Genomic DNA, 115,343 nt, shown 5'->3' on the forward strand with positions numbered 1-115,343 from the left:
AGAAACCTGACCGGACGCAACACTCTCAAACATACCAGTCCTGTTGATAATTTATATTATGTCAAACAACAAGCCCTCGACGACACCATCACGCCAAACATCTGGCATGGAGGTGTGTTCACGCTTAGAGGGACACAGCGGTAAAGCGCAGACAATCGGCGTTTTTATGCGGCGATTCGGCCATCGAGCGACCGGTTCAAACCCTCAAATCAGCCAGAATCTGTTCAGCAAGAAAATCGCAGGGCGGTCGCCCAGACCGCGCACTGCGGGCCAAAACGACTTCGAGGTCATTCAATGCCGGCAACCCTTCGTTCTGCGATAGCTGAACGAGGTGCGCCGGTACGCTGCATCTTGCAAGAGGTGCGATCGCGAGCCCTGCTTCGACCATGCTGATAAGGCCCAACAAACTCGGGCTTTCGTAGGACATCCGGTATTTGATATTTTCGCGCTGGAGCGCGCTGATGGCGTGGGCACGCGCAGTACTGCCATGTGCGAAAACGGCAATCGAAAGCGGGCGCTCTTTCCACACTTTTCTTGCTGGCGACCCGACCCACACCATTGGCTCGAATCGGATGAATTCGCCCGCGACGCCCCTTGTTTTTGTGAAGCAAGCCAGGTCGAGCGTGTTGTCTTTGAGCAATGGAACAAGCTCACTGCTTGGCAAACCGATCACCCGAATTTCCACACGCGGATGAGCAACCGCGAACTTTGCCAGAACCTGCGGCAGCAACGATGAAGCGTAGTCGTCAGGAACACCGATGGTTACGCGGCCCTTCATCTCCGGGCGAACTACCGACGCCCATGCTTCCTCGCGCATCGCGAGCATTCGACGGCCATAGTCCAGGAGCGTCTTGCCCTCTGCGGTAATCGCTACGTTGCGGGTGCTTCGCACGAAGAGCGGTTTTCCCAGCGCTTTTTCAAGCGCCTTTATCTGCATGCTCACCGCCGACGGCGACCGACGCACGGACTCCGCACCTCGAACAAACGATCCTGTATCGGCGACCGCCACCAACATTTCAAGCACGTCCAGATCGAGTTTTTTCACTTTAGTCAGAAAATCTGAGTAATAGATTCAATTTAATGCGTTTTACTGGAGTATGCATCAAAGCGATACTACGACCGATGACCACTTGGGGGAGCCCGGGAAAATGCACGGTACGGTTTCGATTTACGGATTTCTGGCGGTCGGCGGAATGCTTGCTGTGACACCGGGGCCGAACATGATCTACGTGATGTCGCGCTCGATTGCGCAAGGACGCACGGCCGGGCTTATTTCGCTTGCGGGCGTCATGCTCGGATACCTCTTCTATATGTTTGGGGCAGCGTTCGGCATCACCGCCTTTTTCCTGAGCGTGCCTTATGCAGGCAGCGTTCTGGGCGCAGGGGGCGCTGCGTATCTGTTCTATCTGGCATGGCAGGCTGTGAAGCCTGGTGGCCGCTCTCCCCTGGAGGTTCGTGAGTTGCCTCGCGAACAACCTCGCCGGCTCTTCGCGATGGGCGCAACGACTAGTCTGCTGAATCCCAAGCTCGCGATGATCTTTCTGTCCCTGCTGCCGCAATTCATCAACTACCAGGACGGCAGCGTTCTCAGGCAATCGCTCGTGCTCGGTTCGTCGTTGATTGTCGCGTTCGCATCCGTCAATGGTTTCGTGGCGGTCTGCTCTGGGAGCATGGCGACGTTCCTCTCCAGTCGCCCGGGACTCCTGCAGGCTCAACGCTGGACTATGGGCGTTGTTCTGGTTGCCCTCGGCGCACATATGACCATCGATGCATTGAAGCTGGGCGGCATCATCTGATTGCTGCTCTCTGAATAGATTTGCCGCGAGCACGCGAGGTGGGGCATCTTCGATATAGAGCTACGCCTCGCGCCAGGTCGAGAGCGACCGCTACGCCCGGCTCTGTCACCGCCCTTCCCCGGCGACATATTGAACGCTGCGTCTGTATTGGCTGGGTGTCACGCCTTGCTGACGAACAAAGAAACGCGTGAAATTTCCCGGCGAGTCAAAGCCCAGATCGAGCGCGATATCCCGAAGTGCCATTTCCTGCTGCGAAACACTTTCGATCGACAGGTCCATCCTCAGCATGCTGCTGAAAGTCGCGGGCGTCATGCCTGTCTGCTTGTGGAATAGATGGAAGAAATGCGGACGCGATAGCCCAACCCGTTGTGCAAGATCGTCGAAGTCGGGTGTAAGGCCCATCGCCTGTTTCATTGCTTCGATCGCACGACGAATCCTGATGTCGTACGCGATACCGCCAACGAGTCCGGCTGCTGAAAGTACGTTCCCGTGGGGCGATTTGCCGACCAGTTCGCCTGTCATCTCGGCGATCAGCCCTTGGACCGCTTCAAGCGACCGGCCCTCACGGTCGGTCAGAATATCGAGCAGGTCAGAATGAAGGCGGCTGAGCTTCCCCTGCAACAGCACGGAAGAACTCGGAAAGAACCGGGGATGAATACTGTACGCGAAACGCCGGTCGACATCCCTCAACCAATCCGGCTCGAGATAAAGTGCGAGCAGCACCGTCGACTGCGATTGTGGGCGATGCTCATAGAAATGCGGCTCCCACGCATTCACGAGTAGCACGTTCTTGTCTGACAAAACATACTCACGATTGCGGACCCCGAACTGGATGTCAGGACCGCCTTCCTTGAAGATGACGTGGGAAACCCGATGTGCATGGAGGACCATGCTCTTGTCCAGCAGCAGCAACGCCACCCTTCCGAACGGCCCGTGAATGATTCGTAAAGGTTCCGACATGTAATGCCTCCTGCCGTCCTGATGAATTCAAAGCGTTCGCAGTGTCTCGGCCGCATCGCGCAAAAAAGTCACCATACGGAATGATAAATCGGCCTCGTCTGTGACAAGTCTGCATACGGCCGGAGCCACTGCAAGTGGGACATTCGCCTACTCTGCGTACAGGCCTTCCTGCACCGCAGCTATCGAAGTACGGCCTGACGGCCGACCAACACGTTTTGAAGTCCGAACGTGAATGGCGTTTGCTGCAATGCAGGATGCCTCTCGCTACATTCGCACACTCAAGGAGACGATCATGGCTGGTGTCGGCAGTGAAAAGGTATTTGAGAATGACAAAGTCATTGTATGGAACTTCGTTCTCGCTCCAGGCAAGGAAACGCCGGTACATACCCACACGCTTTCATACATGTGGTACGCGATCGAAGGTGCGCCCTTGCATATCTTTGACGAAAACGGCGGGGACCTCGGCATCTTCGAAGTGCCGACGGGCGCGATTTACTCACTCAAATGCGAGAACGGGTATCTGGAAGTGCTGTCCGAAATCGGCAAGGGCGCCAAGGTCCCCGCGACGCACAAGGCACGCAACGAGGGTAGCAACCCATACCGCGAAGTGCTGGTCGAGTATAAATAGCAGTACACCTGACTGAGTCTGTCTTGGCAGTATTCCCGAACGCCCCTTGATGCGAGGCGGCGTTCGGGCGATGCTGCAACTCCGCAGAAAACGCCATGCAAGCTTCACGCGCCGCTCGATGACGCGATATGGAAAACCGGTGGCTCCAGATCGGACAATGACTTAAGCGCGATGCTGCAGCAATGCGGTTATGTTGCGAGTCTCGAGTTCCGTGAACTGCTCCACGGCCTCGGCACCCGCCAGCGACAGATCCGGGTCGAGCCCGTCTGCCAGACGCTCAAGCTGCATGTTATTCCATGGCAGAAGATGAAACGGATGGAGCGCAGCCTCGGGACTAAGCGCACGATCAACTTCACCAGCGAGAATGCGTTTCGGAATCTCAGGATCGGCAATGATCGGACGGCCGAGCCCGATGACATCCAGTTCACCACGCTCCAGCGATTCGATCATGGCTGCCGTCGTGCGAAATCCGCCGACCACCATCACGGGCATCTTCGCTGCGGCACGAACGGAGGCGGCAAAATCCACGAAAAAGGCTTCACGCTTGACGGTGCTTTCGCGCGGTGCGTCTTCCCCCTCGTCCATTAGCGTAAGGCCCGCGATCTTCGGCTGCTCAAGCGAACCGCCCGATAGCTCGAGCAGATCGAGCGAAGAATCGTTGAGCTTCTTCACGAGTTCGATGCACTCGGCGTTGGTGAACCCGCCCTTCTGAAAATCAGATGAATTGAGCTTCAGCGCAACCGGAAAGTCCGGACCAACGGCGGAGCGAACCGCAGCCAGCACCTCGAGCACGAAACGGGAGCGGTTTTCAAGCGAACCTCCCCAGCGGTCCGTGCGCTTGTTGGCGAGCGGGCTAAGGAACTGCGAAATCAGGTAGCCGTGCGCCCCATGCAACGAGACACCGGTGAAACCCGCCTCGCGCACTTTCCTGGCTGCGAAGGCGAATTGCCCGATGGCCTGCTGAATCTGCTCTTCCGTCATTTCGCGCGGCGTGGCGAACGAAAAGCCGGCGCCCCGCATCACGTCGATATCCACTGAAGAAGGCGCAAGGGGTGACGTGTTGATCGCGTCTTGCACCTGCCGTCCGGTATGACTGAGTTGAGCCCAGAAATGCGCGCCTTCCGACGTCCCCGCAGCGGCGAGCCGTGCGAGTTGTTCCTGTCCACTGTCATCGTCGATCACGATATTGCCCGGGCGCTCGAGATGCCACCGGTCCACCTGAATATTGCCGGACAGAAGCAGCCCGGCGCCAGAACGCGCCCAGCGCCTATACAACGCTTCAAGGCGCGGCGTGGAATGATTGTTAGCGTCGGCCATGCCTTCGCTCATGGCCGCCTTGACGAGGCGGTTTGCGAGAATCGCGCCGCTGGGCAGCCGCAACGATTGTGAAAGAGGATTACTCATCTGAATGTCCATCGGGAAACGGTCACATGTAAGCCGAGCCCTTGCCCAGAAAGGCAAAGTTGACCCGGCACAGTAACGACAGCGATCGCTGTCGTTTGTTGTATAGTGATCGCTGTCGTATCATTCGTCAAGCAGATAAAAGAGGGACACTTATGGTCAAGACCTGGTCGGACGACAATCCGAAAGCCGCGTTGATGTCGCGCAAGCGAACGATGATCGTCGACGCTGCGCTGCGGGCCTTCCTTGAAAGCGGCTATGCCGAAAGCTCGGTCAACCGCATTGCCGCGGACGCCGGTGTGTCCATCAAGACGCTATATCGTCACTTCGAGAGCAAGGACGATCTGTTCAGTGCAGTGATGCAGGCGGCCTGCTCGCCTTCCGGCGCTCAATCGGCTGACGCGTCGGAACCCGCAGAACCGGGCGAACCAACCTGGTTTAGCGAACCTCCGGCCGTCGCATTGCCAATTGCGGGCAGCGATTATTTACGACACGCTCTTTCGAAAGAGCAGTTGGACCTTTATCGCGTCGTCACGCGGGACGCACCTCGCTTCCCCGAACTGGCGCGCCGCTATCGCGAGGAGGTGACGGGCACGCGCGACGCATTGTTCACGAGCTATCTTGATCGATGGCTGCCTGTCACGGGCTGGGAAGTAAGAGATAAGTACGGCGCCGGCGCAACCTTCGCGGCACTCCTGAAAGCCACGCTTTTCGACGATGCATTGCTTGGTTTAAAAAGCCCCAGCGAAGAAGATATCGCCGAATGTGCGGGTGATGCGGCCGTCCAGATGCTCGCGCTCATGGAAGCCGGTCGGCTCTAGCCTAGTAATCCGCCCAACCGTCCTCACCAATTAGCGGCACGAAGCTCACTTCGCCCAACCAGCACTCGTGATAATCCTGTTCGCCGTGACGCACCAGTTTGATCAATCGTTGATGATGACGCTCGCGCCCTACCGGCATCACGATCCGGCCACCAATCGACAGTTGCAAACACCACGTCCGCGGGATACGCGGGCCGCCAGCCCCGGCAATAATCGCGTCATACGGCGCATAGTCACTCAAACCGACCGTGCCGTCGCCAAGATGAACGGTCACGTTAGAAATGCCCAACCGCGCGAGCGTCTCGCGAGCGGAGTCGGCGAGCACCGGATCGCGTTCAACGGAATGGACGTGCTCCACGATTGCCGCCGCAATTGCGGCGGCATACCCCGACCCCGTGCCGACGTCGAGAACCCGGTCGCGCGGACCCAGTTCGGCCGCCTCCATCATCTGCGCGACGATTGCGGGCTGCGAAATCGCTTGCTGGCTCGCGATAGGCAACGCGCTATCGTCGTACGCGAATTCACGGAGTTGCGCAGGTACGAACTCCTCGCGCGGCACACTGCGCATCGCGGATAGCACGTTGGAATCGCGGATGCCCCGCCCTGCGATTTGCCGTACAACCATCCGCTCCCGGGCTTCCCTGAAATCGATCATTGTGGCCTCCGTCTGAGGGTCGACGCAGACTTTGCAGCAGGCTGCGCATAGCTTCCACCGGACGATTCAATTTTGCGCCTCGTTCGACGTTGGCGAACGCGCATCGGCCTTGCGTTCAACGCGGCCAGACGAATCACGTATTCGATGGCCACGCGCCTAAGGGTCCGCACTGATGGCGTCGTATGGCACACCGGTCCGTTTTCGCCAATAATGGCCCCACATCCACTACTGGACGAGGGCGGCCATGCATTACAGCCCCGACGCCATCCGCACCATCGCTCTGGTCGGCCATGCCGGATGTGGCAAGACATCGCTTGTCGAAGCCCTGCTCCACCAGGGTGGTGAGTTACGCGCCCCCGGCAGCGTGGAACGCGGCAACACGGTCTGCGATTTCGACCCGCTCGAACGCAAATATCACCACTCCCTTAACTCCGCCGTCGCCCATCTGCACTACCGGGATACCCGCATCTATCTGCTGGATACGCCCGGCTATCCGGACTTTTCCGGGCTGTCGATCAGCGCCCTGCCCGCTGTAGAAACCGTCGCCATTGTCATCAACGCGCAGACCGGCATCGAAATGACCACCCGGCGCATGATGGCGTGGGCGGAAAAACGCAAGCTCTGCAGAATGATCATTGTGAATGGTATCGATCGCGAAAAGGTCGATCTTCCGGGGCTTCTGACGCATATCCAGGAGGCCTTCGGCAAGGAATGCCTGCCGATCAACCTGCCGGCGCAAAGCGGCGGCCAAGTGGTGGATTGCTTTTTCAACCCCGCCGGCGAGGCCGACTTCCTGTCTGTTGCGGCGGCGCACAATGCGCTGGTCGATCAAGTGGTCGAGATCGATCCTGCTTTGATGGAGCTTTACCTGGAACAAGGCGAAGCCATCAGCCCGGAGCAGTTGCATGAGCCCTTCGAGCGGGCGCTGCGCGAAGCTCATCTGGTGCCGATCTGCTTCACGTCAGCGGCCAACGGTGCCGGCATCGCGGAATTGCTCGACGTGTTCGTCCGGCTTCTGCCCAATCCCATGGAAGGCAACCCGCCCCTCTTCTACCGCGATGCCCGCGGCCGCCAGGAAGTCGTGCGTGCCGAACCGGTCGCCGACAAGCATGTATTGGCCCACGCCTTCAAGATCGTCATGGACCCTTACATCGGCAAGATGGCCGTGTTTCGCGTCCATCAGGGCACGATCAGGCGGGATAGCCAGCTCTATATCGGTGACGCGCGGCAATCGTTCAAAGTCGCCCATCTGATGATGCTGCAGGGCAAGGAACACGTGGATGTTCCACAAGCCGGCCCAGGCGATATCTGCGCCACGGCCAAGATCGACGAGATCGGCTTCGATGCCGTCCTGCACGACGCCCCTGAGGACGGCAACATCCACCTGACCCCGCTCGACTTCCCCACGCCGATCTATGGACTGGCGATCGAGCCTGCGCGCCGAGGCAACGAGCAGCGCCTCTGGGAGATTCTGCAAAAGCTGAGTGCGGAGGACCCATGTCTGCGCATCGACCACCCGGTCGGCACCAACGAGACGGTGGTGCGCGGTCTGGGCGAGTTGCACCTGCGCCTCATGCTGGAGCGACTATCCGAGCAGTACAAGCTCGAGGTCGTGACGCGGCCACCTAAGATCGCCTATCGGGAAACCATCGGCGCCAAAGCCGAGGGACACCATCGCCACAAGAAGCAAACCGGCGGTGCCGGTCAATTCGGCGAAGTGATGCTGCGCGTGGAGCCACTGCCGCGCGGTACGGGTTTCGAGTTCGTCGACGCCGTCAAGGGTGGCGCCATCCCCGGCCAGTTCATGCCCGCCGTGGAAAAAGGCATCCTTCAGGTTATCGACAGTGGGCCGCTGGCCGGCTTTCCGATGCAGGATGTGCGCGTCACTGTCTTCGACGGCAAGAGCCATTCAGTCGACTCCAAGGAAGTGGCATTCATTTCCGCCGGCCGCAAGGCCTTCATCGACGCGGTGCTGAAAGCTCAGCCCGTCCTGCTCGAACCTATCGTGGACATCGAGGTGATGACGCCGGAAGCCGCGATGGGTGACATTATCGGCGACCTGTCCGCGAAGCGCGGGCAAGTCCATGGCACACGCTCGGCCGCGGGCAACACCGTAGTCGTCGCAGGCCAGGTGCCGTTGTCCGAACTCAACGACTATCAGTCGCGGCTGAACGCCATCGCGGGCGGGCACGGTAACTACAGCATCCAGCTCAGCCACTACGATCCGGTACCTCCCGCCCAGCAGGAGCGGATGGCGTCGCAACACAAGAAACAGGGTGACGGCGCGGCGCAGTGACCGGGCGCGCGTGCCCTTCCCCATGCTTCTGCACGACAACAGAAGGTCCGCAGGTGGCCGACCTGAACATGTGGAATCTGCACAACCCGCGCGAGCGCATGTGGGCCTCGCGCACGCGTCAGTTGCAGCAAGCGCACGCGCCAGTCACAGCGCAAACAACCTCCCGCGCTGAGGTTCGCGGTCTTCCACGCCCGCGAGTCGCAACGCGTGCCAGGCCATCGCGAAGTTGCTCGATATCACCGGCTTGCCGATCCTCGTTTCAAGTTCTGGAACGAGTTCGGCGATCCGCAAGCTCGTGCACGACACGAAAACGGCGTCCACGTCCGCGTGCCGTGCAAGGCGCTCGACAGCAGATTGCAGAGACGCAGTGTCGATCCGTGCCACTTCGTTATCGTTTGCATGCTCGAACGACGCCATGCGCGTAATGCCGACGCCGCGCGCCTCGATGTAGTCGCGCATATAGTCGTTGATCGAACGCACATAGGGCGTCAACAGTGCCGCGCGCTGGGCACCCAGCGCGCGTAGCGCAGCAAGCGCAGCGGTAATCGGCGTGGTGCACGCCACGCCCGGGCGCGCTTCGCGGATGCGCGCGAACACGTTTTCCTCGCCGATCACCATCGAGGCCGACGTGCAGCCAAACGCCACGACATCGATCCGCTCCGCCGGACGAATCAGCGCGACCGCCGAAGCGATGCGCGCATCCATTTCCGCAAGGCGTTCGGGCGTGATGTCCGGCGAGTTGAGCACGCGGCTCTCATAGAAAGCCACCCCATCCTGAGTCAGCAGCTTGCGCCACTCGTGTTCGATCGTATGATCGGTGGCGAGCACCACCAGTCCAATCGCGGCGCGCCGGCAGATGCCGTCGTCCAGCGCGAATTCGAGCCTGACGTAGGCATCGTCCTGCAGTGGATTCGTGCTCATTTCAGTGTCATCCCTGTCATGTCGAGTTCGGGCTGGCGACCGGCCATGATGTCGGCCAGCAGTTTTGCAGTGCCGCACGACATCGTCCATCCCATGTGCCCGTGGCCGGTGTTCAGGTACAGGTTCCGGTGACGCGTGCGGCCGATCAGCGGTGTCCCTTCGGGGGTCATCGGGCGCAGACCGGCCCAGTAGGACGCGCGGCTGTAGTCGGCGCCGTCGGGGAACAACTCGCGGGCCGCCTGCAGCATCTGCGTGAAATCAGCGGGCGTGTGGCGAGTGTCGTAGCCGGCGAACTCGGCGGTCGCGGTAAAGCGCAGCCGTTGGCCAAAACGCGCCCACGCCACGAGATTGTTTTCGTCGACGCCTCCCAGATCCGGCGGACGATGCTCGGGTCCGACAGGAAACGTGGCGGAATAGCCCTTTACCGGGTACACCGGCAACCGGTAGCCCAGGCGGCGCGCCAGGAAGGGCGACCAGGAACCGAGTGCGAGGACGAACTCGTCGCCCTGGATGAGGCCCGTCGGCGTGTGCACGCCAACGACCCGATCGCCGGACGCTTCGATCGCGCTAATGGGTGTATCGAATTCGAAACGCACGCCGACACGCTCACACGCCGCCTTCAGCTCGCGGGTGAACAAATGCGCATCGCCGCTTTCATCGGTTGGACAATAAATCGCGCCCGCGATCCTGTCACGGGCATGCGCGAGCGCCGGCTCGCGCGCGGCCACCTGCGCCGCATCGAGCGTTTTGAGCGGCAGCCCGTTGTCCGCCAGGATCGACATGTTCTGCGTGCCTCGCGCGAAAGAAGCTTCGTCGCGATACAGGTACAACAGGCCGCGACTGATGCGATCGTATTGCAGGTGTTCGGCCGCAGTCAGTTGCTGCAGTTGACTCTGTGCGTAGCGGCACAGCTGCACCTTACGCGTGGTGTTCTGACGTGAACGCTCCGCCGTGCAATTGCGCAGGAACTGAAAGCACCAGGCCCACATGTGAGGGTCCGCGTTCAGCTTCAGGCGCAGCGCCTGCCCGTCGACGAAGAGCGATTTCAGCAGAATTTTCGGCGCCCGCGGAGAAGCCCACGTGTACGAATGTCCGGGCGCGACCAGCCCGGCGTTGGCAAAGCTGGTTTCGAGCGCGACGCCCGGCTGGCGGTCGATCACCGTCACCTCGCGGCCCTCCCTGGCGAGGTACCAGGCGGCCGTGACGCCCGCAATTCCGCCCCCCAGCACAACGGTTTTCATGGCTGACTCAAGCCCCATGCAGAGCACTTACTCAATATAACGTGGTCGCTACGTTTTTGTACGGTGTCCTATACGCGGATACCCTATACCAGCGAAAGGTGCGGCGAGTTCTATCATGAAAAAACACGCTTTCATGGTAGCGCTGCGATGAGACCGCGAGTCGGGCCGTTGAACTGGCAGATTACAACTTGCATGCGACGTACGTTTCCATCCGTTTTCTGATGCCACCGGGATAGCCGTGTGGTGGATCGCTCCGATCCCTTTCACAATAAGGAGTTTCCAACATGATTGCTCAGAAGAATGGCAGGCCGGCCGCAAGTCGCGTCCTGCGCCAAACGACAATCGCGGCATCGGTGGCTCTGGCCGCGCTCGCCGGCATGGCCCCCAGTCCGGCACAAAGCCAGACCATCAAGATCGGCGTGCCCGTGCCGCTATCGGGCAGTTCCGCCAATGCCGGCACGGACATTCTCAACGGCGCCAAGCTTGCCGCCGCCAAGGTCAATGCCGCGGGTGGCGTGCTCGGCAAGCAGATCGAACTGGTGCCCGAGGACGACGCCTGCGACGCGCAGACTGCCGTGCAGGCGGCACAGAAGCTCGTGGACGCGGGCGTCGTTGCAGTGGCTGGCGGGTACTGCTCCAGTGCGGCGCTGCCGGAACTGACGACCTTTCATCGCGCCGGAATTCCCTATGTGCTGGACGCGTCGACCAATCCCAAGCTGACCGAGATGGGCTACGACAACGTGTTCCGCACGATTGGCCGAGACGACGAACAGGGGCCGTTTGCAGCCAGTTTCATGAAAAACTCGCTACACGCGAAACGCGCGGCCGTGATCAACGACAACACGACCTATGCCAAGGGCCTCGCCGACAACACCGTGGCCGCCCTGAAAAAGGACGGTGTCGAGGTCGTCTACGACGACGCCATCACGCCCGGTCAGATGGACTACTCGCCAACGCTGACCCATGTCGCCTCACTGAAGCCGGACGTGATCTACTACACCGGCTATTTCTCCGAAGCTGGCCTGCTCGTGAAAGAGGCTCGGCAACTCGGCCTGAAGATGACCTTGATGGGCGGCGACGGCACCAACGACCCAACGCTGATGAAGACAGCCGGCCCCGCGGCCAATGACATGATCATCACCACGGCGCCGCTGGCGCAGTTCCTGAGCGGCGCGCACAGCTTCGTCGACGACTATACAAAGGCCTACGGGCAAGGGCCTGGACCGTATTCGGTCTACGAATACGATGCCGTCGGCGTCACGGCGAAGGCGATCGCAGACGCAAAGTCGGCGACGCCCGCCGCGATCACGGCCGCCCTGCACAAGATCTCGAACTACCAGGGCGCAACTGGGACGATCGGCTTTAATCCGAAGGGCGACCGCAGCGTGGCGGTGTACATCACCATCATCGTTCGCGGCGACAATTTCGCCCCCTACCAGAAGCAGGATGCCGCGGGGCACTGGATGGCGATGAAATAGGCCCCGTCGCGCCGCGCGCCTCGCCATGAGCAACTTCTTCCAGTTCGTCATCGAAGGGCTGACGATCGGCTCGTTCTATGCGCTCGTCGCCCTCGGCTACACGATGGTCTACGGGATTATCCGGCTGATCAACTTCGCTCACGGCGACTTGTTCATGGTGGGTGCGTTCATCGGTTGGACCGGTCTGACGGTGCTTGCCGCAGCACACCTGCCGCTCGCGCTGGCGCTGCTGATCGCCCTTGTGGCCGCGATGACGGTCACGGGCGCACTCGGCCTCGCCATCGAACGCGTGGCCTACCAGCCGCTGTTGCGCGCGCCGCGGCTATCCATTCTGATCACCGCACTCGGCGTCTCGCTGGCACTGGAAAACGGCGTGCTGCTGCTTTACGGCGCCGGTTTCAACACCTATCCCCATGTGCTCAGCCAGGCAGGACTCGAATTCCAGGGCGTACAGATCACGTTCGCCCAGGTCAGCATCATCGTCGCCAGCTTTGCGTTGATGCTCGCGTTGTATTTCTTCGTTCACCGCACCTTCGTCGGCACCGCGATGCGCGCGCTGGCGATCGATCAGGACGCGGCGCGTCTGATGGGTATCAATGTCGAGCGACTGATCCAGTTGACCTTCTTCCTGGGCTCGGCGCTGGCCGCCGTGGCCGGCGTCATGGAAGGGCTCTACTACACGCAGATCAATTTCTTCATGGGCTTCGTGCTGGGCCTGCGCGCCTTCACCGCTGCCGTGCTTGGCGGCATCGGCAATATCCCGGGCGCAATGGCGGGCGGCATCCTGATTGGCCTGCTGGAGTCCTTTAGCGCGGGCTATGTCTCATCGCGGTGGACCGATGTGCTCGTGTTCGGCGTCCTGATCGCCGTGCTCGTGATCAAACCGACGGGTTTGTTCGGCGAGCGCGTCGTCGAGAGAATGTAGCGCTATGAGCGCCATGCAGGGGTTATCGCATCGAGCTCGTCCTGCCGGCGTCGCGCTGCTTATCGCCGCGATGGCGCTACCCGCTGTCGCCAGCAACTATATCGTCGATGTCGGCCTAACCATCGCCACCTATTCGATCCTGGGCCTCGGGCTGAACATCGTGGTGGGGTATGCCGGCTTGCTGGATCTGGGCTATGCCGCCTTCTTCGCCATCGGCGCCTACACGACGGCGCTGCTGGAAACGCTGTTGCACTTCTCGTTCTGGGAAACGCTGCCGTTCAGCCTCATATTTGCCGGTGCTTCCGGCATCGTCATCGGCTACCCTACCCTGCGCCTGCGCAGCGACTATCTGGCCATCGTCACGCTCGGGTTCGGCGAGATCACGCGCATCGTTGCCACCAATCTCAACATCACGGGCGGCCCAAACGGGATCTACGGCATCGCCAGCCCCAGCCTGTTCGGTTATGAAATCAGCTCGCCGGCTGCGGTCTACGAACTGGGCATCGCGTTCCTCGTGTTGGTGCTCGTGTTTGCGATCCGGCTTGGCCAGTCGCGGCTCGGGCGCGCCTGGACGAGTATCCGCGAGGATGAGGCGGCTGCCGAGGCCGTCGGCGTGCCGACACTGCGCGTCAAAATGCTGGCGTACATCCTCGGCGCGTTGATCGGCGGCCTCGCCGGAAGCCTGTTCTCCGCACGCTTCGGGACCATCGACCCGACCGGCTTCACTTATCTGCAGTCCGTGACGATCCTGATCGTCGTCGTGCTGGGCGGCCGGGGAAGCATTCCGGGCGTGATACTCGGTGCAGTCATCGTCGCCGGCCTACCCGAGGTGCTGCGTTTCCTCAACCTCTGGCGCATCTTCGGTTTTGCGATCGGGCTCGTGATCCTGATGCTGCTCAGGCCGCAAGGGCTATGGCCGGCACCGCTGCGCCGGGTGGCGGCACCGCGCGCGAGTACGGGCGATCCCGAAGCCCTGCCGCCCCGGGAAAAGGTCACCGATGAAATCCTGCTCGAGGTGCGCAACATGCAGCGCCGCTTCGGCGGCGTGCAGGCGGTCGGCGGTATCAGCTTCACCGTGCGCAACGGGGAAATTCTTAGCCTTATCGGCCCTAACGGTGCGGGCAAGACGACGGTGTTCAACTGCCTGACCGGTGTGATCCGCCCGACCGGCGGCCAGGTGCTTTGGCGCGGGGCCTCGCTGGCAGGCGGCGCGCCGCATCGCATCGTCCACGCCGGGATGGCGCGCACCTTCCAGGGCATCCGTCTGTTTGCCAACATGACGGCCTTCGAGAACGTGCTGATCGGCATGGATCATCGCCTTCATACGCCGCTCGTCGCCGAATTGCTGGCGTTGCCCTCCGCTCGCGCCGAAGAAGCGGATCATGCGGCAGAAGGCCTGCGCTGGCTCACGTTTGTCGGGCTCGAGGCGCGCGCGGGCGAACGCGCGGCCGACCTGCCCTATGGCGATCAACGCCGGCTGGAGATCGCCCGCGCCCTTGCCAGCAACCCGCACCTGCTGCTACTGGACGAGCCGGCAGCGGGGATGAACCCGACCGAGAAGCACGCGCTGATGGAATTGATCCGGCGGATCCGGGATTTCGGCGTGACTGTGCTACTGATCGAACACGACATGATGCTGGTGATGAGCGTGTCAGACCGGATCATCGTCATGGACCACGGCGTCATCATCGCCGAGGGGACGCCATCCGAGATCCAGGCCGACCCGCGCGTGATCGACGCCTATCTCGGCACGGCCGAAGCCGACGAAGCAGCCGACGATGCCGCCGGGGAGAAATCGCTGTGGGACTCCTAGAAATACGCGATCTGCACGTGGGCTATGGGAACGTGGAGGTTCTCCATGGCATCTCGCTGGACGTCGGAGAAGGCGAGATCGTGGCATTGCTCGGCAGCAACGGGGCGGGAAAGACCACGACACTGCGCGCCATTTCCGGCCTGATTCGCCCCCGTGCGGGACAGATTGTGATGGCCGGGCACGCTCTTGCCGGACTGCGCGCACACCAGATCGTGGCGCTCGGTCTTGGTCATGTGCCGGAAGGCCGCCGCATGTTCGGGGCACTGACGGTGGAGGAAAATCTGCGGCTCGGAGGCTATCTGATCCGGCGCGACAGCGCGGTACTCGAGCAGCGAATAATGGACGTGTATCAGACGTTCCCGCGGCTTGGCGAGCGGCGCAGCCAGCTTGCGGGGACGCTGAGCGGCGGCGAGCAACAGATGCTGGCGATCGCCCGTGCACTGATGCTGCGGCCACGCATCATCGTGCTCGACGAACCGTCCATGGGGCTGGCGCCGAAGCTGGTTCGAGCGATTTTCGGCATGATCGCCGACATCTGCAAGGAAGGCACGTCGATCCTTCTTGTCGAACAGAACGCGCGCCAGGCGCTGCGCATCGCGCAGCGGGCCTACGTGCTGGAAAGCGGCCGCATCGCCCTCGCCGGCCCGGCCCACGAATTGGCACAGGACAACCGGGTTCGCGCAGCCTATCTGGGCGGCAGCGCTGTCGCCACGGAGTGACGCCGGCGCTGATGGGGTGTTGCTCCGAGATCCACAGCGCCTGGCTGGCACTTGAGTGCCAGCCCCACCGCAGATGCGTCAGAACGAATGCCGCATCCCGATCCGCACATCGGACTGCGTATTCGACGACGACGGCGCGAAGCTATAGCCGATCACCGCGTTCACGCCATTCGACGCACGCAGATAGTCGCCGGAAATATACACATCGGTCCGTTTGGACAACAGGTAGTGCAGTCCGAGCGAGCCCTGGTTCCAGTGATTGCCTTCGAAGCTCGTGTGCTGATAGCCGCCATACAGCGAAAGCGCAGGCGTGAAGTTATACGACGCGCCCCCTTCATAAACCTGCATGTGCGAAGTCTGTCCGAAGCCCTTGATCGTCGTGTAGGTGAAATCGCCGGTGAGCATCAGGTCGCCGATCGTGTAGGCGGCGCCGACCGCAAACGCGCCTTGCTTGTCCACCGGGAATGCCGACGAGCTAAACAGATCCGTCACCGCGCCAGTGGCCGGATCGACGGAAACGGTCGGCTGGCCGAGGAAGGTGCGCGTGCCGATCATCGCGTACGGGTCGAACGCATAGATGCCGAACGGATTGTTCAACTGGGTATACGCCAAGCCCATGTTGAACGGACCGTGGTCATAATGCGCGCCCACGCTCCATGCGCTCTTCTGATGGAAGTTGCCGGCGGTGTTGCCGAACGAGTACATGCCGCCGAAGGTGAAGCCGGCGAAATCATTGGACAGGAACTTCACCGAGTTCGGCAGACGGTCGCCGTTCATCCGGTCGAAGTCGCCCTGGTGAATCGCGTAGCCGCTCGCCCATGCGGAGATGTTGTACAGATAGACGAACTCTTCGGTCATATCGAGCTGGTTACCGAACGAGAATGTCCCCCACGAGTTCTTGATGCCGACATAGGCCTGACGTCCGAATTCAGCACCGCCGAATCCCAATTGCCCATTGCCCAGGTGGAAACCCGATTCGAGTACGAAAACCGCTTGCAGGCCGCCGCCGAGATCTTCCACGCCTTTGAAGCCGATCCGGTTGCCGTACGAAATGCCGTCGTCGAATTTGAACTGGTGTGCGCCACCGGCATTGTTCACGTAGGTGATACCGGCGTCCAGAATCCCGTACAGGGTGACGCTGCTTTGCGCATGGACCGCCGTCGGTGCGCATACCGCGCTTGCCGCGAGGGCGAGTCCCGAAAGACTAACGGCATTTCTCTTCTTCATCTAATTCTCCCCTGCTCTTTGCCTGCGTATTTCGTTAGATAAAGCGATCCCTGCTGCGTGCTGTCTTCCAACGCGCGGCGCTTCTCGCATGACGGGCAGTTCGAAATCGGCTGAGACTGATTGAAACGATTGAAGCTCACTAACGCTGACCAGGCCGGCCGAAACTGACTCAGCCGGCCAGGCTGATTGAAGCTATCGGCACTGCATACGATCATCTGCATGCCTGCATCGACGGGTCAAGAATAAGTGTCCAGATTTAAGAGGATTCGACCGGATGCGACATGAATCTGTCGAGTAGCGACCTCGTAGTCGGGAATGCCGGGGTTATTTCACACCGAGTGCGGTTTGCACCGCTTGCAAGCCATTGGCGCCGCTGGCGGTGTTCACGCCGTCGAGCCATGACTTCAGCAATTCGGGGTGGCGCTTGAGCGCTTCGGTGGCGGCCGTGTCGACACCGGTCTTCTTCTCGAGCACCTCGGTGATCACGCCGTTTTCCAGATCGACATTGAATGTGAGTTGCCTGAACAGGCGGCCGACATTCGGACACTGCTCGGCGTACCCGCTACGCGCAACGGTATTGACCGTGGCGCCGCCGTAGTTCGGCCCGAAGTACCTGTCACCGCCGTCGAGGTAAGTCAGCTTGAACTTCGTGTTCATCAGATGCGGCTCCCATGCAAGGAACACGATCCATTTCTTCTCACGCACCGCGCGGTCGACCTGCGTGAGCATGCCGGTCTCGCTCGATTCGACGAGCTTCCAGCTACCGAGCCCGTATGCCTTGTCGTCGACCATCTTCTTGATGTTCTGATTGGCCGGCGCCCCCGGTTCGATGCCATAGATCTTGCTGTCGAACTTGTCGGCGTTCTTCGCAAGGTCCGCGAAGGAATGCACGCCCGCGGCCGCCACGTAGTCCGGCACCGCGAGCGTGAACTTCGCGTTGCTCAGATTCGGATGCACGACCTCGATCGATTTTTCATCCTCGAACGGCTTCACGACCGGTGCTTGCGCCGGCATCCAGTTGCCGAGAAACACGTCGATCTGCCCTTTCTTCAGGCCTTGATAGGTGATCGGCACCGACAGGTTCGACACGTTCTGATGGTAGCCGAGCGCCTTCAACAGCACACCGGTCATCGCATTGGTCGCGTCGATGTCGGTCCAGCCGGGCCCCGCCATGTTGACCTGCGTACAGGACTGCGGTTCGGCGGCCGCGGCAAAGGTGGCTGCCGCGCACAGCAGCGCAACGCCGGATACAGCCTGTTTGAAGAGCTTTTTCATCGTGTCGGCTTCCTGTAGATGGGTTGAATCGTGAGCGGAGACATCAGCGCGTTACAGCGGGAAAACGCGCCATCGCTTCGAGCGTGTCGAGGTCGATGTGATTGCGCATGTAGCGCTGGCTCGCATCGACATGCGGCTGCCAGTCCCATGACGCGACCGTGCCCTGCGTCGTGGCCTCGAAATGGAAGCGGCGGCGGTGCTGGCTTTTCAGTACGTCGTTGTGCAGCGCGGCGAGGTTCCAGCGTTGTGCGATCTCCTCACGAAATGCTGAGACCTGTGATGCATATTCGGCGCGCGCGGCGAGGTTCTCGCGTTCGAGCGGGTCCGTTGCCACGTCGTACAGTTGGTCAGGATCGGCAGGTGTGTGAATGAATTTGAAGCGCCCGCGTCGCAGCATCACGATCGGCGCTATAGCGCCTTCCGCCAGGTATTCACCGATCGCTTCGTCGTGGCCGCCGTGGGTGCCTTGTGTGCCACGCAGATGCGGTACGAGACTTTGACCATCGAGCGAATCCGGCCAGACTTTTGGCTGTTCGCCGCGCGCCAATTCCACTAACGTGGGCAGCAGATCGAGATGCGAGACCGACTCGTGCACACGATGCGCGTCGAAACGCTGCGGCGCATGAACGATCAAGGGTACGCGGCAGCCGCCTTCGAAGAACGTCATCTTGTACCAGAGCCCGCGCTCGCCGAGCATCTCACCGTGGTCGGACGTCACCACGATAACGGTGTCTTTCGCGAGCCCTGACTGTTCGAGCGCCTCGAGGATCGCACCGAACTGGTCATCGACGTAAGAGATCGCACCGTAGTAAGCGCGTCTTGCATTGCGGATCTGCTGGTCGGTCGGGGGCGTGCGGTCGGTTTCGCACACGTGGCGCAGGCGCTTCGAATGCGGATCGACTTCATCGAGCGAGTCGCGATGCGCGGGCAGATCGATGTCTTCATCCGCATACATGTCCCAGTACTTCCGCGGAATCGCGTATGGGTCATGCGGATGCGTCAGCGAGGCGACCATGCAGAACGGCCGTGCATCTTTGCCGGCATGCCGCTCACGTGCGATATCGAAGAGCTTCTGCCGCGTGGTGAAAGTGACTTCATCGTCGAAGTCGAGTTGATTCGTGCGCACGCATGGGCCCGCGTCGATCACCGAACTCATGTTGTGGTACCACGTGGGGCGCGTTTCGAAATCGTCCCAGTTCGGCGTCCAGCCGAAATCTGCTGGATAAATGTCTGTGGTGAGCCGCTCTTCAAATCCGTGCAATTGATCGGCGCCGCAGAAATGCATTTTGCCGGACAGGATCGTGCGATACCCGTCGGCGCGAAGATAATGCGCGAACGTCAGCGTTTGCGACGGAAATTCTGCTGCATTGTCATAGGCGCCGATCGCGGACGGCAGCTTGCCCGATAGAAAAGAAAAGCGCGACGGCGCACACAGCGGACTGGCGCAGTACGCCGAGTCGAATACCACGCCCTGCTTCGCGAGGCGATCGAGATTGGGAGTCTTCGTTAGACGATGTCCGTATGCGGCAAGCGCAAACGGCGTCATCTGGTCGGCCATCAGAATAAGGATATTCTGTTTCGTGTCATGCATTGGAGCGTGCCTCGAATAGAATCGCAAATAGAGGTGCGGGTGTCGCCGCAAGCGGGAAACCGGTGTGCCGGTCCCCGCGTGAACACCACTATTGCCGTCCAATTCGCCGCTGTGAAGACGGCAAATCGTTATGTGCCTATAAGGGGGCCTTATGTCGAGGCAGGATCGCTTGCCGCCGATGCAGGCGTTGACGATGTTCGAATCCGCAGCGCGTCTCGCGAGCTTCACAGCGGCTGCACGCGAGCTGGGCTCGACGCAGCCAGCGGTTAGTCAGCGTGTGGTGCAACTCGAAGAAGCACTCGGTGTACCGCTGTTCGAACGCGGCCATCGCGGCGTCACGCTGACGGAAGACGGTGTGCGCCTCTTCGAAGCGGTGCGCAATGCCCTCGACACCATCCGCGTCGCCACCGCCGAGATTCGCGCTCGGCGCACGCCGCAAACTCTCACGCTCTCCACCGACTTCGGTTTCGCGACCTACTGGCTGATGCCGCGCCTGTCTCAGTTCAAGGCGCTGATGCCGGACGTCGACGTCAAGATCATCACATCGCAGAGCGTATTCGATCCATCGCACGATCAGGCGGACATTGCGATTGCGTTCGGCGATGAAGATGCGGACCTGAGCGCGCGAGGCGCGCTCAAACTATTTCCTGAGCGTGTCACGCCGGTGTGCAGTCCGGTTTTTCTCGCGGCGCATCCGCAATTGCGCACGCCGTCGGACCTGTTGAGCTTGCCGCTGCTGCATCTCGAACCTACCCAGCCGGCGCGCTGGCTGTCGTGGGCCGACTGGTTCGCCGCGCAGGGTCTCGATGCGCCGGCCGCACATCGCGGCATCACGTTCAACAGCTTTACGCTCGTGGCCCACGCGGCGATCATGGGCCAAGGCGTCGCGCTTGGTTGGGCGCCACTGGTCGACGAGCTTCTTGCCACGGGGCAACTCGTAGAACTATTCGACACGCCGGTGGTGACTGAGCGGGGTTATCTGCTCGTCACCCAGCGCGCGGCGACACTCGCCGTCAGCGCATTTCGTCAATGGTTGCTCTGCGAATGTGGGCGCGATGCCGAATGAGCACGGCAAGCCGTCAATGCCGCCCGCCGTGCGCCATCGCCCCGCACCAACCGCCCCTGACGCTCCCATTCCAGCGCGACGGCGGTTAGCTTCTATCCCCCTGTACCGCTGATTTGCTCTACTGCGATGATGCATGCCGCGTCCCGCGGCGTTGCCCTATTGCCTAAGTGGAGAGCGCATGTCCGCCGATTCCCGTCCCGATCAACTGGTTCTCACGGTCGCCTGTCCGAGCGCGGCGGGCCAGGTTGCCGCCGTCGTCGGCTTTCTCGACCGGCATCATTGCTATATCGACGAACTGACCGTTTTCGACGACGACCTCAGCGAGCACTTTTTCGTACGCTGCGTGTTTCATGGCGTCGACACCAATGAGACCCTGCACATCGCTGCACTCAGGCGCGAATTCAAATCGATCGCCGAGCGCTTTCGGATGACATGGGCGATGCATGACGTCGGCACGCGGCCGAAAGTGCTGATCATGGTGTCGAAACTCGAACACTGTCTTGCCGATCTGCTGTTCCGCTGGCGCATGGGTGAGTTGAAGATGGATATTGTCGGCATCGGCTCGAATCATCGCGATCTCGAACCGCTCGCGCAGCAGCACGGCTTGCCGTTCCATCATCTGCCGATCAGTGCCGATACGAAGCCGCAACAGGAAGCGCGCTTGCTCGAGCTGTTCGAAACGTCAGGCGCTGAATTGATGATCCTTGCGCGCTACATGCAGATTCTTTCCGGCGAAACGAGCCGTGCACTCGCGGCACGTGCGATCAACATCCACCATTCGTTTCTGCCCGGCTTCAAAGGGGCGAAGCCTTATCACCAGGCGCATACGCGCGGCGTGAAACTGATCGGCGCAACGGCGCACTTCGTCACCGACGATCTCGACGAAGGTCCCATCATCGAGCAGGTTGTGGAGCGCGTCGATCATTCATACAGCCCGGAGCGACTGCTGGCGACGGGACGCGACGTCGAATGCATCACGCTTGCGCGGGCCGTGAAGGCGTTTATCGAGCGACGGGTATTCATCAACGGTGATCGGACTGTCGTGCTGCAATAAACAGAAACGCCGCTCGAGAGCGGCGTTTTTTTGCAGGGGTTGCCGCTCAAAACAAGCGGCAATTCACTCACCTGAAATACGAAATCACTTCACCCAGCTATCCACACGATCTCCGTGCGCACTAATCCACGCATCGGCAGCAGCCGTCGGCTTCTCGCCGTTTTGCGTCGCCAGCATCACGCTGTCGATCTCGCCCGGTTTCCATTGGAACTTCTTGAGGAACGCGACGACCGTCGGCGCCTTCGTCTCTAGTCCAGGATTGACGACGCTATCCACGTGCTCCGCTTCGCCGAACACCTTCTTCGGATCGTCGAGGAATTTGAGCTTGTACTTCGCGAACATCCAGTGCGGCTTCCAGCCGGTGACGATGATCGGCTTGCTTGCCGCTTCCGAACGCGCCAGTTCCGCAGTCATCGCGCTGCCCGAGCTCGGCATCAGTTGATAGTCGAGCCCGTATGCCTTGATCGCTTCGCTGGTTTTCTGCATCACACCCGCGCCGGCATCGATACCGACAATGCGTGAGCCGAATTCCGTCTTCTTCGCCTCCAGATCGCCAACGCTCTTCACGTCAACGTTATCCGGCACGATCAGACCGATCTTTGCATCGTTGAAATTGGCACCCAGGTCGACGACTTTATCCTTGAAGTTGTTCCAGTACGCGCCATGCGTGACCGGCAGCCATGCGGACAGCGTCGCGTCGAGGTCGCCGCGCGCCACGCCTTGCCACATCACACCGGCCGCGACCGGCACGAGCTGCACCTGATAGCCGAGGCGCTTTTCGATCACGCGCGCGGCGACATTTGTGGTTGCAACGCTGTCGTCCCAACCCTCCACATAGCCGATCTTGATGGTCGGCTTGGAATCGGCCGACACACTCACGCTGCTTGCCGCCAGCGCAGCACTCAACGCGCTCAACACGAATATCTTTCTGATCAGTCTCATCACCGTTCTCCCGTTCGCCATCCAAACTACCCATTGAGCATTTAGAATCGCCAACCAGAATTGCCGGGTAGCGTTGTTTTCCGACATCCAGTTGTCCGCAGGCGACTTCGACCGCGACCGCGAGTCCGGGTCCCGCTCTTGTCTTACTTATCGACGACGAGATCGCTCAACGGCTTGCTGCAGCACAGCAGCACCATGCCCTGATCGACTTCGCGCTGACGAATCCCGCCGGCGTGTTTCATTGCGACTTCGCCGGACACCAGCTTCACCTTGCAGGTACCGCACATACCCTGCGTGCACGAGGACGGAAGCCGTATGCCGGCCTTCTTCGCCGCGTCGAGTACATGCTGGCCGCTGCCGCATTCGATCTCGCGGTTGCTTTTGGCGAAACTCACCTTGAACGTCGTTTCTATTTCCACCGGCGTGACCGGCACCTGCGCGGGTGCAAATCCAGCCGCGTGTTCACGCGCTTCGACAAAGCTCTCCGCGCTAGCTGTGGGTGCCTGCAATACATCGCCGACATGCGCAGTCGTCAATTGCGCGGCCACTTCGCTGATCGTCTCGAACGAGAAGCTTTCCTCGTGGTAATGGCTGCGATCGAAGCCGCCTTCGTCCAGGAGATGACGGACTGCCTGCATGTACGGCGCCGGACCGCAGGTGAAAATCTCGCGTTCAAGAAAATCCGGCGCGATGAGTTTAAGCAGCGGCAAGGTCAGAAAACCGGTGACGCCTGGCCAATTCGTGCGCGCACCAAGCCGCTCACAGACAAACGCCGTGCGAAAATTGGCCTGATTCGATGCAATCAGATCGAGTTCACGCGCGAAGATGATGTCGTCCGGCGTGCGGGCGCTGTGCACGAACACGATGTCGCTATCTTCGCCGAGTTCGTGATGTGCGCGACTCATCGACATCAGCGGCGTAACGCCGGAACCCGCCGACAAGAATAGAAACTTACGCGCCGGATGCCGCGCACAGGTGAACTCGCCGGACGGCCCCAGCACACGAACCTCCATACCCGCGTGCAGATTGTCGTGCAGCCAGTTCGACACCTTTCCGCCCGGCACGCGCTTCACGGTGATGGAGATGGTGTGCGGACGCGTGGGCGGCGAGGAGATCGTATAGCAGCGATTCACCGCCTCGCCGTCTATCTCCAACTCCAGCGTGATGAACTGCCCCGGCTCGAACACGAACGCCCGCTCGGACGGTGCGCGAAAGAACAAGCTCTTGACGTCGTGCGTTTCCTGACGGACCTGGCAGCACACCAGCGTCTCGTCGGTATCGCTGTTCCAACGTGCCGGCAACGTCTCCCAGAACCGCGGCCGCGTGACCCGGCTTGAAGTTCCGCGGCTTGAAGCCTCATGGTTCGGAGCCGGCTCGGGGCTGAGCTGAAGCGTCGCCTGATCGCGCATCATTATTTTCTCCCGCTCCTGGTTGCGGTATCGCGCTCAGCGCATGAAAGACACGACTTTTTCGCCGTGCGACACCGGCGTATCGCCGGCATCATGGGTTTGGGGCGCATTGCTGTACTCCGCAATACGGCCGATGTACCACTCGCAGAACTTCTCGACGAGGCCTTCGGTGAACGGCGAGTACGGACCCGGTTCGTAGGCGCTGCTGGTTGCGCCGCGTTGCGAGTACTCCACAAGCGCGCGGTCCTGGTCATTGGTGGCGCGCCACACGGCCGTGAGATTGTTCACGTCGTAATCGATGCCTTCGCGTGCATCCTTGTGGACAAGCCACTTGGTGCGCACCAGCGTTTTTCCTGCCGACAGCGGAATCACCGAAAAGCTGACGATATGGTCGCTCATGAAGTGATGCCACGAATTCGGTTGCGTCCAGAACGAGAGGCCACCGAGGTCGGCCTGCTCGAAACCGCCGAGCAACTTCTTCGAGGCCACCTTCGCGTCCATGGTCTGCGATTCGCCGTCGCGATCGAGCGGCAGGCGTTGCGTGCGGAAACCCGTCACCAGATCCGCCAGACGGTCGATTTCCGCCGACGGCAGTTTCATCGCCTCCCATTGCGCGGTACGGCGCGCCACGGTCTCTTCGAACGCGGCCATGCCTTCTTCGTTGGCGGGCGTGCGCTGATACCCAAAACCGTATTCGTAAAGCGAAATCGTCAGCTCGGGATGATTCGCGACGCAGTGGTAGCACTCGCGATTGTTCTCCATCGTGAGCTTCCAGTTGCCCTCTTCGATGATATCGATCGTCGCTGCGACCTTGCAGCCGGCGAGATCGTGCGGCAGCAGGTACGGTTCCATCGCGGCGCGCATCACGGCGAAGTCGGCGGGTGGCTCATCCGCGAGACAGATGAAGATCAGACCGGCGAGATTCTGGAGGTGCACCGCTTTCAGGCTGTGCTTGCAGCGGTCGAACTGATCGCCCATATGCTCGGCGAACATCAGATCGCCGTTCAGGTTGTAGGTCCAACTGTGATACGGGCAAACGATATTGCCGAGCGAACCCTTGTCCGTATTGCACAAACGCGCGCCACGATGGCGGCAAACGTTGTGGAACGCCCGCACCTCCATGTCGTCGTCGCGTACGATCAGAATCGAATCGTTACCGATTTCCACCGTGATGTAGTCGCCCGGTTCCGGGACATCCGGTTCCACCGCGACCTGAATCCAGTGCTTGCGGAAGATCGCCTCCATGTCGAGCGCGAAAATCTCGTCGCCCGTATAGAACGGCGCTTCCAGCGTGTGATTCTTTTTGCGGCGTTCGATCATTGCGCGAACGTCTGCCGAAACTTTCATTGTGTGCTCCGTTGCATGTCACGTCTGGCGCTGCGCCAGGCCCTCCTGGTCGCATGCTGGCCCGAACCGGAAATCAGTAATCCACAAGTTGATGCTCGCGCAAATACGCGAGGATCACTTGTGCTTTTTCGACGGAACTCCCTTCAATTACGACGCTGCCACCGCGGCTTTCGGTCGTCGTCGCCGAGAGCATGCGGGCATGACCCGAGCGCTTCTCGGCGGCGGCGAGACGCACCGGTTTGGCGGTCGCGGGACGGATTGTCCAGGCGGGTTCGTCGGGGTTGGCTGAGGCCGCGCGTCCGGACGCATCTGTCGCGACTGGACGGATCGTGCCTTCGCGCAACCTTGCATAGGCGTAGCTCGGCGCCGTGTTGGCCATCGGATGCACGGCGATCAAGGCCGGCAGCCGCACTTCGACGCGGCGGCGCAAGCCTTTCGGCATGAATTGCCGGACTTCGGCGCAGCCGTCGCGAATCGTCAGATCAACCGCTGCGCCGACCAACGGCAACTCAAGCGCACTGGCGACGCGATACGGCAGCATGCCGCTATCGAAGGCGCCTTCGGCACGGGTGCCGGTCAATACGAGGTCGTAGCCGCGTAGACGTGCGGCGAGCGGTGCTAGCGCATCGCCTCGCCATTCAGGCGTTGCCGGCACTTCCAGCACCTCGACAGTGCGCGCGCCGAGTGCCAGATATTCCTTGAGCGCCGGATTCGACGGATCGCCCGCGTGCAATACGTCGAGCGTCGCGCCGTGCGTTTTGGCGAGCGAGAGCGCTATCGTCAGCGCGGCGGCGTCGTTGCGGCTGTAGCGCGCGGTGCCGCTGACCGGGTGCCGCCCCACAGAAACCAGTACGGCGATTTTCATGCAAGCGCTCCTTCCGCAACAGCCGTTGAATTCAATAGCGCAGCCCCCGTGCCGCGTGCCGTGCGTGCAGCCGCCGCGGCTTCATTCAGCGCCGCGATGGTTTCTTGCGCGTCGGCGATGACGGTCAGATTGGCGCGTTTGGCGATTGGCGCGCTGGCGTCAAGATTCACCGCGATCACGTGCCGGCAATCCTTGATGCCCTGCAGGTGCTGAACCGCGCCGGAAATGCCGAACGCGATATAGACGCTCGCTTCGACGGTCTTGCCGGTGGCGCCAATCTGCTTGTCGCGGGTGAACTTGCCGTCGTCCACGGCGACGCGGCTTGCGCCGATCGCAGCGCCTAATGTGGCCGCGAGGCTCTCGAACGCGTGCACATCGCTGACGCCGTTGCCTGCCGAGACGATGAAATCCGCCTCTTCGAGCGCGAGCTGGGCGGCGTCGATCTCCTCGATGCCAAGATCGCGCACGATGCCTTTGGACGACGCCGGCTCGCCATCGAAACGCCACACCACTCGCTCACCCGCACCGACAAATGGCAACTTCGGATCGACCGCGTTCGGTGCGAGCAAAACGACCTCAGGAAGCGCGCGTGAGGCGAACGTCGTATTCGTCTGAATATAAGCCGCGACATGTGCTGCATCGATTTCGACGACATGTGTCGCGACGCTTGCGTTCGCGGCGGCCGCATAACGGCGGCCGAGATCGCCATCGCCAGTGGCGTTGTCGGGCAGAAAAATGTGCGCCGGCGCATAGGCCGCGACGCACGCGGCCAGTGCGTTCAGCTCGTCGAGCGGCGCGAAAACGCGGCGGTCGAACATCGGCAACTCGATCAGCTTGTCGGCACCGAGCGCGGCGGCGTCGCCGCTGAACTCACCGAATACGAGCAGTACGACTTCGGTTGTCGCGTCCGCGATCAGCGCAGCGGCGGCCAGGGTCTGGCGCGCGTGATCGTCCAGCGCGCCGCGGTCCGCGTGGGCAGCCACCAGCAGCACACGCTGCGCTGCAGCCGTCGTGCGGCGCGGTTTTGCGTGCTCGCGATGCGCCGACCCCGTCGAGCCATGCGCCACGAGTTCCGTCGAGCCGGCAACAGCCGTCATGCCAAGCGTAATGCGCCTGAGCCCATCGGCCGTAATCGTGAACGGCCGGCGCGGATCGATTCGTTTGAGATTGTTCATGGCGTTACTCCAGCGCCGCTGCAACCAGTTCGGCGACGTCCAGCACTTCCGGACGCGGGCCGACCACGCCTTCGAGCATCGCCGTGCAATTCGGGCAACCCACCGCGACGATCTCCGCGTTTATCGCGCGGGCGTCGTCGATACGGATGTCCGGAATGCGTTTTTTCCCGGGGATGTCAGTCAACGGTGCACCACCGCCGCCTCCGCAGCAACGTCCGCGCATACCATTGCGTTCCATCTCGACCACCTTGATGCCGATGGATTTCAGCAAACGGCGCGGCGCTTCCGTCTCACCGTTATAGCGGCCCAGATAGCACGGATCGTGATACGTGATCTTGCGGTCCGCGAACGCAGCGACCGCCTTCGGCGACAGCTTGCCGCTCGATACCAGTTCTTCGATCAGTGCCGTGTGATGCTGGACCTCGTAGAAACCGCCGAGTGCGCGATATTCGTTGCGCAGGCTGTGCAGTACGTGGGGATCGGCGGTAACGATCTTGCGGAACGAGTACTGCGAGAGCGTGCCGATCAGCCGTTGAGCGAGTTGCTGGAAGGTCGCTTCGTCGCCGAGACGCCGTGCCGTGTCGCCAGTATCGGTTTCGACGCCGCCGAGCACCGCGTAGTCGACCCCCGCCCGGTTCAGCACTTTGATCAGCGCCCGCAGCGTGCGCTGATAGCGCATATCGAACGCGCCTTCGCCGGCGATCAACAGCACGTCCACCTGCCGTCCCGGTTGCGCGACCTGTACTTGCAGATCGACAGCCCAGTCGTAACGCGCTCCGATGTCATAACCGTTCGAACTGCCGGTCTCGCGCAGATTGGCGAGCGTAATCGGACCTTTGCCAGGTACGCTGCCTTCAACCAACGTCTGGTTGCGGCGCATATCCACGATCGCGTCGACGTGCTCGATCAGCATCGGGCACTCCTGCACACAGGCACGGCAAGTGGTGCACGACCACAGCGTGTCCGCTTCGATCAGGCTCGATACGAGCGGCTTGCCCGGCGCGCCGCCGTGTTTGCCGATCGGAATGCCGGGCGTCGGGCTGCCGGCATAAGCTTCGTCCGTGCCACCGACCATGCCCGTGACGAGATCCTGAATCAGCTTCTTCGGATTAAGCGGCTGCCCGGCGGCAAACGCGGGGCACGCCGCTTCGCACTTGCCGCATTGCACGCAGGCGTCGAAGCTCAGCAACTGGTTCCAGCGGAACTCGACCGGCTTGCCGACGCCGTATTCCTTCGTGTCGAGCAGCGGCGCCTTCAATGCGGTCGGCGGCACGACATCGTTATCGTTGCGCTCGGCAAAACGCTCCTGACGCGGGTGAAAGGCAAGATGCAGCAGCCCGGCGAGCGCATGTTTCATCGGACCACCGCGAGCCGCTCCGAAGGTCATCGTGAACGCGCCGACTGCGATCAGCAACGCGACGATAATCGCGAAAGCACCCGACATCGCCGCAGCCGGCAACGCGATGAACAGCGCCAAACCGAGTGCGAATGATCCAAGCAGCAGCGGCAGATGATCCCAAGGCCCACGCGAGAGCCGTGCCGGAACCGCCTTCGCGCCATGCCGCCGGCGCCAGACGAACACCGCGCCGACCAGCATCACCAGCGCGGCCAGAAAGATCAGCTTGTCGAGCCACGGCGAGTAGATCGCGAGACCGTAGTTGACGAACACCAGCGCCATCGCGAGGATCGCCCCGCCCGCCGTCGCGACGTGCGTCTTCGCGATATACGGGTCTCGCGCGACCACATGGTGGAGGTCGACGAAATAGCGCTTCGGGATCGCCAGCAGATTGGTCCAGCCGTACGCGCCCGCTGGCGTGGCGCGGCCTTCGCGCCAGTAGGCAGCGCGTTTGGCGAGCGCGAACGCGAGACCCGCTACCGACAACCACAGCAGGACGGTGATGACAAACACGGGGCTCATCGTCAGAAATCCTTGCAAAGGCGCAGCGCGTCGTAGATAGCGCCGTGAATGTTATGCATGGAAATGCAGTCGCCGACGCGGAACAGCAGGAAGCGGCCGTTGCCGATTTCTTCGCTGAGCGACGGTTGCGGCTCCGACGCGAAGAGCTTGTGCACGTCCACCTGGCCGCGATTCACCGACTCGGGCTTGAGCGTCCAGTAGAGCTGGTCGTTCGGCGTGCTGCCGTTCTCGATCACCACCTGATCGACCGCGCGCTCTTCCTGCTCTTCCGTGTACTCGTTGCGGATCACGGCGATCTTCTTGCCGTCTTCCTCGTACACCTTGTCGAGCCAGTAGTTCGGCGTATGAATCACACCTTGCGCATAGAGACGCCGATAGAAAATCGGGAACGTGGTGCCGCCGACATCGTCGGCCACCTTCACGTCAGGCGTCACGATCTCGACATTCGAGCCGCGGCTCGACATGAAATCCGCTACGCCCGCGCCGGCGTGCGTGCTGACGCCGTCATAAACCAGCGCGTTCTTGCCTGGCTCAACCTTGCCCGACAGCACATCCCAAGAACTGACCGCAAGCCCTTCTTCGACGCCCCACGCCGCCACTTGCGACGTGAACGACGAACCGCCCGTGGCCAGCACGACGATGTCCGGCTTCTCCGCCATGATGGTTTTTTCGTCGGCGGCGACGCCGAGACGTCGATCGACACCGAGGCGTTTCGTTTCCATATCGAACCAGCGCACGATGCCCGCCATCTGCTCGCGCTGCGGCGCTTTCGCGGCCAGCATGATCTGACCGCCGACGTAGTCGTTCTTCTCGAACAGCACCACGTCATGACCGCGCGACTTCGCCACGCGCGCCGCTTCCAGTCCAGCCGGACCCGCACCGACCACGACCACCTTGCGCTTCGGCCCACTTGTCTTCGCGATCACGTGCGGCATGGTTTCTTCACGCGACGTCGCGGCGTTCTGCACGCACAGTACATCCAGCCCGTTGTACTGGCGGTCGATGCAATAGTTTGCGCCGACGCATTGTTTGATCTCGTCCTCGCGGCCGTCGCGGATCTTGATGACCATATGCGGATCGGCGATCTGCGCGCGCGTCATGCCGACCAGATCGACCATGCCGCTTGCGAGCAGACGTTCCGCCTGGCCCGCGTCGCGGATGCTTTGCGCATGCATCACAGGCAGCTTCACCACCGACTTGATCCCGGCCGCGAGATGCACGAACGGCTCGGGCGGCAGCGCCATCGGCGGCATGCAGTTCGCCAGCGTGTTGTGCGTATCCGCGCCGGAACCGATCACGCCGAGGTAGTCGATCAGACCGCTTTCGCTCATCGCCTGGGCGATCTCTTTCAGTTGTTCGTGATCGAGACCGTCTTCATGGAATTCATCGCCACACATGCGCAAACCGACGCAGAAATCCGCGCCTACCGCTTCGCGCACCGCCTTCAACACTTCCGTGCCAAAGCGCAGGCGGTTTTCGAGCGAGCCGCCCCATTCGTCGGTACGGAAATTCGTGCGCGGGCTCCAGAACTGATCGATCAGGTGCTGGTGGGCCGCAGAAATCTCGATGCCGTCCATGCCGGCATCTTTCACACGCTTGGCAGCCGCGGCAAAGTCCGTGATGATGCGGCGAATCTCTTCCACTTCGATGATCTTCGCATTGCCGCGGTGTACCGGCTCACGCACGCCGGATGGCGACATCAAATGCGGCCAATGCTCGCCATGAAACGCCGAGCGGCGGCCCATATGCGTGGCCTGAATCATGATCTTTGCGCCGTGCTGATGCATGGCTTCGGCGAGCCGGGCGAGCGGATCGATGATCTTGTCGGTCGAGAGATTCACCGACTTCCACCAGCCTTGCGGACTGTCGATCGACACCGGGCTCGAGCCGCCGCACACGGCGAGGCCGACGCCGCCCTTGGCCTTCTCTTCGTAGTAACGGATATAACGATCGCCGGGCAGACCGCCCGGCTCCGCATACACCTCGGCGTGCGCGGTGCTGACGATGCGGTTGCGCAAAGTCAGTTTGTTCAGCGTGAGAGGCTTGAAAAGGTTCGGGTAACGCATCGCGATCGACCTCGGAATGAATAGGCTGTGTGCGTTGTTGTTACGACGCGAGCGGCGACACTTCGAACACGCAGTGATCGTGGCCTTCGGCCGCGCAGCGCGCTTCCTTCGAATGGGACGGCGGACCCTTGCGCTGTCCATCCGGCGCGGTGTCGTTGACCCAGTCCATCGCGCCCGCGAACCAGCCGGCGAACATGTAGCAAAGCTTGCCTTCCTTGCCCGGCTGCGCAAGCACGAACGACGAGTGGTGCAATTCAATGCGGGCGCGCGAGCTGGACGGATCGGCTTCCGTAATCGTGAAGAGGCCCCAACCGCGTTGCGACAGGCGGTTCAGGTAATGCTCGAACACCGCCATACCCGCAATACCGTGCTGTTTCGCTTCCTTGTCGCACCAGAAATACGCGGACTTGTAGCCGGCCTTGTAGAGAATCTCGGCATACGTGTCGATGCCGAGCGCTTCCTCGACAGCCGTGTGGTTATTCGTGAAGAAGTGGCGCGGCACGTAAAGCATCGGCAGCGCGTCGGTGGTCCAGACGCCGGTGTTCGGATCGACGTCGATAGGCAGTTGGGGTTGCATGTGGGGCTCCGTTTTTATAGGTTCAGGTTCTGTGAATGGCGAATCAGACCTTCCAGACTTCGCCGAACACGCGCACCCAGTTTTCACCCATGATCTTCTTGATGCGCGTCTCGCTCCAGCCTGCGCGTTCCATCGCGGCCGTCAGGTTCGGAAACTCGCCGATCGTGCGAATGCCTTCCGGATTCACCACTTTGCCGAAGTTCGTCAACTGGCGATAACGGCCCTTGTCGTGCGTGATCCAGTCGAAGAACTCAGTGCTATAGCCTTGCGTGAAGTCCGTACCAATGCCGACCTGGTCTTCGCCGATCAGGTTCACCACGTATTCGATTGCTTCGATATAGTCTTCGACGGTCGCGTCCGGGCCGCGCTTCAGGAACGGCGCAAACATCGTCACACCAACGAAACCGCCTGCATCGGCGATCTCTTTGAGTTGCTCGTCGCTCTTGTTGCGCGGATGCTCTTTCAGGCCCGACGGGCAGCAATGCGAGTAGCACACCGGCTTGTTCGAGGCCGCGATCGCTTCGGACGACGTCTTGCCGCCCACATGCGAGAGGTCGACCATGATGCCGACGCGATTCATCTCCTGAATCACTTCACGGCCATAGCCCGACAGACCGCCGTCGCGTTCATAGCAGCCCGTGCCGACCAGATTCTGCGTGTTGTAGCAAAGCTGGACCACGTTCACGCCGAGGTCCTTGAAGGCCTCGATATAGCCGAGGTTGTCTTCGAACGCATGCGCGTTCTGGAAACCAAAAATGATGCCGGTCTTGTTCTCTTTCTTCGCACGCAAGATGTCGTCGGTGGTGCGCACGAGGGTCAGGATCTCGCCGTATTCGCGGATCTGCTGCTTCATCTCGGCGATGTTGTCGACGGTTTTCTGGAAGCTTTCCCAGACCGACACTGTGCAGTTCACTGCGGTTACGCCGCCCTTGCGCATGTCCTCGAACACCGAACGCTCGAACTTCGAAATGTTCAGGCCGTCGATGATGATGCTGTTGTCGTGCAGAGTGCTCATCGTTTGCTCCAGGCGTGCTTAGTAGATGGGAAAGCGTTCGCACAGCGCGAAAATCTCGCGGCGCACGCGTTGTTCTGTTGCGGCATGGCCTTCCGGGTGATCACGCAGCGCGTCGAGCACCTCGACGATCAGCCGCCCGACTTCGCGGAACTCACTCACGCCAAAGCCGCGCGTCGTGCCCGCCGGGGTGCCGAGGCGAACGCCGGAAGTGACAGTCGGCTTCTCGGTGTCGAAAGGAATGCCGTTCTTATTGCAGGTGATGCCTGCGCGTTCCAGCGCCTGTTCGACCTGATTGCCTTTGAGGCCCTTCGGGCGCAGATCGACCAGCAGCAGATGGTTGTCCGTGCCGCCCGTGACCAGATCGACGCCACCCGCCTTCAACACTTCGCCGAGTGCCTGCGCATTCGCGAGCACGTTATCGATGTAGGTTTTGAAACCCGGTTGCAGCGCCTCGCCGAACGCCACCGCCTTGCCGGCGATCACATGCATCAGCGGGCCACCCTGCAAGCCCGGGAACACGGCAGAGTTGATCTTCTTGGCGATGTCTTCGTCATTCGTCAGAACAAAGCCGCCGCGCGGCCCGCGCAACGTCTTGTGCGTGGTCGACGTGACGACATGCGCGTGCTCGACCGGATTCTGGTGGCGGCCGGCCGCGATAATCCCGGCGATGTGCGCCATATCCACCATCAGCTTCGCGCCCACGCCATCGGCGATCGCGCGCAACCGTGCGAAATCCAATGCGCGCGGATAAGCCGAAAAGCCCGCGATCAGCAGCGCCGGTTTGTGCTGCTGCGCGAGTTCCTCGATCTGCTCGTAATCGATCAGCATCGTGTCGCGATTCACGCCGTATTGGACCGCGTTGAACCACTTACCCGACATTGCCGGCTTGGCGCCGTGGGTCAGGTGGCCGCCCGCGTCGAGCGACATGCCGAGCACCGTGTCGCCCGGCTTCACCAAGGCGAGCATCACGGCGCCGTTGGCCTGCGCGCCGGAATGCGGCTGCACGTTGGCGAATTTCGCGTTGAAAATCTGCTTGATGCGATCGAGCGCCAGCGTTTCGACCACGTCGGCGTATTCGCACCCGCCGTAATAGCGCTTGCCCGGATATCCTTCCGCGTATTTGTTGGTCAGCACCGAGCCCTGCGCTTCGAGCACCGCGCGCGACACGATGTTTTCCGACGCGATCAATTCGACTTGCGACTGCTGGCGCTCCAGCTCTTTCAAAATGGCGCCGCGCACCGCCGCGTCACGCGTGGCCAGCGATTCTTCGAAGAAAGGATTCGGGTTCGACATGGAAAGTCCGTGGGGTGGTTGGCGAAGGACCGGAAGCGGCTGTGAAGCCTGGCTATGAAGCGGGCTGCTGATCGGGCTGTGAAGCCCTGCTGCCACCGGTCTGCATTGGGTCTATTCTTGACTCTCGCCCCGCGCGCCAATTTACGAATTCAGACGCGTTCTTTGCCTTTTCCGCCATGAGCGACCTTTTTCGACAAGTCACGATGGCAGGTTTCGAACGATCGTTAGCTGTTCGCGCTTTTGCTGCACTGCAGCTGATCGTTGTGCGCAGTTCGGGTGCGCGTGTGGACTCAGGTAGCTCCGTTCTGGTGCCGTTCGTGTAGCGATCCGACTGTATTGATGCGCAACCGAGGGTTTAGCCTGATGGCACGTTAGTTGCGCTCGTCCTCAAAATTGCAGGAGTCGCCGCCCCCCACGGCGACGCGACATTACAGATTCGAAGGATTCATTTCCCCCATGTCCACCGATCGCACGGCGTCGCTGTCGCACTTTGCATTCATGCCGGTGCCGAACTTCACGATGATCGCGTTCACCAACGCGATCGAAGTTCTCCGCATGGCGAACTACCTGACTGGACAAACGCTTTACCGCTGGTCGATTGTGAGTCCCGAAGGCGGCCCGGTGATGGCGAGCAACGGCCTCTCGGTCGATACCGGTCCGGTCGAGTGTGTCGGTCAGCCGGATATCGTGTTCGTGGTCGGCGGTATCGACGTGCAGCGCGCCACCACCCCTGCCCACCTCGTCGCGCTGCGCCGCTTCGCCCGCATGGGCAGCGTGCTCGGCAGCCTGTGCACCGGCACCTATGCGCTGGCGCGTGCCGGCTTGCTGGCCGGTTACGCGTGTGCGATTCACTGGGAGAACATGTCGGCGCTCAAGGAAGAGTTTCCCGACACGCGCTTTCTGAAAGAACTGTTCGTGATCGATCGCGATCGCGTCACGTGCACGGGTGGCGTGGCGCCGCTCGACATGATGCTCAACCTGATCACGCCGCGGGTCGGTACAGCGCGCGTCACACAGATCGCGGAGCAGTTCATCGTCGAACACGTGCGCGATAACAGCGCCCAACAGAAAATGCCGCTGGTGGCGCGACTTGGATCGGCCAACAAGTCGCTCTTCGAAGTGATCTCGCTGATGGAAAACAACATCGAAGAGCCGCTTTCGCGCGAAGAACTCGCACGACTCGCCGGCATGTCACAGCGGCAATTGCAGCGCCTGTTCCGCGAACATCTCGGGATGACGCCGACGCATTACTATCTGACGCTGCGCTTGCGGCGCGCCCGCGAGTTGCTGCTGCAGACCGACATGTCGATCATGCACATCACGATGGCTTGCGGCTTCCAGTCGGCTTGCCACTTCTCGAAGAGCTATCGCGACGCGTTCGGCACCGCGCCGACGCGCGAACGGCGCAAGCAGGCGCCGTCGCTGGCGGCAGCGCCCGTCATGGCGGCTTGAGTCGATTGCCTCACTGATTGATAACTTCACCGCCTGAGAACACAACACATGCGTCGAACGGGAACCCGCTCAGCGCATGCGTCGTGATCACGCTGTTCTGCCTTGCGTGACAAAGTCTCAGGCAGGACCGCGAAGGCGGTCCCTTTCCGCCCTTAAGCCGCTTTCAACAGCCCGTGCGGGTCGATCACAAACTTCTTCGGCGCGCCGCCATCGAACTGCCGGTAACCGTCCGGGGCCTGGTCGAGCGAGACAACCGTCACGTTCACGATATCCGCAATCGGCAAGCGGTCCCACAGGATCGCCTGCATCAGATTGTGGTTGTACTTCATCACCGGCGTCTGCCCGGTGTGGAACGAGTGCGACTTGGCCCAGCCGAGGCCGAAACGGATGCTCAGGCTGCCTTTGCGGGCGGCGGCATCGGTGGCGCCCGGATCGTCCGTTACATACAGACCCGGAATGCCGATCGCGCCCGCAGCTCGCGTGATTTCCATCAGCGAATTGAGCACCGTGGCCGGCGCTTCCTCATGCGAACCGCTGCTGCCATGACCATGCGCCTCGAAACCGACGCAGTCCACCGCGCAATCCACTTCGGGCTTGCCAAGAATCTGTTCGATCTGCTCGCCGAGCGTCGCGTCCTTCGAAAGGTCGATGGTCTGGAAACCCATCTTGCGAGCATGCGCCAGACGCGCCTCATTCATATCGCCGACGATCGTGCAGGCCGCGCCCAGCAAGCGCGCCGAAGCGGCGGCGGCCATTCCCACCGGCCCCGCGCCTGCAATGTAGACCGTAGCGCCGGGCTTCACACCCGCCATCACCGCGCCGTGATAGCCGGTCGGCAGAATGTCGGACAGGCACGTCAGGTCGCGGATCTTCGACATTGCCTGAGCGTGGTCGGGGAATTTCAGCAGATTGAAGTCGGCGTACGGCACCAGCACGTACTCGGCCTGGCCGCCGATCCAGCCGCCCATGTCGACGTAGCCATAAGCGCCACCCGCCCGCGACGGATTCACGTTCAGGCACACGCCGGTGTGCTGCGCCTTGCAAGTCGGACAGCGTCCGCAAGCGACGTTGAACGGCACCGACACTAGGTCGCCGACCTTCAACGTTTCAACGTCGCGGCCCACCTCGATCACCTCGCCGGTGATCTCGTGACCGAGTACGAGGCCGACCTCGGCGGTCGTGCGGCCGCGCACCATGTGCTGATCGGAGCCGCAAATATTCGTGCTGACCACCTTCAGGATCACGCCGTGACCGATTGACCGGCCACGCGGATCGACCATCTTCGGGAAGTCGATCGACTGAACTTCCACCTTGCCCTGCCCTAGATACACGACGCCGCGATTGCTGCTCATTTGTCTGTCTCCATGTCTCGTGAGCGGCGCGCCTGACTCTACGTGACGCGCCGTTCAACGAGCGTAGCGCCCGCTGAAACAAAGGACATGTACCGAACACGACACCGGTTTGGCAGGAACCGACACGCCGGGCGCAACCCATGCCCACGCTGATGCAACCCGGTTTTTATTGATTGACCGTTCAATATAAAAAAACTAGTATTCCCCATCGAACACTTGGGCGGCCGGCCTGCGCCTGCCGCCTCCAGCACCATGCCCAAACTTGGAATGCGCGAAATCCGCCGCGCCCAACTGATCGACGCAACCCTGCTGACCATCGACCAGACGGGCCTCGCCGGTGCGACGCTCGCTTCGGTCGCGCAGCGCGCGAGCATTTCCACCGGCATCGTCAGTCACTATTTCGGCGACAAGGACGGTTTGCTCGAAGCCACCATGCGCCATGTGCTGCGCGATCTGTGGCAAGCCACGTCAAGACGTCGCCGTGCAGCGAAGGCGGATCCGCGCTCGAAATTGCGCGCGGTCGTTGCGGCGAATTTCGACGCCGAGCAGACCAGCGGCCCGGTCATGAAAACGTGGCTCGCTTTCTGGTCCGAGAGCATGCATAAGCCGCAATTGCGGCGGCTTCAATACGTGAACACGCGGCGTTTGAACTCGAACCTGTGTGCGGATTTTTCTAAAGCGCTGCCGCGTCCGGCGGCGCGCCGTGCGGCGAGCGGCCTCGCGGCGTTGATCGACGGGCTGTGGCTGCGCGGTGCTTTGTCCGGTGAGCCGTTCGATACCAAGGCGGCGCTGCGCGTCGCGAACGAATACATCGATCTGGTGCTGGAAGCACGCAGCTAGACCGGTGACATTTACAGAAAAGGAGCAACTCATGGCGGTATTCGAAACGCAACGTCTCTACATAGGCGGCGCCTACGTCAACGCGACCAGTGGCGAGACCTTCGACACGCTCGACCCCGCCACGGGCGAAACGCTCGCCGCCGTGCAACAAGCCTCAGCGGCCGACGTGGATCGCGCGGTGCAATCCGCACGCGACGGCCAACGCGAGTGGGCCGCGCTCACGGCGATGCAGCGCTCGCGCATCTTGCGCCGCGCGGTCGAGATCCTTCGTGAACGCAATGACGAACTCGCCGCACTCGAAACACGCGACACCGGCAAGGCGATTGCGGAGACCCGGGCGGTCGATATCGTCACCGGCGCGGACGTGATCGAGTACTACGCAGGGTTGGCGACCGCCATCGAAGGTCAGCAGATTCCGCTGCGGCCTTCGTCGTTTGTCTATACGCGGCGTGAACCGCTGGGTGTGTGTGCTGGAATTGGTGCATGGAATTATCCGATCCAGATTGCGTGCTGGAAATCGGCGCCCGCCCTGGCAGCCGGCAACGCGATGATCTTCAAGCCGAGCGAGATCACGCCGCTGTCCGCGTTGAAACTCGCCGAGATTTATACCGAAGCCGGTGTACCGGCCGGCGTGTTCAACGTCGTGCAAGGCGACGGCCGCGTGGGGGCGATGCTCGCCGCGCATCCGGACATCGAAAAGATTTCATTCACCGGTGGCGTTGAAACGGGCAAGAAGGTGATGTCGCTGGCGGGCGCCTCGTCGCTCAAAGAAGTGACGATGGAACTTGGCGGCAAGTCCCCCCTGCTCGTCTTCGACGACGCCAACCTCGAACGGGCCGCCGACATCGCGATGAGCGCCAACTTCTTCAGCTCCGGCCAGGTCTGCACGAACGGTACACGTGTATTCGTGCAGCGTAGCGTGCTGGAACGGTTCGAAGCGCTGGCGCTGGAACGTGTAAAGCGAATTCGCGTCGGCGCGCCCACGGACGTCGACACCAACTTCGGCCCGCTGGTCAGCGCCTCGCAATTGCAGAAAGTGCTCGGCTACATCGAGAGCGGCGTGCAGGAAGGCGCGCGGCTCATTGCCGGCGGCAAGCGGCTGACGGAAGGCCATTTCGGCAACGGCCAGTACGTCGAACCGACGGTTTTCACCGGCTGCCATGACGACATGCGGATCGTGCGCGAAGAAATCTTCGGCCCGGTGATGAGCATCCTCGTTTTCAACGACGAAGACGAAGTGATCTCGCGCGCCAATAACACCGCTTACGGTCTTGCTGCGGGCGTTGTCACCGAGAATCTGGCGCGTGCGCATCGCGTGATCCATCGACTCGAAGCGGGTATCTGCTGGATCAACACCTGGGGCGAGTCGCCCGCGGAAATGCCGGTGGGCGGCTACAAGCAATCGGGCGTCGGCCGTGAGAACGGCATCACCACGCTCGAACACTACACGCGCATCAAGTCCGTGCAGGTCGAACTCGGCCCGTATCAACCGGTGTTCTAAGGAGTGTTGGGGATGGCTTCGAACGAATACGACTACATCATCGTCGGCGCGGGTTCAGCGGGCAACGTGCTCGCCTCTCGCCTGACCGAAGACGCGGATGTGACCGTGCTGCTCCTCGAAGCAGGCGGCCCCGACTACCGCTTTGATTTCCGCACGCAGATGCCCGCGGCCCTCGCCTATCCGTTGCAAGGTCGGCGCTATAACTGGGCGTATGAAACCGACCCCGAGCCGCATATGAACAACCGTCGCATGGAGTGCGGACGCGGCAAAGGGCTCGGCGGTTCGTCGCTGATCAACGGTATGTGCTATATCCGCGGCAACGCGCTCGATTACGACGGGTGGGCCGGCCGCCCCGGGCTGGAAAACTGGACCTATCTGGATTGCCTGCCGTACTTCCGCAAAGCCGAGACACGCGATGTCGGCGCGAACGCGTATCACGGCGGCGACGGCCCGGTCCATGTGACGACGAGCAAGCCCGGCAACAATCCCTTGTTCGCGGCAATGGTCGAGGCCGGCGTGCAGGCGGGTTTTCCGCGTACCGACGACCTCAACGGCTATCAGCAGGAAGGCTTCGGCCCGATGGATCGCACGGTCACAGCGAACGGCCGACGCGCCAGCACCGCGCGCGGCTATCTGGATCGCGCCAAGACGCGCCCGAATCTCACCATCGTGACGCATGCCATGACCGATCGCGTGCTGTTCCTGGGCAAGCGCGCGATCGGCGTCACGTATCTGCGTCACGGCAATGCCGAGACAGCGCATGCACGCCGCGAAGTGCTGGTGTGCAGCGGCGCGATTGCCTCGCCGCAATTGTTGCAGCGCTCGGGCGTAGGCCGTTCGACGTGGCTGCGCGAGCTCGACGTGCCGCTCGTGCACGATCTGCCAGGCGTCGGCGAAAACCTGCAGGACCATCTGGAGATGTACATCCAGTACGAATGCAAGGAGCCGGTTTCGCTGTATCCCGCGTTGCAATGGTGGAATCAGCCGGCCATCGGACTTGAATGGATGCTTAACGGCACGGGTATTGGCGCGAGCAATCAGTTCGAAGCGGGCGGCTTCATCCGTACCCGCGATGAGGATCTGTGGCCGAACATCCAGTATCACTTCCTGCCCGTCGCGATCAACTACAACGGTTCCAACGCGATCAAGATGCACGGTTTCCAGGCGCATGTCGGCTCGATGCGTTCGCCAAGCCGTGGTCGTGTGAAGCTCACGTCACGCGATCCTGCCGCGCATCCGAGCATCCTGTTCAATTACATGGCCGATCCGCTCGACTGGCGGGAATTCCGTGACGGGATCCGTATTACGCGCGAGATCATGCGGCAGCCGGCTTTGGATCGCTATCGCGGCCGGGAGTTGAATCCGGGCGCGGAGTTGACTACCGATGAGCAACTCGATGCTTTCGTGCGCATGCGTGCGGAGACCGCATTTCATCCGTCGTGCTCGTGCAAGATGGGTTATGACGATATGGCTGTGGTGGATAACGAGGGACGCGTGCATGGGCTCGATGCGTTGCGAGTGGTCGATGCGTCGATCATGCCGCAGATCACAACCGGCAATCTGAACGCGCCGACGATCATGCTTGCGGAGAAGATCGCAGATCAGATTCGCGGACGGAAGACTCTGGCGCGGGTGGAGACGCCTTACTTCGTGGCGAATGGGATGGCTTCGCGGAAGCGTGACGTAGCGGCGGTTTAATCCGCGTCGACACTAACCGTCGAACCTGGCGCCAGTAAAAAGACCGCGAATATTTCGCGGCCTTTTTTTGGGGTTCGGTCAGAGGACAAGCGGTCATTCTCGAACGGGACAGGACACTCGGCAAGCGTCACTCCCGCGCAGGACTCAACACTCCCTGCGCGTCCGACTCAACTGCTCCAGACACCAAAGTCTCCAGCGCCAGCCCACGCGTCTCGATCCCCATAGTCCATACAGCTGCAGCAGCGATCACAAAACACATCGCGCCAAGCGAAAACACGCCACCCTGCCCGAACATCGGCAGCACCACGCCGACCACATAAGGGCCGATCAACGACCCCACGCGGCCAATCGCCGATGCAAACCCTGACCCCGTAGCCCGCGCTCCCGTGCCATAAAGCTCAGGCGTATAGGTGTAAAGCACCGCCCACATCGCAAACAAAAAAAACTGCATCGCAAGTCCGGCGCAGATCAGCAGCGTCGGCGTTTGCGCGTGCAGCGCGGTTTGTCCGTAGACATAGGCCATCACTGCGCTGCCGGTCAACGACGCGATACAGGTCGGCTTACGTCCCCAGCGTTCGACCAGCCACGCTGCGCAGATGAAACCCGGAATCCCGCCGAGCGAAATCAGCACCGTGTACAGCACCGACTTCGTCACCGCAAAGCCCGCTTGTTGCATCAGCGCGCCGAGCCACGACGTCAGCCCATAAAATCCCAACAACGCGAAGAACCACAACGTCCACACCATGATCGTGCGACGGCGGTAAGCCACGCTCCAGATCTCGCGGAACGCACTCGTGCCCTTCGCTGCCGGCGGTTCCTGCAGCATCACCGGTGCGCGCAACTGGCTCAGTCCGGTCGCTTTCATCACCTTCACTTCGACTTCGGCGAGGATTTTGTCCGCCTCGGCGAGGCGTCCCCGATGTTCCAGCCAGCGCGGCGATTCCGGCACGACACGGCGCACGATCAGCACGAACACGGCGGGAATCGCCAGCAGCGCGAACTCGGTGCGCCACCCGAACGTCGGCAACACGAAATACGACACCACGCCCGCCGTGATAAATCCGAGCGGCCAGAAGCCATCCATCAACGCGATCAGTCGTCCACGTGACCTGGCAGGTACGAATTCGGACAAGAGCGTCTGCGCGATGGGAAACTCCATGCCCATGCCGAAACCGAGCAGCACGCGATAGAAAATCAGCGCCTCGACGCTCTGTGCGGTCGAGCACAGATACGACGCGAGCCCCCACAGCACCATGCTCCACTGAAACACGGGGCGCCGTCCGAAGCGATCGGCCAGCAATCCGGCAACCGCTGCGCCGATCACCATGCCGAAGAAGCTCGCACTCGCGACCAACCCCGCCGTCGCGCTCGACAAATGAAATTCGCTCTTGATCGAACCGAGCACGAAGGTCATCGTGCCGAGATCGACCGAGTCGAAAAAGAACGCGATCGCGATGATGATGAAAATGGTCCGGTGATATCCGGAGAACGGCAGGCGTTCGAGTCTGGCGGCTGCGCTCGCGCGAGGCTGAAAAACGGTAGACATGTCATGCCCTCGTTGATGCGGCGGCTGCCGCGTGGACGTTCCGATCAGTGCGTATTCAGTAGACGCCGACATAAATCGGCCACATAGAAGGAATACGTCATCGGGATGGAACGAGGGCGTCGTTAGGGTCGCAACCGCGCCCGCGCAGCGCCGGCAATCCGCGCAAGCGCATCCGCACTCAAGCGAGCGGCAATCTTCTCAACGTATTCGTGATGCCGCGACTGCAGCGGTGCGCCCAACTGCTGCGCGAGGAGATAGCGGATCAGCGCGATACGCCGGTGCCGCAGTACGATGCTTTGATCGAGCAGAGCGAGCGCGGCATGGGCATCGCCCTGTCGGCACGCGCGTTCGGTTAGACGCGCGGTGGCTAGACGTGTCGACGTCATGTCAGTCGGTGGTCGGGAGAGCCGCGAGCGGTGCCTCACCAGCAAGACACCGCCCGCCGCACTTCACGACATCAGCGGCTCAGCCGCATCGAGCATGATCTTCACGAAGTAGTCCGCAAAGCTGCGGCGCACGACGATATCGAAGCTGTCCGTGCCGGTGGGCAACAGCGTCATCGATGCCTTGAAGTAGTGACTCTGTGCGCACTGCCCTTCGCCGAACAGTTTCGGATGCAGGTCGAGCGGGCAACCGCGCGCCAGCACTTCACGCGTACGCGTGCCGCTGATTTCGAGCACCGTATAGCCGCTGCCGATATCCAACGCAGACGCGAACACGCCCACAAATGCCGCGCCGAGTTTCGCCTGCAACGGCGCGGTACGCGTCGCGTCGTGCGCCATGGCCGAGCGGACCAGCCACTCGTCGGGGCCGAGCCACAGCATGTCGTAGCCATTGCCGCGCACAATGGTGTTCGCCTTCTCGGGCGGCCGGCAGCCGATCACGCTTTCCACCGCGCTCACGAACGCCGCGTCACGCGTGTCGCCACGCACGTTCACCAGTTCCAGAAACGGCCGCTCGCTCAAACGGAACGCCGCCGACGCCGTCGCTTGATGCTTCTTCAGCAGCGCATCCGCGCCCACCAACGGCGACTCCTGCCACACGCCCGTTTGCTGGCCGACAGCGCGATCCACTGCCGACACCGTCCCTCTTGTTTCATTCCACATGTTGACGTGCTCCTTCGCTGTCGTAGAACACCGAGCTGGTGACCTTGGCCGCAATCTGCCTGCCGCTCGCGAGCGGAATCGTGACCGTTTCGCCGATCTTGTCGAGGCCGCCCTTCACCACCGCCATTGCAATCGAGCGCTTCAGGATCGGGCTGTAATAGCTCGACGTGACGTGACCGAGCATCGGCGCGGTATCGCCCTGGAACGGACCCGCGACGATCTGCGAGCCTTCAGGGATCACGAACGACGGATCGTCCGCGAGCAGTCCGACCAGTTGCTTACGCCCCGCCTTCGCCGTATCCGAGCGCGTCAATGAACGCTTGCCGAGGAAGTCTTTCGACTTCGCGACCAGCCCGCCCATGCCGAGATCGTACGGTGTCATCGACCCATCCGTGTCCTGGCCGACGATGATGTAGCCCTTCTCCGCACGCAGCACGTGCATGGTTTCGGTGCCATACGGCGTGATGTCGAATTCCGCGCCTGCGGCCATCAGCGCCTCCCACACCGCGCGACCAACGTTCGCAGGAACGTTCACTTCATAAGCCAGTTCGCCCGAGAAGCTGATCCGCATCACGCGCGATGCCGCACCCGCCACGGTGCCTTCGCGATAGCTCATGAACGGGAACGCCGCGTTCGCAAAGTCGATGTCGTGGCAGACCTTCTGCAAGACCTTGCGGCTGTTCGGGCCGACCACGGCAAACGTCGCCCAATGATCCGTCACGGAAGCGAGCCGCACGCGCATGTCCGGCCACTCGGTTTGCAGCCAGCGTTCGAGCCACGTCAGCACGCGTGCCGCGCCGCCTGTGGTGGTCGTCATCATGTAGTGCTGGTCGGCGAGACGCACGGTCACGCCGTCGTCGAAGATCATGCCGTTTTCGTCGAGCATCAGGCCATAGCGGCATTTGCCGACTTCCAGTTTGCTCCACGGATTCGTGTAGACCCAGTTCAGCAGCTTCGCCGCATCGGGGCCCTGGATGTCGATCTTGCCGAGCGTCGAAGCGTCGAGAATGCCGACGCTCGTGCGCACCGCGAGCGACTCGCGCGCCACTGCGGCATGCATGTCCTCGCCGGCCTTCGCGAAGTACCAGGGACGCTTCCAGTTGCCGACGTCCTCGAACGCCGCGCCGTTTTCCACGTGCCATTCGTGCACCGCGGTCTTACGCACCGGATCGAGAAACTCACCCAGCTCGCGGCCTGCAAACGTGCCGAACGTAACCGGCGTGTAGTTCGGGCGGAACGTCGTCGTGCCGGTTTCGGGAATCGTCTTGCCGAGTGCCTGCGCGAGAATCGCCATGCCGTTGATGTTGCCGAGCTTGCCCTGATCGGTGCCGAAGCCCATCGCCGTATAGCGCTTCACGTGTTCGACCGATTCGAAACCTTCGCGCGCCGCGAGGAAAATATCGGCTGCCGACACGTCGTTCTGGAAGTCGACGAACTGCTTAGGCCCGCGCGTTGCGAGTTCGCGGCCACCGACGAGCCACAGCGGTTGCATCTTCGTTTCGGTAACCTCGGCCACGTGCACCGGGTTCGGCCGCGCAACGATGTGACCCGCCGCACCCGCCGCCTCGACACCGGCATCGACCGCGAAGCGAATCCCCTGTCCCAGCGTGAAATCACCGGCACACGCACCAACGCTGGTCTCCGCCTGCATCGCTTTGCCCGGCACGAAGCACGCCTTGTCGTCATGCCAGTGCGCCTTGCCGCCCGATTGCGCGAACAGATGCAGCACCGGACTCCAGCCACCGGACATCGCGAGCAGCTCGCAGGGCAGCTCGCCCTGCTTCGCCCCGACCTGTCCGTTCGAATACGACGCGACTTCGACCGAGGCAACCCGCAGCTTGCCGTGCGCCGCTGTCACAGCCACACCGTTCATTACCTTGACACCATAGCGCCGTGCGAGCGCGGGCAGCGTGCCCTTCGATTCGGCCGCGCGCGGATCGACGACCGTCACCTGGGCACCGGCCGCTTTCAGATCGAGCGCGCATTGATAGCCGTCGTCGTTGTTCGTGAACACCACGGCATTGCGGCCCGGCAGCACCGCATAGCGATGCAGATAGGTCGACACAGCCGAGGCCAGCATCACGCCCGGCAGATCGTTGTTGCCGAACACGATCGGCCGCTCATGCGCGCCTGTTGCGAGAATCACGCGTTTCGCACGGATCTTCCACATCAGTTCGCGCGTACCCTTTCTCTGCGACACCGGCAGATGCTCGGTGAGCCGCTGCGTGACGGTGATGAGGTTATGGTCCTGGTAACCGAATGCGGTGCTGCGGCACAGGATCTTCACATCGGGCATCTGCCGCAACTCGTCCTCGATCTTGTGGACCCATTGCAGCGCCGGTTTGCCGTCGATCTCCGCACGGCACGACAGCAGCGAGCCGCCGAGTTCCGGCTGATCGTCGATCAGCGTCACGCGTGCGCCGGACAATGCCGCCGCATGCGCAGCCGCCAGCCCCGTCGGACCACCGCCGACCACCAACACGTCGCAATGCGCAAAGCACTTGTCGTAGCGGTCCGCATCGGTTTGCTCAGGCGCCTTGCCGAGACCGGCTGCATCGCGAATCACTTCCTCATATTTCGGCCAGAATTTGCGCGGCCACATGAAGGTCTTGTAGTAGAAGCCCGCCGGAATGAAGCGTGCGAACTTCTGGTTGATCGCCATGCGGTCTTTCTCGATGCTCGGCTGCGCGTTCACGCTGGTCGCGACGAGTCCCTGATACAACTCCACTTCAGTCGCGCGCGCGTTCGGCACCGTGTATGCCCCGGTTTCGAGCTGCACGACCGCATTCGGCTCTTCCACACCCGCCGTCACGATGCCGCGCGGCCGGTGGTACTTCCAGCTACGCGCCACGAAGTGTTCGCCGTTCGCGAGCAGCGCGGACGCGAGCGTGTCGCCCTGATAGCCCTGATACTTGCGCCCGTTGAACGTGAAGTTCAGTACGATCGCGCGGTTGATGCGCCCGCCGCTGGGGAGTCGGTCTTTCTGGCTCATGGTGCCTTGCCCTCGTGTGCCTTGTCTTGTGCGTTAGCCTCGTTGCTGTCCATCGCGAGCAGCGGACGTTCGAACGTCTCGTAGCCCTGAATCTCGTAGCTCACGGTGTCGCGCTGGGCCTTGAACCAGCGGCGGCATCCTTGCGTGTGCATCCATTGCTCGCGATGCACGCCGCGCGAATTCTTGCGCATGAACAGGTAGTCGCCCCATTCCTTGTCGGTGAGCTTGTCGGTGTCGAGCGGACGCGCAATATCGGCTTCGCCGCCGCAGGAAAATTCGGTTTCGGCGCGTGGTCCGCACCAAGGGCATTCGATCAGCAGCATCTGGTTCTCCTGTGTCGACCGGAGTTGGCGCTTTAGCGCTTACTCCGGTCCCAAGCAATTCATTGCAAAGTCAGTGGGCAACAGCGGCAGCGCCGTGCTCGTCGATCAGATGACCGGTGTAAAAACGATCCAGCGAAAACGGCGCGTTCAGCGGATGCGGCTCGTCCTTCGCGATCGTGTGTGCATAGGCCCAACCCGAACCAGGCGTCGCCTTGAAGCCGCCCGTGCCCCAGCCGCAATTGAAATAAAGCCCCTTCACGTCGGTCTTGCTGATGATCGGGCACGCATCCGGCGACACGTCCACGATGCCGCCCCACTGGCGGTTCATCCGCACACGCGAAAACACCGGGAACATTTCAACGATCGCTTCGAGCGTGCCTTCGATGATCTGAAAGCTGCCGCGCTGACCGAAGCCAGTGTACTGATCGACGCCCGCACCGATCACCAGATCGCCCTTGTCTGACTGGCTGATGTACGCGTGCACCGCGTTCGACATCACCACCGTATTGACGACCGGTTTGATCGGCTCCGAGACCAAAGCCTGCAAAGGATGGCTCTCCAGAGGCAAGCGGATACCCGCCATATCGGCGAGCGACGACGTATTACCCGCCGCAACCACCGCAACCTTCTTCGCCTTGATGAAACCCTTGGTGGTATCCACGCCGACCACCTGGCTGCCGTCGCGGCGAATCCCCGTGACCTGGCAGTTCTGCACGATATCGACACCATGCTGATCCGCCCCGCGTGCGAAGCCCCACGCCACCGCATCGTGGCGCGCTACACCGCCACGGCGTTGAATCGACGCGCCGAGCACCGGATAGCGGCTGTTCAGATTGATGGTCGGCTCGATTTCCTTGATCTGCTCCGGCGTGAGGAATTCGGCATCCACGCCGTTCAGCCGGTTTGCATTCACGCGGCGCTCGGTGTCGCGCACGTCCTGCAATGTGTGCGCGAGGTTCATCACGCCGCGCTGGCTGAACATCACGTTGTAGTTCAGGTCTTGCGACAGACCTTCCCACAGCTTCATCGCCTTCTCGTAGAGCGCGGCCGATTCGTCCCACAGGTAATTCGAGCGCACGATGGTCGTATTGCGCGCGGTATTGCCGCCACCGATCCAGCCTTTCTCCAGCACGGCGATATTGCGCACGCCATGCTCCTTCGCGAGGTAATAGGCAGTGGCGAGGCCATGCCCGCCGCCGCCGACGATCACGACGTCGTATTCACGCTTGGGCTCCGGGCTCTTCCACTGACGCTCCCAGTTCTCGTGATACGACATCCCGTTGCGCAACAGGCTGAATATCGAATAGCGGCTCATTGTTGGTCCTTTGGGTCCTGTTGTTACTCTTTGATTCTTAACTTGTTCAACACTCGATGACGTTCACGGCGAGTCCACCGCGCGACGTCTCCTTGTATTTGGTCTTCATGTCCGCGCCGGTTTCACGCATCGTCTTGATCACGTTATCGAGCGACACGTAGTGCTGGCCGTCGCCCTTCATCGCCATGCGCGCCGCGTTGAGCGCCTTGATCGCGCCCATCGCGTTACGTTCGATACAGGGAATCTGCACGAGCCCGCCAACCGGGTCGCAGGTCATGCCGAGGTTGTGTTCCATGCCGATCTCGGCGGCGTTTTCCACTTGCGTCGGCGTGCCGCCCATCACGGCGGCCAGCGCCGCGGCGGCCATCGAGCACGCAACGCCGACCTCGCCCTGGCAGCCCACCTCGGCGCCCGAGATCGAAGCGGTTTCCTTGTAGATGATGCCGATTGCCGCAGCGGTCAGCAGGAAGGTGACGATGCCTTCGTCGTTCGACGCATGCATGAACTTCACGTAGTAATGCAGCACTGCGGGAATCACGCCGGCCGCGCCGTTGGTCGGCGCCGTGACGACGCGCCCGCCCGCGGCGTTTTCTTCGTTCACGGCCATGGCGTAGAGATTGACCCAGTCGAGCATCGACAGCGGATCGCGCAGCGATTCTTCCGAACGGAAACGCAATTGCGCGCACAGGTCGGCCGCGCGGCGCTTCACGTGCATCGGGCCGGGCAACTCGCCACGCACCTTGCAGCCACGTTCGACACAGGCGGACATGACGCGCCAGATCGTCAGCAGCCCTTCGCGCACTTCCTGTTCGGTGCGCGAAGCGCATTCGTTGCGCAGCGTGACCTCGGCGATCGACAAACCGGTTTCGCGGCACACACGCATCAGATCGTCGCCGGTCCGGAACGGGAACGGCACTTCGGCGCCAGCGCGCAGGCCATTGACGCGGTCGCCTTCGCGATTGATCACAAAGCCGCCGCCGATCGAGTAATACTCTTTCTCCACCAGCAACTGGCCGTTTTCGTCGAAGGCCTGAAAACGCATGCCGTTCGGATGCACGATGCTCGAGCCCGGCGCGCCCGGCATCAGCTTGCGGAAGAAGCCGAGCTGCTCGCGCTCGTCGAATTTGACCGGATGCTTGCCGAGCAGCACCAGTTGCTTCGTTTCGCGAATCGCCTGCAGGCGCGGTTCGATCACGTCCGGGTCGATCAGATCGGGCAGATTGCCTTCGAGGCCGAGCAGCACCGCCTTGTCCGTGCCATGCCCTTTCCCGGTCGCACCGAGCGAGCCGAACAGCTCGACCTTGACGCGACGCACGAAGCTCAGCAGATTGGCGTCTTCGATATGCGAGGCGAAGCGGCACGCAGCGATCATCGGCCCGACCGTGTGCGAGCTTGAGGGACCGATGCCGATCTTGAACAGATCGAAGACGCTGACGTTCATGGCGTGCCTTATACGTTGCGATACTTAGGGTGCCGGGTTTGGCTTGAACTAGCCCCTATTGCACCGCACGTCAAATTGGACCGATAGAATAAAAACGGCATGACAGTGGGATAGTGGCGTCAAGCGGGCCGCCGGCCAAGCGCTGCGGCGGATTTGCGATGACTTCTGACGCATTTGCGACAGGGGCAGCTTAAGCGCCCCTGTCCCCGGTGCTATGCTTGTTTCAACCCTTTTCCCTTGCCGGCTGCACGCATGAATTCCGCTGAACCGCTTCCCCTTCAATCGATCGACGGCACCTCGAAGCAACGCATCCGCTTCGGCATCATCCTGCTGCCGAACTTCACGCTGACGGCGTTCTCGGGTTTCGTCGACCTGTTGCGCCTGTCTGCGGACGAAGGCGACTTCAGCAAGCCCGTGCGCTGCTCGTGGAGCGTGATAGGGGAAACCCTCGCTCCGGTGCGTGCGAGTTGCGGGATCCAGATCACGCCGTGGGAGACGTTCGACAACGCCGAGCCCTTCGATTACGTCGTCGTGGTGGGCGGCCTGCTGCATTCGGGGCCGGCCGCGAACGATGCGACGCTGGCCTTCATCCGCCGCGCCGCCGCCACCGATGCGACGCTCGTCGGCATGTGCACCGGCGTGTTCTCACTGATGCGCGCAGGCGTGCTGGAAGGCCACCGCATCTGCGTGAGCTGGTTTCACTACTGGGATTTCATCGAACGCTTTCCGGCGGTCAACGAGGAGGCGTTGGTGGCGGATCGGCTATTTGTGATCGACCGCCGGCGCATTACGTGCTCCGGTGGGCGGGCGTCGATCGACGTGGCGGCCGCGATTCTGCTGCGCCACTTTGAAACGGCCACGGTGCAGAAGGCGTTGCGGATTCTCCTGGTGGACGACATGCAGAAGGGTAATGCGCCGCAGCCGCATCCGCCGGGGTTGGCGCCCGCCGCGCATCCGAAGGTAAAGCGCGCGATTCTGCTGATGGAGCAGCATGTGGGGCGATCGTTATCGCTCGACGAACTGGCGCGCAAACTCGATCTGTCGCCGCGTCAGCTCGAACGGCTCTTCAAGGCGCAAACCGGTAAGGCGCCGCAGGCCTATGCGAAGCAGGTGCGTTTGCGCACTGCAGCCTGGCTGCTGACGAGTTCGGATAAAACAGTGGCGGATATCGCGTCGAGTTGCGGCTTTTCCGACGCCTCGCATCTGGGCCGCGAATTCCGCAAGCAGTTCGGTTTGCCGCCGATGATGTACCGCGAGCAACGCGGTACGGCGGCTGAAGTCGATGACGGCTCAGGCTATGACGAAACTTTCCCGGGGCGGGCTCAGGCAATTTGAGGGTGGTATTTATTGTCTGGCATGGTTGCACCCGGTTCAACTACGCGGCGTGCGGCAAGCGTGACGCGCGCACCGACGTCGTGTTCGTGTCGCTTACACCTCGGCGGAAGAAACCTCTGAAATGGATTCGAGCAGCGCGAGCCGCAGACTTTCGCCCGCATAACGGGTGCGAAACTTCAGGTAACCGCCGCTTTCCCACGGCCCATTGCGCGAAAGAGCGCGGCCAGGCCAGTTGTCGAATGGTTTGAAGCCTGCGAAAGAGTCGTGACAGTATTCGCTGAAGAAGTCGAGTTCGACCGGGCTGAGCTTGCGGGTCCTGACCAGTTCGTAAATGTGCCGTCTATCACGCGGGATGCTGGCGTGCGCTTCATGCGCCTGGGTCAGATGATTTTCAGCAGCCGATTGCCGGAAGATTTGTCCGCTCAGGGAGAGTTTCGACGTGGCGACGCCTTCGCGTGCGTAATAGACCCGGTGCTCGGCATCGTCGATCTCGCGGATGTCCTTCAGGAACACATTGTGCGCGCCGAGCAGGTCGCTTTGCTCGGTTTGCGTTGCTTGCTGAACGAACGGCAATGTTCCGTAGCTGTCGCGGAAGCGGAAGCGCCACGCGAGGATGTCGATAAGGCAGTCGGCGATTTGGCGGGTGGTGGTGCCGTTGGCCCTCATGAAGGAGAGATAGGCCGACCTGAGCGTGTCACTGATCAGAAACGGATCCCACCGGTCGCTTCGCGAAAACGCTATGTCCATTTCCAGCGGCACACCCGCGGCACGGCCCGCGTCATACATCATATTCAACGGTACCTGCGAAAGCTTGCTGTCATCCGCACGCTTGTTCTTGCCCTGCTCGTCCGGAAGATAGCCACCACCCAAGTCCGAGTGCATGCCCGGGAAACGGAATTGTCGGCAGTTCGGAGGCATCGCATCACCAGGCGCCTGCACATCCTCAAGTGGGAACGATTCACGCTGCTCGTGCATGGCGGCGTAATGCTCACAGTGACGAACCCGCGGCGAAATCCGCGGATTTTTGGGCTCTCCCCAAGCATTGTGGCCGTTGGCCCATCTGCCGGCGGCAGGCCCCAGTCCAACGGCGGCCACCGTGTCGAAAATGCCGAGAAAGCGGATATGGGAGGTCACGCCCGCCAGTGTGTCACCCTCGAAGCATTCGTCCAGCCAATTACAGAACACGCGTGCTTGCGCTGCACCGCGGCTGAAGCCGAACACGTCGATGAAGACCTCAACCAGTTTCGGGTGCTGAGTGTCACTGATTTTCTGTGCGAGTTGGACGAACTGTGCCTTGAGAAACTTCGTGCGATACGTGAAGCCATTCATCGTCAGCAGACCACCCTGATCTTTCATGCCGACCTGGTCAAGCGCGAACTGGTCGGACGGAGATAACGGGTTGGCGTTCTCTCCATTGCCCGTCTGCTGCGGTAGCCAGTTGTTTCTGGACAGCGCCTTGACGCTTTCTGCGGAAATCATTGGCCGATTGCCGCTGTCGATTGAACCGTGCAGCGTGTTTAATACCGACAGCAGTGCAAACACAATGCGCGCATCGCCTCCAGCGCCGAAACCCATGCCCCACGTGCTGGATGAATCTTCACCAATTTTGTCGAATGGTGTGCCGACGCCGGGTATGTAGTGTCGGTAGTATCCCTCCAAAGCGGTGTCCGGATAAGCACGAAACAGGCGTGCCACGTTGCTGTCCTTGTGGCGTTCCAGTTGGCTGCCTCCCGTCCCCGGTTCAACCCAATCCTGATTGTTACCGGTACCGTCGAAAAACAAACCGATATGCAGTGAGAATTCGCACTTCTCCGCATGGCACCGCATGGTCGGCGCGGTCGCTTGCACGCCAGTTGTAGTCATGGGATGCGCTGCGGCGCGCAGCAGACTTACACTATCTGTCATCAATACGGTTCCTTACTAACCTCTACTTACCTTCAGGGCTGGCGGGAGTTTGCGGTTTTGGTTGCATATCCATATTTTTAAGGCGTTCGGATACTGATCGACGGTCCACCCAAGATTGCGGAAAGTCATTCCACGGTTGTTTCTGCGGAATCGGATCGTGCGGACCAGGGTACTTCGGACTCCAGGGGTAATAGTTCGACACTACGACGCGGACGTTGCCATTGGCCAGAAAATGCACGTAGACGTTCCCAGGTTCGGCGTATGGGTCGACTGGCACGTCAGCTTCATAATTACTGCCACCACCGTGCCTCCAGTCGCTGATTGTCCATTTCACGTGGACAGTCAGCCCCGGCTGCCACTTGCGAGGCATCGACGGGCCGGGGACGCTAACGTTCCCGTCAGCCGCCTGGAAACCCGCCGCGCCGTTAACTGAAAAATTCGACACGCTCAGGTAATCTGGCAGATGGTCGATGCCACCCATCGACGCAGAAACCGAGGAGGCCATAAGCACGATGGCGACAATGAATCCGAACCTCACGACGCGCCGCCACCGTCTGATTTTTTTCATCCTTAGCTCCAAGCCCAGTCTTTCTGAACAGCACGCCACGTAATCCGTTCGTGCGGTTCTAACGACAGTGGCGGACAATTCCGTACAGCCACATGCTCGGTACGGTCTCACCGCACCATCGGTATTCATCGAATGTTCTGCGGCGCATGGCAGGCCTTTGTTGTCAGTCATGGTCAGAGTCCTGCTAACGCAGGTTGTACTTTTCGACTTCGTCTTCCGAGAATGTCGGTCCCTTACGAGTAGGCGGCGGGTACTGCTTCCACGGATATTTCTGCGGAATCGGGTCGTGCGGCCCGGGATAGTCAGGCGCATACGGCCCGAAATCTGACACCACGATCCGCACCGAACCATCGGCGAGGAAATGGACCCACATATGACCCAGCCTTGAGTACTGGTCGACCGGCACGTCAGCCTCATGGAAATCACCGCCACCGTGCTTCCAGTCGCTTACGCTCCACTTCACATGGGCCTTTAAGCCGGGATGCCACTTCTCCGGAATGACAGCGCAACAAGTCGTACTTCCTCCCTTGCCTGCCTGAGCGCCCCATGCGCCATTTACCGAAAAATCAGACACGCTAAGGTAATCGGCCAGATGATCAATTCCGGTCAGGTCTGCCCCGAAAGTCGGCTCCTTGCCCGGCGACTGGCAGGCAGCAAGCGCACTCATCAAGGCCAGCCCGAATGCGACCGCAGAGCCGCGAAAAAAACGTTTCATCATCTTCAATTCTTGGCTCAGTTCTTAAATACCGCGGCTCACTCTGCACCCTCACTGGCCGGCTCAACCAGGCTGGGACGCTTCTTGACCCAAGATTGCGGATAGTCATCCCACGGATGTTTCTGCGGAATCAGATCGTGCGGCCCGGGATAATCAGTTGCATACGGGCCGATATCGGACACCACGACCCGCACCGAACCATCGGCGAGGAAATGCACCCACATATGGCCCAGCTTCGAGTACTGGTCGACCGGCACGTCGGCCTCATGGGCGTCGCCACCACCGTGCTTCCAGTCGCTTACGCTCCACTTCACATGCGCCTTTAAGCCCGGATGCCATTTCTCTGGAATGACAGCGCAACAAGTCGTACGTCCCCCCTTACCTGCCTGAGCGCCCCATGCGCCATTCACCGAAAAATCAGACACGCTAAGGTAATCAGCCAGATGATCGATGCCGGTCAGGTCTGCCCCAAAAGTCGGCTCCTTGCCCGGCGACTGGCAGGCAGCAAGCGCACTCATCAAGGCCAGCCCGAATGCGCCTACCACGCTTCGGCAAAAACGTTTTCTCATCCTCAACTCCAAGCCCAGGCTTTCTAAACACCGCGCCACTTCATCAATTCGTGCCAACGCCCTGAAGTACGCGCCGACCTGACCGCCTCCAGAAATCGCGCATCCGTCAGCAGTGCGCCACCGGTCTTCACAGCGACAGCAGCAACATGCCGCTGCACTTCGAACGGTTCGATACCCTGCTCCAGGACGAACAACGCGGCCACCTCAATCTGCTGGTATTGCGCGGCAACGAGATGTGGGGCAAGATCGCCGCCGCTACTCGCGTGCACATCGTCAGCCAGCGCCTGAGCGAACTGCAGTTCGAGCAGACGCTCGCCCTGCGCCTCCGACAACACGATCATGTTTTGACGACGCGGTTCGCTCGTCACCGCTTCGCCGAACTCCCGCTCCGCGTCAAATCGGTCCAGGTACCACCAATGGGCAACCGGTCCTTTCAACTGCCGTGTCTGTCCGGATGTCAGCACCCGCTCCAACGTGGCAAGCGCGCGCGTGTCGGCAAATCTCAAGTAGTAGCGGTCACCGGCAGCCATCGCGATAGTGCGTTGCGATTCGAAGTGCGCGACGAGCTCACTCAGGTCTGCCCCAGTGGTCAATCGACTGATGCCGTATCGCCACGGCACCGCGAGCGATGTATTCGCTGGCACGATCGCATCAAAAGTGCTGCCCTCGAGCAGCCACGGACCGAACCGGTGCGAATCGTATGAAGACAAATCACCGTACAGGGAGACCGCAGCTCGACAGCGAATCAATGCGTCGAAGTGCGCCGATGCTTGCAGGATTGCGGCATCGAACAGGACAAATTCGCGGATAGAGTCGTTCATGGCGGGCGCTCGTATCACTGCGGCACGATCGCACTACCCGATCGCGCGGCGATCAGGAAGCAGCGCTCGCAGAATCGTTCGGGACGCCCCGGAAAGACGATGGGTTTTGTCATCGGCCCCACACAAGCGTGGCTGGCCGCATGCACCAGTGACCGGCCCTCGGTAGAGCCGACAATGCCGTTCCGCGTGATCTCCACTTCCGAACCGCCACCGTTGATGCGGATGCCCCGTTTCGCCTTCAACTCGATCCAGCCGTCCGTACTCATGATCTCGACCGCCCGTTGGGCAATGATTTCGACGCGGTCGTTCTGCGCCTCGACACGCACCTTCCCTGACGCGGCGACGAGCCTGATACCGAGCTTGTGCACAAACAGCGAGAAAGCATTCGCAACGCTCGCAAAAAACGATGTACCAGCTACCACGGCGACATGGCCTCCGGTCGTCAGCGCGAGGTTCTCATCGCTCGCGAGGTGCGTGCTGCCTGCCGTGGTGGTCTGGATGCCCGCGGGGCTCGAGAGCGTCAGATGCGGTTCCGCAAACTCGGGGAATGGGCTGTCACTCGTCGGTGCGGCACCGCGGAGCCCATCGTTCTGTGTCTTGATCGCCTTGGTGAGCGCGCTCTGGTCAGCGCCCTGCTGCTGTGCGCCATGCTCCTGCACGAGTCCAGTCAAGCCTTCGTGGAGTCTATGGGCCTGCTCGAGCCGCGCCATCGTTTCGCTCATGTCCTTGACGTAGGATCGTGCGTTGGGTCGTGCCTCCGTCGTTATGAGCATCCCTTTCGCGGCGCGCAGCACGCCCCAAAAATCCGTACGCAGTTCATAGCCTTCGCCACGCGCGTCCTGCCGCCCCTTGTTGCCGAGAACGCGCCGCAGGAAGCCGAGGCTCAGTTGCGAGGCGCCGTGATCGCTGGACAGTTGTGTCTGGATTTCGCCCGAGGTATCGTCCTGCACAAAGTGATTCGCTCGGCCACCACCAAGCTCGCGGCTGCGAAACCCGGACAGCGCCTGGTTGTCCGGCAGTTTCCATGCCGGTAGCTGGAACGCGTTGGCGACGCGGCCTGTCACGATCGGCAGGTCAGGATCACCGTTAAGGTGATCGACGAGCACTTCCTCACCGATACGAGGCAGATGCGTCGCGCCGAACTGGTTGCCCTGCCACGGTGACGACACGCGCACCCAGCAACTCGAACGCTGGTCGTGCAAGCCCCGCCGGTCCCAGTTAAATTGCACCTTCACCCGGCCATAGGCATCAGTCCAGATTTCCTGGTTCTCAGGACCGACCACCATGGCGCTTTGTGGACCAGACGTGCGCGGTTTCTCAATAGTCCTGGCGAGCCGGAATGTCTCGCTAGCCGGCTCAATCTCGAAGTCCGTCGTGCAACGGTAGCGCTGCCCCGTACCGCTTGCCTCGCCGGTCTCCTCGATATCGAGCGTCGCGGAAACCACAAGGTATTCACGGTTTGCGGCCGTCTGCGGATAATGCGTCAGCGCGAAGGTCCGGCCGACCACGAGGCTGCGCAAGTTGCCCTGGCCCTTCGCCCGCAATCCGCCGCAGCGAAACGCCTGCAATCGCACTCTCGATAGATGTTCAGCTTCGCGCTGTGGCTGGTTATGCTCGCCCGTAAGCCCCGTTGCACCCGCCTGCGGCTGCGCAAAATCGCCCCACGCGTAAATTGCCTGCCGTGCCTGCGCGGTGTCGCGCGGGTCTTCGTATCTAGCCGTCAAGTCCGCGTGGGGCCGCGTGTAATCGTAGTCGACGCTCGAGACGGATCCAGCCGTCAGACTGTTTTGCACCGCAAGTGCGTGGACGTGCTCCTTATCGAGCCGCTGACCCGTAGGCCCTTGATAACGGATCGTGCGATACCCCTCGTCTTGCGGATGGTTCGCGGCCATCGCGTCGGCAAGCACCAGGCGGTGTTTGCCGTCGCCATGTTCGAACCAGTAATAGATGCCCCACTCCTCCCAGAGCCGTTGAAGAAACGTCCAGTCGCTTTCCCAGTGCTGGCACTGGATATCACGCCTGGGGTACGGCGTGCGTGGACCGGGTCCGAACAGACGTTTCTCGACGGGGAACGTATAGGCTGACAGCACCGCATCCGTGATTTCCACGACGTCGAGGTCCTGGAACAACCGGCAATTCTGGTTCTTCGTGGCAAGCCAGAGCCACGGGCGCAGCACCAATTCGCAAACGATCGAGCGGCCTTCCTCGCGCACAATGCGCGCGGACGTAACGACGCCGGTGATTTCTCGAGTCTGCGCACCGGCATTCCCCGAGTCAGTTTGCCCCGATATGTCTTGAACGAACCGGCCGTTGCCTTCGAGCTCGATCGCCACAGTAACCTCGGTGCCGATCAGCCTGTCGAGTTCGATGTTCGCTGCAACACTCGGAGCAAAGGCTAGCGCGTCTGCCGTCTTCAATACGAGCGTGTACTCGAACAGTTCGCCGAGCGTTTCGGTGCCGCGTAGGCGCACCGGACAGAGGACCGGCAAACCATCGAGGCCACGGGTGGGCAACGCGGAACCCGAAACCGCCAAAGTGCGGGACTGGATAGGAATGGACATGATCTTGAGTCATACGTCGTCGCACCAAGGCCGGCTCGGGCGGACGGTTCATGCGTTACAAGCAGGAAAAGGATCGTCTGCTCGCCCCATGGCTAACCCGAGCTGGGTCAGGGGCGTGACGAAAAAAGGGAAATGGCGTGGCAGCCGGGCCTCAGCCCTATCACGATAAGTCGTTCGGTCTCTGACATCACGAGTAGTCCTTTTTGTTGTCTCGTGATGAAATTAACGGAAGACGAAGAAAACTGCTATGAGAGCAGTCTGCTTTTGTCCTATTTTTACAAAACTTCACAGCCTTTATGGTTTTCACCGAAATCGGGACGTAACCTTGCGTCACGGTCCGTTCGGCGTCATCCGGCGTGTTGACACGTCGTGTCGGCGCGTGCGTCCGGTCGAGCCAAACCGTGTGGTTTGGCGGCCGGAGCACACGCCAGTGTCAAACGCAATTGTTGCCGGTGCCGAGCTTGAGTTTCGGGCGGTGGGTCCGGCGTTCAGTCAACCCCTTCACTTCCCCGCAACGTAGGCCTTCACCGCCGGCAACCCATCCTTCCCGTCAAAGGTCTTCACGCCGGCAAGCCACTTGTCGAGCACAGCCGGATTCGCCTTCAGCCAGTCCTTCGCCGCTTTGTTCGGATCCGTCTTGTTCGTGATCGGCAGCATCACGTGGTTCTCGATATCCGTCGTGAACTGCAGGTTCGACACGAGCTTCGCGACGTTCGGACAACGCGCCGAGTAATCGTTCGGTGTGACCGTCAGCACTCTGGCTTCGCCGTAGTTCGGGCCGAACACGTCGTCACCGCCGGACAGGTAATCGATCTTCATCTGCACGTTCATCGGATGCGGTTCCCAGCCGAGGAACACGATCGGCTTCTTGTCGCGAACCGCGCGATTCACTTCGACCAGCATGCCCGCCTCGCTCGACTCCACCAGCTTGAACTTGCCAAGACCGTACTGGTTGCTGTCGATCATCTTCTTGATCAGCGCATTGCCGTCGTTACCCGGTTCTATGCCATAAATCTTGCCGTCGAGCTTGTCGTAGTTCTTCGCGATGTCGGCGAAGGTTTTGATGCCCGCCTGATACGCGTAGTCCGGCACGGCCAGCGTGTATTTCGCTCCAGTCAGGTTCGGCGTAGGCAGCACGGTGAGCTGGCCGGCCTTCTTGAACGGATCGATCATCGGGTCCATGGTCGGCGACCAGTAGCCGAGGAACACATCGATCTGCTTGCTCTTCACCCCCGCAAAGGTGATCGGCACCGAAGCGATGGTTTTGGTCGGCTTGTAGCCGAGCCCTTCCAGCACGGTCGAAGCGAGACCGGTCGTCGCCGCGATATCGGTCCAGCCGACGTCGGCGAACCGGACGTCCCGGCAGGTGGCAGGTTCCGCGGCAAGGACAGATGACACCGACAGCGCGCACAACGACGCAGCCCACAAACGTTTCATGGCGTTCCCTTTGGGTGATTGATGCTTCACTGGTTTTAATAATCGGATTTTCAAAGTGCGACTTCTTGCGTCGACTTCATTGACGTCAACTCACTCATGCAGACTCATCTACGCAGACAACCGTCTCTCTACACTCGGCGCGTGACCAAACTGCGCGCGATAGGCCTTACTGAAATGGCACGGCGAATGAAAACCGCACACAGCCGTTACCCGCGCGATCGACGCATCCGTATTGCGCAACAGTTCACGCGCACGACGCAAACGCAGCGTCAGGTAATAGTGCGTCGGCGATACGCTCAGAAACATCTTGAACATCCGCTGCAAATGGCGTTGCGACAGATGCACGAGCCGCGCGAGTTCGTCGAGCGACAACGGCTCTTCGATATTCGCTTCCATCAAGCGCACGACTTCGATCAATTCCGCTCGCGAGAAGCCGACCCGCGCGTCGACGGGAATATGCTGATAATCCGTCGACCCGCGAATCCGCTCGACGATGAACTGCTCTGACACTTGCGCGGCGACGGCATGGCCAAGGCGCATGCCGACCAGGTTCAGCATCAGATCGAGTGGCGCGGTGCCGCCGGTGCAGGTCATCCGGTCACGGTCGATCACGAACAGTTCATCGGCAAAACGCACGTGCGGGTAACTCTTGTGCAACGGGGACATGTCTTCCCAATGCACGGTACAGCGATAACCGTCGAGCAGATTCGCAGCCAGCAGCGCGTACGGTCCCGTGCAAATACCGCCAAGCGGAATGCCCTTCGACGCAACATCTTGCAGCAAGGCGATGATCGTCTCGTCCACGTAGTCGCGCACATGCCAGCCGGCACAGACGATCAGCACATCGGGCATGCCCGCTTCGACCAGCGTCGTGGTCGGCTTCACGGTGATGCCGTTACTCGCCCGCGCCGGTTCGCCGTCCGGCGTAATCACCGACCATGTGTAGTGCTGCGCGCGACCCACGTAGTTGGCCATGCGCAGCACCTCGACCGCGCTCGTGAACGCGATCATCGAAAAGTTCGGCAGCGTCAGAAAGCCGAAGTGCGCGAGCCCGGACAGCGGCGAGTCTGATGGAGCCTCAACAACAGGAGAGATCGCGTCGCGCTTCATAGGCGGCTCAGCCGTGCTGTGCCGCCGGCGCCCGGCGCACCTTCATGACGCTGCGCAAGCCCGACAACAGAGGCGCCCGCGCCGTGCCAGGCGAGCGGCCGAAGCTTTCCGTGATGCGGTCGAGAATGATCGCCAGCATCACCACCGAGAGACCGCTTTCGAAACCAAGGCCGATATCGAGCCGCTGAATACTCGCCAGCACGTCGTTGCCGAGACCGCCCGCGCCGACCATCGAGGCGATGATCACCATCGAGAGCGCCATCATGATGGTCTGGTTCACGCCGGTCATGATCGACGGCAGTGCGTTCGGAAACTGCACCTTGTAGAGCAATTGCAGGGGCGTGCAGCCGAACGCCTGCCCTGCTTCGACGATTTCGCGATTCACATGCTTGATGCCGAGCGACGTGAGACGCACAGCAGGCGGCATGGCGAAGATCACCGTGGAAAGAATCCCCGGCACGCGGCCGAGACCGAACAGCATGGCCGCCGGAATCAGGTAGACGAACGCGGGCATGGTCTGCATCAGATCGAGCACGGGGCGCACCATCATTTCGACGGTGCGGCTCTTCGCGGTCCAGATGCCGAGCGGCACGCCGAGCAACAGGCTGATCAAGGTCGACGAGAGCGTGAGACCGAGCGTGATCACCATCTGATCCCAGAAGCCGGTGCCGTAGATCAGCAGCATCGCCAGCAACGTGAACAGCGCGAAACGCCAGCCCACCCGCCACAAGCCGACACCGACGAAAAACGCCATCAGCGCCCACATCGGCACCGCTTGCAGGCCGTGCTCGATCAGCGCGGCAAAACTCTCGATGACCTTGCCGATGGAATCGAAGGTTTTTGCGTCGTGGTCGAGCAGGTAGTGAACGCCGTGATCGACCCAGGCGCCAAGTGGAATGACTTCAGACATGGGAACCTCGATGGCGCGTGAGAACGTTCAGCACGTTCGTCTTGTTGACCGAACCGCAGTAGGAGCCGTCCGCTTCGACGACCGGCAGCGGCGCACGGCTTGCCACCACGCGTTCGACGACGTCGTCTAACGGCGTGGTGCGGCGGATGCACTCGATGTGATTGAGCTGCGGCGACGCGCTGCCCATCGCATCGCGGCACACGAAGCCGCGGAACTTGCGCTCGCTGTCGAGCACGAAGGCGTATTCGGCGCTGCCGTTGAGCGTCGCGGCCACGCTCGAGGCGTCGATCTGCGGCGAATGCTGCATGAGCGGCACGGCGTCGGTCTGCATCAGGTCGCCGGCCGTCAGATAGCGGCTGGTGTCGATGCCTTCGAAGAACGCCCGCACATAGTCGTCGGCGGGATTGGTGATGATTTGCTGGGGCGTGCCGACCTGTACGACCTTGCCGCCTTCCATGATCGCGATCCGGGTGCCGATGCGCATCGCCTCTTCCAGATCGTGCGAGACGAACAGGATGGTGCGCTGCTGCTCGCGTTGCAGATCGAGCAGCACGTTCTGCATTTCCTTGCGTTTGAGCGGATCGAGCGCGGAGAACGCCTCGTCCATGATCATCAGCGACGGGTTGACTGCCAACGCCCGCGCCAGACCCACGCGTTGCTGCATGCCGCCGGACAACTGGGCCGGCAACTTTTCCGCGAACGGTGCGAGGCCGACCTGTTCGAGCACCGTCATGGCGCGTTTTTCGCGCTCCTTCTTGCCGACGCCTGCCACTTCCAGCCCGAACGCCGCGTTGGACAGCACCGTGCGTTGCGGCATCAGCGCGAAGGACTGGAACACCATGCTCATGTCCTTGCGGCGCAGCGCCGTCAGTTCCGAGCGCGGCACGCTGGCCACGTCGCGGCCGTCGATCAGCACCTTGCCGGCCGTCGGCTCGACGAGACGGTTGATCAGGCGAATCAGCGTCGACTTGCCGGAGCCGGACAGGCCCATCAGCACGAAGATCTCGCCTTCCTTGACTTCGAACGATACGTTATGGACGCCGACTATCTGACCGGTGCGCGCGAAGACTTCTTCTTTGGTTGCGCCGCCTGCCAGCATGCCGATCGCCTGTTTCGGGTTGGTGCCGAACACCTTGCACAGCCCTTCGACCACGACCTTGGGGGAATTCATTGAATGCTCTCCTCGCTTGGCGGACGTCCGTCCGCGCTGTGCATACATAGTTGCCAGAAAAAAGTACGCCTAGCCGACTATTTGCGACAACCACATGTGGAAATGCGACACCGCCGTCGCGCGGGCGCCGGCTGGCGGCGGGCAAAGCCCCGTTGGGTAAGGGTTTGCGAGGTGTTGGAGGGGTTAGCCGGCCGTGTCGCGCCAGAGCAAGTGAGGGTGGTCTGGAGGAAAAAACGGCTGTGCGGACGACGTGGCAGGCGCATTTTGCCGCGACGCAGCAAGCCCGCCGTTGCTCAGCGGGCGTCGTTGCGCGCCCGCGAGGTGGGCGCCATGATCAATGATCGAGGCTCAATGACGGGCGCGAACCACTTGTAGCAGACGGTCCGCCCGCGAAAAATACCAGATCGCAAGGCCGCCCAGCACCGGGTACATGCAATACAGGCGCGCGAGCGCCCAAACCTCAGCAGAAAAGCCCATTGCGATTCCCCGCCCATCGTGGATGCCATTCGGCAAAATTTGAAACGGCGCGACCTGGCTATTGATTGCCGGTTCGAGCCGAAAACAGCGCCGCTGGTTGCACGCAGGGAAGGAAAGCCGGAGGTCTGGCCGGTTCATCGTGCACGGAAATCATTAGGGCAACCTTAAGGCTGCGTGCCGTTACTCCGTGTTACGAATCTCGCATCCCTCTTGCACCTGCAAACCGCGGCCCTGCCTACACTGCGCACCATCTCCACTGTCATCGCCAGCAACCATCAGGCGAAAAGAAAAACATGCGCAAGAACCTATTATCAGTGTTTCTCGGCGGCGCGATATTAGTGGCTTCCACAGTCGCTTCCGCGCACGTCGACGTGGGCATCGGCATCGGCATTCCCGGGCCGGTTTTCGTGCCTGCGGAACCGGCCTACATTGCGCCTCCGCCGGTCGTTTATGCGCCCCCGCCGGTGGTGGAATATGGCTACGGCTACGGCGACGACTGGCGCGCCCGCGAGTGGCATGAGCGTCAGGAGTGGCGCGAACGACGGTGGCGCCACCACGAGCATGAGGAGCACGAGCGCGAATGGCGCGAGCGCCATGGTTGGGGGGATGGGGATTGAGGCCAACGAAGTGGCGGCGCATGGCCGGTAAAGGGCTTGTTGTGCGGCCGGCCGCCTCAGGAAACTCGCTGAGGCGTGCCTTGCCTGCTACTTACTGCGCGACGAAGAGCATGCCGTGCGGATCCTGCAGCGCGGATGCACTACCGATACCCGCCACCACCGGCGTGAGGTGACCGGACTTCACGTCGAGTTGCATCACCTGCCCCTGACCCGCGCTGTACGCATCACCCTGCTTGAACGGCGCATCGACACGGTACGTCGTGTTGTTTGCGTCGGTGAACAGCATGAATGTCTTACCCGTCGAACCCGGCGCCGGGACAAAGCGCGTATCGTCCACCGGGTAGATCGGACCATCCTTATCGCTGTACAGCGTGAGCGTCAGGACACTGACGCTCTGACTTGGCCCGGGATTGCTGATGAACACGAGTTTGCCGTCCGCCTGGCTATCCAGCACGAGTTTCCCCGACGGGTCGATGGCCAGCGAATCCGGATCGGTCAGGGTCAGCGTCACCGGCTGATTGAACGTAGGGTTCGCCGCGCCCCCCACAGATGGCGTCACGTCGATAGCCTGGGCGTTGCCGGCCAGCACCGGCGTCACGTCGAAGGTGGAACCATTGGCGTTCAGCGTGAGCGCAACGACGGTCGGACCCACGCCCGGCGTCGTGGGCGCCGAAGCACTCACATACACGACACCGTTGATGAGTTGCATATCGTCATAGCCGCCGCCGTGCACGGTGGGATTGACCGTCGCCTGATAGGTTTTCTGTGCGCCCGTGGCGAGGTCGATGATCGTCAACTCGGGATTGCCGTCTTCATTCGCCATTGCCCATAGCGTGTTCGTGTCGCTGCGCGCCATCAGGCCGTCTACGTGGCCCGGCACCGTGAACGTTTTCTGGGCGTTGCCGCTCAGGTCGTATTGCACGACCTGGTTGGTGATACCGGGCACCGAGCCGTCCTTCACTTCGCCGGCGTTCTGATAGCCGATGAATATGCTGGAACCCATCTGCACGATCGAATCGGGCTTCTGGGTTGCCGAGGGTGCTTTTGCGAATACCGCGAGCGAGTAGCCGGTGGCGGTTGCCGTGTTCGGAACTGGCGCCGCCGCTGCCGTTGTTGCCGCCGGGCTCGGATTGTCAACGCCTCCGCCACACGCCGAAAGCGCCATCACAGCCGAAATCATCAAAACAATGGAAGTCTTTTTCATTTTAAAGGTATCCTGATTAAATGCATTTTTTCTTCGTCAAGGAAACGACATCCCTCTACCACACCAGTACAGTAAAAACCGTATAAGCCGGCGGTTTCACTTTAACGGCAGATAATGTCAATCGAATGACGTAGCGAAATACAGGTGCACCTTGAAAAAACTTTCTTATTGACCGAATCGCAGGATTTTTTCTTCTCGATAGCGCAAAGAAAACTACCTGCTCACCGCTTAAGAGACGCTTAAGTGAGTGCGTTTTCGAGGTGCAAAAAAAGCCGCTATTGAAAGCGGCGTGTACTCATAGGATCGCTTAATAATTAAATGACGTAGTCGATGTAAGAATCACATCGACGAAAGCGGCTGAGAGTAGCCTTCGGCAAGCAAGTTGAAAACAAACCGTAATGCCTCGCTGCCAGAGAGGTAAATGAATTGAAAGAATAGGCGAGAATCAGCGCAACACGATCGCGTTCATCAGGAAATCGATACCCCCAACAGCTTCCCAACGCCGAACGTGAAGCCTGCGGCCACGAGACCGATGACGACCTGCCGCATGGCGGAGAACCCTGCGCTGCGCCCGTTGAATAGCGAGGTAAAGACCCCAATGGATGCGAGTGCAAGCATGCTGAGTACGATGCATTGCACGATCGCACTAAGCCCGTGCGTCCACAGGAACGGCATCACCGGAAAAATTGCGCCGACCGAGAACAGGCAAAACGAGACACCTGCAGCGGACCAGGGATTGCCGCCCAACTCCGAGGGATCGAGTCCGAGTTCCTCGCGCGTCAGGGTATCGAGCGCCTTGTCCTTGTCACGCATCATCTGTGACGCCACCCGTTTGGCCTCGACCGCGTCCAGACCCTTGGCGCGATAGATCAGCGCCAGCTCGTGCTCCTCGGCTTCCGGAGACACCTCCAGTTCCTCCGCTTCTTTAGCAATCTGGGTACTGGCCAGCTCGCGCGCATTGGTCACCGACAGCCATTCACCCAACGCCATTGAACACGCGCCGGCGATCAGGCCGGCAAGCCCCGTGAGTAGGATCGCTTTGTTGCCGGTTCCCGCGCCGGCCACGCCCATGATCAGGCAGAAATTCGAAACGAGGCCGTCGTTCGCACCGAGCACGGCTGCACGCAGATCGTTACCCGACGAAACGCCCTTATGCCACGACTCCGCAGCGGCGATGCGCGCCCCTTGCGACAGGGCCGGGTCGCCCCCGCCGTGAGCCAGGGTCTGGACTACCGCCGCGTGGTGATGCTCGTCGGCCGACATACTGCCCGCGTCCGGTTGCCCGTGGTATTTGTTACGGTCAGCGTATTCAGCCGCGGCAAGCGTGGGTAGCACGAAACCCGCGCCGAACATGCGTACCAGTGCTTTCATCAGGCGCGTTTTCACGGCCTGGCCGGTGCCCTTCGGCTGGATGCCGTTAGCTCTCAGCTTATCGGCCCATACCTGCGCATGATCGTGCTCCGATTTTGCGAGGTCGCTGTAGACCTGCTTGCGCGTGTCGTCCTTCTCGACTTTCGCGAGCGTTTCATAGAGCGCGGCGCTGTGGAGCTCGTCGGAGAGATTGGCTCTGTACCGCTTGACTTCATGTTTGGATGCCATGGGAATGTGCCTGCATATCGGTTCGATAACAACGAAGCGTAATCGATTCAGGCACGGAAATCATAAAGCCCCTAAAGCGCATGTTGAGCGAGAACACCAACAGTTCTCATCCCCATTTGGTTCCGCACGATTTTTTCTTAAGACATGCTTATGCGTGTCCTCATCAAGCACAGGTTCTCGCCACTATCGTCCAGTATTTCCGCGCTTCGAAATACGGAAGAAAGTAATTTGGCCTCGCCTAAGGAGAAATTAAGGAACGCTGCTTATTCTGTGAGTACGCATCGACCGGAATGGTCGGCGCGGCACCATCACACTATTGGAGAACTATCATGAAAGCACTCAAACACATCATGCTCGTTGCGTCGATCGTCGCCATCCCGACTCTGTCGTTTGCCCAGCAGATGAACACACCGATGAACGACACAACGACGGCACCCACCGTCTCGATGCACGACACGCAGAACAATCAGCCGGGTACGCAATATCAGCAGCCCTCACACAAGATGTCGGGATCTGGTGACAGCTCAGGTTACGGTGCACCCGCGACAAGCTTTTCGCAATCTTCGACGATGCATTTCGAGGGTAAGAATTCGGGATTGTTCAAGCATTGAATACGCGCGATGATGCCTTGCACTTCCTCGCTGTCTCCGCGCTAGCCACTATTTGCGGCAAGTCAGCGGGCAACAATCAGCGCGGGAGTGAGGCACATCTTCAATCAGAAAGCCGATCAAAAACCAGCGAGATCATTGCGGCGCAGGAGCCGCCCGATATCCTCGCCGGCCGATAGCCAACGTGAGCACGGCGGAAACCGCAAGACTCGCCGCAACCACATAGAGCCCGGCAGCATATCCACCCGTCACGCTCTTCAGCCAGCCGATTGCAAACGGACCGACGAAACCGCCGAGATTGCCGATCGAGTTGATCATGGCGATACCGGCCGCGGCGCCAGCGCCAGAGAGAAAGGTACTCGGCATGGCCCACAGCGGCGCCTTGGCCGCGCTGATGCCCACGTTCACGAGAATCAGCGCGAACACCGCTGCAACAACTGTATCCGCAAAGCCTGCCCATGCGAGCCCGATGCCGGCTGCGACGCACGGAATCACCACATGCCACGTGCGCTCGCCAGTGCGATCCGAATGGCGCGCCCACAGCACCATGCCGATCACGGCCAGCACGCTGGGAATCGCGTTCAACGCGCCGGTACCCAGCGCGCTAAAACCGAATTGGCGAATGATCAGCGGCGCCCACAGTCCGAGCGTATAAAGCCCCGCCGAGGTGCCGAAGTAAATCATCGACATGATCCACACGCGCGGGTCGCGCAGCGCGGCGAGCGCACCTGCCGCGTGTCCCGCCTGCGATTCACGTCCCGCGCGTTCTTCGCGTAGGGTCGCGACGAGCCACGCTTTCTCATCCGCGGCAAGCCACGCCGCCTTTTCTGGCGAATCGGTGAGCGCTTTCAAAACCACGAACCCGAGAACAACCGCAGGAATCGCTTCGATGAGGAAAAGCCATTGCCAGTCTTTCAAGCCGAACAGGGCCGGCATCTGCATGATGGCGCCTGAAATGGGCGATCCGATTGCCGTCGACAAAGGTGCGGCCGCCATGAACGCGGCCGCCGCGACTGCTCGTTGCCGCGCGGGAAACCACTGGCTGAGATAAAGAATGATGCCGGGGAAGAAACCGGCTTCGGCCACGCCGAGCAAGAAGCGCAGCGTATAGAACGAATTCGGCCCGACGACAAACGCGGAAGCCGCCGACACCAGCCCCCACGTCACCATCACACGCGCGATCCAGATGCGCGCACCGACCTTGTTCAGAATGAGGTTCGAGGGCACTTCGAACAGAAAGTACCCAAGAAAGAAGATGCCGCCGCCGAGTCCGAACATGGTCGGCGAGAGGCCGAGGTCCTTGTTCATCGTGAGCGCCGCGAAGCCGACGTTCACACGATCGAGAAAGCTCACAAAATAAAGCAGCATGACGAAGGGCAAAATACGCCACGTCAGCTTGCGAACCACACGGGCTTGCAATTCATTGGCCATGCCAGTCTCCAGTCTTTAAATCGCCCGTGACGTATTCGTCCGGGCGTTTTGTTTTTGTCTAATGCGCGTTGCGTATTGCATGCGGCCAGTTCAGGCTACCTTGAACGCCGCCGATTCCGCTGCGAGGATCGCGCAGACCGCGTCGGTCACCTGCGCTGTTGTGGCCGTACCGCCGAGGTCACCCGTGTGCAACGCCGGGGCAGCCGTGATGCGTTCGATCGCGCTCATCAACTGCTGGGCAGCGGCCATTTCGCCGAGATGCTCGAGCATCATCACAACCGACCAGAACGTGCCGACCGGATTGGCGAGACCCTTGCCCATGATGTCGAATGCGGAACCGTGAATCGGCTCGAACATCGAGGGATAGCGGCGCTCGGGGTCGAGATTCGCGGTCGGCGCGATGCCGAGGCTGCCGGCCAGTGCCGCGGCCAGATCGCTGAGAATGTCCGCGTGAAGGTTCGTCGCGACGATCGTGTCGAGCGTGGCGGGACGGTTGACCATGCGTGCGGTGGCGGCGTCGACGAGTTCCTTGTCCCACTTGACGCCAGGAAATTCCTTCGAGACTTCGAGCGCAATCTCGTCCCACATGACCATGGCGTGACGTTGCGCATTGCTCTTGGTGATCACCGTCAGCAGCTTGCGCGGTCGCGACTGGGCGAGGCGGAACGCGAATCGAAGAATGCGTTCGACGCCCGCGCGGGTCATCATCGAAACGTCCGTTGCCACTTCGATCGGATGGCCCTGGTGTGCGCGTCCACCTACGCCGGAATACTCGCCCTCCGAGTTCTCGCGAACGATGACCCAGTCGAGATCCTTCGGCCCACAGCGCTTCAACGGTGCGTCGATGCCAGGAAGGATGCGAGTGGGACGCACGTTCGCGTACTGATCGAAGCCCTGACAGATCTTCAGGCGCAATCCCCAAAGCGTCACGTGATCGGGAATATGCGGATCACCCGCCGAGCCGAACAGAATCGCATCCTTGTTGCGGATGGCATCCAGCCCATCGGCCGGCATCATCACCCCGTGCTGGCGGTAGAAATCGCCGCCCCAATCGAAATTCTCGAACTCGAACCGGAAGGCGTCGCTACGCGCAGCGATGGCTTCGAGAACCCGTTGGCCCGCGGGCACGACTTCCTTGCCGATGCCGTCGCCGGGAATGGTTGCGATGCGATAGGTCTTCACTGGCGTCTCCTTGGTGTTGAACGTATGGCTGCATCCTAGTATGGCGACCGCACGCGAAAACGCTGCTAGACTCAAAGCATCCTTAACCTGCAGTTAATAATAGGCTGTTCATCGGCCTGCTCATCGACCCACTCAACATGACTTCGTCGATACAACCGGAAGACCTCGCCTTCTTCTCCAAGCTCGCCGCAAGCGGCAGTCTGACCGCGACTGCGCGCGAACTCGGCTTGAGCACGGCAGCCGTGAGCAAGCATCTGGCGCAAATGGAATCGCGCGCGGGCGTGTCGCTCGTGAATCGCACGACCCGGCGTATGAGCCTTACGCCGGAGGGCGAACTCTACCTGACTCGCGCCAGACGCATCCTGAGCGAAATGGACGACCTGGCCCAGTTGCTCGGCGGCTCGCAAGCGGCCCCGAAAGGCCTGTTGCGCGTGAACGCGACGCTCGGTTTCGGCCGCAGTCACGTGGCGCCGCTCATTTCCCGATTTGTGCGGCGCTTTCCCGAGGTGGACGTGCAATTGCAACTCTCCGTCGACCCGCCACCGATTAGCGACGACGCCTTCGACGTGTGCGTGCGTTTCGGCGAACCGCCGGATGCGCGCGTGATTGCGCGCCGGGTCGCGCCGAACCGGCGATTGCTTTGCGCATCGCCAACGTATTTCGCCAAACGGCGCGCGCCGCGCAGCCCGGCGGAGTTATCGCAACACAATTGCATCGGCATTCGTCAGGGCGACGATGGCTATGGGCTCTGGCGCTTGACCAGCGGACGCGGTTCGACCGAAAAGACCGAGACCGTACGCGTGCGCGGCAACCTCACCACCAACGACGGCGAGATCGCGGTGAAGTGGGCGCTCGACGGTCACGGCATTCTGATGCGGGCGGAATGGGATATCGCGGAGTATCTCGCCGATGGCCGCCTGATCCACGTATTGCCGGAATACCGCACGCCGGGTGCCGATATTTATGCGGTGTACCCGCAACAGTTGCAGATGACGGCGCGGGTCAAGGCTTTCGTCGACATGCTGATAGAGACGTTCGGCACACGCTGAGTCCGTTCTTTGATAGCTCTGCAATGCAGAACCACCGCATCAGCCGTCTTTCTCGCAATTCAAACCGGATAATTCCGGCAATCTCCTTGTATTACATGGCCTTACGGCACACTTCAAGCGCGCCTTCAGTGCCAGGTGTTTTCCCTATTTTGGCCTGCATTGCAGGCCAAACGAGCGGTTTCCCCCGTTGACACAGAACGAACGGTCGTGCCAAATTGCGCCTGCATCCTGTGCGCAAGCACGCGATCGATGAACTCATAGCAGCGCCGGGCCGCCCCTGCACCCAGGAGACAAGCCAGCCGGCAACCGGACTCGAAACGCATACCAGCACACCCACTATTTCGCATCCCTTATCAGATCGCGAGGGCCCGCTATTGTCGCTATTGCCTGTTGAGATCGTATCGCGCAACAGATCGCCAGAATCTTGCAGCACAAGCAATACTTCGCCAGTTCAATTGATTCCAATAAACAAGGAGACACGAAGCATGCCGGCAAGTCATCGCAATCGAGTTGGAGCCATTCTTGGATTAGTTGGAGCATGCGCCCTGGGCACGGCCCAGAGCGCCCATGCACAAAGCAGTGTCACGCTGTACGGCATCGTCGACGGCTCGATCCTCTACACCAGCAAAACGCTTAACGCGGCCACAGGTCAGAGCGCCGGCCATCAATACTCGTTCACCGACAGCGGCCTCTCCGGCTCGCGCTTCGGCATGCGTGGCGCCGAAGATCTCGGCGGCAGCATGCGTGCGATCTTCGAACTCGAAAGCGGCATCAGCATTGCCAACGGCGCGTTCAGCAATTCGAACGGCAACGAGTTCGGGCGGCAGGCGTGGGTCGGCGTGGACAGCCGCTACGGCACGGTCAAGGCCGGCTTGCAGTTCTCGCCCTTCTTCCTCGCGGTGTACGACTTCGATCCGCGCGAGATGTCGTACTTCGGCAGCGGTCTCATCACCTATCTCAACAACGTCTATGTGACTGGCCTGTTCAATCCGAACGGCATTTCGTACACGTCGCCGGAAATCGCCGGCTTGCAAGCCAGCGCGATGATGGCGCTGGGCGGCACGGCCGGGAACTTTCAGGCGGGCCGCCAGTACTCGGCGAGCCTGCGCTACCACCTCGGCACGCTGACCGTCGATGCCGCGCTCTACAGCGGCAACGCCGGCGGCAGCGCTGCATCGATCGCGATTCCGAGCGTGGTCGAATTCGACGGCCGTGCGCTCGGCGCCAGCTATGTGTTCAACAACCTGACAGTGAAGGCCTCCTACGTGCAGTACAAGGTGGCAGGCTCGTTCAACGATCGTGTCTATTCAGGCGGCGCCAGCTATCGCATCACACCGGCGCTGAACGTCGACGCGGGTGTGTGGGTCACGCGCGACGGAAACAACTCGTCGAACAATTCGATACTGGCGTCCACCGGCGTCGACTATTCCCTGTCGAAGGCCACCGTGGTGTATGGACAAGCTGGCTTCGTGACCAACCACGGTGCCATGCACACTGGACTGTCCGTCAACAACGCACTGAACGAAGCGACCGGCACGACGGCCGGCGTGAATATCGGCATGCGGCACATGTTCTAGCCGGCGCAGAACGCGAGATACCGGCGTGCCGCGCAGGCGGTGCGCCGGATCATGCGAACGGGCGACTTGATGCGCGTCATCTAAGTGACTTCCCTAATAATCTGCAATGCAAAACAATCAAATGGAAAAACCTGTTGACGGAAAGTGAACGCCCGTGCCAAATTTCTCTAGCACCGCCACACATCGCCATTTCCAGTTCGCGCCGATGCGTGCGTGTTTCAAGCGTCGACAACCGTCGATAACGGTCGCCGGATTCGAGAGAGCGGCTGTTGTCCCGTCCGTAGTCAGGTGTGCGGCGATGCGTCCCCTGCAGCAAGGGTAACGATTGCACAGCGTGCTTCCGTTGGAGGGTGTCAAAGCGTGGACATGTTTTTGCAGCAGCTTCTCAACGGCTTGACGCTGGGCGGCATCTACAGCCTCGTCGCACTCGGACTCACGCTGGTCTACGGCATTCTCGCAGTGCCGAATTTCGCGCACGGCGCGTTCTACATGGTCGGCGCGTTCGTCTCGTTCTACCTGATGAGCCGGCTCGGCTGGAACTACTGGCTCGCGATGATCGGCTCCGGCCTCGCGGTCGCAGTACTCGCGATGCTCGCCGAGCGGCTGGTGTTCCATCCGCTGCGCAAATCTTCCGAATTGCATCCCATGATCGCCGCGATCGGCCTCCTGCTGTTTCTCGAAGCCGGTGCGCAGGCGATCTGGGGCGCGGACTTTCATCGTATGGCCACGCCCTAAGCCGGGATCGTCGATCTGGGCGGCGTGACCGCGCCCGTGCAACGCCTGCTGATCATCGGCGCAGCGTTCGCGTTGGTTGTGCTGCTGCAACTCTTCCTCAAATACACGGTGATCGGCTCGAGCATCATCGCGATGGCGCAGGACCGCGAAGGCGCCTCGCTGATGGGCATCGACGCCAACAAGGTGACGATGCTGACTTTCGGCATCTCGGGCCTTCTCGCCGCCGTGGCCGCCACGCTGTACGCGCCGATCAACCTCGTCTATCCGGCGATGGGCCAACTGGTGATCCTGAAGGCCTTCGTGATCATCATTCTCGGCGGCATGGGCAGCGTGCCGGGCGCGATCGTCGGCGGATTGATCATCGGCATGGCGGAGAGCTTCGGCGCTTTCTACATTTCGACCGACTACAAGGACATCATCGCCTTCGTGCTGCTGGTGGTGATTCTGTCGGTTCGTCCTCAAGGTCTGTTCACCAAGGAACTGCGCGCATCGTGAAACCGGTCATGAAATTATTCGAGGGCAAGCTGGGGTGGACACTGCTGTTCGTGCTCGGTCTCGTGTTTCCGTTTCTGGCCACCAACGACTACATGCTCACCGTGATGTCCACCGCGTACGTCTTCGCGCTGGCCACCGTCGGGCTGAATCTGATCACCGGCTATACGGGGCAGTTCAATCTCGCGCACGGCAGCTTCATGGCGGTGGGCGCGTACACGGTGGGCATTCTCACGGTCGATCATCAGGTGCCGTTCTGGATCGCGTTCATTGCGTCAGGCGTTGTCGTCGCGATACTGGGGGCGCTGGTCGGCCTTGTTTCGCTGCGTCTGCGCGGCCACTACTTTTCTATTTTTACGCTGTGCGTCGGCTACATCATGTTTCTCGTCATCGAGAAATGGGACAGCCTCACGCATGGTGTCTCAGACATTGTCGGCATCCCTGCGCCTTCGGGCTTCGGCATCGTCTCTTTTGAAAATCCGCGGCCGCTCTATTACCTGGTGTTCGCCTTTCTGGTGCTCGGCGTGTGGCTGATGCATCGCATCGTCGACTCGCTGCTTGGCCGGACCTTCATGGCGATCCGCAATAGCGACGGTCTCGCACAGTCGCTCGGTATCAACCTGATGCGCAACAAGGTGCTGGCCTTCGTGCTGTCGGTCGTCTATGCCGGGCTCGCGGGCGGCCTCTATGCGGGCTCCGTGCGTTTTCTCGGACCAGATCTGGCCGGCGTCGAGCATACTTTCGACATGACCATGTATATGCTGGTGGGTGGCATCGGCACCCTCGCCGGCCCGCTGCTCGGCGCGCTCGCCATACCGTGGCTCACGCAGTATCTGCAGTTCTTGCAGGCGTACCGTTTCGTCGTGTTCGGCCCGATCCTGATTCTGCTGGTGATCTTTCTGCCGAACGGTATCGTCGGTTTGTATCGGGCAAGAACGAGCCGGCGCGCGAAACTGGCAACGGCGAAAAGCGGCGGCGTCGCGCTCCAATCGCAGCCCACGCGCGGAGACCGCCATGCTTGAAATCGACTCGCTCAGCAAACGCTTCGGCGGTCTCGTCGCGGTCGACGACGTCAGCACGCATATCGAAGCCGGCAAGATCAATGCAATCATCGGGCCGAACGGCGCGGGCAAGACCACCTTCTTCAATCTGATCAGCGGCGCCCATCTACCGAGCTCGGGACGCATCCGCTTCAAAGGCCAGGACGTGACAAAGCTGGCTGCCGATCAGATGGCGCGTCTCGGCATCGCCCGCACGTTTCAATCCACCGCGCTGTTCGACCGGGCGAGCGTGCTCGACAACCTGATCGTCGGCCACCGGCTGCGCACGCGCTCGGGGCTGTGGGACGTGTTGACACATTCTGCGCGGCTCAAACAGGAAGAACGCATCTGCCGCGAGAAGGCGCGCGAGGCCCTGGATTTCGTCGGGCTGTCGGCAATTGCGGAACGGATGGCCGGCGACATCTCGCAGGAAGAGCGCAAGCGTGCAGCCGTGGCGCTCGCACTCGCCACCGAACCGAGCCTGATGCTGCTCGACGAACCCGCCGGCGGCGTCAATCCCGAAGAGACCGAAGGCCTCGCCGAACTGATCCGCAAGCTGGTGAAACACGGCGTGACGGTGTGCCTGGTGGAACACAAGATGAACATGATCATGAAGCTCGCCGATCGCATCATGGTGCTGAACTACGGCAAGAAAATCGCCGAGGGCACGCCTGCCGAGATTCGCGCCAACCCGGCCGTGATCGATGCCTATCTTGGGAGCGAACATGCTGAAGTTTGAGAACGTCGCGCTCGATTACGGCAGTTTCCGCGCGCTGGACGGCATTACGCTGCACGCGGACGACGGCGAACTGGTCGTGCTGCTCGGCGCTAACGGTGCGGGCAAGAGTTCGATCTTTCTCGCAACGAGCGGCCTGCGCCGCGCTGCGAGCGGCAGCCTGCGCCTCGGAACGCGCGAGCTGCTCGGCATGACGCCCGCGCAGATCGTGCGCAACGGCGTGATTCATTGCCCCGAGGGCCGCAAGCTGTTCCCGGGCATGTCGGTGTTGAAGAACCTCACGCTCGGTGCCTATGTGCATCGCGGTGACAAGGCCGGCAATCAGCGCAATCTCGATCAGGTGTTCGCACTCTTTCCGCTTCTCGCCGAACGCAAGGATCATGCGGCCGGCTCGTTGTCCGGCGGGCAGCAGCAGATGGTGGCGATCGGCCGCGCGATGATGGCCCGGCCCAAGGTGTTGCTGCTCGACGAACCGTCGCTCGGTCTCGCGCCGCTCGTGGTCAAGCAGGTGTTCGAGGTGATCCAGCAGATCAATCGCGCGGGCACGACGGTGCTGCTAGCCGAACAGAACGCGTTTGCGGCGTTGAAGATCGCGCACCGCGCCTACGTGATCGAGAACGACCGCATCGTGCTCGAAGGCGATCACACGAGTCTGATGAACAACGAAGCGATCCGGCGCGCTTACGTCGGCGGCTGAACGCATTTGATGCACAGCCTGACGCCTGACGCTTAAGCGCCGGGCCATTCGAACAATCCCAAAGGAGACACGTATGACGATCAAACGCTTGTGCGGACGCGCTGGAGTAGTTGCGGCTGTCGCCACAACGGCGCTGCTGGGCACGGGCGCCGCGATGGCGCAGCAGGTGGTGCATATCGGCTACTCCGGTCCGTTGAGCGGTGGCGCGGCGAAGTACGGCCAGGAAGTGCTCGAAGGCATGCAGATGGCGGCCGCCGACGTCAATCAGGCCGGCATCGAAGTGGCCGGCAAGAAGATCAAGCTCGAAATCGTGCCGCTCGACGATAAGTACAACCCCGCCGAAACCGCGATCAACGCGCGTCGTCTTGCGCAGGAACAGCAGGCGGCTGTGGTGCTCGTGCCGCATTCGGGCGGTGGCTTCGCCGTGCAGACCAGCAACGAACAACAGAAACTGCTGCTGCTCTCGTACACCAGCGTGCCGCAGATCAGCGAGCGCGGCAACAAGCTCACGGTGCGCATTCCTCCCGCGTTCACCTCGTATCTGAACTCGTTCATCAAGTACGAAATGGCGACGTACGGCAAGAAGGTTGCACTCGTCGCCACCGATACCGACTACGGCAAGGTCTGGGTCGCCGCATTCAAGCCCGCGTGGGAAGCAGCCGGCGGCACGATCGTCGCGGACAATTCGATGTCGTATAACCGCGCCACCGATTTCTACAGCGGCGTGAGCCGTGTGCTGGCAGCCAAACCGGACGTGATGTTTATCGGCGGCCCGTCCGAGCCGACCGGCCTGATTGCGCAGCAGGCGCGCGAACTGGGCTTCAAGGGCGGCTTTATCGTGATGGACCAGGCCAAGCTCGACGAAGTGGCCAAGGTGACCGGCGGCTATGCACCGCTGAACGGCGCGATCGGAGTATTGCCGCTGGCCAACGATGAAACGCCGAACGCCAAAATGTTTGTGGAGCGCTTCCGCAAGAGTCACGGTGGCCGTGATCCGAGCCAGGAAGTATCGCTGAACTACACCGCGGTCTACGCAACGGCACTCGCGATGAAGCTGGCCGGCAGCGTCAACGACGCGACCGCGATCCGCAATCAGTTCGATAAAGCCGTGAAGGCGCTGCCGCCACAGGCTAATCCGCAAAGCGTGACGGGCGTCGACGATCACGGCGGCTTCGTGATCGGCAAACCGCTTGCGGCGGTGGTTCAGGGCGGACAGTTGAAATCGGCGGACTTGAGTTCGCTGGCAGCGGCGAAGTGATGACGTGATGCGGGAGGCTTCCGGCGCTAGTTCGAGGACAAACTCCAGCACGCGCATGAGGCGCTCGAGCACTACCGCGCCGCCCGCAGGGAGCCGCGCGAACAGCAAGCGCACCGGTCATTCCGGTGCGCTGCTTCCTGTCCATAACGCTTGTCGCCCAAAGCCCACTTACACGGGACCGAATGTCATCGACCTGCTAATACTCATACCGCAGCCCCAACCCACCGTTCACGCCTTTCCCGATCCCGCCCAGTTGCGCCCCGACCTTCAACCACGTGCGCCAGCGCGCATTGAACTGGCCGTTCAGACCGATGTTGACCTCGGCGAGGTTCCTCGCCCCGTCCGCCGACACCATGCGCCCGTTCATCGCCAGCTCCGATTGCCCGTATTCGTAGCGCCAGACCGTTTCGATGAACGGCTGCAGTCTCGTCGTCGCCGACGTCTCGATCGTGCCATTGACACGCACACCGAGCCGCGTCGTCATCCCGTTCGGGCGGACGAAATCAACTGTCGTTCCGGTCGCGGATTCGAACACCGTATGGTCGAAGTAGCCGTTCCAGATGACCTGCGCGAGCGGCGTCACCACGATGCCGTAACGACCGACGGGTCCGAACGCATAGCCGCCTTCAAGTGATGCGCTGGCGATCTGCGAGTGATAGGACTGTGCAGGCAGTCCTTCGCCGCTCACGCTACTGTTCTGCCAGCCATACATCAACCAGCTATCGACGTACGTCCTCAGGCGCTGAACGTCGTCCTGAAACCAGGTGCCGTAGATCCCCGCCGCGTAACTGTCCACGCTGCCGGACGCACGGTTCGGATTGTCGGCGGCCGTCGCGCTGGTATCGACGTGCCCATACGCGGCCATCACGCCTACATGTAATCGGTCGCCACTCCCTGTCAGCGGCCATGCCCCGACGTCGGTGCCCATGTGCAGCAGCCATCGCGTGTTGTGCATGGCGCCCCGGCCGTCCGCGAAGCTCGCGTGCCCGCCCGCACCCTCGACTCTCGCCCACGCGCTCGAACCGAAGGCGGACTGGGGCTGGGTCGACTGATAGTCGCCGCTCGTAGCGCCGAGACGATCGCGCAGCTCGTGATTGAACAAGGTCGCCGAAGCATAGACATTCGCCAGATAGGCGCCGATCTCCGGCCGGTAGCGAGGCACGGGCGTCGGAGTCGGAGTCGGAGTCGGAGTCGGAGTCGGAGTCGGAGTCGGAGTCGGAGTCGGTGTCGGAGTCGGTGTCGGTGTCGGTGTCGGCGTCGGTGTCGGCGTCGGTTGCACCGAGGAGCCTAAATACCACTGCCCGCTGGCGGGATCCTGGCTGATTTCATACTCATAGAGACCAGCAACCACACGACCTGCGAGCGTAAAAGCGGTCGAGGCCGACGCTGCGCCGTTCGTCAGCGCCACCACGCGGATGCCGGTCTGCGTGAGCGCGCCCAAGCCTCCGGCATTCGTAATGCCGATGGCCGTGCTGCCAGTGACGGCAGCTCCGCCGTTCGCGCCGTCGATAACGAGCTGGTCCGTCGGTGACCCGTCTCCCCCGAGCTGCGTGTTCAGACGCAACGCGCCCTGCCCACCGTAGTTACCGAGGACGTGAAGCTGATTCCCCGGCACGGCGCCGCGCAGATCGATGGTGCCATCGTTCTGGATCTGGCCGATGAGCGTGAGCGTACCGAGGCCTTGCCCCTGCAACTGCGGTGCGGCATCCGCTGCCGTGAGCATCCCGCGATTGAGCACGTTTGCATTCACGATCCCATATCCTCCCAGCGTTCCGTCGACCGTCACGCCTCCAACGCTCGAGAGTGTCGCGGCACGGTGCGCGGCGTCGCCGACGAGAAGCGTGGCGCCCTGGTCCACCTCGGTGCCGCCCGGGTCCGTGAGGATGCCTGTCAATCGAAGTACGCCCTGCCGGACCGACAGCGCGCTAGCCGTCGCTCCGGTGAGGTTGACTTGCCCCGACAGCGTCCAGTCGACGCCCTGCATCGTGAGCGAGTCGAATCCTTTGATGGCGACGCCCGTGCTGCCGCTATCCGTCAACACAACGGCGTTGTTCGCACCGTTGCTGACGACGTCGCCTCCGAGCACCGACCCTGGGCCGTCCACCACGAGCGAGATCGCTGGGAACTCAGCATGCGTGCCGAGAATCATTGTGTTGTTGTCGCCGTCGAACCGCACGGCTGTGGCCGCCCCCGTTATCGTGCCGAGGTTGTACACGCGGTTGCCGTCGCCGGTCAGGTCGATGGCGGGACCGCGGCTCGCTCCGGCCTGAAGGGTGCCGGCGTTGATCAACACGTTGTCGTCGGCCTTTGACCGCATGACCGCACCGCTCATGTTGCGGATCGTGCCGTAGTTGAGCAACTGGCTTTGCGCTGCGCCTTCGAAGTCCACGGCCGGTGCGTTGCTGTCGCCGCCCTGGATCACACCCGACGCCTCATTGATGACCGAGTAGAGTCCGCTGCCGAAGAACCACAGTGCATAGTTGCTGGCCGAAATGAGTCCGGCATTCGTCACGGTCACGTTATACGCGCCGTTCGAGACGACACCATACTTACCGCTGATCGTGCCCGTCGACGAGTTGTCGACCAGCGCGCCTCGCCCCGTATAGACTCCTGAACTCACGGTGCCGACGATCTGTCCGTCGTTGTAGACCGCCATGGACGCACGGTCGGTATGCACGCCGTCGGGACCTGAAATGGTGCCCCCGGCGTAGTTATAGACGGTTCCGCCATTGGTGAACTGTACGCCTGAAGGTCCGTTCTGCTGGGTCGCGAGCGACTTGATCAGGCCATAGTTGTCCACCCGGTCGGCCCTGGCGCTGGCGCTGCCGAGCTTGAGCGCCGCTGCGGCAGTCGTGGCCGATCCGCCCTGCAAGGTGCCGAGGTTGGTGAACTGCCAGTTCTGCGCGCTGCCGCCGGTTACTGCGGCGCCCGTGTTGACGATCGACCCGCCTTGGGGCAGCACGAAGACGGACTCACCGGGATAGTTGGTATCGAGCGCGATGGTCTGACCGTTCGAACTGGGTAGCGTCACATCCGCATGCGCCGGCACGCAAACAGGCAACGTCAGGAGGCAAATGCGATACCACGCAGGCACTGCGACGCCGGGGGGCGAACGGCGTCCGGTCGACCTGAACTGACGATCTCGAAAGCACGCATAGGGCACCGTATTATCGTTTTGTGATCGACCTCGAACCCGCGTTCGGCCATTTTCTCTTCGAGGTTGCGCAGGCTCAGCGAATACGCCACGTACGATCGCACACACGGCAGCATCATGTCCACTGGGTAGTGCACCCGTTTCAGCACCTTCGCGATCCAACTCGGATTACCCCTTCAACGCTTCGATAATCTGAACACGCACATCAGGCCGCTCGGCAAACGGATCAGTCGGATTACGCGGCGTCACGATATCCTCAGCGCGCGTTTTCACTGCGGCAAGCGCGTGCGGATGCGAGAAGATATAGAACTGCTCTTTGCGGATCGCATCGAACACCATACCCGCGACCTCTTGCGCACTCACCTTCCCCGAACTCACCGCCTTTTCGCTCATCACTCGCGACACGCGTTGCGATAAGGTCAGTGGCGTGTCGTTGTCCAGTTCGGACGGACGATTGCGATGCGCCTTCGCAATCCCCGTCAGTACGAAGTACGGGCACAGCACCGAGCACGCCGCCGAAGGCGTCGAGCGTGGCGCGGGCCAGTGAGTCGATTTCCTCGCCCTTCGCGACATCGACGCGGCGCGCGATGGCCTGCGCGCCGGCCGCGCTCACCTCGGCGAAGGTTTCATCGAGTGCGTCCTGTTGTACGTCGGCGAGTACCAGCAGCATGCCCAGCTTGGTGCCAAGCCGTGCGAACTCACGGCCGAATCCGGAGCCCGCGCCGGTGATTACCGCAACCTTGCCTTCAAAATTGTCCATGCCTTGTCCCATTGCCAGTTGGTGTATTTAGCCAGGTGTATTCAGGCGTCTCGATCCGCGGTGCTAACGCGCGGCGGGATAGTACTGCTCGCGCAATTCCCGTTTCAGCACCTTGCCGATCGGACTGCGCGGCAACGCATCGACAAAGGTCAGCGCGGAGAGCCGCTGCATCTTGCCGAGCCGTGCGTTGACCCAGCTCAGCAGCGTGTCGGCGTCGATCGGTGCAGCCGGGCGACGCACCACGAACGCAACCGGCGTCTCGCCCCACTGCTCCGACTGCGCGCCCACTACGGCCACATCCGCGACATCCGGGTGCGAGCACAGTTCAGCCTCGAGATCACTCGGATAAACGTTGAAGCCGCCCGAAATGATCATGTCCTTCTTGCGATCGAGGAGAGTCAAAAACCCGTCTGCATCGAAACGGCCCATGTCGCCCGTGCGGATGAAACGCTTTCCGCTCAGGTCGTACCACTCCGCCTCGGCAGTCTTGTCCGGTTGACGGTAGTAGCCGGTCATCATCGCGGGCGAATGGCCGACGATTTCGCCGACCTCGCCCGCTGCGACCTCGTTGCCGAGTTCGTCGATCAGACGGATGTCGTGACCTTCAACCGGTTTGCCGACCGTATGCAGCTTGGTGGGATATTCGTCGGCCTCCAACTGACACGAGCCGCCGCCTTCGGTCATGCCGTAGTACTCGGTGAGCTTGCCCGGCCAGCGGCGCACCACATCCGCCTTCACGCTCGCCGCGAACGGCGCGCTGGTGCAGAACTTGGCCTGGAAGCTGGAGAGGTCGTAAAGATCGAAGTCCGGATGCGCCATCAAGCGTTGATACTGGACCGGCACCAGCATGGTGTGCGTGACGCGGTACTGTTGCGCCAGCTCGAGATAGCGTGTGGCGTCGAATTTCGGCATCAACACGACTGTGCCGCCGAATGTCAGCGTCGGCATGAAACTCACGAGCGTCGTGTTCGAATACAACGGTGTGGAGATCAGCGTCGTGGCGTCTGGGCCATAGCCGCGTTGGATGCTGCGCACCGCATAAGCCCAGCGCATGCCGTGCGATTGCACGATGCCTTTCGGCGTACCCGTGGTGCCTGACGAATAGATGATGTTGAACGGCCACGCCGGATCGATCGTCACGGCTTCAGGCGTTGCGCCCTTGGGCGCGAGCCACGCTTCAAGCGCCATGCTGCCTGCGTGCGCATCCAGCGCGACGGGGATTGCGCTGATCTCTGCGGCCACCGGTTCGAGGAGACGCTTGACGTCGGCATCGAGGAACAGCAATCGCGCACCCGAGTTGCCGATCATGCTGACAAGACTCCCCGCGCTCGACGACGGCGCGAGCGGCGCAACCGCCGCCCCTGCCCGCAGCCCGCCGAGAAACACCACGGTGTATTCCACCGAGGCGGCCGCGCATAACGCAATCGCGTCGCTAGGCTTGATACCGTCGCGCTGCAATGCGGCGGCAAAGCGATCGACTCGTGCGTCAAGCGCGGCATAAGTCACGATCTCGCCGTCGCAGATCAATGCCGCGTGCTCACCACGTTCTTTGGCGAAGCGGCGGAGCATGTCGGTGATGCAGACGAACGGTTCGTCCAGTAAGGCTTCGAGCCATGTCATGACGAGGCGCCTCCTGTGCTGCCAGTGCTGCCGTTGCTACCGTTGTTCTCACTGGCCGCGGCCGTGCGTGCCGCATCCTCTTCCTGCAACTTGCGCCACAGAATCTTGCCGCTGCCAGACTTAGGCAGCGACGTCACGAACTCGACAATGCGCGGCGCCTTGTAAGACGCCATCTGTTCATGCGCCCAGTCGATGATCTCCTGCTCGGTGATCGTGCCGGCATGCGCCGCTGCGGGCACCACCAGCGCCTTGACGGTTTCGCCGCGCTTCACGTCCTTCACGCCGATCACGCACACCTCGTGGATCGCGGGATGCCGGTACATGAGCGCCTCGACTTCCGCGGGCCACACCTTGTAACCCGAAGCATTGATCATGCGCTTGAGGCGATCGGTCATGAAGAAATACCCGTCCTCGTCGATATGACCGAGGTCGCCGGTACGCAGAAAACGCTTGCCGTCGAGTTCGATAAACGCTTCTTCAGTCGCTTTGGGATTGCGCCAGTAGCCTTGCATCACCTGCGGCGCGTTCACGATAATCTCGCCGGTTTCGCCTTGCGGTAGTTCCTGCAACGTGACCGGATCGATCACGCGCGAGTCCACATCGAATACGGGAATGCCCAGGCACTGCGGCTTCGGCCGATGCGGGGGATTGATGTGCGTGCCGGCGATCGTCTCCGACATGCCGTAGCCTTCGACGTAATCGAGCCCCGTCAACGACTTCAGCTTTCTGGCAATCGCGTCCGGCATCGCTGCGCCGCCGCCGCGTGCGCCCGTCAGGCTCGACAGATCGTATTCGCCGAGCTTCGGGTTCGACAGAAAATCGACCATCATCGCCGTGATCGACTGCCACGCGGTCACGCGATATTTCTGCATGCATAGCGCCACCGCTTCCCGATCCCAGCGCGGCAACACGATAATCGTGGCGCCGGAGAAGACCGCGCTGTTCATGCCGCCTTGCATGCCGGTCACGTGAAAGAACGGCAATATCGATAGATACACACCGTCCGGCGGTGCCGAGAACCAGACGCAGCCGCCGAGCAGCGTGCTCATCACGCTGCGGTGGGTATGCATGCAGCCCTTGGGCTTGCCGGTGGTGCCGGACGTGTACGGCATCACGCACAGATCGTCTGGACCGGTGGTGAGCGGACCCGGCGCGATATGCCGTTCGAGCACCTCGCGCCAGGGCGTGACGCCGGGGATATTGAAGGTCTTGCGCGGCGCCGCCACGAATTCCGGCACGGGAATCGGCGATGGCCGCTTCAGATAATCGCTGTACGTCGCGACGACTACGTGCTCGATGCCCTTCCCCGGCCCCCTGCCGATCAGCGGCTCGACGTTCGCGAACAGGCATTGCGGCGCGATGATCGTGGTCGCCTCGCTGTCCTCGACGTAATGCGCCAGTTCGCCGCTCATGTTCATCGGATTGACCGGCACCACAACGGAGTTCGCACGCAGGATCCCGTAGTAAGCGATGATCCATTGCGGGCTGTTCTGCATGTAAAGCAGCACGCGGTCGCCCGCTTTGACATGACATTCCTGCAGGAGAAATCCCGCGATACGCTCGGTTTCGTCCTTGAACTCGCCGAAGGTAACCGGCGTGTCGTAGAAGACGATGAACGGCTTGTTGGGAAAACGCGCCGCCGACACCTCGGCGTTATAGAAAATGTTGGTCTCGGGCAGCGTCAGATGCTTTGGCACTTGCGGCGGCCAATTCGGGTGATGGCGTTCGTTCATCGGCGTCTCCTGCCTTACTGTCTGTGCGCGTTTCACACGGATGGTGCGCGCTTCGTTCACATCCGCCGCGTGACGGTCGCGGCTGGCTAATGAATCAGGGAAATCAGTTGAATCAGCGGCTTCAAGAACGACCGAGGTGGCGCCCAAGCTCCATCTTCGCAATGGCGTTACGGTGCACTTCGTCAGGGCCGTCCGCAAAACGCAGCGTATGCGAGACCTCTCAATCAAACAATGATCGAGCCGCCATCCACCGCGAAATACTGGCCCGTGATATGACGCGACGCTTCACTCGCGAGGAACACGATCGGACCTTTGAGGTCCTCGTCGCCGCCGAGACGCTGCAACGGCGTGCGCGAGACGATGTTGTCTTCGAGTTTGTCGAGCAAGCCCGCCGACATCTTCGACGGGAAAAATCCCGGGCAAATCGCGTTGACGTTGATGTTGTACTTGCCCCATTCCGCGGCGAGCGCACGCGTGAAGTTAATCGCCGCGGCCTTGGAGGTGTTGTACGCAATCGTGTTCATGCCGGGTGGCGAACCCTTCAGCCCCGCCACCGACGCGATGTTGATGATCTTGCCCGCACGACGCGGGATCATGCTGCGCTTGCCGACTTCACGAGCGACAAAAAACGGCGCATGGACATTCAGATTCATCACCTTGTGCCACGCTTCGTCGGGATAGTCCTCGGCAGGTGCGCCCCATGTCGCGCCCGCGTTGTTCACGAGAATGTCGATGCTGCCATGCAGGCCGAGCACTTCGTCCACGAGACCGGGGATACCCTCGAAGCGCTGCAGATCGTTGACGATGGTCTGTACTTCGATACCCCGGCTTTGCAGATGCATTTTTGCTTCGGCGAGTTCATCGGCCTTACGCGCGGTGATCGCCACGCGACAGCCCATTTCTCCGAGTGCTTCAGCCATTTGCAGGCCTAGCCCGCGCGAGCCTCCGGTGATCAGTGCAACCTTGCCGTCCAGTTGAAACAGGTCTTTCACAGACATTACGACGCTCCTCCAGGTTGTTCTGCAATGCAGACTTTCATTCCAGATTTTCCAACCATCATACGTGCCGAAATTCAGCCTGTAAATAAAAGCACGATCATTCACTTTTGATTTAAACTGACATGCATCGACGATGGGCGGGTCACCGGGACTTACCCGAATACCGCACTTTTCAATCGAGCCGCGTCTATGCGATTTCGTGGGTTTCCGCGCTTGTCGCGTAGTTGTTCTGCATAGCGGCTTACCTTTGGACGGGTCTTCTCCCATGCAAGATGCGCTGATCATCAACTCGCGTGATCTGGAATTCCAGTTGTTCGAGGTGCTCGAGGCCGAGACGCTCACTCAGCGCGCGCGCCACGCCGACCACACTCGTGAGACTTTCAACGCGGCGCTCGAAACCGCTCATGCGGTCGCCGCCGAAAAGTTCGCACCGCACAACCGTCTTTCGGACGAGCACGAACCGCAATTCGACGGTCAACGCGTCACGATGCCCGCCGAGGTCAAAGACGCACTCGACGCGTTCCGCTCCGCCGGTTTCCTTGCGGCAGGCAAAGACTACGAATGGGGCGGCATGCAGTTGCCCTCGGTGATTGCCTTTGCGTGCCTGTCGCTCTTCAAGAGCGCCAACATCGCCACCTCGTCTTACGCGATGCTGACCACGGCGAATGCGAACGTGATCGAGCGTTTCGGCAGCGCCGCGCAGAAACGCAAGTATCTGCAGGCCTTATTCGAAGGCCGCGCGTTCGGGACAATGGCGCTGACCGAGCCGCAAGCGGGCTCGAGCCTCTCGGACCTCGTCGCCAGTGCAACGCCTAACGAAGACGGCACCTATTCGATCCGCGGCAACAAGATTTTCATTTCGGGCGGCGATCACGAGTTGAGCGAGAACATCGTTCACCTGGTGCTGGCGCGCATTCCCGGCGGGCCGCCGGGCGTCAAAGGCATCTCGCTCTTCACGGTGCCGAAATTCCATGTGAATGACGACGGCAGCCGCGGTGCGCGCAACGACGTCGCGCTCGCGGGTTTGATTCACAAGATGGGCTGGCGCGGCACCACGTCGACGATGCTGTCGTTCGGCGAGCGCGGCGAATGCATCGGCGAGCTGGTGGGCGAACCGCATCACGGTCTCGCGTATATGTTCCACATGATGAACGAGGCACGCATCGGCGTCGGCCTCGGTGCAGTCATGCTCGGCTATCGCGGCTATCTGGCATCGCTCGATTACGCGCGCGAACGGCCGCAAGGACGTCGCCCGGATAACAAGAATCCGCTCGATCCGCAATTGCCGTTGATCGAACACGCTGACGTGCGCCGCATGCTGCTCGCACAAAAAGCTTATGTGGAAGGCGCGTACGCGCTGTGCCTGTACGCGGCGCGCCTCGTCGATGAACAGAACACCGGCGAGAGCGACACCGCACGCGCCGAAGCGGGCCTGCTGCTCGATCTGCTGACGCCGGTGGTGAAGTCGTGGCCCTCGCAGTGGTGCCTCGAAGCGAATAGTCTGGCGATCCAGATTCACGGCGGCTATGGCTATACGCGTGAATATCCGGTCGAGCAGTTCTACCGCGACAATCGCCTGAACTTGATTCACGAAGGCACGCACGGTATCCAGGCGATCGATCTGCTCGGCCGCAAAGTCGTGATGAAACAGGGCGCGGCGCTGAAGCTGTTGGGGCGTGAAATACAGCGCAGCGTCGACTCGGCTCGCGTTCATCCGGCACTGCAAGCGTATGCCGATTCACTCAGCCAGGCATGGAGCGAATTGGCCAGCACGGTCGAAGCGTTATTGCCCACGCTCGCCAGCGAAAGCGAACGCGCGCTCGCCAACGCGAATGCTTTTCTCGAAGCGTTCGGTCATATCGTGATTGCGTGGACGTGGTTGCGCCAGGCGATCGTTGCAAGCGCCGCGCTACCTGAGGCGAAGAGCCAGGCCGACGGTGACTTCTATCGCGGCAAGCTGCATGCTTGCCAATGGTTCTTCCATTGGGAATTGCCGCGCGTCTCGCTGATGCTCGCCACGTTGCGCAGTCTCGACGATACGACGTTCAGCATGGCGCCTCAGTGGTTCTAAGCGCTACCGCTCAATGCGGCTTTCGATGCCGCTTGATACCGCCAGACACTGCTCAATGCGACAGCGCGACTTCCAACTGCGTCACCACGTCGATCAGACGTGGCCGCACTTCTTCGAGCAGGAATTCCTTCGAGAGCCTGAACGAAGGTCCGCCAACATTGATCGCCATGATCGGCAACTCACCACCCGGCTGGAACGCACGCGCGATGCCGTTCACCTCTTTCTGCCAGTCCCCGAAAGAAGTCGTCACGCCGAGCGTGCGGTAATCTTCGAGCGCATTCTCGATGCCGCGGCGGGTTTTCGGCCACTGGACGTGATCGAGCTCACGCACCTGCTCCATGAAGCTGAGACGATCGTGTTCAGGGATCGCCGCGAGCCACGCCCGGCCAATCGCGGACGTGGCGACCGGAATACGCGAACCGACTTCCAGCGTCAGCGTGAGCGCAACTGAGGCCCGGCAATTTTCCACATAGATCATCGAGAGCCGGTCGCGCGTACCCAACGACACGGTTGCGCCGATGACATCAGCCAATTCCTGCATCACCGGCCGGGCGATCTTGCGGACATCGAGCCGGGCCAGCATCGCGCTGCCCAGCGCGAGCGAAGCCGTGCCAAGCCGGTATTTGCCGCTCTCTTTCAAATGAATCAGATAGCCGAGCAGCGTCAGCGTGTGGGTCAGACGCGATACCGTCGATTTCGGCAGCTTGCAGCGCAATGCGAGTTCCTGATTGCTCAGCGATTTGTCGCCTGAGCGAAAACACGCCAGCACCTCGAGCCCGCGCGCGAGTGCCGTGACGAAATGCCGGTCGTCCTTGTGCGCCTCGTGCGCCGTCCGGCTCGCGAGAACCGAATTTGCGCTAACGGATGCAGCGGGTGTCTGCTCACTGTCTCCCGCGCTCGGGTCCTCAACCGGGTTATCGATCGGGCTTTGATTGGTTTTGCTCAAAATGAAACGCGCTCCCGCGAAACGGCACCATCCGAAGGACAAACCATAGCCCGGATAGAGAGTGTTCCGGGCTGCGGAATTATAGACAAACGCAAAAAACCGCTCAGACTTCTTCGGTCGGCGCGGATACCACTGGACTGAAAAAGTAAACGACCGCGCCGATCGCAAGCGGCACGACCGTCACGGCAAACAACGCCGAATAGATCCCCGCGTTCGATAGATGCGCCCGTTTGGCGACACCCGCGATCCAGCCGAAACAACTGCTGGTCAGCGCCACGCCGAGAAAAACGAGGCTGTTGAGCAGGCCCAGACCGAGGCCGAGCCGGCGCGGTGCAATGATGGCACGCGCTTGCGACATCACGAGCGGATGGATCGAGCCGACCGAGAACAACACGCAGATCAACGCGACACTGACGCCCCAGTTTCCGTCCGGACTGACCGCGAGCACCAGTGCCGCCAGCACGCCGGCAATCAGCCACAGCAACGAAATAAGCTTGGGTGCACAGAACCGCACGACCACCGGAATACAGAAGGATGCGGCGATCCCGATCACGCTGGTGATGGTCATTGCATTGCCGCGCGCGATAACGTCGAAGCCGTAGACGTCGGCGAGATACGGCCCACCCCATGACGTACGGAACGTGCTGCCGACCGAGAGCGCGAGGCAGGCCGGCATCAAGGTCCAGAAGCCGGTGCGCCGTTTCACCGCGCTTGCCGCATGTTGCGATGCAGCGAGGCTCTGTTCATGCACGGCTGCATCGCGCCGGCGCACGAAGCATACGACGCCAAGCGTCGCGCATAGCATGGCTAACGAAGCGGTAACCATGACCGGACGCCAGCCGAAGCTGGCCGTCGCACGGCTCAGAGGAAATGCGGCCAGCAATGCGCCCGCCATGCCGATCGCGCTCGCGGTCGTGACAGCGCGTACATTGCGCGTGCCGTGGCCGGTATGGAGCACGTAGTTGAGCAGCCCCATAAAGATCGGCGCGCAACCCAGTCCGATGCCGGCTTGCGCCATAAGCGCCACTGTTGCGCTCGTCGTCATCGAAAGGATGCCGGCACACACGGCGCCGATGCCCATCAAAAGCGCGGTCGGTCCGCGCACGCCGTAGCGGTCGAACATGACGCCGACCGGCAGTTGCGCGATGGCGAACACGAGGAAGAACGAGCCCGCGAACCAGCCGAACATTTGCGGAGAGAAATGAAAATCACCGATCAACTGGGTGGAAATCACAGCGATATAACTACGGAAAAACTGACTCAGTACGTAGCTGAAGGTCAGTGCCCACAAGCCATAATCGATCGACGATGCAGCGGCATCCGTGCGCGGTTCGAGTAGTTGTTGCTGTACGCCATCAGACATCTGCGGTTCGCCCCGGATGATCGAAGCCGTCATGATAGGCGAATCGGGCGACGGGCGGCCAGGTCAGTTTTTTCAACGCTCGCGCGTTTGCTGGAGTATTGTTTAAGCGCGCCGGGAGCTTCACGACGTCACTCTTCTACAAGACCGGAGGCTCCATGCGGGCTGCAAAGTGCTTGCAGGCGCGTGTTTTTTGCATGCAACGATGCGAAATCAACTTTTCGAGGAATGGAGAAAACGTGAAAACAGTCAATCTTTTGAAGGCGCTCGGCATCGCATTGTGTGTGGCGACTGCGTCCAGCGCCTATGCCCAGTCGAGCGACGCGATGGCGTCGGGCAGCATGATGGCACCGGCTCCGAATTCGAAAGCGATGAAGAGCACGGACCGCAAGTTGGGTCTGGCCGTGCGCAAAGCTTTGGGCAAAGCGCAGGGTTTTGATGTGTCGAACGTGTTTGTCAAGGCGCGCAGCGGTGCGGTGACGTTGACTGGAACGGTGCCCGATGGCGCGCAAATCCCACAAGCTGAGGAAGTGGCCAAGGGCGTTGCAGGCGTGACGTCGGTGAACAACAAGCTGACGCTCGGCACGCAGGGCGGCGGCGGTGGGGGTTGATCGCGTCTGACGATTGACGAACGACGACCAGTTACGACAGGTAGCGCCGCAAGAGCCAATTTGCGGCGCTGCCTGTCGTTCTGGCGGTTTTCAGCTTATGCGCGCACGAGCCCTGTGATCGGGCGCATGGCCCCGGTCTGGCCGAACAATGTGGCGGCCGTACGCTGCGGATCGAGTCCGAGGCTTTCGCTTGCGGCGCCGGCGAGCAACGCATCCAGCGACATTGTCGGCTTGAGGTCGCGCGCTTCGTATAGGTCGCCCGGTTTCAGGCCAGGCCAGTCGGCGAGCACACGTCCGCCCGCCACCGCGCCGCCCAGCATCATCGCCACCGAGCCGGTGCCATGATCGGTGCCCCCCGTGCCGTTGGCGGCGGCGGTTCTGCCGAACTCGGTTGCCACCACCACGGTGGTCTTGCTCCACAACGGCCCCATGCCGTCGCGCAACGCCGCCAGCATCGTGTCGAGCGCTTTCAACTGATTGGCGAGGCGTGCGTTCTGCGCAGTGTGCGTGTCCCAGCCACCGGTTTCGATCATCGCAATGCGCGGGCCATCGTCGCGTGACAGAAAACCAGCGGCGAGCTTACCGAGGCTCACCGGGTCCTGACGCGCTCCGGCGTCGCCCGCGAGTCCGCGTGCGGTCATGGCCGACTCCCATAGCGGGCGCAATTGCGCATCCTGGTCGTACAACTGCGAGACCCGCATGAGCAGATCGTCAGGCGCCTGCGGCAACCCCGAGGGCGCGTACGAGGTCACCGGCGCGTTGCCGCGCAGCGCCATCGGCACGGTCGGCGCGAAGGCGATCGCATTCTCGCGCGTAGCGGGCATCGATGCGACGAGCCGGTTCAGCCAGCCGTCCTTCATCTGATACGGCGAGGTGCCGCCGGTCTCCAGCACGTTCTGCCCGTCGAAGTGCGAGCGGTCGCGATACGGCGACGCTACCGCGTGCACGAACAGCGCTTGACGATCCGCATACATCGCGGCGGTCTGCACCAGCGAGGGATGCAGCGCGAAGGTGCCGTCGAGCCGGGTCGCCTTGGATGCATCGATCGCAAGCGCACCGCGCAGTGTCGCGTAGGCGGGTTCGGCGTACGGCACGACGATGTTCAGGCCATCGGCCGCACCGCGCTGGATCACGAACACGAAGCGGCGATCCGTGGCGACGCTGGCAAACGCGATCCGTGGCGATACGAGAATCGCGCCCGCGCCGGCAGCGGCCACGCTGAGAAATTTGCGGCGTGAAAACATGGCGTTCATCTCCGTTGAAAATCCGGCGAGACCAGCAACAGGGCGATCGCCGTCGATGCGCTTTCGGCACGCGACACGGCCGCGGCAGTCGGCGCACTGAGCGAGCCGGCCAGCAAAGTCTGGCCGAGCGAGCGCGCATCGAGCCGGTCGCCGACCCGCGACGCGAAACGCTGTGCCACTTCGACCCGGCGCACCAGCGCATCGGGCGCCGCCCAGCTCGCGGCAATGTCGTCGTAGCCCGCAGGCGAACCCGGCCGCCATACCGGCTGACCGAGTTGCGTCAGGATGGGCGCGGCCTGCATGTTGCCGATGTCCTGCCAGCCGAGCCCGCGCATCGAAGAAATGGTCCATTCCCACGGCGTCTTGAACTTCACCGCGGCCGGCGACCACGCCTGCGGCATGTCGAGCAGCGTCCGATACACGGTCGGCAGATCGCCGCCGCTGCGCGCGAACGCATTCGCCAATCGCTCGCTTACGTCCGGCGGCGGATTGTCCGCGACGAAGTGACGGGCAAGCTTGCCGCCGATGTGCTGCGCCGTCGCGGGCGCGCTCGCGAGGTCGTGCAGGATCGCCAGCGCCTGCTTTTCTCCCGGCTGGTCGTAGCGGCGGCCCATGATGGTTCGCGAACCCGGTTCGTGCAGCGCGACGCGAAACACAAACGTGCCTGGAGCGGCGTTCGTCTGCAGACCCTGCCCGCGCGGGTTGCCGGCATTGCCAGGATTGCCCGGATTGCCGGCAAGGCTCCAGCCGGTCAGCGCGCGGGCGAATTCGGTGACGTCGTCCTGGCTATAGCCGCTGCGCACGCCGAGCGTGTGCAACTCCATAATTTCGCGCGCCAGGTTCTCATTCAGACCGCGTTTGACGTTCGGATTGCGCTCCGCGGCGCGCATGGCCGCCATGCTGTCCGGCCCAACCGAACGCGTCTGATCGAGAAACAACTGCATGGCCGGATGACGTTCGACGGCGACCAGCATGTCTTCGAAACGGCCAAGCACGTGCGGGCGGATCGCTTCCGCTTCGAATGAACCGGCCAGTGCCGCGACGGCGGGCTTTTCCGTCGACACCGCGAAGTGATTCGCCCAAAAATGAACCAGCCGCTCGATGAAAGGCGTCTCTGTGGTCAGCGCGCTAGCAACCCGCGCGTTCACCGAGGAACGGTACATGTCGAGAATTTCCCCGCGCAGCGCTTTTCGTTCGGCTTGCTTAGCAGTTTGTGCGGCGGTTTCTGATGCGCTTTGCCCGGTGGTTTGCGGGTTGGTTTGCGGGTTGGTTTGCGCATTCGTCTGGCTGGCGGCTGCGCCTTCGTTGGCGTTCTGTTGGGTCTGCCGGTTCAGTTGATTCAACTGCATGCGCTGCTGTGCCAGTTCGCCGGACAGTGCCACCGAATCAGGCTGGCTCGCCCACGCGGCAGGCCGCGGCTGATATTGCTCGAACTGCGCGAGCAGCCATCCCTTCGGGTCGGCGGGCGGCGTATCGTCGGCACGCGCGCCGAGGCCGAAGCGGTTCAGCGCAATCGCCGCGGCATTCATGTTCGGTGATGTGGCCATACCATCCTCTTGGGCGTTGGATATTTCTTTAAACGACCGCCACGCTCAAATCCGTCGCGGCCGTTCAGAATTTTTTATTCGCCCGACGATTCACTCGAAGATTCACTTGCGGCCGGCTTCGGTGGTTTGTTCGCGTTGGCGGCCTGCTGCGGTTCACGCCACTGTCCGCGCAGCTTCAGGCTGTCGGCGAATTGGATGCGCTCCTCAGGCGACAGCGTCGCCGCAAAATCCGCCACACTGCCCTCCACTTGCGCGCGCAAGCTGCTGTCGGCCTCACGCGTGCGGGCCAACGCTGCGTCCAGTGCCGCGCGATCGAACTGCGGCGCGGCGAGCAAACGCAACACTTCGTGACGTCCCTCACGGCCCTCGCGGGCAAACTGCTTGCCCTCGCGGCGCGCATTCTTCAGGCCGTCGATAAAAGCCTTCTGACGCTCGGCCGGCAGCGTTTCGGCAGCAAAGCGCAACGCCGTGCGCTGCTGCGCCAGCACCGTGGTAGTCGCGCCATGCGCCGCAAACCATTGATAAGCACCCCCGACAATCGCGCCCAGCAGAAACACGTTGAGCACCAGCGAAGCCACCAGCACGATTTTCCATGACCGGCCGTTCATTCGCCGCTCCAATCGGCGGACGAACCACCGAAACTCGAAGTTAAATAAGAGGACTCGTGCATTTGCGGAACCGTCCCCGTCAACACAAAGAACGAGACCGCGAAGGCGCCGGCCACTCCGCCCAGCACGCCGACGCCTGCCACCGCCGCACCCGACCACCACAATTTCCGGCGTGGTGCGCTCGGCCGCCGCACCGGTGCGCTGCCGATGATGCGCTGCTGCAATGCCGCGCCAGGCGGATCGACCTTGTCGGCGGCCAGCCATGCATCGAGGCCGGCCGCGTCCGCCAGCAACGCGTCGGCCTCGGCACGATGCGCCGCGGCCCAGGCCTCTGCCGCCGCGCGTTCGTGTTGCGGCCAGCGGCGCGGATCGGCGCCGTAGGCTTCGACGATCTGATGGAATCTTTCGGGCGTCATGATTTGTCCTTGCTAAGGCCGCTGCCGGCCAGTTGGGCGCGCAGATTGCGGCGCGCACGTGCCAGCAGACTTTCCAGCGCATCGACCGTGATGCCCATCAGGGCGGCAGCGTCGATGTTCGACATCTCCTGGTAGTAATTCAGCACCAGCGCCTCGCGCTGTCGTGCCGGCAATGCGGCAAGCGCCTCGCGAACGCGCTTGTCCTGGGCGCGCGCTTCAAGCGCGGCGTCGGGCAACGCGGCGGGGTCGATCTCGTCGGGCATGTCGTCTTGCGGGACTTCGCGGCGGCCGCGCAGACGGTCATAGCAAAGATTGAGCGCGACACGATGGACCCACGTATCGACCTTCGCCTCGCCTTCCCGCCAGCGCGAAGCCTGTTTCCAGATCCGCACGAAGACCTCCTGCGCCACGTCTTCCGCTTCCATGCGGTCCCCCAGCATGCGCGTGGCGAGTGCGAGCAGACGCGGCAGCTTGCGCGCGACGAGCGAGCGGACGGCGGCCGGGTCTTGCCGGGCCACCCCCTCGAGCAATTCCGCATCGGGATCCCGTTCGCTCAAGGCATGCGACTCCACAGCGCGCGTAAGAGCACCACGGTGCTCAACGTTCAGGCCCAATGGCCTTCGACCCAGCGCCAGTTAGGTCCGCGCTGCACCCAATGCCCCGGCACCCAGCGATAGCCGACGCGCACCGGCTGCCAGTGGCCCGGCACCCACACATAACGGCCGTGGTCCCAACGCCAGCGGCCCTGATCCCAGACGTAGCCGGCACGCGGCGCCGGCATCACTTCGACGCGCGGCGGCGGCGGCGCCATCGGCGCGACGATCACCGCCTGCGCGAAAGCCGGCGCAGCCGTCAGTGCGGCAGCGCACGTAATCGCTGCAGCGAGCACGGAAGTCAGAAGGCGGACCGGTTTGGTCGATGTCATGTTGGTTTCTCCCATAAGAACTGAAGCCAGAAGCGGCTGCGTTTCTTCTTGAACGCAGTAGCCCGAAAAATCCGTCGCTTTGATTGTCATTGAAAGAATCGCGCGCAAGCATGCGAATCGTGGAGGCCAGAACAGCCTTTACACCTCGGCCCCGCGCAAGCGGAACGACAGCAAGCGTTATTGAAATGAATGGCAGCCGATAGGTGACGTAATGTTCGCGCCCTCAAATCTTAATCAGCGGGTGTTTCAATGCGCCCAGTTTCTAGCGGTAAGACACCTTAGCTGTATTTCTAACAATATCCCCAGCGAACATCCACACGTGCATTACTGGAAACGCTGAACGGCGAAGTCGAATCTGGAGCCAGTCACATGTTCCGTAGAACCCTCTTACCCATCCCGTTTGCCGCGATGCTTGCGCTCGCAGCTTGCGGCAACAATAGCGTGAACTCGACGGCGTCCACGCCGGCGGCTGCATCGACGCCGGTAGTCTCGGTGTCGGCGCAGGATGCCGTCACGACGGCCACGCCGATCAAACACGTGGTGGTGATCTTCGGCGAGAACGTCTCGTTCGACCACTACTTCGCAACCTACCCGCAAGCCAACAACCCGGTCGGCGAGCCGCAATTCAGTGCGGCCGCAGGCACGCCGTCGGTCAACAACCTCAGCACCAACAACCTGATCGCAGCGAACCCGAACGCGCTGTCGACCTCACCGAACACGGCAGGCCGCACGGTCGGCGCGGTGACGATCGCGGGTCTCGGCCTGCCGGCCGCCGACCTGCTGCCGTTCCGTCTCGATCGTTCGCAAGCCAATACGTCGAGCCAGAACCACGCGTATGCCGCGGAACAGCTCGCGTATAACAACGGCGCGATGGACTCGTTCCCGCTGTTCACGGCGTCGGGTTCGACCATTGCCGGCAGCACCGGCGCGTTCGCCACGAAGGGCCAGGTGCTCGGTTACTTCGACGGCAACACGGTCACGGCAATGTGGAACTACGCGCAGAACTTCGCGATGAACCAGAACGCGTACACGGACACGTACGGTCCGTCGACGCCTGGCGCACTCGAAGTCATTTCGGGCCAGAATAACGGTGTCGTGGTGACGGGCGGAACCTCGGCCAACGCGATTCCTGACTCGGCCGGCGGCTTCACGATGGTCGGCGACCTGGACCCGACCGGTGACGTCTGCACGATCGCGGCAGGCAGCGCGGTGACGGGTGCGATGACATCGAAGAACATCGGCGACCTGCTCAACGCGAAGGGCCTGACGTGGGGCGGCTTCATGGGCGGCTTCAATCTGACGACCACCAATGCCAACGGCACGACCGGTTGCGCACGCTCGACGTTCTCGCAAGTGCTGAACGCGACCAAGGTCGACTACGTGCAACATCACGCGTGGTTCCAGTACTACGCCAGCACGGCCAACCTCAAGCACACACGTCCGACTTCGACGGCACTGATCGGCGCGACCGATCCGCTCGACAACACGGCAACGCCGGTTCACCACCAGTACGACACCGACGACTTCTTCGCCGCGGTGAAGGCGGGCAACTATCCGTCGGTGAGCTTCCTGAAGGCGCCGGCAGTCGGCGACGGTCACCCGGGCAACTCGGACCCGATCGACGAACAGGCTTTCGTCACGAAGGTGATCAACTTCCTGCAGCAACAGCCTGACTGGAAGAACACCGCCGTGATCATCGCCTACGACGATTCGGACGGTTGGTACGATCACCGCTACATGGCACCGACGAGCTCGTCGTTCGATTCGACCACGGCGCAATCCGCGGGCGGCGCAACGATCGCCGGCACCGACAACCTGAGCGGCACGGGCCAGTGCACGGCAACAGGCGCGGTTCAACCGCAGGGTGTGAATGGCGGTGCGGTGAACGGCCGTTGCGGCCCGGGTACGCGCACGCCGTTTATCGTGGTGTCGCCGTGGGCGAAGGTCAACTTCGTCGACGATACGCCGATCACCCAGGCGTCCGTGGTCAAGTTCATCGAGGACAACTGGCTCGGCGGTCAACGCCTTGGCAACGGTTCGTTCGATGCCACGGCGGGCAGCATCATGAACATGTTCAACTTCTCGGGCTCGGGCAACAATCCGACGGTGTATCTGGACGAGAACCTGGGTACGAAACTGTCGGCGCCGCCGGCTAGCTGACCCGCAAACGTGCGGACTGCCCTTCCGGTGCACCTGCCGTCAAGTCATGTACGAGCGCTGCTCGTGCATGACGACACCAAGCGCCGCGCGAAGAAGAGCACGAAACACATCAAGCTGTAGTTGGGCGTCGAGCCAGTGCAAACGTGCTGGCTCGATTTGCTTTTTGATCGCACCCGATCGAGTTACTTGTCACTACCGCCATGAATCATCCTTCAGACGCCCTGCTGCCCCCGCATTTGCCTGCCGGCGGTGAGCCGGGTCCCGTCATTACCCGTCGCGCCTGGCTCAGGCTGCTTGCGTGGAGCGCCGCCGGCATCGTGCTCGCGCTCGTCGTGGTTTGCGCGTACGCGCTCGTCTACCCGGAACGGATGCCGCCCGCAGTTGGCTCGATCGTCGAGGAAATCACCGGCGCGAATCCTCATCCGATTCATTTGATGCGTCCGCAAGACGCGCCGCTGAGCGCGGTTGCGCTGCTCGGCAAACAGATTTTCTTCGACCAGACGTTGTCGGCATCGGGTATGCAATCGTGTGCGTCATGCCACTCGCCACAGCATTCATATGCGCCGGATAACGCGTTCCCGGTCCAACTCGGCGGCGCGCACATGGATCAGGCCGGCTACCGGCCGCCGCCGTCGCTGACGTATCTGTACCGCCAGGCGCCGTTCAGCATCGGGCCGGATCAGGGCGATACCGACGTGCCCGTCGATATGACCCAACTGGCGACACAGGCCGCCGGCGTGCAGCGCGCACAGAAGACGGCGCTTGCCGCGCCCGCCGCCCCGGCGATGGTACCGCAAGGCGGACTGTTCTGGGACGGCCGCGCCGATACGCTGCAAATCCAGGCGATCGGTCCGCTGATGAATCCAGTGGAGATGGCCAACGCGACGCAAGAGGATGTCGCGCGCAAGCTGCTGCAAACCAGATATCTGGAACAGTTCAAACAGATCTTCGGGCCGGGCGTCGTCAATAATCCGAGCCTGCTGATCTCGGAAGCCATGTTCGCGGTGGGACGGTATCAGACCGAGGATCAGTCGTTCCATGCCTTTACCAGCAAGTACGATTACTGGCTCGAAGGTAAAGCGCGGCTGACCCATGCTGAATTGCACGGCTTGCAGTTGTTCAACGATAAGGACAAGGCTAATTGTGCGGGCTGCCATTTGAGTCAGCCTAGCAAGGATGGCTTGCCGCCCGTGTTTACCGACACTCAGTACGAGGCGCTTGGCGTGCCGCGGAATCCGGCCATTCCAGCGAACAAGGATCCGAAGTTCTTCGATATGGGCGTGTGCGGGCCATTCCGCGACGACATGACGAAGGAGACGCAGTACTGCGGGATGTTCCTGACGCCGACCCTGCGCAATGCTGCCGAGCGCAAGGTGTTCTTCCACAACGGCGTGTATCACGACCTCAAGCAAGTCATGGACTTCTACAACTTGCGCAACACGGCGCCTGAGAAGATCTATCCGCGCGATGCTTCGGGCAAGGTACAGAAGTACAACGATCTGCCGGCCCAGTATCACGCCAATGTCGACGTTGCCGATGCGCCGTTCGATCGCAAGTTCGGGGATCAGCCGGCCATGACGGATCAGGATATTCAGGACATCATCGCGTTTATGAAAACGCTGAGTGACGGGTACAAGGCTGCAGGGTCCTGATTCCCACCAGGGCCGTTGCGCAGCGTCGCGCGAGCCGGTGAGGTATCCTTGCCGGTTCCGCGACCTCTATCCATACCCTGCCCGATGGCCGATTTCCCTTTCGACGCCGTACTCTTCGACTGCGACGGCGTGCTCGTCGACTCCGAACCCATCACCAACCGCGTGCTGACCGAGATGCTCGGCGAGTTAGGCTGGCAATTGAGCGTTGAAGAGGCGATGCAAATTTTTGTCGGCAAGGCCGTCAGGGATGAAGCCGCACTCATCGAAGCGCGCACCGGCTTCGCGATTACGACGGATTGGCTCATGCAATTTCGTGCGCGCCGCAATGAGGCGCTCGATCGCGAGCTGGTGGCGATCGATGGCGCGGCGTCGGCAGTGCGCGCGCTTTACGCGTCGCTCAACGGACGCATTGCTGTCGCGTCCGGCGCCGATCGCATCAAAGTGGAATTGCAACTGGTGAAGGCCGGCATTCTCGACTGCTTTGAAGGGCGCATCTCCAGCGGTCACGAAACACCGCGCAACAAGCCGTATCCCGATGTCTATCTCGCCGCGGCCGCCAGCCTGGGCGTAGCACCGCAACGTTGCGCAGTAGTTGACGATACCGTCACGGGCGTGACTGCAGGCGTGGCCGCCGGTGCCACCGTGTTCGGCTATTGTCCGAAAGAACTGAGCCACAGCAGCGCCACGGCCTTGCATGGCGCGGGCGCGGTTCACGTCTTTCGGGACATGGCCGACTTGCCCGCGCTGCTCGCCGGATGGCGCGGTGTGCAGGGTTGAGGGCGCGCGCCCTTACTCGACGACGTTACTCGAAGGCGGGATCGATCGGCACGCGATATCCGACCGCGAGACGGTCGGTCTCGTTCGCCATACCGACCGTAGCTGTTGGTAGTGCGCCAACATCGTAGCGTCACGAGTCGGTGTATCTCAACCATCTTGCGCTCGCGAGACCGGCGGATGTGGGCGGCATGCGGCGTTGCGGTGGATGGCATGGTGTGTGCAATGGGAACCAATGAGCGCGGCGCTACCCGGGCTCACTGCCAATCCAACCTTGCCGGAGATCCACCATGAAAGCGCTAGTCCTCAAAGACCTGCCCTGCGTCGACGAACTCGATCGCTCGGCTTCGCAATCCGTCCGCGGCGGCATCGCCTGCCTCACGCGAGAAGCGCCGCCGGCTTGCCCCGGCGGAATGATGCCACCTGTCGTCGTTCGGCGTGGCTGGGAGTGTCCGCCGATCCATTGGGGTTGTGGGCCTGTCCATTTTCCATACGGCAAGCCGCCTTGCCACTCTGAGCCGGTGGTGGTGCCGCTTTAGGCCACGCAAGAAACCGCATGAAGATAGACGGGCCAGCATGGCGGCCCGTCTACTTTCATGGCCCCGCTTTGCACGCACAGATCGACGTTCAATTCTGGCGATGCGCCGTCGGCTATGCGGGCACGGCAGCCGCCCGGCCTGAAAAAGCCTGAGTGCCGCCACGCCGGGATATCGTTACTTCGCTGTCTCGCGCGGACGCAGCACCTGCCCACCCGGACCGTCTTCCACTATCCAGCCCTCGGCTCCTAATCGCTCACGCAGTCGATCAGCCTCATTCCAGTCCCTAGCCGCGCGGGCCTTTTCACGCTCATCGAAGAGAAGCGCGATATCGGCGGGAATATCAGGCACTTCTTCCTTCCAGTCGGCAAGCCGAAGTCCGAGCACGGCGTCGAATCGATCGACCGTCGCACGGCGCGTCGCCGCCGGGAGATCGCTTCTCACCACATCCCACAGAACAGCAAGCGCGCGCGGCAGATTCAGATCCTGATCGACCTCAGCCTTGAAACGTTCGACGCTATTTGCATCGGGCGTGCCTCCTTCCGGCCATTGCACATAAGCTCGACGCAAACGGTCCAACGCGGATTGCGCGGCATCGAGCGCGTCGAGATTGAAGCGCAGCGTGCTCCGGTAATGCGCGCCGAGGCATAAGTAGCGATAGGCGAGCGGATCGATGCCTCGATCGATCAACGTCTGCAAACGCACGAAGTCGCCTCCCGATTTCGACATCTTGCCGGCGTCCAGCGTGAGGAAATGGCCGTGCATCCAGAAGTTCGCGAGGCGGGTTCCATGCCGTGCCTGAGTCTGCGCGATTTCATTGCTGTGATGCACGGCGATGTGATCCTCTCCGCCGCAATGAATATCGAACCATGGGCCCAGGTATTTTGCCGACATCGCCGAGCATTCGATATGCCAGCCGGGAAAGCCCCTGCCCCACGGGCTCTCCCACTCCATTTGCCGCATGGTGTCCGGCGGACTGAATTTCCACAGCGCGAAATCCGTCGCGTGCTGTTTCTCTCCCAGCGCAACACGCTTGCCGGCCTGCAGGCCAGCGACATCGAGACGTGCGAGAAAGCCGTAATCGTCCTGTTGATATGACTCCCCGTGTCAAGTGGGCGATTTTCAGGTTTTTTTCTTCATAAACGTTTTTTGAATTTCCTGAGGGCGGCGTAGCAGCAAATCTAACGACGGTGGATCACGCTGATATTCGCGGATTGGATACCGCATTACAGAGGTCCGTGTCATGAGCCTGCCGCTTTCTTGCTACGCAAGTCGGCGTGATGCCGTTGCCAAACAGGAGCGCGGGTTACTCGAATACCGGGCTACGCCGCCTTCAGGAAACTCTCCGGAGTGTGTGGGTGTTGGGTGGTTACATGCACTTGTGTGGTTATTTGCACGCGTTACGCCGGCTGACCGCTTTGCGGTACCGCCAGGGTCATCCCCATCCGGCCAATGTCCCAGATGAAGCCGGCCAGTTCACGGGCGACCGCGATGATTGCAACCTGGGGGCTCTTGCCTCGCGCCACCAGTTTGCGATAGCGACGACACAGCCGCAGTTGCGCATCCCAGGCGCGATCAATAATGGCCTTGGGAATACCTTCATGCCGTCTCTGGATGTCAACGCTTACACGTGCCGGATGTCGGTAGCTCCAGGCTGATTCGACCAGCAGCTTTCTTGCATAACTGTTGCCGGCCTTGGTGATACTGCCCTGACGTCGCTTGTCGCCCGAAGAATGCTCCGACGGCGTGACGCCGAGCCACGCCATCAACTGGCGCGGGTGTTCAAAGCGCGACAGGTCGCCCAGTTCGGACACCAGTCCCACCGCCGACGTGAACTGGATGCCGCGCATCGCCTGCAACGCCAGTACCACCGGATAGAACCGCCAGCCAGCGACGGCTTCCCGTAGCGCCACTTCCAGCCGTTCGCATTGCGCCAGCCGGTCCTCGATCGTACGCCGGTGTTCATTGAACGTCAGTTGCTGCCAGGTACTGTCGAATGAAAGGGTACTCAGCCAGCGCCGGTGGGCCGGGCCCCAATTTGCCCGGCCGGAGTACTGTACGCCGTGCGACAGCAGGAAAGACTTCAGCCGCTGGCGTGCTTGCTTCAGATCGTCCCGGACGGACGACCACGCCCTGGCCAGATCGCGAAACGCCTCGTCTTCCACGGTCGGCACGTGCACTGCGGACAGATCGCCGGCTCGCAGCGAGCGCACGAGCTTGATCGCGTCACGCCGGTCGGTCTTGACGCGATCGCCGGGCTTTTTCGGAATCAGCGATGGCGCACAGACCATACAATCGAAGCCTTTCCCGACAAGCCGGCGATGCAGGCCATAACCACAAGGGCCGGCCTCATAGACAACGTAAACATGGCGGGCTTTCGACTGCAACCGCTTGCACAGGCGATCGACTTCGATCTGCGTCGTGCCGGTCTTGCCGAGCAGTTCCACGTCGTCCAGGCCGATCGCGTAGGCAACCGTGATCGAGTCCTTGTGAACATCCAGCCCAACGTACAACGTGCTATCCTGGTTCATGCTGGCCTCCGTGCCGGAAACAAACCGTTGAGTGGTGGCTCCGGCCACACTCTTGCGGCTCTGGCAGCATGCTAACCCGCGCTTCACTTCCCCACGGCGGCCAGCCTTGCTGCCACGGGAGTCATACTGACTTGCTCGTGTCGAAGTAGACGCCGTCGACCGTGCGGTACGTATAGCCTTTGCGTTCGAGTTCGGCAATGAAGTCGATCTGCTCGGCGATGTGATCAGTCGCGCGGCACCACAGGGCAGGTTCGAGCAGGTTCAACGCGCGCCAGTCGTTCATGAAGGCTTCGGTATATCGCTCGGCGATCGCCCACGCCGATTCGCCGGTCCGCCTGCTGCCCTTCTCCATTTTGTCTTCGCCTTCGTCGGCATCGGAAACCAGATGACCGACGTCGGTGATATTGACGACGTGCCGCACGGCGTAGCCGTTCAATGTCAGCACGCGTCGCAGCACGTCTTCGAACACGTAGGTTCGAAGGTTGCCGATATGCGCGTGGTCGTACACGGTCGGGCCGCAGCAATACAGGCCCACATGGTCCGCTTGAATCGGCGTGAAAGCGCGTAAGGCGCGCGACCAGGTGTCGTACAGGACGAGTGGCATGTGAATTCCTGTGGTGTTGAGCGTGTAAGAAACAAAAAAACCACCGGTCTTGTGACGGGTGGCCTCAGGGACGCGGACGTGGTCAGATCGACTCGCTAGACGCACGCTCCCCTTGGCAGGCTGCAACAGCATGCGTGCAAAGAATGCGAACGGGAATGGATAGAAGCGATCATGGAAACGATGCTAACGTGTGTTTCGAGGCCGGTCAATCCTGAATCGCGGCGCGGTGTCCGAATCGTGCGCCTTCGGAATGCATGAAGAAGCCCCGCAAGGTTTTCACCTTGCGGGGCTTCTTCTCGACCTACGGCGTTTTCCGCCTAGCGGGACATCATGTGCATGCTGACGTTATGCATGATCCACAATGACCCGACGATCAGAATCACGGCCGTGAGCACCGTAAAGCCGAACGCCATGACGTTCCAGCGCTGTGCCGACGACGCGTTCATGTGCAGGAAGAAAATCAGATGCACGACGATCTGCACGAACGCGAGGCCTGCGATCGCAAGCAGAGCGTTCTCGCCGGTCAACGTCCCGTTGAGGACGAGACCGAAAGCCGCGGCAGTCAGGATGACGGAGAGAATGAAACCCACCGTATAGCTGCCGAAGCTGCCGTGACTTTCCCCCCCGTGTCCTTCGTCCGGGTGTGCCAGGTGTGAGTGATGGCTATGGTCCATTTAGATCACGCTCGCAAGATAGACAAAGGTGAAGACGCCAATCCACACGACGTCCAGAAAGTGCCAGAACAGGCTCAGGCACGTCAGGCGAATCATGTCGCGTTCGGTCAGATCGCGATGACGCATCACCTGCACGGCGAGCACCACCATCCAGATCAGGCCACACGTCACGTGCAAACCGTGCGTGCCGACCAGCGTAAAGAACGACGACAGGAACGCGCTGCGGCTCGGACCCGCACCCTCTGCGATCAGGTGCGAGAACTCGCGCATTTCCAGCACGAGGAACGCGAGACCCAGCAGGAACGTCACGCCGAGCCAGAAGAGCAGCACGCTCTTCCTGTTCTTGTGCGCGCCCAGCATCGCGAAGCCGTACGTGATACTGCTCAGCAGCAGCATCGAGGTTTCAAGCGCGACGCCTGGGATCTCGAACAGATCCTTGCCGGTCGGGCCACCCGCGAACTGGTGGCCCATCACCGCGAATACGGCAAAGAGCGCGGCAAAGATGATGCAGTCGGTCATCAGGTACAGCCAGAAACCGAATACCGATTGCGACGGCACATGGTCCGGCGCGAGATGCGGCTGAACCGCAATAGTCTTCTGTAGCATCAGTCCACCTCTACCGCAATGTGGGCACCAGCGCCGGCGCGTTTTTCTTCAATCAACGCGACCGTGTCGGCCGGGATGTAATAGCCGTCGTTGTCCTGGAAGCTATAGACGATCACCGTGCCGATCGCGCCGACCAGGCCGACGATCGCAAGCCACCAGATGTGCCACACACCGGCGAAACCGAGCGCCAGCGAAAACAGGCCAACCAGCAGACCCGCTGACGTATTCGACGGCATATGAATGTCGCGATACACCGGCTCTTTTTGCTGCGTTTTACGCGACTTCATATCGGTGAACGCGTCCAGCTTGCGCACCGTCGGGATGAGCGCGAAGTTGTACACCGGCGGCGGCGAGCTCATCGCCCATTCCAGCGTATGACCATCCCACGGATCGCCCGAGACGTCGCGATTTTCCGGCAGATTGCGGTCGCGGATACTGACGTACAACTGCGCCAACTGGCAGGCAATACCGATGGCGATCAGCCCTGCGCCGAACGCAGCGAGGATCAGCCATGGATGCCATGCCGGATTGTCGTAATGGTTCAGACGACGCGTCATGCCCATGAAGCCGAGCACGTACAGCGGCATGAAGGCGACGTAGAAGCCGACCAGCCAGAACCAGAACGCAGCCTTGCCGAGTTTCTCGTTCAGCTTGAAACCGAACGCTTTCGGGAACCAGTAGTTGAAACCGGCCAGATAACCGAACAGCACGCCACCGATGATCACGTTGTGGAAGTGAGCGATCAGGAACAGGCTGTTGTGCAGCACGAAGTCCGCGCCCGGGATCGCCATCATCACGCCGGTCATCCCGCCGATCGTGAACGTGATCATGAAACCGATCGTCCACAGCACGGGCGTGGTGAATTCCAGGCGGCCCTTGTAGATCGTGAACAGCCAGTTGAACACCTTCACGCCGGTCGGAATCGCAATCACCATCGTCGCAATGCCGAAGAACGCGTTGACGTCAGCGCCCGAACCCATCGTGAAGAAGTGGTGCAGCCACACGAGGAACGACAGCACCATGATCGCGCAGGTCGCCCACACCATCGTCTTGTAGCCGAACAGCGGCTTCTTGGCGAAGGTGGCCACGACTTCCGAGAAAATACCGAACGCCGGCAGGATCAGGATGTACACCTCCGGGTGACCCCATGCCCAGATCAGGTTCAGGTACAGCATGGCGTTGCCGCCGCCGTCGTTCGTGAAGAAGTGCATGCCGAGGTAACGGTCCAGACCGAGCAGCGCGAGCGTCACGGTCAGGATCGGGAACGAGGCCATGATCAGCACGTTGGTGCAGAGCGCGGTCCACGTGAACACCGGCATCTTCATCCAGGTCATGCCCGGGGCGCGCATCTTCACGATCGTCGCAAAGAAGTTCACGCCGGTGAGCAAGGTGCCGATACCGGACAACTGCAAACTCCACAGGTAGTAGTCGACCCCGACACCCGGACTGAACTGCAATTCCGATAGCGGCGGATAAGCCAGCCAGCCCGTTTGTGCGAATTCACCGATCACCAGCGACACGTTGATCAGAATCGCACTGACCGCGGTCATCCAGAAGCTCAACGAGTTGATGAAGGGGAACGCGACGTCGCGCGCGCCGATCTGCAGCGGCACGATCAGGTTCATCAGGCCGATCATGAACGCCATCGCCATGAAAAAAATCATGATGACGCCGTGTGCGGTGAACACCTGGTCGTAGTGATGCGGCGGCAGATAGCCAGGGCTCATATAGCCGAGCGCCTGTTGCAGACGCATCATGATCGCGTCCGAGAAGCCGCGCAGCAGCATGATCATCGCCACGATGATGTACATGATGCCGAGCTTTTTATGGTCGACGGAGGTCAGCCATTCCGTCCACAGGTAGCGCCATTTGCCGAGATAGGTGACCGTGCCGAGCACGGCCAACCCGACGAGCGCCATGAAGATGCCTGCGCCCACGATGATTGGCTCGTGGTACGGAATCGCATCGAGCGTAAGTTTTCCGAACATGCGTTACCCCTTACCCTTAGGCGCACAGTTGGCGTCGTTCATGTTGTCGAGGACGTTACCGTTGTTGTATCGGGCAATGATGTTGTGAAAGAGCTTCGGATCGACCGACGAGAAGTAGCGCACCGGCTCCTTCTCCGTAGGCGCCGACATCGCGTGATAGCGGTCCATGTCGAGACGGTCGGACGAGGCGCGTACCTTGGTGACCCACGCGTTGAACTCGTCGGGCGACGTGGCGAGCGCGCGGAACTTCATGTCCGAGAAACCCTTGCCGCTGAAGTTCGCCGCGGTGCCTGCGTAGTTGCCGGCCTCGTCGGCGATCAGATGCAGACGCGTTTGCATACCTGCCATCGCGTAGATCTGGCCGCCGAGTTGCGGAATGAAGAAGGAGTTCATCACCGTGTCGGACGTGATGAGGAAGTTCACCGGCGTGCCGACCGGGAACGCCAGTTGGTTCACCGATGCAATGCCGAGGTCGGGATAGATGAAGAGCCACTTCCAGTCGAGTGCGACGACTTCGACGTTGATCGGCTTGACCTGCGATTCGAGCGGCTTATACGGATCGAGCTCGTGCGTGCTCTTCCACGTCAGCACGGCGAGGAACAGAATGATCAGCGTTGGAATCGTCCAGATGGCGATTTCGATGCCAGTGGAATGCACCCAGCCCGGCTTGTATTCGGCATTCCGGTTCGACGCGCGATAGCGCCATGCGAACAGCAGCGTGAGCGCGATAACCGGAACGACCACGATCAGCATGGCCCAGACCGACGTGGCAATCAGCTCACGTTCCGCCAGACCCACACTCCCCTTCGGATTCAAAATATCGAGGTTGCTGCAACCCGAGAGCAACAACACGAGGCCGGCGGAAAGGAAACCTGTCGACCCTCGCAGCGTCTTTCCTTTCATATCCATTGCCTTTCTTCCACGACTTCAACGAACGTCATTCGACCGCTCTCCCTTAGTAAGCGATCGCATAATAGGGGGTCGTCAAGGGGATATAAACACTCGTTTTCGCAACGATCTATTGCAGCGCAACACCGTGTGACATGTTGCCGCATACCTATGCGCGCGTGAGGGTTCGCAATGCGCTATTGCAAAGTACCGGCGGAATCACCGGATCACAAAAGTCCCTTTAAACAAGCACTAGAACGCAGTGTTACCTGAACGGTTACGCTGCGCCGGATGCTCGAAAAGGACGTGTGTATGGATGCGAAAAAGCGCGTTCGCGCCGGCAGCATCCTGGCGAAGGATGCTGCACTTGCAACACACGCTTGTTTCGATCAGCCCGGCGTGCGTGCCGCGACAGTAGCGGGCGCCGCAGCCTGCAGATGCTCGCCACCGTCAGCCGGAACGGAGTCCGACGGATGCAGGCTGCGTTCCGATTGCGCCAGCAGCGTGCCGACCGACGGGTCGATTGCATCGGTGAAAGGCTTCGGATTGATGCCGATGGCCAGCACCAGCAAAGCCATCGCGCCGAGCAACACGAACTCGCGCTTGCCGAGGTCCTGCAGCTTCGCGACGCGTGCATTGGCAATCGCGCCGAAAATCACGCGCTTGTACATCCACAGCGTATAGGCCGCGCTCAGAACCAACGTGGAGGCCGCGATGGCGCCGATCCAGAAATTGAAGCGGATCGCGCCCATCAACACCATGAACTCGCCGACAAAACCCGAGGTGCCCGGCAGGCCGATATTGGCCATCGAGAACAGCATCACGAACGCGGCGAAGCGCGGCATGGTGTTGGCAACGCCGCCGTATTCAGCGATCGAAGCCGTCTTCGTGCGGTCGAAGAGCATGCCCGTGCACAGCAGCATCGCGCCGGACACCACGCCGTACGACAGCATCTGCACGATCGCACCGGCCTGGCCGATGCGGTTGAAGACAAACAGGCCGAGTGTCACGAGGCCCATGTGCGCGATCGTCGAATACGCAAGTAGGCGGCGCATGTCGGTCTGCACGAGCGCCAGCAGGCTCGAATAGATCACCGCGACCAGCGACAGCGTGATCATCATCGGCGCGAAGAAATGGCTGGCCTGCGGGGCGATCGGCAACGCGAAACGCAGCAGGCCGTAGCCGCCCAGCTTGAGCATGCCGATCATCACGGCGGCGCCGGTCGGGCCGTCGAGGTGGACGTCAGGAAGCCACGTATGCAGCGGCCACATCGGCACCTTCACACCGAACGCCGCAAGGAAGCCGAGGAAGATCAGAACTTGCGGCCACGTGCCGAGGCGCGTTTCGCGCCACAGCGCGAGGTCGAAGCTGTGCGTCTGCGCATACAGATACAGCATCGACATCAGCATCATCAGCGAGCCGAGGAACGAGACGAAGAAGAACTTCACCGCGGCATACGAGCGGTTCGAATTGCCCCACGTCCCGATCAGCAGGTACAACGGAATCAGCGTCGCCTCGAACGAGATGAAGAACAGCATGCCGTCCATCGACGTGAACACGCCCTGCATGAAACCCGACAGCATCAGGAACGCGCCGAAGTATTGCGCGGTGCGCTCGGTGATCGACTCCCACGAGGCGACCACGATGATGATCGTGGTCAGCGCGGTCAACGCGACGAGCCACAGCGAAATCCCATCCACCCCCACATGCCATGCAATATCGAACGTAGGTGACCAGCGGACGTTCTCGACGAACTGCATCGACGTCACGTCGTTGCGGAAATTCGACACGAGCGGAATCACCGGCAGGAAGCCCGCTATCGCGCCGATCAACGCGAGCCATCGCGTGCGGCTACGCGCCGCGTCCGATCCGGCACGCAAAACCACGAGGCCGGCGACAATAGGGATCCAGATGAGTAGGCTAAGAAGCGGAGGCAATGGCATGTGTTCTGTTGAAAACTTGAAATACAAAACGCCGCATCAATGCCTTCGAAAACGAAAGCATTGAAATGGAAATGTAGGTTGGATTTCGCTGAAATTGACGTCGAAGCGGTGCTGCCTGCCTCACGTTTACCCGCAGTCGAATGACCAAGGTGGGAGATTACCAAGATAAGAATACTTTTGCAGCGCAACAACGCTGCAAAGCCCTTGGTAATGCGTTGTTGCCACGCCTGCTCTTGCGAAACGCCAAAAAATGTGCAGACGCACAAAGCAATTTCGTCAGGGTATACACCATGCCTTTTACATGTAGAAGAAGGCAGTTGGCGGGCGATTAGCCACTCTTGCACAACCGCTTCGACGCGACGATCGCACCGAAATAAATCATTCTGGTGCACGACGCGCCATCAAAGCCGATTTCGAGCCGCAGGCGAAAATTTAGCGTATCCACGAGCAGAAATTTTTTTTGATCCGGCACTCTAAAGAAGTGTCGGCGCGAGCCCGAAAAGACCCTGTCGATCTACCTGCCTTCCCATTGTCAGACAGGTATCGGGCGATGGCGGCGCTCGCCTGCGAGCCTTACAGAACCCGAATATACTTCGGCGGTTCAGGGGCCGGCGCTCGTGCGTAGCACGGTAGTTCTTCGCACGATTGGACGCCGCCCTCACCGGCCAGACTTATTGGATACCGCATGCTGCTTCGTGATGAAGGTGTCGTTCCCGCGCTCGAATGCCGTGGGCTTGGCAAGGCCTACGGCGCCGGCCGCATCGTGCTGGCGCACCTCGATTTCACGCTCGCGCCGGGTGAATTCGTCGCGATCATGGGTGACTCCGGCGTCGGCAAATCGACGCTGCTGAATCTCATTGCAGGGCTCGACAGCGCGGATAGCGGCGACGTGATCATCGACGGCAGCGCAGTCTCGCGTCTGGATGACAACGCGGCAACGCGGTTGCGCCGCCAGAAACTGGGCTTCGTGTTCCAGGCGTTTCACGTACTGCCTCATCTGACACTTGCGCAGAATGTCGCTCTGCCGCTGCTGCTAAACGAGCTGCCCACGGCCGGCGCGCTCGATATGCTCGCGGCCGTCGGCTTGAGCGGCCGTGGCGATGATTTTCCGCGGCAGTTGTCGGGCGGCGAGTTGCAACGCGTCGCCATAGCGCGGGCGCTCGTGCATCGTCCGAAACTGATTCTCGCCGACGAACCCACCGGCAACCTCGATCCCGATACCGCACACGAGGTACTCGGCTTGTTCCGCACGCAAAGCAAGGCAACCGGCGCGGCCACCATCATGGTCACGCATTCGGAGGCAGCCGCGGCAGTGGCAGACCGTATCCTGATTCTGAGCGACGGCGGTTTGCACGCATCGTCCGGACGCACCGCCTTTTCCGGCTCGCCACCCGACGCTCGATCCGCTGCGCGTTCAGCCGATGATGCACGCTGACCCACGGCCGCTGCAGCGTATGCGAGGTCATCGCATGCTCGCGCGTTGGCTGTTGGGCGCAGAGTGGCGCAGTCACCGTGGACGCGCACTGGTTGCGATCGCAACGATCGCGCTCGGCGTCGCGCTTGGCTATGCCGTTCAATTGATCAACAGCGCGGCCTTCAATGAATTCTCGGCGGCGGCGCGCAGTCTGTCGGGCGAGGCCGATCTGCAGGTGCGCGGTGCGCAACCTTTATTCGACGAATCCATCTATCCGCGTTTGTCGACTGAGTCTGGCGTGGCGCTGGCGAGTCCCGTACTCGCGCTCGATGTCACCGTGCCGGATCAGAGCGCCGCACTACCCGTGCTCGGCGTCGACGTCTTCAAGGCAAGCCGCATTGCGCCTGATCTGATTGGGGTGCCGTCAACGGATCGGCCGTTCGATACGCTCGCGGCCGATACGGTGTTTCTCTCGGCGGCGGCGCAACAATGGTTGAACGTGAAGATCGGCGATGACGTGGCACTGCAAAGCGGCACGTCGATCGTGCACTTTCGTGTGGCCGGCGGTCTCGTGAGAACGCGGCCGGGTCAGCGGCTCGCGGTGATGGATATTGCCGCCGCTCAGTGGAAATTCGGCAAGGTGGGCAAGCTGTCGCGCATCGACGTGCAACTTGAACGGGGCGTCGATCGCGAACGCTTCAAGCGTGATCTGCAAGCGCGGCTTGGCGGGCGGTGGGTGATCTCCGAGACGCGCGACGCCGAAAGCCGCACCGATCGTCTGTCGCGCGCTTATCGGATCAATATGAACGTGCTCGCGCTGGTGGCGCTTTTCACCGGCGCGTTTCTCGTGTTTTCGACGCAGGCACTGGGCGTCGTGCGGCGCCGTGCACAGTTCGCGATGTTGCGCGTGCTTGGACTGACGCGCGGCCAGTTGTTGCGCCAGATCCTGATGGAAGGCGCGCTGCTCGGCCTGCTCGGTTCGCTATCCGGACTCGCGCTCGGCTATGCGATGGCGAGCGGTGCGTTGCGCTTTTTCGGCAGCGATCTGGGCGGCGGCTATTTTCCTGGCGTGCAACCGCACGTCGGTGTCGAACCGATCGCGACCGCACTATTTCTGACGCTTGGCATCGCCGTGTCGGTATTAGGCAGTCTTGCCCCTGCATTGGAGGCGGCACGTGCGCGACCGGCAGCAGCGCTCAAAGCCGGCGCCGAGGAAGGCGCACTGGCGCGACTCGCTACGCCGTGGCCCGCGTTGACATGTCTGCTGGTTGCCGCCTTGCTCACGCAGGTGCCGCCGTTGTTCGATGCGCCTGTCGGTGGCTATCTGGCTGTCGCGCTGTTGCTGGTCGGCGGGATTGCGCTGATGCCGCGCGTGACCGCTTTGATCTTTGGCGCCGCAAGCCGTGCTCTCGGCGCGCGGCGGCAGGCCGGCGCGGCGAGCACGTTGGCATTGGCGCGTCTCGCGAATGCGCCGGGCCATGCATCGATCGCGATGGGCGGCGTGCTGTCGAGCTTCGCGCTGATCGTCGCAATGGCGATCATGGTGGCCAGCTTCCGTGTTTCTGTCGAAGACTGGTTGGGCCACCTGCTCTCGGCCGATCTGTACGTTCGCGTGGCGCCGAACGGCGACACCGGTGGCTTGCGCCCCGACGAACAGACTCTGCTGAGCACCGTGCCCGGCATCAAGACTGCGGCGTTTGCCCGCACCTCGCATCTCACGCTCGCCCCTGCACGGCCGGACATCGCCGTACTCGCCCGTGAAATCGACGCTGCCGATCCAGGTGTAAATCTGCAGATGACCGGGGCGGTACTGCCGCCTTCCGCATTCCATGAGGGCGAGACACCTGTTTGGGTATCCGAAGCAATGGTCGATCTGTACGGATATAAGCTCGGTCAACGCGTGCAGTTGCCGCTCGGCGAGCGCGGTCACGTGTTCGTTGTAGCCGGCGTATGGCGTGACTACGTGCGGCAGACAGGCGCGATTCAGATACGGCTTCCGGATTACCGGCGCCTAACCGCCGACACAGGCGCGACGGATGTGGCCGTCACCGTTCAACCGGGAACGAGCGTAGAACGCGTGATGGCCGGCCTGCGTGCGCTGCCCTTCAGTGCATCGCTGAACCTGTCGCAACCGGGCGAAATCCGCGCGCGTACGCTGGTCATTTTCGATCGAAGTTTTGCCGTCACTTATCTTCTCGAGGGGGTCGCGATTGTGATCGGCCTGTTCGGCGTCGCGGCGACGTTTTCCGCGCAGACACTCGCGCGGGCCCGTGAGTTCGGCATGCTGCGGCATGTGGGCGTGACCCGCTCGCAGGTTCTCGCGATCCTTGCGCTCGAAGGTGGGATGCTCACCGCTTGCGGCATCGCGATGGGCTTCGTTCTTGGATTCGCGATCAGTTTGATCCTGGTGTTCGTCGTCAATCCGCAGTCGTTTCATTGGAGCATGTCACTGCACGTTCCATGGACCGTACTCGGCACGGTTGCGTTGGTGATGCTGGCTTCGTCGTGTTCGACGGCGGTGATTGCGGGACGAGGCGCGGTGTCGGTGGATGCGGTGCGGGCGGTGAAGGAGGATTGGTGATGGGCAGGTTGTCGCGTGAGATGGTGCGGGAATCGATGTATGACGCGGCGTATGGAGCGACGTATGGATCGGCGTATCGAGCGATGTATCAAGTGACGTGTCGAGTGACTGCGTGCTCTTATCGAACTGGTCGCGTCCGCCTGGCGCACAGCGTTCCAGGCCGGTCATCGGCTGCGCCGCCGCACCTGGCAAGTGCACGAAGGCTGAGCGCAGCGATTCATGCGGCGTTGCTTTGCTTGGGTTTGATCGCTACTGCATCCGCGGTCGCTGCGACACCCGAGTTCGCAGCGGTCACGCCGGACCATCCGGTCGTCTTTCCGCAGGACACCGGCGCACACGCGGCTTTTCGCACCGAATGGTGGTACGCAACAGGCTGGCTCACTACACCGGACAATCACCCCCTCGGTTTCCAGATCACATTCTTTCGCTCGGCAACCGGTCACGACGCAGCGGACCCGAGTGCGTTCGCACCGTCGCAATTGATCATTGCCCATGCCGCGTTAAGCGATCCTGCGGCTGGTCATCTGACGCACGATCAGCGCATTGCCCGCCAAGGCTTCGGGCTGGCGTACGCGAAGCCGGACAATACTGACGTCAAACTCGATGCATGGAAAATCGTCCGGGCCGGCGACGGCCACTACGACGTTACAGTGGACGCGAACGGATTCGCGCTGCACCTCGCGCTGACACCGACACAAGCTCCTTTGGTCCAGGGCAAACGCGGCTACTCGCTCAAGGGTCCACGGCCCGAACAGGCGAGCTATTACTACAGCGAGCCGCAATTGCGCGTGACTGGCAGCGTAGTTCGACCGGTCGCGGCAGGCAGCAAATCGACGGGCGAAACGGCCGTTACCGGCGCCGCGTGGCTCGATCACGAATGGTCCAGCACGCTGCTCGATGCCGACGCGGTCGGATGGGATTGGCTCGGCGCCAATCTGACGGACGGTTCAGCCTTGATGGCATTCAAGGTTCGCAGTCGCGATGGACACGCAATATGGGCACATGCCGCACTCAGAAATCGCGACGGTCAGGTGACGACGTTCGGCCGCGATCAGGTCGATTTCACTCCAGTTCGCACATGGCGCTCGCCACGCACGAACACGTCGTATCCCGTGTCGATGACGGTCAAAACCGGCGCGTTTACGTGGCGCCTCG

Annotated in this window: 92 protein-coding genes and 6 pseudogenes (1 of these 98 running past the window's edge); 34 read left to right on the forward strand and 64 right to left on the reverse strand. The window is 61.5% G+C overall.

What is annotated here, in order from left to right:
• Positions 1-196: 196 nt before the first annotated feature.
• Positions 197-1,045 (reverse strand): LysR substrate-binding domain-containing protein, encoded by an 849-nt coding sequence (locus M0D67_RS30700; protein WP_168435707.1) that lies wholly within the window; start codon positions 1,043-1,045, stop codon positions 197-199.
• A gap of 103 nt (positions 1,046-1,148) precedes the next feature.
• Between M0D67_RS30700 and M0D67_RS30705 the strand changes: the two genes are divergently transcribed.
• Complete coding sequence (locus M0D67_RS30705) at positions 1,149-1,796, forward strand: LysE family translocator (protein ID WP_154560674.1); 648 nt, start codon at positions 1,149-1,151, stop codon at positions 1,794-1,796.
• A 105-nt stretch (positions 1,797-1,901) separates the two neighbouring features.
• Here M0D67_RS30705 and M0D67_RS30710 read toward each other — a convergent pair whose 3' ends face one another.
• Positions 1,902-2,708 (reverse strand): AraC family transcriptional regulator, encoded by an 807-nt coding sequence (locus M0D67_RS30710; protein WP_166618194.1) that lies wholly within the window; start codon positions 2,706-2,708, stop codon positions 1,902-1,904.
• 280 nt (positions 2,709-2,988) lie between these two features.
• Here M0D67_RS30710 and M0D67_RS30715 point away from each other — a divergent pair, with 280 nt between their 5' ends.
• Positions 2,989-3,384, forward strand: coding sequence for a hypothetical protein (locus M0D67_RS30715; protein ID WP_233464872.1), 396 nt, complete (start codon positions 2,989-2,991; stop codon positions 3,382-3,384).
• Positions 3,385-3,546: 162 nt separating this feature from the next.
• Here M0D67_RS30715 and M0D67_RS30720 read toward each other — a convergent pair whose 3' ends face one another.
• Positions 3,547-4,788 carry an NADH:flavin oxidoreductase/NADH oxidase family protein gene (locus M0D67_RS30720; protein ID WP_154560676.1) on the reverse strand — a complete coding sequence of 414 codons (1,242 nt, stop codon included), beginning with the start codon at positions 4,786-4,788 and terminating at the stop codon, positions 3,547-3,549.
• Between the two features lie 59 nt (positions 4,789-4,847).
• On the opposite strand from M0D67_RS30720, the gene M0D67_RS30725 reads away from it, so the two are divergent.
• Positions 4,848-5,606, forward strand: a complete 759-nt coding sequence (locus M0D67_RS30725; RefSeq protein ID WP_266240863.1) for a TetR/AcrR family transcriptional regulator — start codon at positions 4,848-4,850, stop codon at positions 5,604-5,606.
• Position 5,607: 1 nt separating this feature from the next.
• Here the strand turns inward: M0D67_RS30725 and M0D67_RS30730 are convergent, their stop codons facing one another.
• Positions 5,608-6,261 (reverse strand): protein-L-isoaspartate(D-aspartate) O-methyltransferase, encoded by a 654-nt coding sequence (locus M0D67_RS30730; RefSeq protein WP_154560678.1) that lies wholly within the window; start codon positions 6,259-6,261, stop codon positions 5,608-5,610.
• Between the two features lie 244 nt (positions 6,262-6,505).
• Here M0D67_RS30730 and fusA point away from each other — a divergent pair, with 244 nt between their 5' ends.
• Together fusA and M0D67_RS30740 are read left to right on the forward strand one after the other, a co-directional pair.
• Positions 6,506-8,557 carry an elongation factor G gene (gene fusA, locus M0D67_RS30735; protein WP_154560679.1) on the forward strand — a complete coding sequence of 684 codons (2,052 nt, stop codon included), beginning with the start codon at positions 6,506-6,508 and terminating at the stop codon, positions 8,555-8,557.
• A gap of 35 nt (positions 8,558-8,592) precedes the next feature.
• Positions 8,593-8,694 (forward strand): annotated as a pseudogene (locus M0D67_RS30740) (DUF1989 domain-containing protein); the annotation flags it as partial.
• 7 nt (positions 8,695-8,701) lie between these two features.
• On the opposite strand, the gene M0D67_RS30745 reads toward M0D67_RS30740, so the two are convergent.
• Positions 8,702-9,478, reverse strand: a complete 777-nt coding sequence (locus M0D67_RS30745) for an aspartate/glutamate racemase family protein (protein WP_154560680.1) — start codon at positions 9,476-9,478, stop codon at positions 8,702-8,704.
• On the reverse strand, positions 9,475-10,719 hold the full coding sequence (locus M0D67_RS30750; protein ID WP_154560681.1) for a D-amino acid dehydrogenase: 1,245 nt from the start codon (positions 10,717-10,719) through the stop codon (positions 9,475-9,477). The genes M0D67_RS30745 and M0D67_RS30750 overlap by 4 nt, the downstream gene beginning before the upstream one ends.
• A gap of 284 nt (positions 10,720-11,003) precedes the next feature.
• Here M0D67_RS30750 and M0D67_RS30755 point away from each other — a divergent pair, with 284 nt between their 5' ends.
• The 4 genes from M0D67_RS30755 to M0D67_RS30770 are packed head-to-tail and all read left to right on the forward strand — an operon-like array spanning position 11,004 to position 15,654.
• Complete coding sequence (locus M0D67_RS30755) at positions 11,004-12,197, forward strand: branched-chain amino acid ABC transporter substrate-binding protein (protein ID WP_154560682.1); 1,194 nt, start codon at positions 11,004-11,006, stop codon at positions 12,195-12,197.
• Positions 12,198-12,222: 25 nt separating this feature from the next.
• On the forward strand, positions 12,223-13,122 hold the full coding sequence (locus tag M0D67_RS30760) for a branched-chain amino acid ABC transporter permease (RefSeq protein WP_154560683.1): 900 nt from the start codon (positions 12,223-12,225) through the stop codon (positions 13,120-13,122).
• Between the two features lie 4 nt (positions 13,123-13,126).
• On the forward strand, positions 13,127-14,935 hold the full coding sequence (locus M0D67_RS30765; RefSeq protein ID WP_154560684.1) for an ATP-binding cassette domain-containing protein: 1,809 nt from the start codon (positions 13,127-13,129) through the stop codon (positions 14,933-14,935).
• Positions 14,923-15,654, forward strand: coding sequence for an ABC transporter ATP-binding protein (locus tag M0D67_RS30770; RefSeq protein ID WP_168435708.1), 732 nt, complete (start codon positions 14,923-14,925; stop codon positions 15,652-15,654). The genes M0D67_RS30765 and M0D67_RS30770 overlap by 13 nt, the downstream gene beginning before the upstream one ends.
• Before the next feature lie 78 nt (positions 15,655-15,732).
• Here M0D67_RS30770 and M0D67_RS30775 read toward each other — a convergent pair whose 3' ends face one another.
• From M0D67_RS30775 to betC, 3 genes are all read right to left on the reverse strand, one after another.
• The gene (locus M0D67_RS30775) at positions 15,733-16,881 is read right to left on the reverse strand and encodes a porin (protein ID WP_154560685.1); all 1,149 of its coding nucleotides are present in this window, start codon (positions 16,879-16,881) and stop codon (positions 15,733-15,735) included.
• A gap of 324 nt (positions 16,882-17,205) precedes the next feature.
• A complete protein-coding gene (locus M0D67_RS30780; protein WP_154560686.1) occupies positions 17,206-18,156 on the reverse strand; it encodes a choline ABC transporter substrate-binding protein in 951 nt (316 codons plus the stop codon).
• Between the two features lie 43 nt (positions 18,157-18,199).
• Complete coding sequence (betC, locus tag M0D67_RS30785) at positions 18,200-19,747, reverse strand: choline-sulfatase (protein WP_154560687.1); 1,548 nt, start codon at positions 19,745-19,747, stop codon at positions 18,200-18,202.
• Between the two features lie 151 nt (positions 19,748-19,898).
• Here betC and M0D67_RS30790 point away from each other — a divergent pair, with 151 nt between their 5' ends.
• Together M0D67_RS30790 and purU are read left to right on the forward strand one after the other, a co-directional pair.
• Entirely contained in the window at positions 19,899-20,813 is a 915-nt protein-coding gene (locus M0D67_RS30790; RefSeq protein WP_154560688.1) for a LysR family transcriptional regulator, read from the forward strand.
• Between the two features lie 178 nt (positions 20,814-20,991).
• On the forward strand, positions 20,992-21,867 hold the full coding sequence (gene purU / locus M0D67_RS30795; protein ID WP_154560689.1) for a formyltetrahydrofolate deformylase: 876 nt from the start codon (positions 20,992-20,994) through the stop codon (positions 21,865-21,867).
• An 84-nt stretch (positions 21,868-21,951) separates the two neighbouring features.
• Here the strand turns inward: purU and M0D67_RS30800 are convergent, their stop codons facing one another.
• From M0D67_RS30800 to M0D67_RS30845, 10 genes are all read right to left on the reverse strand, one after another.
• On the reverse strand, positions 21,952-22,809 hold the full coding sequence (locus M0D67_RS30800; protein ID WP_154560690.1) for a glycine betaine ABC transporter substrate-binding protein: 858 nt from the start codon (positions 22,807-22,809) through the stop codon (positions 21,952-21,954).
• 143 nt (positions 22,810-22,952) lie between these two features.
• Positions 22,953-24,218 carry a hybrid-cluster NAD(P)-dependent oxidoreductase gene (locus M0D67_RS30805; RefSeq protein WP_154560743.1) on the reverse strand — a complete coding sequence of 422 codons (1,266 nt, stop codon included), beginning with the start codon at positions 24,216-24,218 and terminating at the stop codon, positions 22,953-22,955.
• Between the two features lie 36 nt (positions 24,219-24,254).
• Complete coding sequence (locus tag M0D67_RS30810) at positions 24,255-25,565, reverse strand: SRPBCC family protein (protein WP_154560691.1); 1,311 nt, start codon at positions 25,563-25,565, stop codon at positions 24,255-24,257.
• Between the two features lie 73 nt (positions 25,566-25,638).
• Positions 25,639-26,430: an electron transfer flavoprotein subunit beta/FixA family protein gene (locus M0D67_RS30815; RefSeq protein WP_154560692.1), complete on the reverse strand. Its 792-nt coding sequence runs from the start codon at positions 26,428-26,430 to the stop codon at positions 25,639-25,641.
• Positions 26,427-27,605, reverse strand: coding sequence for an electron transfer flavoprotein subunit alpha/FixB family protein (locus M0D67_RS30820; protein WP_154560693.1), 1,179 nt, complete (start codon positions 27,603-27,605; stop codon positions 26,427-26,429). Before M0D67_RS30820 ends, M0D67_RS30815 begins: the two co-directional genes overlap by 4 nt.
• A 4-nt stretch (positions 27,606-27,609) precedes the next feature.
• The gene (locus M0D67_RS30825) at positions 27,610-29,523 is read right to left on the reverse strand and encodes a (Fe-S)-binding protein (RefSeq protein ID WP_154560694.1); all 1,914 of its coding nucleotides are present in this window, start codon (positions 29,521-29,523) and stop codon (positions 27,610-27,612) included.
• Positions 29,524-29,525: 2 nt separating this feature from the next.
• Positions 29,526-31,589 carry an NADH:flavin oxidoreductase gene (locus M0D67_RS30830; protein ID WP_266240864.1) on the reverse strand — a complete coding sequence of 688 codons (2,064 nt, stop codon included), beginning with the start codon at positions 31,587-31,589 and terminating at the stop codon, positions 29,526-29,528.
• A gap of 40 nt (positions 31,590-31,629) precedes the next feature.
• Positions 31,630-32,166 carry a DUF5943 domain-containing protein gene (locus M0D67_RS30835; protein WP_154560696.1) on the reverse strand — a complete coding sequence of 179 codons (537 nt, stop codon included), beginning with the start codon at positions 32,164-32,166 and terminating at the stop codon, positions 31,630-31,632.
• 43 nt (positions 32,167-32,209) lie between these two features.
• Entirely contained in the window at positions 32,210-33,181 is a 972-nt protein-coding gene (locus M0D67_RS30840) for a dipeptidase (RefSeq protein ID WP_007177107.1), read from the reverse strand.
• An 18-nt stretch (positions 33,182-33,199) separates the two neighbouring features.
• Positions 33,200-34,474, reverse strand: coding sequence for a serine hydroxymethyltransferase (locus M0D67_RS30845; RefSeq protein ID WP_154560697.1), 1,275 nt, complete (start codon positions 34,472-34,474; stop codon positions 33,200-33,202).
• A gap of 456 nt (positions 34,475-34,930) precedes the next feature.
• On the opposite strand from M0D67_RS30845, the gene M0D67_RS30850 reads away from it, so the two are divergent.
• A complete protein-coding gene (locus tag M0D67_RS30850; RefSeq protein ID WP_154560698.1) occupies positions 34,931-35,926 on the forward strand; it encodes a GlxA family transcriptional regulator in 996 nt (331 codons plus the stop codon).
• A gap of 152 nt (positions 35,927-36,078) precedes the next feature.
• On the opposite strand, the gene fdhA is transcribed toward M0D67_RS30850, so the two are convergent.
• Positions 36,079-37,278, reverse strand: a complete 1,200-nt coding sequence (gene fdhA / locus M0D67_RS30855) for a formaldehyde dehydrogenase, glutathione-independent (RefSeq protein ID WP_154560699.1) — start codon at positions 37,276-37,278, stop codon at positions 36,079-36,081.
• Positions 37,279-37,530: 252 nt separating this feature from the next.
• Here fdhA and betI point away from each other — a divergent pair, with 252 nt between their 5' ends.
• Genes betI through betA form a run of 3 tightly spaced genes read left to right on the forward strand, consistent with a single transcriptional unit; the run spans position 37,531 to position 41,317 of the window.
• On the forward strand, positions 37,531-38,118 hold the full coding sequence (gene betI, locus M0D67_RS30860) for a transcriptional regulator BetI (protein ID WP_154560700.1): 588 nt from the start codon (positions 37,531-37,533) through the stop codon (positions 38,116-38,118).
• Positions 38,119-38,149: 31 nt separating this feature from the next.
• The gene (betB, locus tag M0D67_RS30865; RefSeq protein ID WP_154560701.1) at positions 38,150-39,619 is read left to right on the forward strand and encodes a betaine-aldehyde dehydrogenase; all 1,470 of its coding nucleotides are present in this window, start codon (positions 38,150-38,152) and stop codon (positions 39,617-39,619) included.
• 12 nt (positions 39,620-39,631) lie between these two features.
• Complete coding sequence (gene betA, locus M0D67_RS30870; RefSeq protein ID WP_154560702.1) at positions 39,632-41,317, forward strand: choline dehydrogenase; 1,686 nt, start codon at positions 39,632-39,634, stop codon at positions 41,315-41,317.
• A gap of 127 nt (positions 41,318-41,444) precedes the next feature.
• On the opposite strand, the gene M0D67_RS30875 is transcribed toward betA, so the two are convergent.
• The 7 genes from M0D67_RS30875 to M0D67_RS30905 form a co-directional block, all read right to left on the reverse strand.
• Positions 41,445-42,863 carry an MFS transporter gene (locus M0D67_RS30875; protein ID WP_154560703.1) on the reverse strand — a complete coding sequence of 473 codons (1,419 nt, stop codon included), beginning with the start codon at positions 42,861-42,863 and terminating at the stop codon, positions 41,445-41,447.
• A gap of 122 nt (positions 42,864-42,985) precedes the next feature.
• Positions 42,986-43,249: a hypothetical protein gene (locus tag M0D67_RS30880; protein ID WP_154560704.1), complete on the reverse strand. Its 264-nt coding sequence runs from the start codon at positions 43,247-43,249 to the stop codon at positions 42,986-42,988.
• A gap of 63 nt (positions 43,250-43,312) precedes the next feature.
• Positions 43,313-43,969: a sarcosine oxidase subunit gamma gene (locus M0D67_RS30885; RefSeq protein WP_154560705.1), complete on the reverse strand. Its 657-nt coding sequence runs from the start codon at positions 43,967-43,969 to the stop codon at positions 43,313-43,315.
• The gene (locus M0D67_RS30890) at positions 43,959-46,961 is read right to left on the reverse strand and encodes a sarcosine oxidase subunit alpha family protein (protein ID WP_154560706.1); all 3,003 of its coding nucleotides are present in this window, start codon (positions 46,959-46,961) and stop codon (positions 43,959-43,961) included. The genes M0D67_RS30885 and M0D67_RS30890 overlap by 11 nt, the downstream gene beginning before the upstream one ends.
• A complete protein-coding gene (locus M0D67_RS30895) occupies positions 46,958-47,284 on the reverse strand; it encodes a sarcosine oxidase subunit delta (protein WP_154560707.1) in 327 nt (108 codons plus the stop codon). Before M0D67_RS30895 ends, M0D67_RS30890 begins: the two co-directional genes overlap by 4 nt.
• A 70-nt stretch (positions 47,285-47,354) precedes the next feature.
• On the reverse strand, positions 47,355-48,599 hold the full coding sequence (locus tag M0D67_RS30900) for a sarcosine oxidase subunit beta family protein (protein WP_054038698.1): 1,245 nt from the start codon (positions 48,597-48,599) through the stop codon (positions 47,355-47,357).
• A gap of 46 nt (positions 48,600-48,645) precedes the next feature.
• Positions 48,646-50,040 carry an L-serine ammonia-lyase gene (locus M0D67_RS30905; RefSeq protein ID WP_154560708.1) on the reverse strand — a complete coding sequence of 465 codons (1,395 nt, stop codon included), beginning with the start codon at positions 50,038-50,040 and terminating at the stop codon, positions 48,646-48,648.
• 252 nt (positions 50,041-50,292) lie between these two features.
• On the opposite strand from M0D67_RS30905, the gene M0D67_RS30910 reads away from it, so the two are divergent.
• On the forward strand, positions 50,293-51,375 hold the full coding sequence (locus M0D67_RS30910; RefSeq protein WP_093644465.1) for a GlxA family transcriptional regulator: 1,083 nt from the start codon (positions 50,293-50,295) through the stop codon (positions 51,373-51,375).
• Between the two features lie 93 nt (positions 51,376-51,468).
• On the opposite strand, the gene M0D67_RS30915 is transcribed toward M0D67_RS30910, so the two are convergent.
• The 11 genes from M0D67_RS30915 to M0D67_RS30965 form a co-directional block, all read right to left on the reverse strand.
• Positions 51,469-53,280, reverse strand: a complete 1,812-nt coding sequence (locus M0D67_RS30915; RefSeq protein WP_266240865.1) for a DUF2235 domain-containing protein — start codon at positions 53,278-53,280, stop codon at positions 51,469-51,471.
• Between the two features lie 22 nt (positions 53,281-53,302).
• Positions 53,303-53,848, reverse strand: coding sequence for a DUF3304 domain-containing protein (locus tag M0D67_RS30920; RefSeq protein WP_166618195.1), 546 nt, complete (start codon positions 53,846-53,848; stop codon positions 53,303-53,305).
• 184 nt (positions 53,849-54,032) lie between these two features.
• Positions 54,033-54,566 (reverse strand): DUF3304 domain-containing protein, encoded by a 534-nt coding sequence (locus M0D67_RS30925; protein ID WP_154560711.1) that lies wholly within the window; start codon positions 54,564-54,566, stop codon positions 54,033-54,035.
• 35 nt (positions 54,567-54,601) lie between these two features.
• Entirely contained in the window at positions 54,602-55,132 is a 531-nt protein-coding gene (locus M0D67_RS30930) for a DUF3304 domain-containing protein (protein WP_233464873.1), read from the reverse strand.
• A gap of 23 nt (positions 55,133-55,155) precedes the next feature.
• Positions 55,156-55,953, reverse strand: a complete 798-nt coding sequence (locus M0D67_RS30935; protein WP_154560712.1) for a DUF4123 domain-containing protein — start codon at positions 55,951-55,953, stop codon at positions 55,156-55,158.
• 14 nt (positions 55,954-55,967) lie between these two features.
• Positions 55,968-58,514: a type VI secretion system Vgr family protein gene (locus M0D67_RS30940; protein ID WP_154560713.1), complete on the reverse strand. Its 2,547-nt coding sequence runs from the start codon at positions 58,512-58,514 to the stop codon at positions 55,968-55,970.
• Positions 58,515-59,015: 501 nt separating this feature from the next.
• Entirely contained in the window at positions 59,016-59,951 is a 936-nt protein-coding gene (locus M0D67_RS30945; protein WP_154560714.1) for a choline ABC transporter substrate-binding protein, read from the reverse strand.
• Between the two features lie 108 nt (positions 59,952-60,059).
• On the reverse strand, positions 60,060-61,061 hold the full coding sequence (locus tag M0D67_RS30950) for a GlxA family transcriptional regulator (RefSeq protein ID WP_154560715.1): 1,002 nt from the start codon (positions 61,059-61,061) through the stop codon (positions 60,060-60,062).
• 7 nt (positions 61,062-61,068) lie between these two features.
• The gene (choW, locus tag M0D67_RS30955) at positions 61,069-61,971 is read right to left on the reverse strand and encodes a choline ABC transporter permease subunit (protein WP_093644471.1); all 903 of its coding nucleotides are present in this window, start codon (positions 61,969-61,971) and stop codon (positions 61,069-61,071) included.
• Complete coding sequence (locus tag M0D67_RS30960; RefSeq protein WP_154560716.1) at positions 61,964-63,142, reverse strand: glycine betaine/L-proline ABC transporter ATP-binding protein; 1,179 nt, start codon at positions 63,140-63,142, stop codon at positions 61,964-61,966. Before M0D67_RS30960 ends, choW begins: the two co-directional genes overlap by 8 nt.
• Before the next feature lie 348 nt (positions 63,143-63,490).
• Positions 63,491-63,757 carry a hypothetical protein gene (locus M0D67_RS30965; protein ID WP_154560717.1) on the reverse strand — a complete coding sequence of 89 codons (267 nt, stop codon included), beginning with the start codon at positions 63,755-63,757 and terminating at the stop codon, positions 63,491-63,493.
• Positions 63,758-63,912: 155 nt separating this feature from the next.
• Here M0D67_RS30965 and M0D67_RS30970 point away from each other — a divergent pair, with 155 nt between their 5' ends.
• Positions 63,913-64,236 carry a hypothetical protein gene (locus M0D67_RS30970; protein WP_154560718.1) on the forward strand — a complete coding sequence of 108 codons (324 nt, stop codon included), beginning with the start codon at positions 63,913-63,915 and terminating at the stop codon, positions 64,234-64,236.
• Positions 64,237-64,327: 91 nt separating this feature from the next.
• Here the strand turns inward: M0D67_RS30970 and M0D67_RS30975 are convergent, their stop codons facing one another.
• Both M0D67_RS30975 and M0D67_RS30980 read right to left on the reverse strand, forming a co-directional pair.
• Positions 64,328-65,440, reverse strand: coding sequence for a hypothetical protein (locus tag M0D67_RS30975; protein WP_266240866.1), 1,113 nt, complete (start codon positions 65,438-65,440; stop codon positions 64,328-64,330).
• A 468-nt stretch (positions 65,441-65,908) separates the two neighbouring features.
• Positions 65,909-67,039, reverse strand: coding sequence for a VIT1/CCC1 transporter family protein (locus M0D67_RS30980; protein WP_154560720.1), 1,131 nt, complete (start codon positions 67,037-67,039; stop codon positions 65,909-65,911).
• A 329-nt stretch (positions 67,040-67,368) separates the two neighbouring features.
• Here M0D67_RS30980 and M0D67_RS30985 point away from each other — a divergent pair, with 329 nt between their 5' ends.
• Positions 67,369-67,650, forward strand: coding sequence for a hypothetical protein (locus tag M0D67_RS30985; protein ID WP_154560721.1), 282 nt, complete (start codon positions 67,369-67,371; stop codon positions 67,648-67,650).
• Positions 67,651-67,782: 132 nt separating this feature from the next.
• On the opposite strand, the gene M0D67_RS30990 is transcribed toward M0D67_RS30985, so the two are convergent.
• On the reverse strand, positions 67,783-69,078 hold the full coding sequence (locus M0D67_RS30990; RefSeq protein WP_154560722.1) for an MFS transporter: 1,296 nt from the start codon (positions 69,076-69,078) through the stop codon (positions 67,783-67,785).
• A 90-nt stretch (positions 69,079-69,168) separates the two neighbouring features.
• On the reverse strand, positions 69,169-70,260 hold the full coding sequence (locus M0D67_RS30995) for a tartrate dehydrogenase (RefSeq protein ID WP_168435709.1): 1,092 nt from the start codon (positions 70,258-70,260) through the stop codon (positions 69,169-69,171).
• 137 nt (positions 70,261-70,397) lie between these two features.
• Here M0D67_RS30995 and M0D67_RS31000 point away from each other — a divergent pair, with 137 nt between their 5' ends.
• The 7 genes and pseudogenes from M0D67_RS31000 to M0D67_RS31030 all read left to right on the forward strand — a co-directional run bounded on the left by M0D67_RS31000 (position 70,398) and on the right by M0D67_RS31030 (position 77,844).
• Entirely contained in the window at positions 70,398-71,309 is a 912-nt protein-coding gene (locus M0D67_RS31000; RefSeq protein ID WP_154560723.1) for a LysR family transcriptional regulator, read from the forward strand.
• A 485-nt stretch (positions 71,310-71,794) separates the two neighbouring features.
• Positions 71,795-72,886 (forward strand): porin, encoded by a 1,092-nt coding sequence (locus M0D67_RS31005; RefSeq protein ID WP_154560724.1) that lies wholly within the window; start codon positions 71,795-71,797, stop codon positions 72,884-72,886.
• 360 nt (positions 72,887-73,246) lie between these two features.
• Positions 73,247-74,116, forward strand: a pseudogene (locus M0D67_RS31010) (branched-chain amino acid ABC transporter permease).
• A gap of 8 nt (positions 74,117-74,124) precedes the next feature.
• Complete coding sequence (locus M0D67_RS31015) at positions 74,125-75,135, forward strand: branched-chain amino acid ABC transporter permease (RefSeq protein WP_154560725.1); 1,011 nt, start codon at positions 74,125-74,127, stop codon at positions 75,133-75,135.
• Positions 75,128-75,892 carry an ABC transporter ATP-binding protein gene (locus M0D67_RS31020; RefSeq protein WP_154560726.1) on the forward strand — a complete coding sequence of 255 codons (765 nt, stop codon included), beginning with the start codon at positions 75,128-75,130 and terminating at the stop codon, positions 75,890-75,892. Before M0D67_RS31015 ends, M0D67_RS31020 begins: the two co-directional genes overlap by 8 nt.
• Positions 75,879-76,586: an ABC transporter ATP-binding protein gene (locus M0D67_RS31025; RefSeq protein ID WP_266240867.1), complete on the forward strand. Its 708-nt coding sequence runs from the start codon at positions 75,879-75,881 to the stop codon at positions 76,584-76,586. Before M0D67_RS31020 ends, M0D67_RS31025 begins: the two co-directional genes overlap by 14 nt.
• A gap of 73 nt (positions 76,587-76,659) precedes the next feature.
• Complete coding sequence (locus M0D67_RS31030) at positions 76,660-77,844, forward strand: ABC transporter substrate-binding protein (RefSeq protein ID WP_154560728.1); 1,185 nt, start codon at positions 76,660-76,662, stop codon at positions 77,842-77,844.
• A 196-nt stretch (positions 77,845-78,040) separates the two neighbouring features.
• Here M0D67_RS31030 and M0D67_RS31035 read toward each other — a convergent pair whose 3' ends face one another.
• The 6 genes and pseudogenes from M0D67_RS31035 to M0D67_RS31060 form a co-directional block, all read right to left on the reverse strand.
• Positions 78,041-80,875, reverse strand: coding sequence for an autotransporter outer membrane beta-barrel domain-containing protein (locus M0D67_RS31035; protein WP_266240868.1), 2,835 nt, complete (start codon positions 80,873-80,875; stop codon positions 78,041-78,043).
• Positions 80,876-81,006: 131 nt separating this feature from the next.
• Positions 81,007-81,117, reverse strand: a pseudogene (locus M0D67_RS31040) (IS6 family transposase); the annotation flags it as partial.
• A gap of 49 nt (positions 81,118-81,166) precedes the next feature.
• Positions 81,167-81,758: pseudogene (locus M0D67_RS31045) on the reverse strand (SDR family NAD(P)-dependent oxidoreductase).
• Positions 81,759-81,821: 63 nt separating this feature from the next.
• The gene (locus tag M0D67_RS31050; protein ID WP_154560730.1) at positions 81,822-83,378 is read right to left on the reverse strand and encodes a class I adenylate-forming enzyme family protein; all 1,557 of its coding nucleotides are present in this window, start codon (positions 83,376-83,378) and stop codon (positions 81,822-81,824) included.
• Positions 83,375-85,111, reverse strand: a complete 1,737-nt coding sequence (locus M0D67_RS31055; protein WP_266240869.1) for a long-chain fatty acid--CoA ligase — start codon at positions 85,109-85,111, stop codon at positions 83,375-83,377. Before M0D67_RS31055 ends, M0D67_RS31050 begins: the two co-directional genes overlap by 4 nt.
• A gap of 224 nt (positions 85,112-85,335) precedes the next feature.
• The gene (locus tag M0D67_RS31060) at positions 85,336-86,109 is read right to left on the reverse strand and encodes an SDR family oxidoreductase (RefSeq protein ID WP_154560732.1); all 774 of its coding nucleotides are present in this window, start codon (positions 86,107-86,109) and stop codon (positions 85,336-85,338) included.
• Positions 86,110-86,374: 265 nt separating this feature from the next.
• Here M0D67_RS31060 and M0D67_RS31065 point away from each other — a divergent pair, with 265 nt between their 5' ends.
• Complete coding sequence (locus tag M0D67_RS31065; protein WP_266240870.1) at positions 86,375-88,180, forward strand: acyl-CoA dehydrogenase; 1,806 nt, start codon at positions 86,375-86,377, stop codon at positions 88,178-88,180.
• A gap of 52 nt (positions 88,181-88,232) precedes the next feature.
• On the opposite strand, the gene M0D67_RS31070 is transcribed toward M0D67_RS31065, so the two are convergent.
• Together M0D67_RS31070 and M0D67_RS31075 are read right to left on the reverse strand one after the other, a co-directional pair.
• Positions 88,233-89,126 carry an IclR family transcriptional regulator gene (locus M0D67_RS31070; protein WP_266240871.1) on the reverse strand — a complete coding sequence of 298 codons (894 nt, stop codon included), beginning with the start codon at positions 89,124-89,126 and terminating at the stop codon, positions 88,233-88,235.
• A 103-nt stretch (positions 89,127-89,229) separates the two neighbouring features.
• Entirely contained in the window at positions 89,230-90,522 is a 1,293-nt protein-coding gene (locus tag M0D67_RS31075) for an MFS transporter (protein ID WP_154560735.1), read from the reverse strand.
• A 203-nt stretch (positions 90,523-90,725) separates the two neighbouring features.
• On the opposite strand from M0D67_RS31075, the gene M0D67_RS31080 reads away from it, so the two are divergent.
• Positions 90,726-91,097, forward strand: coding sequence for a BON domain-containing protein (locus tag M0D67_RS31080; RefSeq protein ID WP_168435711.1), 372 nt, complete (start codon positions 90,726-90,728; stop codon positions 91,095-91,097).
• A gap of 95 nt (positions 91,098-91,192) precedes the next feature.
• On the opposite strand, the gene M0D67_RS31085 is transcribed toward M0D67_RS31080, so the two are convergent.
• The 6 genes from M0D67_RS31085 to M0D67_RS31110 all read right to left on the reverse strand — a co-directional run bounded on the left by M0D67_RS31085 (position 91,193) and on the right by M0D67_RS31110 (position 95,837).
• On the reverse strand, positions 91,193-92,341 hold the full coding sequence (locus M0D67_RS31085; protein WP_154560737.1) for a DUF1501 domain-containing protein: 1,149 nt from the start codon (positions 92,339-92,341) through the stop codon (positions 91,193-91,195).
• Positions 92,342-92,346: 5 nt separating this feature from the next.
• Entirely contained in the window at positions 92,347-93,888 is a 1,542-nt protein-coding gene (locus M0D67_RS31090; RefSeq protein WP_154560738.1) for a DUF1800 family protein, read from the reverse strand.
• A gap of 74 nt (positions 93,889-93,962) precedes the next feature.
• Positions 93,963-94,496 (reverse strand): periplasmic heavy metal sensor, encoded by a 534-nt coding sequence (locus M0D67_RS31095; protein WP_154560739.1) that lies wholly within the window; start codon positions 94,494-94,496, stop codon positions 93,963-93,965.
• Entirely contained in the window at positions 94,493-94,912 is a 420-nt protein-coding gene (locus M0D67_RS31100) for a hypothetical protein (protein ID WP_171927194.1), read from the reverse strand. Before M0D67_RS31100 ends, M0D67_RS31095 begins: the two co-directional genes overlap by 4 nt.
• Entirely contained in the window at positions 94,909-95,484 is a 576-nt protein-coding gene (locus M0D67_RS31105; protein ID WP_171927195.1) for an RNA polymerase sigma factor, read from the reverse strand. The genes M0D67_RS31100 and M0D67_RS31105 overlap by 4 nt, the downstream gene beginning before the upstream one ends.
• A 32-nt stretch (positions 95,485-95,516) precedes the next feature.
• Positions 95,517-95,837 (reverse strand): YXWGXW repeat-containing protein, encoded by a 321-nt coding sequence (locus tag M0D67_RS31110; protein ID WP_171927196.1) that lies wholly within the window; start codon positions 95,835-95,837, stop codon positions 95,517-95,519.
• 369 nt (positions 95,838-96,206) lie between these two features.
• On the opposite strand from M0D67_RS31110, the gene M0D67_RS31115 reads away from it, so the two are divergent.
• The 4 genes from M0D67_RS31115 to M0D67_RS31130 all read left to right on the forward strand — a co-directional run bounded on the left by M0D67_RS31115 (position 96,207) and on the right by M0D67_RS31130 (position 100,962).
• Positions 96,207-97,997: a phospholipase C gene (locus M0D67_RS31115; RefSeq protein WP_266240872.1), complete on the forward strand. Its 1,791-nt coding sequence runs from the start codon at positions 96,207-96,209 to the stop codon at positions 97,995-97,997.
• Positions 97,998-98,197: 200 nt separating this feature from the next.
• Positions 98,198-99,649: a cytochrome-c peroxidase gene (locus M0D67_RS31120; protein WP_154567139.1), complete on the forward strand. Its 1,452-nt coding sequence runs from the start codon at positions 98,198-98,200 to the stop codon at positions 99,647-99,649.
• Positions 99,650-99,733: 84 nt separating this feature from the next.
• Entirely contained in the window at positions 99,734-100,426 is a 693-nt protein-coding gene (locus M0D67_RS31125; RefSeq protein WP_154567138.1) for an HAD family phosphatase, read from the forward strand.
• Positions 100,427-100,713: 287 nt separating this feature from the next.
• The gene (locus M0D67_RS31130) at positions 100,714-100,962 is read left to right on the forward strand and encodes a hypothetical protein (protein WP_154567137.1); all 249 of its coding nucleotides are present in this window, start codon (positions 100,714-100,716) and stop codon (positions 100,960-100,962) included.
• Positions 100,963-101,136: 174 nt separating this feature from the next.
• Here M0D67_RS31130 and M0D67_RS31135 read toward each other — a convergent pair.
• From M0D67_RS31135 to M0D67_RS31170, 8 genes and pseudogenes are all read right to left on the reverse strand, one after another.
• A pseudogene (locus M0D67_RS31135) lies at positions 101,137-102,066 on the reverse strand (cysteine--tRNA ligase); the annotation flags it as partial.
• A 293-nt stretch (positions 102,067-102,359) separates the two neighbouring features.
• The gene (locus M0D67_RS31140; RefSeq protein WP_266240873.1) at positions 102,360-103,490 is read right to left on the reverse strand and encodes an IS110 family transposase; all 1,131 of its coding nucleotides are present in this window, start codon (positions 103,488-103,490) and stop codon (positions 102,360-102,362) included.
• 130 nt (positions 103,491-103,620) lie between these two features.
• Positions 103,621-104,094 (reverse strand): annotated as a pseudogene (locus M0D67_RS31145) (class I tRNA ligase family protein); the annotation flags it as partial.
• Between the two features lie 317 nt (positions 104,095-104,411).
• Positions 104,412-104,768 carry a cytochrome o ubiquinol oxidase subunit IV gene (gene cyoD, locus M0D67_RS31150; RefSeq protein WP_093644557.1) on the reverse strand — a complete coding sequence of 119 codons (357 nt, stop codon included), beginning with the start codon at positions 104,766-104,768 and terminating at the stop codon, positions 104,412-104,414.
• Positions 104,769-105,374 (reverse strand): cytochrome o ubiquinol oxidase subunit III, encoded by a 606-nt coding sequence (gene cyoC, locus M0D67_RS31155; RefSeq protein WP_154567135.1) that lies wholly within the window; start codon positions 105,372-105,374, stop codon positions 104,769-104,771. It abuts the gene before it with no gap.
• Positions 105,374-107,362, reverse strand: a complete 1,989-nt coding sequence (gene cyoB / locus M0D67_RS31160) for a cytochrome o ubiquinol oxidase subunit I (protein WP_154567134.1) — start codon at positions 107,360-107,362, stop codon at positions 105,374-105,376. The genes cyoC and cyoB overlap by 1 nt, the downstream gene beginning before the upstream one ends.
• Before the next feature lie 3 nt (positions 107,363-107,365).
• Positions 107,366-108,265 carry a ubiquinol oxidase subunit II gene (gene cyoA, locus M0D67_RS31165; RefSeq protein WP_154567144.1) on the reverse strand — a complete coding sequence of 300 codons (900 nt, stop codon included), beginning with the start codon at positions 108,263-108,265 and terminating at the stop codon, positions 107,366-107,368.
• 374 nt (positions 108,266-108,639) lie between these two features.
• The gene (locus tag M0D67_RS31170) at positions 108,640-110,193 is read right to left on the reverse strand and encodes an NADH-quinone oxidoreductase subunit M (RefSeq protein ID WP_093644582.1); all 1,554 of its coding nucleotides are present in this window, start codon (positions 110,191-110,193) and stop codon (positions 108,640-108,642) included.
• Positions 110,194-110,878: 685 nt separating this feature from the next.
• On the opposite strand from M0D67_RS31170, the gene M0D67_RS31175 reads away from it, so the two are divergent.
• From M0D67_RS31175 to M0D67_RS31185, 3 genes are all read left to right on the forward strand, one after another.
• Positions 110,879-111,628, forward strand: coding sequence for an ABC transporter ATP-binding protein (locus M0D67_RS31175; RefSeq protein WP_154567133.1), 750 nt, complete (start codon positions 110,879-110,881; stop codon positions 111,626-111,628).
• Positions 111,618-114,188, forward strand: a complete 2,571-nt coding sequence (locus M0D67_RS31180) for an FtsX-like permease family protein (protein WP_154567143.1) — start codon at positions 111,618-111,620, stop codon at positions 114,186-114,188. The genes M0D67_RS31175 and M0D67_RS31180 overlap by 11 nt, the downstream gene beginning before the upstream one ends.
• Positions 114,189-114,415: 227 nt before the next feature.
• A protein-coding gene (locus tag M0D67_RS31185; protein ID WP_154567132.1) for a lipocalin-like domain-containing protein crosses the window boundary here: on the forward strand, positions 114,416-115,343 show its 5' portion. Its footprint extends 158 nt past the window's final position; the window shows 928 of its 1,086 coding nt (coding positions 1-928); its start codon is at positions 114,416-114,418; its stop codon lies beyond the right edge, outside the window.

The sequence above is a fragment of the Paraburkholderia sp. SECH4 genome (assembly GCF_030511745.1).
GTDB classification, from domain to species: Bacteria; Pseudomonadota; Gammaproteobacteria; order Burkholderiales; family Burkholderiaceae; genus Paraburkholderia; species Paraburkholderia madseniana.

What these genes read in the sequence shown, in the direction of transcription:
- M0D67_RS31180 (WP_154567143.1), top strand. Translation starts at nt 111,618, where the DNA reads ATGCACGCTGACCCACGGCCGCTGCAGCGTATGCGAGGTCATCGCATG.
- M0D67_RS31100 (WP_171927194.1), bottom strand. Translation starts at nt 94,912, where the DNA reads ATGACGCCCGAAAGATTCCATCAGATCGTCGAAGCCTACGGCGCCGAT.
- M0D67_RS30800 (WP_154560690.1), bottom strand. Translation starts at nt 22,809, where the DNA reads ATGAGACTGATCAGAAAGATATTCGTGTTGAGCGCGTTGAGTGCTGCG.
- M0D67_RS31090 (WP_154560738.1), bottom strand. Translation starts at nt 93,888, where the DNA reads ATGGCCACATCACCGAACATGAATGCCGCGGCGATTGCGCTGAACCGC.
- M0D67_RS30895 (WP_154560707.1), bottom strand. Translation starts at nt 47,284, where the DNA reads ATGCTGCTGATCGAATGCCCTTGGTGCGGACCACGCGCCGAAACCGAA.
- M0D67_RS31130 (WP_154567137.1), top strand. Translation starts at nt 100,714, where the DNA reads ATGAAAGCGCTAGTCCTCAAAGACCTGCCCTGCGTCGACGAACTCGAT.
- M0D67_RS30985 (WP_154560721.1), top strand. Translation starts at nt 67,369, where the DNA reads ATGAAAGCACTCAAACACATCATGCTCGTTGCGTCGATCGTCGCCATC.
- M0D67_RS30765 (WP_154560684.1), top strand. Translation starts at nt 13,127, where the DNA reads ATGAGCGCCATGCAGGGGTTATCGCATCGAGCTCGTCCTGCCGGCGTC.
- M0D67_RS31115 (WP_266240872.1), top strand. Translation starts at nt 96,207, where the DNA reads ATGTTCCGTAGAACCCTCTTACCCATCCCGTTTGCCGCGATGCTTGCG.
- cyoB (WP_154567134.1), bottom strand. Translation starts at nt 107,362, where the DNA reads ATGTTCGGAAAACTTACGCTCGATGCGATTCCGTACCACGAGCCAATC.
- M0D67_RS30810 (WP_154560691.1), bottom strand. Translation starts at nt 25,565, where the DNA reads ATGAAAGTTTCGGCAGACGTTCGCGCAATGATCGAACGCCGCAAAAAG.
- M0D67_RS31120 (WP_154567139.1), top strand. Translation starts at nt 98,198, where the DNA reads ATGAATCATCCTTCAGACGCCCTGCTGCCCCCGCATTTGCCTGCCGGC.
- M0D67_RS30835 (WP_154560696.1), bottom strand. Translation starts at nt 32,166, where the DNA reads ATGCAACCCCAACTGCCTATCGACGTCGATCCGAACACCGGCGTCTGG.
- M0D67_RS30730 (WP_154560678.1), bottom strand. Translation starts at nt 6,261, where the DNA reads ATGATCGATTTCAGGGAAGCCCGGGAGCGGATGGTTGTACGGCAAATC.
- M0D67_RS30880 (WP_154560704.1), bottom strand. Translation starts at nt 43,249, where the DNA reads ATGACGTCGACACGTCTAGCCACCGCGCGTCTAACCGAACGCGCGTGC.
- M0D67_RS30965 (WP_154560717.1), bottom strand. Translation starts at nt 63,757, where the DNA reads ATGAACCGGCCAGACCTCCGGCTTTCCTTCCCTGCGTGCAACCAGCGG.
- choW (WP_093644471.1), bottom strand. Translation starts at nt 61,971, where the DNA reads ATGTCTGAAGTCATTCCACTTGGCGCCTGGGTCGATCACGGCGTTCAC.
- M0D67_RS31125 (WP_154567138.1), top strand. Translation starts at nt 99,734, where the DNA reads ATGGCCGATTTCCCTTTCGACGCCGTACTCTTCGACTGCGACGGCGTG.
- M0D67_RS30790 (WP_154560688.1), top strand. Translation starts at nt 19,899, where the DNA reads ATGTCGAGGCAGGATCGCTTGCCGCCGATGCAGGCGTTGACGATGTTC.
- purU (WP_154560689.1), top strand. Translation starts at nt 20,992, where the DNA reads ATGTCCGCCGATTCCCGTCCCGATCAACTGGTTCTCACGGTCGCCTGT.
- M0D67_RS30885 (WP_154560705.1), bottom strand. Translation starts at nt 43,969, where the DNA reads ATGTGGAATGAAACAAGAGGGACGGTGTCGGCAGTGGATCGCGCTGTC.
- betC (WP_154560687.1), bottom strand. Translation starts at nt 19,747, where the DNA reads ATGCATGACACGAAACAGAATATCCTTATTCTGATGGCCGACCAGATG.
- M0D67_RS30900 (WP_054038698.1), bottom strand. Translation starts at nt 48,599, where the DNA reads ATGAGCCGCTATTCGATATTCAGCCTGTTGCGCAACGGGATGTCGTAT.
- M0D67_RS30905 (WP_154560708.1), bottom strand. Translation starts at nt 50,040, where the DNA reads ATGAACGTCAGCGTCTTCGATCTGTTCAAGATCGGCATCGGTCCCTCA.
- M0D67_RS31060 (WP_154560732.1), bottom strand. Translation starts at nt 86,109, where the DNA reads ATGTCTGTGAAAGACCTGTTTCAACTGGACGGCAAGGTTGCACTGATC.
- M0D67_RS31110 (WP_171927196.1), bottom strand. Translation starts at nt 95,837, where the DNA reads ATGACATCGACCAAACCGGTCCGCCTTCTGACTTCCGTGCTCGCTGCA.
- M0D67_RS30745 (WP_154560680.1), bottom strand. Translation starts at nt 9,478, where the DNA reads ATGAGCACGAATCCACTGCAGGACGATGCCTACGTCAGGCTCGAATTC.
- M0D67_RS31140 (WP_266240873.1), bottom strand. Translation starts at nt 103,490, where the DNA reads ATGAACCAGGATAGCACGTTGTACGTTGGGCTGGATGTTCACAAGGAC.
- fdhA (WP_154560699.1), bottom strand. Translation starts at nt 37,278, where the DNA reads ATGAGCAGCAATCGCGGCGTCGTGTATCTAGGGCAGGGCAAGGTGGAA.
- M0D67_RS30720 (WP_154560676.1), bottom strand. Translation starts at nt 4,788, where the DNA reads ATGAGTAATCCTCTTTCACAATCGTTGCGGCTGCCCAGCGGCGCGATT.
- M0D67_RS31030 (WP_154560728.1), top strand. Translation starts at nt 76,660, where the DNA reads ATGACGATCAAACGCTTGTGCGGACGCGCTGGAGTAGTTGCGGCTGTC.
- M0D67_RS31025 (WP_266240867.1), top strand. Translation starts at nt 75,879, where the DNA reads ATGCTGAAGTTTGAGAACGTCGCGCTCGATTACGGCAGTTTCCGCGCG.
- M0D67_RS31075 (WP_154560735.1), bottom strand. Translation starts at nt 90,522, where the DNA reads ATGACGGCTTCGATCATCCGGGGCGAACCGCAGATGTCTGATGGCGTA.
- M0D67_RS31170 (WP_093644582.1), bottom strand. Translation starts at nt 110,193, where the DNA reads ATGCCATTGCCTCCGCTTCTTAGCCTACTCATCTGGATCCCTATTGTC.
- M0D67_RS31175 (WP_154567133.1), top strand. Translation starts at nt 110,879, where the DNA reads ATGCTGCTTCGTGATGAAGGTGTCGTTCCCGCGCTCGAATGCCGTGGG.
- M0D67_RS30825 (WP_154560694.1), bottom strand. Translation starts at nt 29,523, where the DNA reads ATGAGCCCCGTGTTTGTCATCACCGTCCTGCTGTGGTTGTCGGTAGCG.
- M0D67_RS30845 (WP_154560697.1), bottom strand. Translation starts at nt 34,474, where the DNA reads ATGTCGAACCCGAATCCTTTCTTCGAAGAATCGCTGGCCACGCGTGAC.
- M0D67_RS31055 (WP_266240869.1), bottom strand. Translation starts at nt 85,111, where the DNA reads ATGAACGAACGCCATCACCCGAATTGGCCGCCGCAAGTGCCAAAGCAT.
- M0D67_RS30750 (WP_154560681.1), bottom strand. Translation starts at nt 10,719, where the DNA reads ATGAAAACCGTTGTGCTGGGGGGCGGAATTGCGGGCGTCACGGCCGCC.
- M0D67_RS30970 (WP_154560718.1), top strand. Translation starts at nt 63,913, where the DNA reads ATGCGCAAGAACCTATTATCAGTGTTTCTCGGCGGCGCGATATTAGTG.
- M0D67_RS30930 (WP_233464873.1), bottom strand. Translation starts at nt 55,132, where the DNA reads ATGAGAAAACGTTTTTGCCGAAGCGTGGTAGGCGCATTCGGGCTGGCC.
- M0D67_RS30910 (WP_093644465.1), top strand. Translation starts at nt 50,293, where the DNA reads ATGAATTCCGCTGAACCGCTTCCCCTTCAATCGATCGACGGCACCTCG.
- M0D67_RS31005 (WP_154560724.1), top strand. Translation starts at nt 71,795, where the DNA reads ATGCCGGCAAGTCATCGCAATCGAGTTGGAGCCATTCTTGGATTAGTT.
- M0D67_RS30890 (WP_154560706.1), bottom strand. Translation starts at nt 46,961, where the DNA reads ATGAGCCAGAAAGACCGACTCCCCAGCGGCGGGCGCATCAACCGCGCG.
- betA (WP_154560702.1), top strand. Translation starts at nt 39,632, where the DNA reads ATGGCTTCGAACGAATACGACTACATCATCGTCGGCGCGGGTTCAGCG.
- M0D67_RS30830 (WP_266240864.1), bottom strand. Translation starts at nt 31,589, where the DNA reads ATGCGTTACCCGAACCTTTTCAAGCCTCTCACGCTGAACAAACTGACT.
- fusA (WP_154560679.1), top strand. Translation starts at nt 6,506, where the DNA reads ATGCATTACAGCCCCGACGCCATCCGCACCATCGCTCTGGTCGGCCAT.
- M0D67_RS30950 (WP_154560715.1), bottom strand. Translation starts at nt 61,061, where the DNA reads ATGAAGCGCGACGCGATCTCTCCTGTTGTTGAGGCTCCATCAGACTCG.
- M0D67_RS31085 (WP_154560737.1), bottom strand. Translation starts at nt 92,341, where the DNA reads ATGTTTTCACGCCGCAAATTTCTCAGCGTGGCCGCTGCCGGCGCGGGC.
- M0D67_RS31050 (WP_154560730.1), bottom strand. Translation starts at nt 83,378, where the DNA reads ATGACATGGCTCGAAGCCTTACTGGACGAACCGTTCGTCTGCATCACC.
- M0D67_RS30805 (WP_154560743.1), bottom strand. Translation starts at nt 24,218, where the DNA reads ATGCGCGATCAGGCGACGCTTCAGCTCAGCCCCGAGCCGGCTCCGAAC.
- M0D67_RS30980 (WP_154560720.1), bottom strand. Translation starts at nt 67,039, where the DNA reads ATGGCATCCAAACATGAAGTCAAGCGGTACAGAGCCAATCTCTCCGAC.
- cyoA (WP_154567144.1), bottom strand. Translation starts at nt 108,265, where the DNA reads ATGAAAGGAAAGACGCTGCGAGGGTCGACAGGTTTCCTTTCCGCCGGC.
- M0D67_RS30820 (WP_154560693.1), bottom strand. Translation starts at nt 27,605, where the DNA reads ATGAACAATCTCAAACGAATCGATCCGCGCCGGCCGTTCACGATTACG.
- M0D67_RS30850 (WP_154560698.1), top strand. Translation starts at nt 34,931, where the DNA reads ATGTCCACCGATCGCACGGCGTCGCTGTCGCACTTTGCATTCATGCCG.
- M0D67_RS30715 (WP_233464872.1), top strand. Translation starts at nt 2,989, where the DNA reads ATGGCGTTTGCTGCAATGCAGGATGCCTCTCGCTACATTCGCACACTC.
- M0D67_RS30960 (WP_154560716.1), bottom strand. Translation starts at nt 63,142, where the DNA reads ATGAATTCCCCCAAGGTCGTGGTCGAAGGGCTGTGCAAGGTGTTCGGC.
- M0D67_RS30815 (WP_154560692.1), bottom strand. Translation starts at nt 26,430, where the DNA reads ATGAAAATCGCCGTACTGGTTTCTGTGGGGCGGCACCCGGTCAGCGGC.
- M0D67_RS30705 (WP_154560674.1), top strand. Translation starts at nt 1,149, where the DNA reads ATGCACGGTACGGTTTCGATTTACGGATTTCTGGCGGTCGGCGGAATG.
- M0D67_RS30945 (WP_154560714.1), bottom strand. Translation starts at nt 59,951, where the DNA reads ATGAAACGTTTGTGGGCTGCGTCGTTGTGCGCGCTGTCGGTGTCATCT.
- M0D67_RS30975 (WP_266240866.1), bottom strand. Translation starts at nt 65,440, where the DNA reads ATGAAAAAGACTTCCATTGTTTTGATGATTTCGGCTGTGATGGCGCTT.
- M0D67_RS31015 (WP_154560725.1), top strand. Translation starts at nt 74,125, where the DNA reads ATGAAATTATTCGAGGGCAAGCTGGGGTGGACACTGCTGTTCGTGCTC.
- M0D67_RS31065 (WP_266240870.1), top strand. Translation starts at nt 86,375, where the DNA reads ATGCAAGATGCGCTGATCATCAACTCGCGTGATCTGGAATTCCAGTTG.
- M0D67_RS30760 (WP_154560683.1), top strand. Translation starts at nt 12,223, where the DNA reads ATGAGCAACTTCTTCCAGTTCGTCATCGAAGGGCTGACGATCGGCTCG.
- M0D67_RS30940 (WP_154560713.1), bottom strand. Translation starts at nt 58,514, where the DNA reads ATGTCCATTCCTATCCAGTCCCGCACTTTGGCGGTTTCGGGTTCCGCG.
- M0D67_RS30875 (WP_154560703.1), bottom strand. Translation starts at nt 42,863, where the DNA reads ATGTCTACCGTTTTTCAGCCTCGCGCGAGCGCAGCCGCCAGACTCGAA.
- M0D67_RS30920 (WP_166618195.1), bottom strand. Translation starts at nt 53,848, where the DNA reads ATGAAAAAAATCAGACGGTGGCGGCGCGTCGTGAGGTTCGGATTCATT.
- M0D67_RS31020 (WP_154560726.1), top strand. Translation starts at nt 75,128, where the DNA reads ATGCTTGAAATCGACTCGCTCAGCAAACGCTTCGGCGGTCTCGTCGCG.
- M0D67_RS30780 (WP_154560686.1), bottom strand. Translation starts at nt 18,156, where the DNA reads ATGAAAAAGCTCTTCAAACAGGCTGTATCCGGCGTTGCGCTGCTGTGC.
- betI (WP_154560700.1), top strand. Translation starts at nt 37,531, where the DNA reads ATGCCCAAACTTGGAATGCGCGAAATCCGCCGCGCCCAACTGATCGAC.
- cyoC (WP_154567135.1), bottom strand. Translation starts at nt 105,374, where the DNA reads ATGCTACAGAAGACTATTGCGGTTCAGCCGCATCTCGCGCCGGACCAT.
- M0D67_RS30775 (WP_154560685.1), bottom strand. Translation starts at nt 16,881, where the DNA reads ATGAAGAAGAGAAATGCCGTTAGTCTTTCGGGACTCGCCCTCGCGGCA.
- betB (WP_154560701.1), top strand. Translation starts at nt 38,150, where the DNA reads ATGGCGGTATTCGAAACGCAACGTCTCTACATAGGCGGCGCCTACGTC.
- M0D67_RS30935 (WP_154560712.1), bottom strand. Translation starts at nt 55,953, where the DNA reads ATGAACGACTCTATCCGCGAATTTGTCCTGTTCGATGCCGCAATCCTG.
- M0D67_RS30755 (WP_154560682.1), top strand. Translation starts at nt 11,004, where the DNA reads ATGATTGCTCAGAAGAATGGCAGGCCGGCCGCAAGTCGCGTCCTGCGC.
- M0D67_RS30840 (WP_007177107.1), bottom strand. Translation starts at nt 33,181, where the DNA reads ATGAGCACTCTGCACGACAACAGCATCATCATCGACGGCCTGAACATT.
- cyoD (WP_093644557.1), bottom strand. Translation starts at nt 104,768, where the DNA reads ATGGACCATAGCCATCACTCACACCTGGCACACCCGGACGAAGGACAC.
- M0D67_RS30990 (WP_154560722.1), bottom strand. Translation starts at nt 69,078, where the DNA reads ATGGCCAATGAATTGCAAGCCCGTGTGGTTCGCAAGCTGACGTGGCGT.
- M0D67_RS31000 (WP_154560723.1), top strand. Translation starts at nt 70,398, where the DNA reads ATGACTTCGTCGATACAACCGGAAGACCTCGCCTTCTTCTCCAAGCTC.
- M0D67_RS31095 (WP_154560739.1), bottom strand. Translation starts at nt 94,496, where the DNA reads ATGAACGGCCGGTCATGGAAAATCGTGCTGGTGGCTTCGCTGGTGCTC.
- M0D67_RS30915 (WP_266240865.1), bottom strand. Translation starts at nt 53,280, where the DNA reads ATGACAGATAGTGTAAGTCTGCTGCGCGCCGCAGCGCATCCCATGACT.
- M0D67_RS30925 (WP_154560711.1), bottom strand. Translation starts at nt 54,566, where the DNA reads ATGATGAAACGTTTTTTTCGCGGCTCTGCGGTCGCATTCGGGCTGGCC.